Raw genomic sequence first — 113,106 nt, 5'->3', positions numbered from 1 at the left:
ATCGCGCCGATGCCGAGGCCCAGCGCCATCAGGACGATGTCGTTGGTGATGGCGAACGCGCCGATCACGCCGTCGAAGGAGAACGAGGCGTCGAGGACCTCGAGGTAGAGGAACATGAAGAACGCGGCCTGGCCGGCCATCAGGACCGCCGACTTGGGCTTGCCCTCCCGCTCGGCCTGTTCCTCCTCCTCGTGCTCGCGTTCCTCGTCCTCCTCGAGCTTGTCCTCGAAGTAGCCGGAGAGACCGCCGACGACCATGTAGGTGATCAGGCCCGCGATACCGGAGATCAGGACGGTCTGCGCCTTGTCGACATGCGCGCCGCCGTGCTGGTGGGCGTGGGTCGCGAAGGTGAACGCGGTGACCAGCAGGACGACCAGCGCGATGCAGACCGACAGCATGTCGACCTTGCCGAGCTTGGCCAGCGGCCGCTCCAGCCAGGCCAGCCACTTGATGTCCCGGTCCTCGAAGATGAAGTCCAGGAAGATCATCAACAGGAACATGCCACCGAACGCGGCGATCGCCGGGTGCGCGTCGGTGACCAGCTGCTGGTAGTGGTCCTTGTTGTTGAGGGCGAGGTCGACCGCCTCGATGGGCCCCATCTTGGCGCTGATCGCGACGATCACGACGGGGAAGACCAGCCGCATGCCGAACACGGCGATCAGGACACCGACCGTGAGGAAGATGCGCTGCCAGAAGGCGTTCATCTTCTTCAGGATTCCGGCGTTGACCACCGCGTTGTCGAACGACAGGGAGATCTCGAGGATGGAGAGGATCGCCACCACACCGAAGCCCTCCCACCCCCCGTAGAGGACCGCAGCGACCAAGCCGAGCGCGGTGACCGCGAACGACCAGCCGAAGGTTTTGAGAACCACTGGCTACCCAATCCGTACGTGTACGGGATTCCCCCGTGCCGCACTCGGCTTTACGAAACTTTGAAGCGAAGTGTAGTCGGGCGCCCTCGAAGCCCCACCCGGCCCCGGTTTTTGCTCATAACGCGTTATGAGACGTTGACCCCGAAGTCGAGGGCGATGCCCCTGAGGCCCGACGCGTACCCCTGCCCCACCGCCCTGAACTTCCACTCGCCCTGGTAGCGGTAGAGCTCGCCGAAGATCATCGCGGTTTCGGTGGAGGCGTCCTCGGAGAGGTCGTAGCGGGCCAGTTCCTGGCCGTCGGCCTGGTTGACCACGCGGATGAAGGCATTGCTGACCTGGCCGAAGGTCTGGCCGCGGTTGTCGGCGTCATGGATCGACACCGGGAAGACGATCTTGTCGCACCGGTCCGGCACCTTGGAGAGGTCGACCAGGATCGACTCGTCGTCGCCCTCGCCCTCACCGGTGAGGTTGTCGCCGGTGTGCTCGACCGAGCCGTCCGGGCTCTTGAGCTGGTTGTAGAAGACGAAGTATTCGTCACCCAGGACCCGTCCGCTGCTGCACATCAGGGCGCTGGCGTCGAGGTCGAAGTCGGCTCCGGTGGTGGAGCGCGCGTCCCAGCCGAGTCCGACCATCACCTGGGTGAGGTTGGGGGCGGCCTTGGACAGGGAGACGTTCCCTCCCTTGGCGAGCGTGACGCCCATGTGCTGTTCCCTCCCCGAGAGTGTGCTTGTGTGCTTGTCCTGCGCGTCCGGCGCCGCACGTAAACGGTGCGGCGCCGGACGAAGAGACCGGGGCGGGTCCGAGGGCCTGCCCATGGGACGGGTACTAGACGTTGACGCCGAAGTCCTGGGCGATCCCGCGCAGACCCGAGGCGTAGCCCTGGCCGATGGCGCGGAACTTCCACTCGGCGCCGTTGCGATAGAGCTCGCCGAAGACCATGGCGGTCTCGGTGGAGGCGTCCTCGGAGAGGTCGTAGCGGGCGATCTCCGCCTCGCCGGCCTGGTTCACGACGCGGATGAACGCGTTGCGCACCTGGCCGAAGGACTGCTGGCGGTTCTCGGCGTCGTAGATCGAGACCGGGAAGACGATCTTGTCGACGTCGGCCGGGACCGCGGCGAGGTTGACCTTGATCTGCTCGTCGTCGCCCTCGCCCTCACCGGTGATGTTGTCGCCGGTGTGCTCGACGGAGCCGTCCGCGCTCTTGAGGTTGTTGAAGAAGACGAAGTTGGCGTCGCTGGCGACCTTGCCGGCCGCGTTCAGCAGCAGCGCGCTGGCGTCAAGGTCGAAGTCGGTGCCGGTTGTGGTGCGGACGTCCCACCCCAGACCGACGATGACCGCGGTCAGGCCCGGGGCCTCCTTGGTCAGCGATACGTTGCCGCCCTTGCTGAGGCTGACTCCCACGAGTCCTCCATAGGTTTGCAGTTTCTGATGCCGTCGGATCAACGATTCGATCCTAGTGACGGGTTCCCGTACCACGCAGTCCCTGGAGGCGAACAATCACAGGGTGTCGAGCGCCTTCACGTACTCGTTGAGGTCGCGGGCGTCCGGCAGAGCGTTGACGACGGTCCAGCGGACCACGCCCTCCTTGTCGATGACGAAGGTGCCGCGCACCGCGCAGCCCTTGTCCTCGGCGAAGACGCCGTAGGCGCGGGAGACCTCGCCGTGCGGCCAGAAGTCACTCAGCAGCGGGTACTCCAGGCCCTCCTGCTCGGCGAAGACGCGCAGGGTGTGGATGGAGTCGTTGGAGACGGCGAGCAGCTGGGTGTCGCGGTCGGAGAACTGCGGCAGGTTGTCACGCAGCTCGCAGAGCTCACCGGTGCACACGCCGGTGAAGGCGAAGGGGTAGAAGAGCAGCACGACGTTCTTGCTGCCGCGGAAGTCGGACAGCTTCACGGCCCGGCCGTGGTTGTCCTTGAGCTCGAAGTCGGGGGCCTTTTCGCCGACCTGGATCGCCATCGCGTGGATGTCCCTTCGGGGGGCTGTTCGAGTGACGCAACCACCCTACGCAGCGATCACCACGGGGAAGCGGACGGGCCGGTCGCGCCGGCCCGTCCGGTCCCACAGGGCTACTTCTTGGACTTGGCCGCCTTGGGCGTCACCAGCCGGCTGCCGCTCCAGTCCTTGCCCACACTGACGCTCTTGGAGGCGGACAGGCCTGCCGTCGTCGCGGCTTCGGAGATGTCGCTCGGCTCCACGTAGCCGTCCCGGCCGGTCTTCGGCGTCAGCAGCAGGATCGAGCCACCCTCCTCGATGTACGTGGTGGCGTCCACCAGCACATCGGTCAGGTCTCCGTCCTCGTCACGGAACCAGAGCACCACGGCATCGGCGACGTCGTCGTAATCCTCGTCCACAAGGTCGCTGCCGATGACTTGCTCGATGGCCTCGCGGAGTTCCTGGTCTACGTCGTCGTCGTAGCCGATCTCCTGGACCACCTGCTCGGGCTGGAACCCCAGCCTCACGGCAGGGCTCGTCTCCGCGTGGTCCGCGGTCGCGCTCACGGGTTGCCTCCTGATCATGTCTTGATGATTGTCTCAGCCACGCGCGTGCGCGAAGCATTGGCCGTAGTCCACACGGGCGGGGCGGATCGCGCAAGTACCCGGCGTTTCAGACCGCCGAAACGGTGACGTTCCGGAACGTGTCGACGCAACTCCAGGCACATCATCGCGGTCACGTCGTGACACATGCCACACCTTTCTGCCCTCTTTGCGTGTTTGGGAACCATACCCGGGCCCGGAGCCCCGGGTTACCACGGAGTAGAGATGACGTTTGGCCCCCCGAGGTACACGATGGGGAGCGGTGCAGACATAGAGAAATACGGCCCTCTGACAGGTAAGGAACAGCGTGGCTTCCGGATCCGATCGCAACCCGATCATCATTGGCGGCCTTCCGAGTCAGGTTCCTGACTTCGATCCCGAGGAAACCCAGGAGTGGCTCGACTCCCTCGACGCCGCCGTGGACGAGCGCGGCCGGGAGCGGGCCCGTTATCTGATGCTGCGGCTCATCGAGCGGGCCCGCGAGAAGCGCGTGGCCGTGCCGGAGATGCGCAGCACGGACTACGTCAACACGATCCCCACCAGGGCGGAGCCGTTCTTCCCTGGCAACGAGGAGATCGAGCGGAAGATCCTGAACGCCACCCGGTGGAACGCGGCCGTGATGGTCTCGCGTGCCCAGCGTCCCGGGATCGGCGTGGGCGGCCACATCGCCACCTTCGCGTCCTCCGCGTCCCTCTATGACGTCGGCTTCAACCACTTCTTCCGCGGCAAGGACGAGGGCGACGGCGGCGACCAGGTCTTCTTCCAGGGCCACGCCTCCCCGGGCATCTACGCGCGCGCGTTCCTGCTGGACCGCCTCAGCGAGGCCAACCTGGACGGATTCCGCCAGGAGAAGTCGAAGGCACCGCACGGACTGTCCTCGTACCCGCACCCGCGGCTGATGCCGGACTTCTGGGAGTTCCCGACCGTGTCGATGGGCCTCGGCCCGATCGGCGCGATCTACCAGGCGCGGATGAACCGTTACATGCACGCGCGCGAGATCGCCGACACCTCCAAGTCGCATGTGTGGGCGTTCCTCGGCGACGGCGAGATGGACGAGCCGGAGTCGCTCGGCCAGCTGACCATCGCCGCGCGCGAGGGCCTGGACAACCTGACCTTCGTCGTCAACTGCAACCTGCAGCGCCTCGACGGCCCGGTGCGCGGCAACGGCAAGGTCATCCAGGAGCTGGAGTCGGTCTTCCGGGGCGCCGGCTGGAACGTGATCAAGCTGATCTGGGACCGCACCTGGGACCCGCTGCTCGCGCAGGACCGCGACGGCATCCTCGTCAACCGGATGAACACCACCCCGGACGGCCAGTTCCAGACCTACGCCACCGAGTCCGGCGCCTACATCCGCGATCACTTCTTCGGCGACGACCAGCGCCTGCGCGCGATGGTCGAGGGCATGACCGACGACCAGATCCTGCACCTGGGCCGCGGCGGTCACGACCACAGGAAGATCTACGCGGCGTTCAAGGCGGCCGTGGAGCACAAGGGCCAGCCGACGGTCATCCTCGCCAAGACCGTCAAGGGCTGGACGCTGGGGCCCAACTTCGAGGGCCGCAACGCCACGCACCAGATGAAGAAGCTCACGGTCGACGACCTCAAGGGCTTCCGCGACCGGCTGCACCTGCCGATCTCCGACAAGGAGCTGGAGTCGGGCGCGCCGCCCTACTACCACCCGGGCCGGGACTCGGAGGAGATCCAGTACATGCACGACCGCCGACTGGGTCTCGGCGGTTACGTCCCGACGCGTGTCGTGCGCTCCAAGCCGCTCGCGCTGCCGGAGGACAAGACGTACGCGAGTGTGAAGAAGGGCTCGGGTCAGCAGTCGATCGCCACGACCATGGCGTTCGTACGGCTACTCAAGGACCTCATGCGGGACAAGGAGCTCGGCAAGCGGTTCGTGCTGATCGCGCCGGACGAGTACCGCACCTTCGGCATGGACTCGTTCTTCCCGAGTGCGAAGATCTACAACCCGCTCGGGCAGCAGTACGAGTCGGTCGACCGTGAACTGCTGCTCGCGTACAAGGAGTCGCCGACCGGGCAGATGCTGCACGACGGCATCTCGGAGGCGGGCTGCACGGCGTCGCTGATCGCGGCGGGTTCGGCCTACGCGACACACGGCGAGCCGCTGATCCCTGTGTACGTCTTCTACTCGATGTTCGGTTTCCAGCGCACCGGTGACCAGTTCTGGCAGATGTCGGACCAGCTGGCGCGCGGCTTCGTGCTGGGCGCGACCGCGGGCCGTACGACTCTGACCGGTGAGGGTCTGCAGCACGCGGACGGGCACTCGCAGCTGCTCGCCTCGACCAACCCGGGCTGTGTGGCCTACGACCCGGCGTTCGGGTTCGAGATCGCGCACATCGTGCAGGACGGCCTGCGCCGGATGTACGGCCCGGACAGCGAGGACGTCTTCTACTACCTCACGGTCTACAACGAGCCCATCCGGCACCCGGCCGAGCCCGCGAACGTGGACGCCGAGGGCATCGTCAAGGGCATCTACCGGTTCTCCGAGGGCACGTCGGGGTCGACCCCGGCGCAGATCATGGCGTCCGGTGTGGCCGTGCCGTGGGCGGTCGAGGCGCAGAAGATCCTCGCCGAGGACTGGAACGTCAAGGCTGACGTCTGGTCGGCGACCTCCTGGAACGAACTGCGGCGTGAGGCCGTGGCCTGCGAGGAGCACAACCTGCTGCACCCGGAGGAGGAGCAGCGGGTGCCGTACGTGACGCGGAAGCTGGCCGGGGCGCAGGGGCCGTTCGTGGCGGTGTCCGACTGGATGCGGGCGGTTCCCGACCAGATCGCGCGGTGGGTGCCGGGCACGTACCAGTCGCTGGGAGCGGACGGGTTCGGCTTCGCGGACACCCGGGGTGCGGCGCGGCGGTTCTTCCACATCGACGCCCAGTCGATCGTGGTGGGTGTGCTGACGGAGCTGGCGCGGGAGGGCAAGGTGGACCGTTCGGTGCTGAAGCAGGCGATCGACCGGTACCAGCTGCTGGACGTCACGGCGGCGGACCCGGGGGCGGCGGGCGGCGACGCGTAGCCGCCGCGCTCGGCAGGAACGGACGAAGGGCGGTGGGGCTGCGGCTCTGCCGCCCTTTACCGTTTCCTTACGATGCGGTCATGAAAGAACAGTCAGCGCAGGTCCGTTGGGAACAGCACACCCAGCGGCCCCTTCTGGCGCTCGCGGTGCTGTTCGCCGTCGCCTATGCCGTGCCGATCGTGGACACCTCGGCGGGACGGTCGCTCACGGAAGTGTGCACGGTGGCCGAGTGGGTGGTGTGGGGGGTCTTCGCCGTCGACTACCTCGTGCGACTGTCGCTGGCGCGGGACCGGCGCGGATTCGTACGGCAGCACTGGATGGACCTGGGTGCCGTGGTGCTGCCGCTCATACAGCCGCTGCGGCTGCTGCGGCTGGTCTCCACGCTGCTGCTGGTGGGGCAGCGGGCGCGGATGGCCTCGCAGATCCGGGTGACGACGTATGTGGCCGGGGCGGTCGTGGGGCTGCTGATGTTCGGGTCGCTGGCGGTGCTGTCGGTGGAACGGGACGCGCCGGACGGGAACATCCGCACGTTGGGTGACGCGGTGTGGTGGTCCTTCACGACCATGACGACCGTGGGCTACGGCGACCACGCCCCGACCACCGGACTGGGCCGGATGGTCGCGGTCGGGCTGATGCTCTCCGGGATCGCCCTGCTGGGTGTGGTGACCGCGAACATCGCCGCGTGGTTCATCGAGCGGTTCGAGAAGGACGACGTGGAGGAACGCCGGCAGACGGAGGCGATCCAGGCCCTGACGGAGGAAGTACGGGCCCTGCGCGCGGAGGTCGCGGCTCTACGGAAGACATCCGTCGGCGGCTGACGGAGCCCCTGGTTCACGGACGCGGGCGGGCGCCGGGCCGGCACCATGCGCAGACCGGCACGCTCCGGAGGCGTCCCCGGCGGGTACGTTCCGCCACCACGGCCGCGGACCGCCGCCCCCGAGCGCACGACATCGCCCCGGCGCACCCGGCGCGCTGCCCCACCGCCACGACCCGAACGTCCGCACGCGGGCTTGCGGGATCGGCGTGAACACCTGGGCCACCGCGCCCACGGCCGCCGACCCCCGCCCGACCACGAAGCCGCGCGAGACCGCCCGAACAAACAACATCCCCCCGGCGCGCCCCCACGACGCGAACCTCCGCACGCGAGCTTGCCGGGTCAGGTGGACAACCGCACAGACCTGGGCCACCGCAACACACGGCCGCCGACCCCCGCCCGACCACGAAGCCGCGCGAGGCCGACCGAGCGTGGGGCGTCGTTCGCGTGGACGCCGGCGATGGTTCTCGGCGCCGCGCACCTCCGTCGGCAGCGCGAGAGCGGGCCCCCGGTCGTCCCACCGGGGGCCCTTCCCTCACGCGCCCCGGGTCAGAACAACCCGCTGCCCGGGGTGGCCGCTCCGACGAGCCAGATGATCGCCAGGAGCGTGTCGATGGCGCCCAGTACGAAGGCGACCAGAGCAGGCCAGGCACGGTTGCCGCCCGACCAGGTGCGGCCCATGGCGAGCCAGCCGCAGACGATCGCCACCGGGCCGAGGATGATCCCCAGCACGAAGAATCCCGCGATCGCGCAGATGACTCCGATGATTCCGAGCGTCGCGCGATCCGGCCCGCTCCGTGACCACGTCCGGCCACGTGATCGGGGGTACTTGCGCGTTCCGTGTCCGTAGCCCGCCATCATCAACTCCCTGACACCCTTGGTTGGTTGGGTTCGTCTCGGGTTCAACGATGCGAGTACCCCCGGCACAGCGGTTAATCCTCCGGCCTTGCGGCGCGCCGCCCCCCTCCGGCAGCGCGCCGCAGCGCCGTCCGTCCTCCCATGCCGTGCGGAGGACTTGACCCACTGTGACCTGCGGCGCGTACCGAGGGCGAGAAATCTTTAGCCTCTTCACCCTGATAGGGGAAGAACGCTGAAGTCCCGTCAGATGTGACCCACGCCCGCGCCCGCCTCCGCGTTCTCGCCGCGCTTGGTGAGCAGGGCGACGAAGACCGCCACGACCGCGACCCCGGCGGCGACCAGGGACGCCAGGCTCATGCCGGAGATGAAGGTGTCGTGGGCGACGTCGGTGATCTTCGCGACGATCGCCTCCGGGGTCCCCTTCGCGACGGGGGCCACGCCCACCTGGACCGCCTCGGACGCCTGGTCCAACTGGGCCGGTGTGAGCGCCGGAAGACCCGCGTCCTTCCAGTTCGCCGCGAGGTCACCGTCCACCTTGGAGGCCATCACGGCACCGAGGACGGCCGTACCGAGGCTGCCGCCGATCTGCATCGCGGCCTGCTGGAGACCGCCGGCCACACCGGAGAGCTCCATCGGCGCGTTGCCCACGATGACCTCGGTGGCGCCCACCATCACGGGCGCGAGGCCGAGACCCAGCAGGGCGAACCAGAGCGACATCACGGCGCTGCCGGTGTCCGTCTCCAGCGTCGACATCCCGAACATGGCGATCGCGACGGACGCCATGCCGCCGGCCAGGGGTATCCGCGGGCCGAGCTTGGTGATCATGGCGCCCGCGAGCGGGGAGCCCACGATCATCATCCCGGTGAGCGGGAGCAGGTGGAGACCGGCGTCGATCGGGCTCATACCGTGCACGTTCTGCAGATAGAAGGTCACGAAGAACAGGCCGCCCATGAACGCGATCGCCATGAGGACCATGAGGACCACACCCGCCGACAGCGCCACCGAGCGGAACAGCGCGAGCGGGATCAGCGGTTCCTTGACCTTCGTCTCCCAGACGGCGAACAGGACGAAGCCCACGAGGGACACGGCGATGAAGGACCAGGTCAGTCCGTCGCCCCAGCCCCAGGTCGGGGCCTTGATGAGCGCCCACACCAGGCAGAACATGGCGGCGGACAGCAGGGCTATGCCCAGGATGTCGAAGGAGCGCGGGGCGTTCTCGGCGCGGTGGTCGAGCAGGATCAGCACGCCGAGGACGAGGGCGAGGACACCCACCGGCACGTTGATGAAGAACACCGACTGCCAGTTGACGTGCTCGACGAGGACACCGCCGAGGATCGGGCCGCCGGCGGTGGAGGCGCCGATGACCATGCCCCAGATGCCGATGGCCATGTTGAGCTTCTCGGCCGGGAAGGTGGCCCGCAGCAGACCGAGCGCGGCCGGCATCAGCAGGGCACCGAACAGTCCCTGGCAGACGCGGAAGGTGACGACCGCGGCGATGCTGCTGGACAGCCCGATCGCGCCCGAGGCGGCGGCGAAGCCGACGACGCCGATCAGGAAGGTCTGGCGGTGGCCGAAGCGGTCACCGAGCTTGCCCGCGGTGATCAGGGCCACCGCGAGCGCGAGGAAGTAACCGTTGGTGATCCACTGGACGTCCGCGAAGCTCGCCTTGAGGTCGGCCTGGATGGCCGGGTTGGCGATGGCCACGATGGTGCCGTCGAGAGCCACCATCATGACCCCGACGGCCACGGTCAGCAGGGTGAGCCACGGGTGGCCGCGCAGTCCGGATGCGGGCGGCTGATCCGACGGGGACCGCGACGCGCCGTCCCCCGCCCCCGTCGTATCGATGGTCTGACTAGTCATACGATGGAGGCTAATGACAGCCACTGACAATTGACAAACCAATTCACAAGTCGGTAACTGACACCAATGGAAACACTGCGCGAACGCAAGAAGCAGCGCACCCGAGAGGCACTGCTGCGGGTCGCCATCGAGCTCTTCACCACCGAGGGCTACGAGCGGACGACCGTCGACGACATCGCCGACGCCGTCGGGGTCTCGCAGCGCACCTTCTTCCGGTACTTCGCCGGCAAGGAGGACGCGGCGCTGGCGCTCGACGCGATGACGGTGACGCGCTTCGTCGACGCCGTACGCGCGCGGCCGGCGCACGAACCCCCGCTGGAGGCGCTGCGCCTGGCCGTGCTGGAGAGCTGGGACACCCTGCACGAGGTCGTCGAGTCGGTCGTGCCGGTGGAGCGGTTCCTGGCCATGTACCGGGTGATCGAGTCGACACCCGTCCTGCTCGCCGCCCATCTGCGGCGCTCGGCGGAGGTCGAGGAGGTGCTCACGCGCGTGCTCGCCGAACGCGAGGGCCTCGACGCGGCCGGCGACCCGCGGCCCAGGCTGCTGGTGGCCGTCTTCAGCGGGGTGATGCGGGTGACGGAACGGCAGTGGATGACCGACGGGGAGTTCAGCCTGGAGGCCATGCGCGAGCTGACGGTCTCGCACCTGGAGCTGCTCGGCCCCGCGCTGACCGGCAAGTGGCTCCCTTACACCAAAACGTGATCCCGGTCACTGGATTAACCCGAGACCGTCCCGTTCTCCTAGTGTGTCCTTTCAGTGACTTCCTTCGACACCTCCCCGCAACTCAACGTCTGGCGCGCACTGCTCGCGCTGGCCGTGGTGTTCGTGATGCTGGCGACCACCGGCTGGACCGCGCTGCGCAACCAGAGGGAGGCCACTCCGCTCCAGGCCTCGCTCCAGTCCTGGGCGCACGGCCGCCTTCAGGGCCACTCGCTGCCCGACCCGGACACCGCCCCCGACCGGCTCACGCGATTCTTCGCCTCGCTCACCTCGCAGGAGCGGGTCCGCCTCGTCCAGCGCTACCCACTCGCGGTCGGCAACATGAACGGCGCCCCCGTCACCCTGCGCTACCAGGCCAACCGCCTCGCACTGCTCCAGGCCCGAGCCGTCGAGCGCAAACGCATGCACGACCCCCGGCTCACGCCGGCCGGTCAGCAGGAGGCGGGCCGCCGTATGCACCGCTTCGAGTCGCTGACGGCCCCGGAGCGCCACATCCTCGCCTTCGACCCCGACGGCTCCGGCCGGGTCGCCGAGGTCTTCGGCGATCTCGGCACGGCGGAGCGGATCTCCCTCGTCGTGCCCGGCGTCGACACCGACCTGCTCACCTTCCAGCGCACCAGCCGCAGTTACTCCGCGCCGGTCGGCATGGCCAAGGCCCTCTACCGGGCCGAACGCGAGGCGAGCCCCGCCACGCGTACGGCGGTGATCGCCTGGGCCGACTACACCGCACCCGCCGGACTCGGCATCGACTCGGCCACCGCGATGCGCGCCGAGACCGGCGCCGTCCGGCTGAACGCGCTGGTGCGCGCACTGCCGGGCGCCGCGCCGGTCTCCCTGTTCTGTCACAGCTACGGCTCCGTGGTGTGCGGGGTGGCCGCGCACACGCTGCCCGGCCGGGTGGCCGACATCGCGGTGGCCGGCAGCCCCGGGATGCGGGTCGCCAACGCCTCCCATCTGCGGACCACCGCCCATGTGTGGGCGATGCGGGACGCCGACGACTGGATCCAGGACGTGCCGTACATGGAGGTCGGCGGGCTCGGCCACGGCGCCGACCCGGTGTCCTCCGCGTTCGGCGCGCGTGTGCTGTCCGCGCGGGGTGCGGACGGTCACGCCGGTTACTTCGAACCCGGAACGGAGAGCCTGCTCAACTTCGCCGAGATCGGCATTGGCGCGTACCGCTCGGTGCAGTGCGCCCACGAGGACGAAGCCTGTCGCGCCGGTTTGTCCGGCACGGCCACGGCCGGACGCGCGTAGAGACTGCAGGAACTGCGGTCTGCGCGAGGAGGGACGAAGAAGCTCGTGCCGAATACGATGACCCGCATGGGTGACGTACTGGCCGGATTTCATGCCGCCTGGGAGTTCGAGTCCGACTCCGTGCTCATCCGCTACGAACGGGGGATTCGAACACCGAAGCTCTTCCAGGCGCTGGGTGAGCGGCGGATCCCCCTGGAGGCGATCTCCGGGGTGACGCTGACTCCCGGCAAGCGGGGCACGGTGGTGTTGCATGCCGAGCCGCGACCGGGGGCGGACCCGCTCATGGAGGCGGCGGCGGGGCAGTTGAAGGAAGGGTGCGATCCGTACCGGCTGGTGCTGCCGGGCGACAAGGGGACACTCGCCGAGTACTACGCGGACGAGTTGCGCACGCTCCTGAAGGAGGACGACGAGCCGGCGGAACGATTCCTGGTGCCGGCGCCCGAGGTGCCGTTGCAGTTCAAGGCGTACGACGGGAAGGCGTCCTTCGACGGCCGTACCGTGCACTTCCGGTGGTTCTGGACGGGAGCGTCCTCGGCCAAGTGGAAGGCCGGCGACCAGAGTTTCCCGGTGTCCGAACTGACCGGGGTGGAGTGGCGGTCGCCGGAGGTCTTCGAGGGCCATCTGCGGCTGCTGCGGGGGGAGCCGGGGCCGGTGCAGGCGGATCAGGATCCGGCGGCGGTGGTGTTCGGACTGGGGTACGGGCCGGTCCACGAGTCGCTGCCGTTCGCGGCGGCGGTCCTGTCGGCCGTACGCCAACGGAGGCCCGCGGCGGTGGTCCCGGCCGCGACCGCGCCGCGCCGGGACCCCGCGGACATCGCCGAACGGATTCGCCATCTCGGGGAGTTGCATCAGGCCGGACTGGTCACCGACGAGGAGTTCTCCGTGAAGAAGGCGGAGTTGTTGGCGGAGTTGTAGGTGTGATGTCGGCTTTCCGCCGGTGGGGACTTCTCGCGCCCACGCGGCGGTAGCCGCACATCAGCACAGCCCCGCGCCCCTGGGTGGGTTCACTCCCGGCCCGCTGAAGAGAACCGCATGTCCGCGTACCGGTCGCCCGCGACCTGTGCCGCGATCGGCTCCAGGAGCTCCAGTTCCTCCTTGGTGAGCTCGATGGTCGTCGCCGCCGCGTTCTCCGCCACCCTGCCGGGCTTGCGGGTGCCCGGGATCGGGATCACCGGGAGGTCGTGCACCGTCCTCTGCTGCTGGACCCAGGCCAGGGCGATCTGGCCCAGGGAGGCTCCGTGGGCCTCGGCGACCGCACGGATCGGCTCCAGCAGGGCCGCGTTCGCCGCCGCGTTCTCGCCCGTGAAGCGGGGCTGCTGGCGGCGGAAGTCGTCGGCGGTGAGGTCCTTGTCGGCGTTGGTGAAGGACCCGGTGAGGAAGCCGCGCCCGAGCGGCGAGTACGGCACGAGCGCCACGCCCAGGTCGCGGGCCGCCGGGACCACCTTGGCCTCGATGTCACGGCTGAACAGGGACCACTCCGACTGCACGGCGGCGATGGGGTGCACCGCCTGCGCCGCACGCAGCTCCGAGGCGGTGACCTCGCTCAGGCCCAGGTGCTTGACCTTGCCCTCGCGCACCAGCTCGGCCATGGTGCCGACGGACTCCACGATCGGCACGTGCACATCGCGCCGGTGCATGTAGTAGAGGTCGATCGCGTCGACGTCGAGGCGCTTCAGGCTCGCCTCGACGGCCTGGCGGATGTACGGCGGGTCGTTGCGGATGATCCGCCGGGTGGGGTCCTCCGGCGGGATCGACAGGGCGAATTTGGTGGCGATCACGACCTCGTCGCGGTGGGCCTTGAAGAACGGGGACAGGAACTTCTCGTTCTCCCCGTTGCCGTAGGCGTCCGCCGTGTCGTAGAGCGTGATGCCGAGTTCCAGGGCCCGCTCCAGGGTCGCCCGGGACTCCTTCGCGTCCGTGGGGCCGTACGCGAAACTCATGCCCATGCAGCCGAGTCCCTGGGTGCCGACCTCGGGACCGGTGTCGCCGAGCCGTGCGGTCGGGATCGTGCTGTCCGTCATCCTGCCTTCTCCGTTTCGTAGGTGCGACCGGCGTCGGCGTAGAAGCTGATCTTCCGGTCGAGCACGGCGAGCGTGTCCTGGAGCTCCGCGATCCGGGACAGAACGTCGCGGCGGGTCGTTTCCAGGAGCTCGAACCGTTCGGTGAACGTGTGGTCGCCCTCCCGCACCAGTTCCGCGTACCGCACCATGTCGGCGACCGGCATGCCGGTGAGCCGGAGCTTGCCGACGAGGTCGAGCCAGTCGAGGTCGCGGTTGCTGTAGCGACGCTGGCCGGTGTGCGAGCGGTCGATGTGCGGCATCAGGCCGATGCGCTCGTACCAGCGCAGGGTGTGCGCGGTCAGGCCGGTGAAGGCGACGACCTCGCTGATCGTGTAGCTGTCCTGTCCCGCCGGACGCCGGTGGGGGTGCGGCGGAGCCGCGCAGCTGTCGGTCCTGGTACCCGTGGTCTCCATCACCGTCATGACCCCAACGCTAGGGCCTTGGAGTGCACTCGAAGCAAGCGGAACCGGTAAGAAATCGGCAGGACGGCCCTCGGGTGCGATCGCTAACGTGCGGTCCATGAGTCTCGTACGCCGTGCCACGACCGAGGACGCCGAAGAAGTACTGCGACTGCGCCAGGTGATGATCGACGCGCTGCCGGACGGGGACGACTCCACAGCGTGGCACACGGAGGCGCTGCCGTCGCTGCGGGGGAAGCTGGCCGAGGCGGACGGGGATTTCGCGGCCTTCGTGGTCGACCACCCGGACCGGCCGGGGACACTCGCGGCACTGGTGGTCGGGACGGTCGACTACCGGATCGGCAAGGCGTCCAATCCGCACGGCCTGGCCGGGTACGTCTTCAGCGTCGCCACCGACCCGGACGCGCGCCGGCGCGGGTACGCACGCGCGTGCATGGACGAACTGCTGGCGTGGTTCCGCGAGCGGGGCGCCGGACAGGTCATGCTGACCGCGTCCGCGGAGGCCGAGTCGCTCTACGTCTCCCTCGGCTTCGTCCACAAGCCGGACCCCATGATGATGCTGAAGCTCTGAGCGGCTTAGGGTCGACGGCATGTCCTTGCAGAGCCTCGCGTTGATCGAAAACTGGCCGGTTCCCACCGCTGCGGCGGGGGTGGTGCGCGGTGACGGCACGGTCCTCGGTACCCACGGTCCCGTCGACCGGCGCTTCGCGCTCGCCTCGGTCACCAAGCCGCTCGCCGCGTACGCCGTTCTCGTCGCGTACGAGGAGGGGGCGATCGAGCTCGACGAGCCGGCCGGGCCGAGCGGATCGACGGTGCGTCACCTGCTCGCGCACACCTCGGGGCTGGCCTTCGACGAGCACCGGGTGACGGCCGCTCCCGGGGAGCGGCGCCTGTACTCGAACGCGGGGTTCGAGCAGCTCGGCGACCATGTCGCCAAGGCGACGGACATCCCGTTCGGGGAGTATCTGCGGCAGGCGGTGCTCGAGCCGCTGGGCATGGCGTCCACGTCCCTGGAGGGCTCCCCCGCAAAGGACGGCGTGTCGACGGTCGAGGATCTCCTCCGGTTCGCGGCGGAGGTGCAGGCGCCACGGCTGCTGGACCCGCGCACGGTCGCGGAGGCGATGACGGTCCAGTACCCGGGCACGAAGGGCGTGCTCCCCGGCTACGGCCACCAGAACCCCAACGACTGGGGCCTCGGTTTCGAGATCCGCGACGGCAAGTCCCCCCACTGGACGGGCTCTTCGTCCTCGCCGCGCGCCTTCGGGCACTTCGGCCAGTCCGGCACGTTCCTGTGGATCGACCCGGACGCGGGGGCGGCCTGTGCGGCGCTGACGGACCGCGCGTTCGGACCGTGGGCGGTCGAGGCGTGGCCGGCGTTCACCGACGCCGTTCTGGCCGAGCTCTAGGACATCTCCCACACCAGCAGCTCGGCCGGGGTCACCGCCACCACGTCCAGTTCCTTGGCGTCCGTGACCCGGGCCGCGTCGCCCGGCCCCAACTCCTCGCCGTCCAGCCGCACTTCGCCCCGCACGACATGGAGGTACAGGTACCGCCCGTCCGGCACCGCGGTCCGCTCCCCCGCGACCAGCCGCCGCACGTGGAGCATCGTGCTCGCCTCCGGGACGGCGTACGGCGTCGAGTCGGCGATCCCGCGGACGATCTCGTACGACGGCTCACCGCCCGGCTCCAGGGGCGCCAGCCAGGTCTGCACGAAGGTCAGCGGGGCCTCGGCGTCGTTGCGCTCGACGTGCCGGACGCCCGCGGCGGCGCTGAGCCGCTGGACGTCACCGGCGCGTACGACCGTCTCGTGCCCCGTCGAGTCCCGGTGCGTCAGCTCCCCCTCGACCACCCACGTCACGATCTCGGTGTGGCTGTGCGGATGCTCGTCGAACCCGGCGCCGGGCACGAGCCGTTCCTCGTTGCAGGCGATCAACGCGCCGAAGCGGAGGTTGTCGGGGTCGTAGTGCGGCCCGAACGAGAAGGCGTGCCACGACTCGATCCCGGCTCCCGGATCCCCGCCTGGGTAGCGCTCCGTCGCGCGCCGTACGTCCGTCACGGGACCACGGTAGTCCTCGGGCCGGCCGCAGTCGGTACCCGGCGGCGCGCGTTGACGTCCGGATAAGGCAGTCTTGTCCCGTGCCCGAACCCGAACACCGCAAGTCCGACCCCGACGCGCCCGGCGTCCACGCCCATGTCGCGACCCTGAAGCGGCTGGAGAAGTCGTCCGGGTCTCTCGCGCAGCAGGCCATCGCGCGCATGGACGAGACGCTGCCGTGGTACCGGGCCATGCCTCCGGAGAACCGTTCCTGGATCGGGCTGGTCGCTCAGGCCGGTATCGCGGCCTTCACCGAGTGGTTCCGGCATCCGGACGCCCCGCAGGCCATCTCCACCGACGTGTTCGGGACCGCTCCCCGTGAGCTGACCCGGGCCATCACGCTTCGGCAGACCGTGGAGATGGTCAGGACGACCATCGAGGTCATGGAGAGCGCGATCGACGAGGTCGCCGCGCCCGGTGACGAGTCCGTGCTGCGTGAGGCCCTGCTCGTGTACGCCCGCGAGATCGCCTTCGCCACCGCCCAGGTCTACGCCCAGGCCGCCGAGGCACGCGGTGCCTGGGACGCCCGGCTGGAGTCGCTCGTCGTGAACGCCGTGCTCAGCGGTGAGGCCGACGAGGGGGCCGTGAGCCGGGCCGCCGCGCTGGGCTGGAACGCTCCCGAGCATGTGTGCGTCCTCCTCGGCACCGCTCCCGACGGTGACTCCGAGCTGACCGTCGAGGCCATCCGGCGGGCCGCCCGGCACGCCAAGCTCCAGGTGCTGACCGGGGTGCTCGGCTCCCGGCTGGTCGTCATCGCGGGCGGCAGCGACAACCCCCTCGCGGTGGCCAAGTCGCTGATCGGGCCCTATGCGGCCGGACCCGTCGTGGCGGGGCCCGTCGTACCCGATCTGCTCGCCGCGACCCGGTCCGCGCAGGCCGCCGCCGCCGGGCTCAAGGCGTGTTCCGCCTGGCAGGACGCCCCGCGCCCGGTCCTGGCGGACGACCTGCTTCCGGAGCGCGCGATGGCCGGGGATCCCGCTGCGCGCCAGCAGTTGGTGGAGGAGATCTACAGACCACTGGAGGAGGCCGGTTCCGCGCTCCTGGAGACGCTTGCCGTCTACCTCGAACAGGCGTCCAGTCTGGAGGGGGCGGCGCGGATGCTCTTCGTGCACCCCAACACCGTGCGCTACCGGCTTCGACGTGTGACTGATGTCACCGGTTGGTCGCCCTCCGATGTACGGTCGGCGTTCACCTTGCGGATCGCGCTCATCCTGGGGCGTCTGGCCGACGGGGATCCCCAGCCCTAGGCTTTTGTCGGGGGTCCACAAAACCCCTCCATGTTCTTCGTCCCTGTCCCCACGGGCGGCTTGGGCCGCCCTCAAGAGAGAGTGTGAGAGTGCTCGTACTCGTCGCTCCCGGCCAGGGCGCCCAGACGCCCGGCTTCCTGACCCCCTGGCTCGAACTCCCCGGTGCCGCGGACCGCGTCGCCGCGTGGTCCGACGCCGTCGGCCTGGACCTCGCCCACTACGGCACACAGGCCGACGCGGACGCCATCCGTGACACCTCGGTGGCCCAGCCGCTGCTGGTCGCGGCCGGGATCCTGTCCGCCTCGGCACTCGGTGCCATCACCGACATCGCCCCCGGTGCGGTCGCCGGGCACAGTGTCGGTGAGATCACCGCCGCCGCCTTCGCGGGCGTCCTGGACGACACCGCGGCCCTCACCCTCGTACGCAAGCGGGGTCTGGCCATGGCCGACGCCGCCGCGATCACCGAGACCGGCATGTCGGCGCTGCTCGGCGGCGACCCCGAGGTCTCCGTCGCGCACCTGGAGAAGCTGGGTCTGACTCCGGCGAACGTCAACGGCGCGGGGCAGATCGTCGCCGCCGGCACGCTGGAGCAGCTCGCCGTGCTGAACGACGACAAGCCCGAGGGCGTCCGCAAGGTCGTCCCGCTCAAGGTCGCCGGCGCCTTCCACACGCACCACATGGCCCCCGCGGTCGACGCGCTCGCCAAGGCCGCCGCCGATCTGACGCCGGCCGACCCGACGGTCACCTACGTCTCCAACAGGGACGGCCAGGCCGTCGCCACCGGCACCGAGGTGCTGGAGCGACTGGTCGGGCAGGTCGCCAACCCGGTGCGCTGGGACCTGTGCATGGAGACGTTCAAGCAGCTCGGCGCCACCGCGTTCATCGAGGTCTCCCCCGGCGGCACGCTGGTCGGCCTCGCCAAGCGCGCGCTGCCCGGCGTCAGGACGCTGGCCCTGAAGACCCCCGACGACCTCGACGCTGCTCGCGAGCTCATCGCCGAGCACGGTGCCTGAGAAGGAGCACGAGAGCATGTCGAAGATCAAGCCCAGCAAGGGCGCCCCGTACGCGCGCATCCTCGGTGTCGGCGGCTACCGCCCGACCCGGGTCGTGCCGAACGAGGTGATCCTCGAGACGATCGACTCGTCCGACGAGTGGATCCGCTCGCGCTCCGGCATCGAGACCCGGCACTGGGCGAACGCCGAGGAGACCGTCGCCGCGATGTCGATCGAGGCGTCCGGCAAGGCGATCGCCGACGCCGGGATCTCCGCCGAGCAGATCGGCGGTGTGATCGTCTCGACCGTCTCGCACTTCAAGCAGACCCCGGCCGTGGCGACGGAGATCGCCGACAAGCTGGGCACGAACAAGGCCGCAGCCTTCGACATCTCGGCGGGCTGCGCGGGCTTCGGCTACGGCCTCACCCTCGCCAAGGGCATGATCGTCGAGGGCTCGGCAGAGTACGTACTTGTCATCGGTGTCGAGCGGCTGTCCGACCTGACCGACCTGGAGGACCGCGCCACGGCCTTCCTGTTCGGCGACGGTGCCGGCGCGGTCGTCGTGGGCCCCTCCCAGGACCCGGGCATCGGCCCCACCGTGTGGGGCTCCGAGGGCGACAAGTCCGAGACGATCAAGCAGACCGTGGCGTGGACCGAGTACGACTCCACGGGCAAGTTCCCTGCGATCACGCAGGAGGGCCAGGCGGTGTTCCGCTGGGCCGTGTTCGAGATGGCGAAGGTCGCCCAGCAGGCGCTGGACGCGGCCGGGATCAGCTCGGACGACCTGGACGTCTTCATTCCCCACCAGGCCAACGAGCGGATCATCGACTCGATGGTGAAGACGCTGAAGCTGCCGGAGCACGTCACGGTCGCGCGTGACGTGCGCACCACCGGCAACACCTCGGCCGCCTCGATCCCGCTCGCCATGGAGCGGCTCCTGGCGACCGGCGAGGCGAAGAGCGGCGACACCGCGCTCGTCATCGGATTCGGGGCGGGTCTCGTCTACGCCGCCACTGTCGTTACCCTCCCCTAGGCACTCCGTGCCGGATCAACCGGTCCGGGACGGGAAGCACTGCCAACCCTCTGGATAAGAAAACGAAGGAGCGCCCAATGGCCGCCACTCAGGAAGAGATCGTCGCCGGTCTTGCCGACATCGTGAACGAGATCGCCGGCATCCCGGTTGAGGACGTCCAGCTGGACAAGTCCTTCACCGACGACCTGGACGTCGACTCGCTGTCCATGGTCGAGGTCGTCGTCGCCGCTGAAGAGCGCTTCGACGTCAAGATCCCGGACGACGACGTCAAGAACCTCAAGACCGTCGGCGACGCGACCAGCTACATCCTCAAGCACCAGGCCTGAGTCTCCCGGGCTCCCTCCGGAGCCCTCCAGGCCGGACGTGCCGGCCCCGCCACCCGGCGGTGGCGCCGCTTAATCCTCGTAACGTTGGAGAAAGATTTCCCGTGAGCCCGACCAATCGCACCGTGGTCGTCACCGGTATCGGCGCAACCACACCGCTGGGTGGCGACGCAGCCTCTACCTGGGAGGGTCTGGTCGCCGGCAAGTCCGGCGTCAAGCCCCTGGAGCAGGAGTGGGCCGCTGAGCAGGCGGTCCGCATCGCCGCGCAGATCGCGGTGGAGCCGACCGAGGTGATTCCCCGGCCGCAGGCCCGCCGTCTCGACCGCTCGGCGCAGTTCGCGCTGATCGCGGCCAAGGAGGCGTGGGCCGACGCGGGCTTCGAGGCCAAGGCCGGCGAGGACGACAAGGTCGACCCCGACCGTCTCGGCGCCGTCATCGCCTCCGGCATCGGTGGGGTGACGACCCTTCTCGACCAGTACGACGTGCTCAAGGAGAAGGGCGTCCGCCGCGTCTCCCCGCACACCGTGCCGATGCTGATGCCCAACGGCCCGTCCGCCAACGTGGGTCTGCTGGTGGGCGCCCGCGCGGGCGTGCACACGCCGGTCTCCGCCTGTGCGTCGGGCGCCGAGGCCATCGGCTACGGCATCGAGATGATCCGTACCGGACGCGCCGACGTCGTCGTCGCCGGTGGCACGGAGGCGGCGATCCACCCGCTGCCCATCGCCGCGTTCGGCAACATGATGGCGATGTCCAAGAACAACGAGAACCCCGAGGGCGCCTCGCGTCCCTACGACGTCGCCCGGGACGGCTTCGTCCTCGGCGAGGGCGCCGGTGTCGTCGTCCTGGAGTCCGCCGAGCACGCCGCCGCGCGCGGTGCGCGGGTGTACGCCGAGGCGGTGGGTCAGGGCGTCTCCGCCGACGCCCACGACATCGTGCAGCCGGAGCCCGAGGGGCGCGGCATCTCGCGCGCGCTGCAGAACCTGCTGGACAGCACCGACCTGGACCCGGCCGAGATCGTGCACGTGAACGCGCACGCGACGTCGACTCCGGCCGGTGACATCGCCGAGCTCAAGGCGCTGCGGAAGGTGTTCGGCGACGACGCCGACCACATGGCCGTGTCCGCCACCAAGTCGATGACCGGTCACCTGCTGGGTGGCGCGGGCGGCGTGGAGACGGTCGCGACCGTGCTCGCCCTGTACCACCGGGTGGCTCCGCCGACCATCAACGTCGAGAACCTCGACCCGGAGGCGGAGGCCAACGCCGACGTCGTCCGCGGCGAGGCCCGCAAGCTGCCCGTGGAGGGCCGTATCGCCGCGCTGAACGACTCGTTCGGGTTCGGCGGGCACAACGTGGTGCTGGCGTTCCGTACGGTTTGAGAACCGTCTGTACGCAACTGAAGGGCCCCCACCGGTGTGGGGGCCCTTCACGTGTGCGGAGAGCTCAGACGACCTGGTGCAGCCAGCGGACCGGGGCGCCTTCGCCGGCGTACCTGAAGGGCTCCAGTTCGTCGTCCCAGGGCTTGCCGAGGAGCTTGGACAGTTCGGCCTCCAGGTCCGTCTCCCCGCGCTGCGAGCGGGTCAGGGCCGCGCGCAGGCGGTCCTCCGGGATCAGGATGTCGCCGTGGATGCCGGTGACGGCGTGGAAGATACCCAGTTCCGGGGTGCAGCTGTAGCGCTCGCCCTCGGCGGTGGGGCAGGGCTCGGCCGTGACCTCGAAGCGCAGCAGGTGCCAGCCTCTGAGGGCCGACGCGAGCTTGGAGGCCGTGCCCACCTCGCCCTGCCAGGAGAACTCCGAGCGCCAGGTGCCCGGTGCGGCCGGCTGCCGGATCCAGTCGAGGTTGACGCGCGTGCCGAGCACCCCGGCGACGGCCCACTCGACGTGCGGGCACAGCGCGCGCGGCGCGGAGTGCACGTACAGAACTCCACGTGTCGTCACCGGGACCTCCGGGCAGAGCGGGACAAGTCTTGCTGGCCGGCATGGCGGCGATGCCTGCCGGCCACGTTGATGGCGAGGCTACCGTGCGGCGGGGCAAGGAGTGTGACGTACCGTCGGTCCCGGTGCCCCGAAACGCCCGCCATTCACCCGGCAGGACGCTAGTACGGGTGTCGATCGTTCCCTCGCGGCCACCGGGAACTCTTGTGCGTTGTTATGAGAGGACCATCTTTTTCACGAGGGGAACTCCACGGATGCGCAAGCAGGGCCCCCGTTCACGGGCCGTCGTCGCCGTCCTGACGGCGGCTCTCCTGGGCGTCGCCGGGTGTGACGCGGTGGGGGGCGACTCGGCGGGCCCCACCCAGAAGGCGAAACCCTCGCCGAAGCCCACTCCGGCGTGGGACAGCAGCCCGGCCTCGATAGCCGCTGTCGGCGACTCCATCACGCGCGGCTTCGACGCCTGCGGAATCCTGAAGGACTGCCCCGACGTGTCCTGGGCCACCGGCGCCAGCACCCAGGTCGACTCTCTCGCCGTACGGCTGCTGGGGCGGGCGAGGGCGGCCGAGCGCAGCTGGAACTACGCGGTGTCCGGGGCGCGGATGGCCGATCTGTCGGGGCAGATGGCACAGGCGGCGGCGCGGCGGCCCGGCCTGGTGACGGTGATGGTGGGCGCCAACGACGCCTGCCGTGACTCCACGGCGGCGATGACCTCGGTGTCCGCGTTCCGGTCCGGCTTCGAGGACGCGCTGAGCGTGCTGCGCAAGCAGGCGCCCAAGGCGCAGGTATACGTGGCGAGCGTGCCCAACCTCAAGCGGCTGTGGTCCGAGGGCCGTACCAATCCGCTGGGCAAGCAGGTGTGGAAGCTGGGCGTGTGCCCGTCGATGCTGGCCGACGCGGACGCGCTGGACGCGGCGGCGACCGAGCGGCGGGACACCGTGCAGGAGCGGGTGGAGTCCTACAACTCCGTACTGAAGAAGGTGTGCGCCAAGGACGAGCACTGCCGGTACGACGGGGGCGCGGTGTACGACTACCGGTTCGGCACCGATCAGGTCAGCCACTGGGACTGGTTCCACCCGAGTGTGAACGGACAGGCGCGTCTGGCGGAGATCGCATACCGGAAGGTCAGGTCCGTGACCTAAAGTTCCGCACATGAACGAACTCTTCGCCACACTTTCCGACGGCACCCCGGTGCACCGCTGGACCCTGGAGCGCGCGGGCGTCCGCGTGCGGATCCTGTCGTACGGCGGGATCGTGCAGTCGGTCGAGGTTCCGGACCGGGACGGGCGGACGGCGGACGTGGTGCTGGGGTTCGCCGAGCTGGACGGATACCTGGAGCACTCCGGTCCGTATCTCGGCGCCTTCGTCGGGCGGTACGCGAACCGGATCGCGGGCGGCCGCTTCGAGCTCGACGGGCTGACCTACGCCCTCGCCCCCAACAACGCGCCCAACTCCCTGCACGGCGGCGAGCGCGGCTTCGACAAACGGGTCTGGGACATGGAGCCGGCCGGTGAGCACGGGGTGCGGCTGAGCCGGGTCAGCGCGCACGGCGAGGAGGGCTTCCCGGGGCGCCTCGAGGTCTCGGGGACGTACAGCCTGGACGAGTCGGGCGCGCTGCGGATCTCGTACGAGGCGGTCACCGACGCGCCGACCGTCGTCAACCTGACCAACCACAGCTACTTCAACCTGGCCGGCTCCGGGAACGCGGGCGGGCACGAGCTGCGGATCGACGCCTCACGGTTCACCCCGGTGGACGCCGATCTGATCCCGACCGGGATCGAGGAGGTCGCGGACACCCGCTTCGACTTCCGTCGCACGCGCAAGGTCGGGGCGGGCTACGACCACAACTTCGTGCTCGACAAGGGGATCACCGAAGAGGCCGTCGAGGTCGCCGAGTTGTACGAGCCCTCGTCCGGCCGGGTGCTGACGGTGGCGACCACCGAGCCGGGGCTCCAGCTGTACACCGCGGACCATCTGCCCGAGCCCTTCACACCCGGCGACGGCATCGCGCTGGAGACCCAGCACTTCCCCGACTCCCCGAACCGGCCGGAGTTCCCGAGCACGGTGCTGCGGCCGGGAGAGACCTACCGCTCGGAGACCGTCTACGGGTTCACGACCCGGTAGACACAGACGAGCCCCGGCCCAGGGGTCAGGTCCCGGGCCGGGGCTGCTTGTGTGAGGGCTGTGCCCCCTCGGATCAGACGTTAATCGTCGCGGTGACCCGGCGGTCGCCGATCGAGCGCCCCACCTGGATTTCGTACGAACCCTTCACATACGACCACGATGAGGTCTTCTCGTCCCAGATCTCGAAGGCCCGGCGCGGGATCTCCACGGTGACCTCGACGCTCTCGCCGGGACCGGCCGCGGCCCCCGCGAATCCGGCGAGCCGGCGGGCCGGGCGCTCGGCGTCGGGTCCGGCGGGCGCCAGATAGACCTGGACGACCTCACGGCCCGCGCGGGAACCGGAGTTGCGCAGCCGGACCCGGACGGTGGTGCCGCGGACCTCGACTGACTCGTAGGTCCAGTCGGTGTAGCCGAAACCGTGGCCGAACGGGTAGGCGGGGGTGCGGCCCTCCTTCTCCCAGGCCGCGTATCCGATGAACACACCCTCGTCGTAAGGGAGTTCGCCGGCCTCCGGGGCGACCCGGGTGACCGGGGCGTGGGCCAGGCTGCCCCAGGTGGTGGGGAGCCGGCCGCCGGGCTCGTGGGCGCCGGTCAGCACGTCGGCGAGGGCCGCGCCCCCTTCCTGGCCGGGGAACCAGCCGAGCAGGACGGCGGCGACGTCCTCGCGCCACGGCAGCTCCACCGGGGAGCCGGAGTTGACGACCACGACGGTGTTCGGGTTGGCGGCGGCGACCGCGCGGACCAGCTCGTCCTGGCGGCCCGGGAGGGTGAGGTCCTTGCGGTCGTAGCCTTCGGACTCGACGCGCTCGGTGGTGGCGACCACGACGACGGCCGTGTCGGCGTTCCGCGCCGCTTCGACGGCCTCGGCGATCAGTTCGTCGGGGTCGCGCCGTGGGTCCTGGTGGGCGAGGGCGAAGGTGACGACCTTCATCGGGATCTCTTCGGGGAGGACGACGACGTAGGTGAGGGAGACCTCGACCGGCTCGCCGGCGGTCAGTTCGACCTGGGCGCGGGGCTCGGGGGCGCCGAAGAAGGAGATGAAGGGGTCGTCCGTGTCGGCGCGCTGGACGTCGTCGTAGTACGTCGTGCCGTCGACGAGCAGTTTGAAGGCGCCGAGTCCCTTGATGCCGAAGGTGTGGGTGCCGCTCTCGCGCGGGGTGAAGGTGCCCTTCAGCTCGACGGTGTGCAGCCGGTCGTGGGTGACGCCGTCGGGGAGGTCCGAACCCATCCACTGGATCTGGCCGTTGGGCACGGAGGTCGTGCCGATGACCGCGCCGTCCGCGTCCCGGCAGACCGCTTCGAGGCTGAACCCCTTGTCGGCGGCGGCGAGTTCGGTGTTGGGGTCGGCGCCGACGGCGTAGCTGAGGGTGCCCTCGGGGAGGGCTGCGGTGAGGCCGTCGAGCGGGGAGACGATCCGGTCCGGGAAGACGGTGGCGGAGCCGCCGCCGAGGACCCGGGCGTCGCGGGCGGCGGCGCCGATGAGGGCGACCGTGCCGGACCTCAGCGGGAGCGCGCCTTCGTTGCGCACCAGCACGAAGGCGCGGCGGGCGATCTCGCGGGCCAGTTCGATGCCGTCGACGGTCGCCGGAAGCTCGGTGACCACGGGTTCGGCACCGTCCAGGATGCCGACGCGGGCGGCGAGCCGCAGCACATTGCGTACGGCGGTGTCGACCGCGCTCTCCTCGACCTCCCCGTCCCGCACGGCCTGGGCGAGGGCCTCGCCGTAGACGGTCGTCGGACCGGGCATGGCGACGTCGAGGCCGCCCTCGATGGCGGCCTTGGTGGAGCGGGCGGCCATCCAGTCGGAGACGTTGTAGCCGTCGAATCCCCATTCGCCGCGCAGGACTTCGTTGACCAGGTAATGGTGCTCGGTCATCGTCGTGCCGTTGACCGTGTTGTAGGCGGTCATGATGCCCCACGGGTGGGCGTTCTCGACGATGAGCTCGAAGGGAGCCAGGTACAGCTCGCGCAGGGCGCGTTCGGAGACCAGGTTGTTCACCGTGAAGCGGTCGGTCTCGGCGTCGTTGGCGACGAAGTGCTTGACGGTGGTGCCGACACCGCCCTCCTGAACGCCGGTGACGTACCCGGCGCCGATCCGTCCGGTCAGATACGGGTCCTCGCTGTAGGCCTCGAAGTGGCGGCCGCCGAGCGGGGAGCGGTGGAGGTTGACGGTGGGGGCGAGGAGGACGTGGACGCCCTTGCGCCGGGCCTCCTGGGCGAGCAGCACGCCTGCGCGGCGGGCGAGTTCCGGGTCCCAGGTGGCGGCCAGCGCGGTCGGCGAGGGCAGGGCGATCGACGGGTCGTCGGCGCTCCAGCGCACGCCCCTGACACCGATCGGGCCGTCCGACATGACGAGGGAGTCCAGGCCGATCTCGGGGAGCGCGGGCAGGGTCCACATGTCCTGGCCTGCCAGGAGCCGTGCCTTGGCATCGAGATCGAGTCCGGCCAGCGCCGCCTCGACGGCCGCCTCGCGGGCCTGGTCGGCGGGTGCCTCGGGTGCCGCCATGGCGGTGCCTCCTCGTTGAAGTCCGTGCGGGTCCTCTCATCGTGCATCGATTACCTGGTGAGTGGTAGGTTTCGTTATGTTGCTGTTATATTCGACTTCTCGGGATGCCGTACGGTGACGCCATGAACGCCAGGACCAGAAGCGAGGAGCGCCGGGCCGAGATCGTCCGGGCGGCCCTGGAGGTCATCGCCGAGCGCGGCTACCGGGGCGCGAGCCTGGCCGCGGTGGCCGAGCGGGTCGGGCTGACCCAGCAGGGGCTGCTGCACCACTTCCCGACGAAGGACGCGCTGCTGGTCGCGGTGCTGGAGGAGCGGGACAAGTGGGACGCGGTGCCCAACGGCAGCTGGCGGGTCGACCTGCTCGCCTCGCTCGTCGAGTACAACGCGATGCGGCCGGGGATCATCCAGACCTTCTCGGCGCTGCTCGGCGAGAGCGTGACGGAAGGGCATCCGGCACGGGAGTACTTCACCGACCGCTACACCCGCGTGCGCGCGTCGATGACGGTGGCCCTCCGCGCCGAGTACGGCGACCGGCTCCCCAACGGACTGAGCCCTGAACGCACCGCGCCGCTGCTGGTCGCGGTCATGGACGGCCTGCAGTACCAGTGGCTGCTGGACCCCGAGTCGGTGGACATGCCCGGGGCGTTCCGGGACTTTCTGCGGCTGCTGGGCGAGCCGGCGGGGTGAGGATCACTGACTCCAGGCGACGACAAGTGTCTTGCTCACCACGCAGACGACGGCGAGGGCGAACGCCCACAGGTGAGCTCCGGCGGCGAAAAGGGCGAGCGCGCCCGCCCCGAACCAGAGCACCTCGAAGCCCACGCGACCGGCGCCCCTCGCCTTGTACTTCGCGCGCGGTGAGCCGAACAGCGCCCACACGGCGACGAGTACGGCGGGTGCGGCGAGGCCGAGCAGCCAGGACGCGCCGACGTCCCGGGTGAAACCCCAGTACGCGGCACCCGCCAGGGCGCCGAGCTCGATCAGGAAGAGAACGCCCAGGTTGGCTGCCTTCATGGGCGGCAGTATCACCCGCCCGCCGGCACCGCCGCCACGATTTCGATCTCGATCCGCGCCTCCGGCCGGAAGAGCCGGGACACCTCGAAGGTCATGCTGGTGGGCGGGGTGCCGGTGAGGAACTCCCTTCGTACCGCGCCGTATTGCTCCAGTTCCGTGATGTCCGTGAGGTAGGTGCGGATGTTGATCACGTCCGCCAGGCTCGCCCCGTGTGCCTCCAGCAGCGCGGCGAGGGTCTCGAAGACGCCCCGGGACTGTTCCGCGAGCGTGGCACCCTCGGCGATCTGGCCGGAGACGAACAACAGGGCGCTGCCGTCGGCCTGTTCGACGCGGGCGACCTGGGAGTAGTAGGGGCTCAGCGGCTGGGGTGCGCCGGCGGGGTTGTCGAGGGTGATCTGCATGCCGTCGACGCTAGGTCCGCACTTGTGATGCGACAAGCGAATGTCCAGCATGGCTGCCATGCCGAACCCGCATCGCAGCGCTCTTCCTCCCGACCTCGCCACCGTCTGGCTGCGGGTCTTCCTGGAGGTCGCCCGGCACGAGTCGTTCACCGTGGCCGCGCGCACCCTGGGCTGGACGCAGTCGGCGGTGTCCCGGCAGATCTCCTCGCTTGAGGCGGCGCTGGGCGGGGCGCCGCTGTTCGACCGGCTGCCGCGGGGCGTACGGCTGACGGAGGCCGGGAGGGCGCTCGTGCCCTACGCGCAGACCGTCACCGAGGCGCTGCACGCGGCCGCGCGCGAACTGGCCGCGCTGCGTGAAGTGGCGGGCGGGCGACTGCGGTTCGGGGCGTTCCCGACGGCGGACGCGGCGCTGATCCCGCACGCCCTCGGCACCTTCCGCACCCGTCATCCCGGGGTGCGGGTCTCCCGCGAGGAGGGACTCACGCCGTCACTCCTGGATGGGCTCACCGAGGGGCGGCTGGATCTCGCGGTCGTCTCCACGACGGGCGGCGCACCGCTGTCGGCGTACGAACTGCGCCATCTGCTCGACGAGTCGCTGTACGTCGCCGTCCCGGCCGGCCATCCGCTGGTGGACGAGGGCGGCGGCCCGGTGCGACTGGGGCGGCTCGCGGACGCCGACTGGATCTCCGGGAGCCCGCGCCCCGAGGGGACGCTTCTCGACGCCGCTCTGCGGCAGGGCTTCCGGCCGCGGATCGCGCATGTCGTCGGCGAGTGGACCGCCAAGCAGGGGTACGTCGCCGCCGGGCTCGGCGTGACCCTGGTCCCGGCGCTCGCCGCGGAGTCCGTGCGGCCGGACGTCGTGCTGCTGCCGGTGCTCGACGAGGGGGCTCCGGCGCGGGCCGTGTACGCGGCGCTGCTGCGGGGGCGGTCGCCCTCGCCGGCCGTGGAGGCGTTCGTCGCGACGCTGCGGGAGGCGGCGGGGCGGATACCCCGTGCGTCGGGCCCCATGGCGTAGACCACTTCCGTCACGCGATACTTCCGTCGTCCGGCACCACTCGCGCCCCACAGCGACCGGAAGGCATGAACTCCCTTGACATCCCTACGTGTTCGGATCGGCATCCTCGGACTGGCCCTGCTGGCGGGGTCGGCAGCCCCCGCGAGCCCGGCGTCGGCCGCGACCGCGCCCTCGCCCACGGTGGAGGAGCAGCGGCTCGACCAGGCCGTGCCGCGGGAGATCCTCGAACGGTCCGGATTCGACGCCGTGCCCCTCCGCTTCACGCGGGCGCTCGGAACGGCGCGTTCCTACGCGGAGGCGCGGAAGGTCGTCCTACGGCAGGGGTCCGCGCTGTGGAAGCGGGCCGTCGACCGGGCGCAGGGGCGGGGGGCGGCCGGTGGGGATTTGAGCCGCGACGACGATCGGCCTCTGTACTGGGCCCGGTTGGGGATGGCCCGTGAAGTGCGGACCTGGGAGCCGTCTTTCGGACTCTCCGAGGGACAACGTGCCGCTCTGCTGAATGACTTGGAACGGACCTCGCGGGGGCAGACCGCTGTGCGGTATCCGGGCGGGGACCGGCTGAAGCGGGTCCTTGTGACCGGGTTCGATCCGTTCACGCTGGACCGGGACATACGGATCTCGAATCCGTCCGGGGCGAGTGCGCTCGCGCTCGACGGGACGGTGATCGAGACGGCGGAGGGTCCTGCGCGGGTGGAGACCGTGGTCTTTCCCGTGCGTTGGCAGGACTTCACGGACCAGGCCGTGGAGCGGGCGCTGCGGCCGTATCTGAAGAAGGTGGATCTCTTCACGACCGTGAGCCAGGGGCGGGTGGGACGGTTCGACGTCGAGCGGACCAACGGGGCCTGGCGGGGCGGCTTTCCGGACAACGACAACGTCGGGGTGACGGGGACGGTGCCGGTTTCCGATCCGGCTTCGCAACCGCAGTGGACGACGACGACCTTGCCGTACAAGGCGATCGTGGATGCGGACACCGGGCGTTTTCCCGTCTATGACAACACGAGCGTGACCGAGATCCCGGTGGGCGGGACGGTGCCTGTCGTACGGGCGGACGGGCCGACCGAGGGCTCCACGGCGCGGGCCGGGGGTGGCGGGAACTACCTCTCCAACGAGATCGCCTACCGGGTCACGCTGCTGCGGGACCGGCTCGGACTGCACGACGAGCTGCCGGGTGGGCATGTGCACACGCCTGTGCTGGAGTTCGGGGCCGGGAACACGGACCCCGCGACGGGGGCGGTGACCGATCCGGGGTTCGTGAGGAACCGGCTGGACATCATCGCGCAGGTGCGGGCGATTCTGGTGGTGGCGGTGGAGAAGGCCACTTGAGGTAGGTCGCCGTCTCGGTGAAGTCCAGGCGGCGATAGAAATCGGCGGCCCTGCGCGTCGGGACGGTGATCTCCACGTCCTGGGCGTGCCGGGCGCGCTCCTGTATGGCCCGGACGAGCCGGGAGCCCGTACCGCGGCCGCGCAGGGGCGTGTCCACGGCGAGTTCGAGGAGTTCGAGGACCGTGCCGCCCGCGAAGAGGGTCGGCATGCGGGCCGCATAGGCGTAACCGACGACCTGGGCCTCCTGGTCGGCCACCAGGAACTCGGCGCGGCCCTCGGCGGCGGCGCGCAGGACCTCGGGCAAGGTGACGGTCGTGAAGCGGGCGCGGTCGGGGCGGTACGTGGTCGCTAAGTCGGCGAGGAGGCGGAAGACGGCGTCCGCGTCCGAGGCGGTCGCCGGGCGGACCGTCGGCTCAGGTGCCGAGCCCACCGGACACCGACTCCCCGTCGGACTCGTCGGACCCCTCGGACTCGTCCTCCCCGTCCCCCGTCTCCTCCCCCAGCAGCTCCCGTGCCATCAGCGTCGCCCCCGCCACCGCGCCCGGCATCAAGAACACCGCGACGAAGGGAACCACGAAGGCCAGGGCGAGCGGGGTGCCGAAGCCCCAGATGAGGGTCTTGCGGGAGCGGAGCAGGGTGAGGCGGGCCCGGAGGTCCACGCCTCGGCGCTGGAGGGCCACCGCGGTGAGCTCCTCGGTGAGGAAGAAGCCCGTCACGAAGAAGCCGAGCACCGGGATCAGGGTCTGGCCGACCAAGGGGACGAAGCCCAGCGCGAAGAGCAGGACCGCCCACAGGGCGGCCCGGACGACGATACGGAGGCTGTCCCTCGCCGAGATCCACAGCTCGCGCCAGAGCGGTAGGCCGGACTCGGGGGCCGTGCCGTCCGGGGAGACGTCCCGGTCGACCTTCTCGGAGAGGTTCTCGTAGAAGGGCTGGCCTATCAGGAGGGTGACCGCCGTGAAGGTCAGGACCGCGAGGAGGAGGGCCAGCGCGAACAGGACCACCGCGAGGAAGCCCCGGAACAGGCCCTGCCACGGGCTCGACCAGTCGTCGGCGAACGGCGTGGACCAGGACACGAAGTCCTCGCCCCAGGTGGCCAGGGCGACCAGTGCCGCCACATACAGCACCAGGGTGATCAGGCCCGGGATCAGACCGAAGCCGTACTGCTTGCCGTGCCGGGCCACCCACCGCTGGCCCTTCAGGAGATAGTGGAAGCCCGCCCCGAGATCACGCATGTCCCGAACCCTATCGGGTGCCCGTCAGGCCGGGGATACGGCCACCACCACCCCCTGCTCCGCCGCCGGGGACACCGCCGCCGACACCCTGACCGCCACCGCCCGTGCCACGCCGCCCGCGCGGGAGGCCGCGGCCATCAGCGTGGGCTGGAGCCGCTCCAGGCCGGACACGAACATTTCCTCACCGGCGATCAGCACCGGCCGGGCCGCCTTCGCCGTGGCCGCCGCCGCGTCCGTGAGGTCGGCGAGGGGCGGCAGGGTGGCCCGTACGGCCCCCGCACCGGCGGCCGCCGCGCGTTCGGCCAGGGTCACCTGCAAGGGCATCAGCGGGGCCAGCGCCGCCGTCAAAGCGTCGGCGATCCGCCGGAGTTCGGGGGTCGAGTCGCGCAGGACCCCGGTCGCCGCGCGGATCACGGGAGTCAGCGCCAGGAGTGTCCCCGCGGCCAGGCCCGCCGCCGCGGGGAGCAACGGGGAGGTCGCCTCGACCAGTTCGCCCAGCGCAGTCGCGAACTCCTCCACCGCCGGCTCCACCGCGTCCAGGACGGGCAGCAGACTGTCGCCCAGCGCCGCCAGCAGCACCCGCGCCGGCTCGCTGACCGGGTGCACGGCCAGCGGGGCGCCGGTGGTGCCGAGCCGGGTGAGGGTGTCGACGATCCGGTAGAACGCCTCCTGGGCCTGCGGGGACGCGCTCGCCTCGGCCAGTTCCGCCGTCGTCCGGCGCAGGACGCGCAGCACCTCGGGGCCCGAACCGTCCCTGGAGTCGAAGGTGTTGATCGCGATCCTGGTGATGTTCTGGGCCGTGTCCAGGAGCTGGCCGGTGATGTCGGTGGTGTTCCGTGCCATGCGCAGTACTTCGTCCCTGCTGGGGAGCGAAGGGATCGTCGCCATGGGCCTCTCCTGTGGACTCGCTCGCCGCGCGCTTCCGCCGCCCTCAGCATGCCCCGTCCGGGCACCCGAGTTGCGCCATCCGTGGCATCCGCGCCACGAACTCCTGCTTGTTGCGGTTGAGTCGAACAGGTACATCTCGCCGTACCGATCTCAGGAAGCCCCTCAGGAGGTGCGCGTGCACACCACGAGAACCGTTCCTGCGAGACCAGTCCTGTTCCTGGATCACCCGAAGAGGGAGTTCGCCCAGCTCGGGCGGGCATTGTTCACCATGGCACACGCGAGCAGCGGCTGAGGTTGAGGAGAGCGGATGACGCAGGAGATCCACGGCACCGTCGCGGACGGCTTCGAGGCGGTGCGCGAGCAGTTCGCCGCCTTCGTGGCGGGCGAACGGCCCGACTACGAGGGACAGCTGAGCGCGTACGTGCACGGTCGGCGGGTCGTCGACCTGTGGGCGGGCGAGGGCGTCGGACCGGACTCCCTCTACGGCGTGTTCTCGTCGACCAAGGGTGCCGCCCATCTGGTGGCCGCCCTCCTGGTCCAGGAGGGCACGCTGGAGCTGGACCGCAAAGTGACCTACTACTGGCCGGAGTTCGGGACCGAGGGCAAGGGCCAGCTGACCCTGCGCGATCTGCTGGCGCACCGGGCCGGGGTGATCGGTCTGGACGCCGGGTTCAGCGCACAGGAGCTGACGGACGACCGGGCGGTGGCGGAACGGCTCGCGGACCAGAAGCCGTTCTGGCGCCCCGGCACGGCCTTCGGGTATCACGCTCTGGTGATCGGCGCGCTCAGCGGTGAGATCGTGCGCCGGGCGACCGGCCGGTCGCTCCAGGAGGTGTACGAGGAGCGGATCCGGGCGCCGTACGGGCTGGACTTCCATCTGGGGCTGCCCGAGGCGCTGGAACCCCGTTACCGCTCCGTGCAGCCGATGGCCCCGACCGCCGAGCAGCAGACCCTGATGGACGCGGCGCCGACAGGTCCGCACACCCTGGCCGCGATCGCCTTCAACCAGCAGGTGCCAAACCCGGGTGACCTGGTGGGCTACGCCAACTCCCGTGCCGTACGGGCGAAGGGACCGGCGTCGGCGGGCGGGGTGGCGGCCGCGCGCGGGCTGGCCGGGATGTACGCGGCGGCGATCAGCGAAGTGGGCGACCGGCCGCCCCTGTTGAAGCCGGACACCATCGCGGAGGTGGGCCAGATCCAATCCGTGGGCTACGACCTGGTGGCCCGCGCCCAGAAGTCGTACGGCCTGGGCTTCCAGGCCACGGCCGACATGTGGCACCCCTTCCTGGGCGCCGGTTCCTTCGGCCACAGCGGCGCCGGCGGCTCCCAGGCCTTCGCCGATCCCCGCAGTGGCCTGGCCTACGGCTACACCCGCCGCCGGATGGCGTTCCCGGGAGGGGCGGCGCCGGAGAACGAGCGGTTCGTGCGGGCCGTACACCAGGCGGCCCTGGCCGTATGAGCCGTAGGGCATGAGCGGAGGCGGCACCCCACGTCCAGGGGTGCCGCCTCCGCCCTGTACGACCAACGAGCTCCGTCAGGCGAGCGTCACGGAGATGTTCCCGCGGGTCGCCTTCGAGTACGGGCAGACCTGGTGGGCCTTCTCAAGGAGGGCCCGGGCCGTGGCCGGGTCGAGGTTCGGGAGGGTCGCCGAGATCTCGACGATCAGCCCGAAGCCGTCGGTGTTCCTGCCGATGCCGACCTTCGCGGTGACCGTCGAGCCGGAGATGTCGGCCTTCTCCTGGCGGGCGACGACGCCGAGGGCGCCCTGGAAGCAGGCGCTGTACCCGGCGGCGAAGAGCTGTTCGGGGTTGGTGCCGTTGCCGCTGCCGCCCATCTCCTTGGGCGGGTCGACGACCACGTCGAGCCTGCCGTCGTCGGTGGCGACACGGCCGTCGCGGCCGTTCTCGGCGGTGGCGACGGCCGTGTAGAGGACATCGGTCTGCTGGATGGACATGCGGTTGTCTTCCTCCTCGGTCCACCGCGACTCGCGCCCACGATCGACGGTGGAATTCGGAAAGAAGTTACCGCATGCCGGAAATCCAGCACAGGGCTACAGCTTGACGATCATCTTTCCGGTGTTGTCGCCGCGCAGGACCCCGAGGAACGCCTCCAGGTTGTTCTCGATGCCCTCGACGACCGTCTCGCGGTACTTGAGCTGCCCGGACGCCACCAACGGGCCGATCTCGGAGACGAACTCCGACTGGAGGTCGTAGTGGTCGCCGACCAGGAAGCCCTCGATACGGCCGCGGGTCTGGATCAGACGGGCGAGGTTGCGCGGACCGGGGGCTGCCTCGGTGTTGTTGTAGACGGAGATCATGCCGCAGACCGCGATCCGGCCGCCCTGGTTGAGGGAGCCGATGGCTGCCTCCAGGTGGTCGCCGCCGACGTTGTCGAAGTAGACGTCGACGCCGTCCGGGGCAGCCTCGCGCAGCTGGTCGCTGACCTTGCCGTTCTTGTAGTTGAAGGCCGCGTCGAAGCCGTACTCCTCGACGAGCAGCTTGACCTTCTCGTCCGAGCCGGCGGAGCCGATGACCCGGGAGGCGCCCTTGAGCTTGGCGATCTGGCCGACCTGGCTGCCGACGGCACCCGCGGCGCCGGAGACGAAGACCGAGTCGCCCTCCTTGAAGGAGGCGGTGCGCAGGAGGCCGGCGTAGGCGGTGAGGCCGGTCATGCCGAGGACGCCGAGGTACGTCGACAGGGGCGCGGCGCCCGCGTCCACCTTGACGGCGTTCTCTGCGCGTACGACCGCGTACTCGCGCCAGCCGAAGAAGTGCAGGACGTGGTCCCCCACGGCGAAGCCCTCGGCGTTGGACTCCACGACCTCGCCGACCGCGCCGCCCTGCATGACCTTGCCGAGCTCGAAGGGCGCGGTGTACGACTTCGCGGCGCTCATGCGGCCGCGCATGTACGGGTCGACGGAGAGGTACTTGTTCCGGACCAGCACCTGGCCTTCTCCGGGGGTCGGGACCTCGGCTTCGACCAGGGCGAAGTCCTCCGGCTTGGGCCAGCCGACCGGGCGGGAGAGGAGGTGCCATTCGCGGTTGATCATGATGCCTGAACCCTTCCATTTACTTCAGTACCTGAAACAACCATGCCTCTGAATATTTCAGGTTGTCAAGTAACGGGGTACCCTGGATCCCATGCCGACACCTCACAAGACCCGGCCCGACGCGCTGACCATGGAAGTCGTGGAGCTCATCGGGGACGTGGTGGCCCGCTTCTACTCGGACTACGAGGATGCCGCCGCGGAGCACCTCCTCACCGGGGCGCAGGCGCGGCTTTTGAGTCTGCTGTCCCTCGAGCCGCTGCCCATGCGCAAGCTGGCCCAGAAACTGAAGTGCGAGCCGTCGAACGTCACCGGGATAGTCGACCGGCTGGAGGCACGCGGACTGGTGGAGCGGCGGCCCGACCCCGCGGACCGGCGCGTCAAGGTGGCGGCGGCGACGGAGGCGGGGGTCCAGGTGGCCCGGGAACTGCGGGAGGGGCTGCGGTTCGCACGGGAGCCGCTGGCGGGGTTGTCGCAGGGGGAACGGGAGTCCCTTCGGGACCTGCTGCGACGGATGCGGGACGCGTAGGCGCGGCTTCCGGAGCCTTCGCTTCACATGAGCGAAGGCGTCACGTGCACCACCACAGGAAACGGTTGCACTCCGACGGGGACGGGCTCGGGGCCGCGGTGGTGGGGGTGGCGGTGGGGGCCGAGCCGCCGCTCGTGGACGTGGCCGTTGCTGTGGGGGTCGACGCACCGGACGTTTTGGTGGGCGCCGACTGATTGTCGGGGCTCTTGCTCGCGTCGGCGTCCTCGCTCTTGGACGCGGAGGCCGACGGGGACTCGGAGACCTTCGGGGAGGGTGACCCCGAGGGAACGGTTGCTCCGGAGCCGGCCGCCTTCGACGCCGACTCGCTCGCCTCCGGGGAGGCGCCGCCCTCGGCCGACTCCCCGCCCGCCGCGGCCGGCTTGGGGGAGGAACCGGGGGCGTCCATGCCCAGCTCCGCGAGGCTCAGACCGCCGGCCGCGAGCACGAACCCGGCGGCGATCAGCAGGGTCCGGCGGCGGCGCCTGCGGTGAGCCGCTGCTTTGCGATCGCGACGACTGGCTCCGCCGGTGGGGTCGTCCTCGTCGTCCTCGTCGTCCTCGTCGTACTCGTCGGGTTGGGCATCCTCGGGTTCCACGGAGGGGGCGGGACTGTCCACACTCTCCGCACTCCGGCCACGCGCGCGCCGCCGCGAGGCCCGGCCACCGACGGGGCCGCTGCTCACGTCGGCATCCGAGTCGGCACCTTCCCCGAGGCTGGGGTCGGAGCCGGTGTCGGCCTCGGCCGAGCCGTAGCCCGCCCCGCTCTCCCCCGGCCCACCACCTGCGGCCGCGCCACCGTCCCCGCCGTACGCCATGCCACCGTGACCCCCGGCGTCGTGCGCCACGCCACCCTGCGCATCGCCGCCATATCCCGCCCCGCCATCCGGGCCGTACGAGGGGGTGCCGTGCCCGTCCACGCCGTACGCCACGCCACCGTGGCCCCCGGCGTCGCCACCCGGGCCGTACGAGGTGGTGCCGCGCCCCTCCACGCCGTACGGCGTGGACTCGTTGCCGCCTGCGCCGTACGAGGAGGTCGCGCCCGTGCCGTATACCGCGGCCGCCCCCTGATCGCCGCCCGGACCGTACGCCCCAGCCAGTCCCTGGCCGCCGTACCCGCCCGTCCCGCCCGCGTCCCCGTGGCCGCCGAAGCCCCCGGCCGTCGCCTCATGGCCCGCGTGGGCGTCCCCCGCGAGGGAAGGGGCGCCGTACTGCTCCTCGGCTGCATACGTCGCGTACGCCGGGACCGCCGGGGGGTCCTGCGGTCCGCCCTGGGCCGGTACGCGGGCAGCGTATGCGCGGAGCTCTTCGATCGCGGTGCCGCACCCCGGGCAGGCGAGGGCGCCGTTGAGGTGCCGTCGGCACGGGTTGCAGTAGTCCATGACGCGGGAAGACTAAGTTCCTCTCACCTGGCTTTCATAGTCACGCCTGTGAAGGTTGTGTGTTGAACTACCCATTTCGGCGTGGCGAGTTGAGAGGCCCGTCAGGGACCGTTCGGGCATCCTTCCCGATCTCACCGAAAGCGACTTCGAAAGCCGTGTCGAAAGCGGTGTCGAAACCGTTATGCGTTCGACCCATTGACACTCCCCTCACCCCCTCCTTACTGTCACGTCAGCATTTCGAACGTGTGACGAAATTTCGAACAACGTCACTGAGCCGACGAAGCAACGAGGGGCAACCGCCGTGCGCATCACCGGAATCAGCACACACGTGGTCGGGACGCCGTGGCGCAACCTGACCTACGTCCAGGTGCACACCGACGAAGGCATCACCGGAGTCGGCGAGACCCGGATGCTGGGACACACCGACGCGCTGATCGGCTATTTGCGGGAGGCCGAGAACAACCACATTCTCGGCTCCGACCCGTTCGCTGTCGAGGACCTCGTCAAGAGGATGAAGTACGGCGACTACGGTCGGGCCGGCGAGATCGTCATGTCCGGTATCGCCGTGATCGAGATGGCCTGCTGGGACATCAAGGGCAAGGCCCTCGGGGTGCCGGTCTGGCAGCTGCTGGGCGGCAAGGTCACCGACAAGGTCAAGGCGTACGCCAACGGCTGGTACACCACGGAGCGGACTCCCGAGGCGTACCACAAGGCCGCGCAGACGGTCATGGAGCGCGGCTACAAGGCGCTCAAGATCGACCCGTTCGGCACCGGCCACTTCGAGCTGGACCACGAGCAGAGCCTGTACGCCGTCTCGCTGATCGAGGCCGTACGGGACGCCATCGGTCCCGACGCCGAACTGATGCTGGAGATGCACGGCCGGTTCTCGCCGTCGACGGCGATCCGGCTGGCCAAGGACCTGGCGCCCTTCAAGCCCGCGTGGCTGGAGGAGCCGGTGCCGCCGGAGAACCTGAAGGCGCTGGAGAAGGTCGCCGCCAAGGTCGACATCCCGGTGGCCACCGGTGAGCGGATCCACGACCGCATCGAGTTCCGCGAGCTCTTCGAGAGCCAGGCCGTGGACATCATCCAGCCTGACGTCGGCCACATCGGCGGTATCTGGGAGACCCGGAAGCTGGCCGCCACCGCCGAGACCCACTACATGCTGGTCGCCCCCCACAACGTGGGCGGCCCGGTGCTGACCGCCGCCTCGCTGCAGGTCGGCTTCACCTCCCCCAACTTCAAGATCCTCGAGCACTTCAACGACTTCGCCGACGCGGAGATCAAGAAGGTGGTCAAGGGCGCCCCGCAGGTCGTGGACGGCTACTTCCACCTCTCCGACGCGCCGGGTCTCGGTGTCGAGCTGGACGTCGACGCGGCCGCGGAGTTCCCGCAGCAGCAGGCCCGCTTCGATCTGTGGGCCGAGGGCTGGGAGCAGCGCAAGCCCAAGGGCACCAAGTGAGCGCGCAGGTCGTCATCGAGGGGCCCGGCGAGCACCGGCTCGACGAGCACACCCCTCGTGAGCCCGCCGCCGGCGAGGCGCTGGTACGCGTCCACGCCGTCGGCATCTGTGGCAGCGACCGCGAGGTGTACCAGGGCAACCGGCCCGAGGCGTACGTCCGTTACCCCCTCACTCCGGGCCACGAGTGGTCCGGGACGGTCGAGGCGGTAGGGGCGGGTGTTCCTTCAACTCTTGTCGGCCGCAAGGTCGTCGGCGAGGGCTTCCGCAACTGCCAGGTCTGCGACCGCTGTCACGCGGGCGAGACGACGCTGTGCACGGCCGGGTACGAGGAGACCGGGTTCACCCAGCCGGGTGCGATGGCCACCACGCTCACCCTGCCTGCACGCCTGCTCCATGTCCTGCCGGACGACGCCGACCTGACGGCCGCCGCCCTGCTGGAGCCGGCCGCCTGTATCGCGGCCGCCGCGATCAAGGCGAACGCCCTGCCCGGCGAGCGCGTGGCCGTGGTGGGGACCGGGACGCTCGGGATGTTCGCCGTTCAGTTCCTGAAGGCGGGCTCGCCCGCCGAGTTGCTCGTGGTAGGGACCCGGCCCGACCGGGCGGAGCTTTCGAAAGCTTTCGGTGCCACGGACTTCCGCACCAGGGACCAGGAGCTCCCCGACGACTACGACGTCGTCATCGAGACCGCCGGGTCCGCGACCGCCGCCGGCACCGCCGCCGGTCTGCTCAGGCGCGGCGGACGCCTGGTCCTGACGGGCATCCCGGCGCCGGGCGCCGAGGGTCTCGATCCGACCGACCTGGTCGTACGGCAGCTGGAGGTGCACACCGTCTTCGGAGCCCCGCCGGACGCCTGGGCGCACACCGTGCGGGTCTTCGGGGCCGGTCTGCTGGATCCGCTGCCGCTGGTCACCCACGAGCTCCCGCTCGACGGGTTCCCGGAGGCGATCGAGCTGGTCGGGTCCGGTGATCCGAAGGTCGGGAAGGTGCTGCTCCGCCCCTAGACGTACGCCGGTACGGGGTGACCTGACCACTCCGTACCGGCGTACCCCACGCCCCGCACGACTTGAGCCGCGAACCTCGTCCGACATATCGAACACAAAGGACAGCTTGTGACGACCGACGCTTCCGCCCCGGCGGCCCGCCGCCCCGGTGAACAGGCGCTCACCGCGCTCGGCCTGGGCGCGCCCGCCCTGGATCCCGCCGATGCCTCGCCGCACACCTTCCCCGGCGGTGGCCGCTGGCGCACCGAGATCCCCTCGTGCGAGGGGCCGGAAGCGCTGGCCGTCGTCCTGAAGGAAGCCTCGCGGCTCGATGTGCCGATCCACCGGATCAGCCAGGGCAGCGGTGTGTGGATGCTGACCGACGCCGAGATCACCGAGATGGTCGAGGCGACGGGCGAACGCGACATCGAGCTCTGTCTGTTCACCGGCCCGCGCGGCACCTGGGACATCGGCGGCTCGACGCGCTCCGACTCGCGCGGCGCGGGCCTCCGGGCCCGCGGCCACGACGCCGTGGCCGGCTGCGTCGAAGACGCCGTCCGGGCAACGGAGTTGGGCGTCCAGTGCCTCCTCGTCGCCGACGAGGGCGTGCTGTGGACGCTGCACCGGGCGCGTGCCGCCGGGATCATCCCGGCCGACACCACGCTGAAGCTGAGCGCGCTCGTCGGCCCTGTCAACCCGGCCGCCTACGCGGTGTACGAGAACCTGGGCGCCGACTCCATCAACGTGCCCAGCGATCTGACGCTCGATCACCTCACGGAGATCCGGCGGGTTTCCGCCGCCCCGATGGACATGTACATCGAGGCGCCGGACGATCTCGGCGGTTACGTGCGGATGTACGAGGTCGCCGAACTGATCCGGCGCGGCGCGCCGCTCTACCTGAAGTTCGGCCTGTCCAAGGCCCCGGGGATCTACCCGTACGGCCACCACATGCGCGACCTGACCCTGAACACGGCCCGGGAACGGGTACGGCGGGGGCGGCTCGCCCTGGACCTGCTCGCACGGCACGGAGCGGACGGCGACATGGCGCCGCTCGGTTCGCGGCTGCCGGGGGCGCTGAAGCGTTTCGAAACACCCTCATAACGTTTCGGACCGAGTCCCTTCACAAAAGCAGACGCAGCCGCACACAATCCCACACGCACCTTCCTCGGTCAGAGCCCGCACCTCCTTGCCAGAGCGTCCCGCACCGCCAGACCGAACCCCTCCCGACATCAAGGATGATGATCATGCGTACTCGTCGAGCCGCACTCACCGCCATAGCCGGCGCCGCCTCCCTCGCCCTGACCCTCTCGGCCTGTGGCCAGGACAGCAAAGGCGGCAGCGAGGAGTCGACCGGCAGCTCCAAGGGAGGCACGATCGGCATCGCGATGCCGACCAAGTCCTCCGAGCGCTGGATCGCCGACGGCAACAACGTCGTCAAGAACCTCCAGTCCAAGGGCTACAAGACCAAGCTGGTCTACGGCGAGGACGACCCCGACCAGCAGGTGTCGCAGATCGAGAACCTGATCACCCAGGGCGTCAAGGGCCTGATCGTCGCGGCGATCGACAACAAGTCGCTGAACAACGTGCTCCAGCAGGCCAAGGACGCCAAGATCCCGGTCATCGCCTACGACCGGCTGATCCTCGGCACGCCGAACGTCGACTACTACGCGTCGTTCGACAACACCAAGGTCGGTGAGCTGCAGGCCAGTTACATCGTCGACAAGCTGGGTCTCAAGAGCGGCAAGGGCCCCTTCAACATCGAGCTGTTCGCCGGCTCCAACGACGACAACAACACCAAGTACTTCTTCAACGGCGCGATGAGCGTGCTCCAGCCGTACATCGACAGCAAGAAGCTCGTCGTCAAGTCCAAGCAGACCAAGATCACCCAGGTCACCACGCTGCGCTGGGACGGCGCCACGGCGCAGAAGCGCATGGAGGACATCCTCACCTCCACGTACGGCAGCGGCAAGGTCGACGCGGTCCTGTCGCCGTACGACGGCATCTCCATCGGTATCCTCGCCGCGCTGAAGTCGGACGGCTACGGCTCCGCCAGCAAGCCGCTGCCGGTCATCACCGGCCAGGACGCCGAGCTCGCCTCGGTGAAGTCGATCATCTCGGGCCAGCAGACGCAGACCGTCTACAAGGACACCCGCAAGCTCGCCGAGGTCGCCTCGGCCATGGTGGACGACGTCCTCAAGGGCAAGAAGCCCGAGGTCAACGACACCAAGACGTACGACAACGGCAGCAAGGTCGTCCCGGCCTACCTGCTGCAGCCGGTGAGCGTCGACAAGAGCAACTACACCAAGGAACTGGTCGACACGGGCTACTACAAGGCGAGCGAGCTCAACTAGTCAGCCCCTCCCTGTCGGCCCATCCCCCTGATTGAAAGGCACGACCATGGCGGGACCCGTCCTGGAAATGCGCTCGATCGTCAAGACCTTTCCCGGCGTCAAAGCGCTGTCGGACGTCACTCTGACCGTCCGTCAGGGCGAGGTCCATGCCATCTGCGGTGAGAACGGCGCCGGGAAGTCCACCTTGATGAAGGTGCTCTCCGGCGTCCATCCGCACGGCACGTACGAGGGCGACATCCTCTTCGAGGGAGAGGTCGTCTCCTTCAAGGACATCCGGGCGAGCGAGCAGCACGGCATCGTGATCATCCATCAGGAACTGGCCCTGGTGCCGTTCCTGTCGATCGCGGAGAACATCTTCCTCGGCAACGAACACGCCTCGGGCGGGTTCATCAACTGGAACGAGACGCTGAAGCACGCCACCGAGCTGCTGCGCCGGGTGGGTCTGAGCGACCACCCGGAGACCCGGATCACCGACATCGGTGTGGGCAAGCAGCAGCTGGTGGAGATCGCCAAGGCACTCTCCAAGAAGGTGAAGCTGCTCATCCTCGACGAGCCGACCGCGGCTCTGAACGACGAGGACAGCGGCAAACTCCTGGATCTCATCCTGGAGTTGAAGAAGCAGGGCATCACCTCGATCATCATCTCCCACAAGCTCAACGAGATCCGCAAGGTCGCCGACTCGGTGACGATCCTCCGCGACGGGAAGTCCATCGAGACGCTCGACGTGAAGGACCCGGAGACCACCGAGGACCGGATCATCTCGGGCATGGTCGGCCGCGACCTCGACCACCGCTTCCCCGACCGCACCCTCTACAAGGGCGAGGCGGACGCGGCCCCGGCGCTGGAGATCCGCAACTGGACCGTCCACCACCCGATCGACCAGCAGCGCAAGGTGGTCGACGACGTGTCGATCCATGTGCGGCGCGGGGAGATCGTCGGTATCGCGGGCCTGATGGGCGCGGGGCGTACCGAGCTCGCGATGAGCGTGTTCGGGCGCACCTACGGCCGGCACGCGGGCGGCCAGGTCTTCAAGGACGGCCAGGAGATCCGTACGAAGACCGTCGCCGAGGCGGTCGAGCACGGCATCGCGTACGTCACCGAGGACCGCAAGCACTACGGCCTCAACCTCATCGACAACATCAACCGCAACATCTCGCTGACCGCCCTGAACAAGGTCGCGAAGCGCGGTGTGGTCGACGAGCACGAGGAGCGGAAGGTCGCCGAGCGCTTCCGCAAGTCGATGAACATCAAGGCGCCGACCGTCTTCGAGACGGTGGGCAGACTGTCCGGCGGCAACCAGCAGAAGGTCGTCCTCAGCAAGTGGATCTTCGCGGGTCCCGAGGTGCTGATCCTGGACGAGCCCACGCGCGGTATCGACGTGGGCGCCAAGTACGAGATCTACACGGTCATCGACCAGCTGGCCGCCGAGGGCAAGGCGGTCGTCTTCATCTCCTCCGAGCTGCCGGAGCTGCTCGGGATGTGCGACCGCATCTACACCATGGCCGCCGGACGGCTCACGGGTGAGGTTCCGCGGGCCGAGGCCACGCAGGAAGTGCTGATGCGCCAGATGACGAAGGACAAAGAGGTAACGCGATGAGCACCGATGTGACGAAGGTTCCGGCCGCGGCGCCGCCGGGCAAGGGCGGGGGGTCGTCCTCCGGCGAGGGCCTGCTCCAGCTGATGCTGAACGGGCTGCGCCGCAACATGCGCCAGTACGGCATGCTGATCGCGCTCGGTCTGATCGTCGCGCTGTTCGCGGTGTGGACCGACGGCGACCTGCTGCTGCCGCGCAACGTCTCCAACCTGGTGCTCCAGAACAGCTACATCCTGATCCTCGCGATCGGCATGATGCTGGTGATCATCGCGGGACACATCGACCTATCGGTCGGTTCGCTGACCGCGTTCGTGGGCGCCTTCGCGGCCGTGCTGACCGTGCAGCACGACGTGGCCTGGCCCGTCGCGCTGGTGCTGACCCTGGTGGTGGGCGCGGTCGCGGGCTCGGTCCAGGGCTATCTGATCGCGTATCTCGGCATACCGTCGTTCATCGTCACCCTGGCGGGCATGCTCCTCTTCCGCGGTCTGACGGAGATCCTGCTCGAGGGCCAGACCCTCGGCCCGTTCCCGAACGGTCTGCAGAAGCTCGGCAACGGCTTCCTGCCCGAGGTCGGCCCGGACACCAACTACCACAACCTCACCCTGCTGCTCGGCTTCGCGCTGCTGGCCTTCGTGGTCTACCAGGAGGTCCGCGACCGCAAGCGCGAGCAGGAGTTCGCGCTGGACGTGCTGCCCAGGAACGCCTTCCTGCTCAAGCTCGTCGCGATCGCCGCCGCGGTCCTCGCGGTCACGATGCTGCTCGCCAGCTACCAGGGCGCGCCGATCATCCTGCTCGTCCTCGGTGTGCTGGTGGTCGGCTACGGCTACGTCATGCGCAACGCGGTCTTCGGCCGGCACATCTACGCGATCGGCGGCAACCTGCCGGCCGCGAAGCTGTCCGGCGTCAAGGACAAGAAGGTCACCTTCCTTGTCTTCCTGAACATGGGCGTGCTCGCGGCCCTGGCGGGTCTGGTGGTCGCAGCCCGCCTGAACGCGGCCTCCCCGAAGGCGGGCCTGAACTTCGAACTCGAGGCGATCGCCTCGTCGTTCATCGGTGGCGCCTCCATGAGCGGCGGTGTGGGAACCGTCCTCGGCGCGATCATCGGTGGTCTCGTCCTCGGTGTGCTGAACAACGGCATGAACCTCCTCAGTGTCGGCACCGACTGGCAACAGGTCATCAAGGGCCTCGCCCTGCTGGCCGCGGTCGGGTTCGACGTGTGGAACAAGCGCAAGTCCGGTTCGTAAGTCATCTCGGGCCCCGTCGGAGAGATCCGGCGGGGCCCGCTTCCTTCACAGGAGCCGCTAGATGGAACTGAACAGACGAACGGTCATCGCCGGTGCCGCGGCCGCGGGAATCGCCGCGACGACGCTCGGGGGCACCGCTGAGGCGTCCAGCAGCAAGAAGCCGACCAAGAAGCTCTTCGGCACCCTCGCCGACGGGACCAAGGTCCACATCTGGTCGCTGGCCAACGGCGGCACGAGGATGAAGGTCCTCTCCTGGGGCGGCGTCGTGCAGTCCCTGGAGATCCCGGACCGGCACGGCCACTACGCCAACGTCTCGGCGGGCTTCGACAACATCGAGGACTACGTCGCCAAGACCCCGTACTTCGGCGCGCTGATCGGGCGCTACGGCAACCGCATCGCCAAGGGTCAGTTCACCCTCGACGGCAAGAGCTACCAGCTCTCCGTCAACGACGGCGTCAACAGCCTGCACGGCGGCACCCAGGGCTTCGACAAGCGGGTGTGGGACGTCGAGCCGTTCACCAAGGGCTCGGACGTCGGCCTGCACCTGCACTACACGTCCGTCGACGGCGAGATGGGCTACCCCGGCACCCTCAAGGTGAAGGTGACGTACACCCTCACCCGGCACGGCGAGTGGCGGATCGACTACGAGGCCACCACCGACAAGGCCACCGTCGTCAACCTCACCAGCCACGTGTACTGGAACCTCGGCGGCGAGGGCACCGGCACCATCGAGGACCACGAGCTGCGGATCGCCGCCTCCCGCTACACGCCCACCGACTCGGGTCTGATCCCCACCGGTGAGCTGGCGAAGGTCGCGGGCACCCCCTTCGACTTCCGCAAGGGCAAGCACATCGGCCGGGACATCCGCGCCGGTCACGAGCAGCAGGTCCTCGCCAAGGGCTACGACCACAACTGGGTGCTCGACAAGGGCATCACGGCCAAGCCCGAGCACGTGGCGACCCTGCGCGACCCGTCGTCGGGCCGCACCCTGAAGATCTCCACCGTCGAGCCGGGGCTGCAGTTCTACTCGGGCAACTTCCTCGACGGCACCCTCACCGGCACCGGCGGTCACACCTACCGCCAGGGCGACGCGCTGTGCCTGGAGACACAGCACTTCCCCGACTCGCCGAACCACCCGTCGTTCCCCTCGACGGTGCTGCGCCCGGGCCAGACATACCGGACGACGACGCTTCACTCGTTCGGCGCGTAGACGCTCCGCTGAGAAGGCCGTGGGGAGCTGCGGGCCGGCTGTGGCCGGCCCGCAGTTCCCCGCGCCGCTTTGGGGCGCGCTCACGGTCCCTGACATGGGAAGATGCGAGAAGTGGGCCCTCCGTTCCCGGACTCACACTTCTTTCACACCGGTTGAACAGCGCCACGCAGGCATCCGTATGTAAGGGCGGCCCGTGCTCCCCCGCGCGGGCCACCCAATGACGACGGACCCGGTCGTCCCCGCCGGGTCCGCCCCATACGGAGGTTCGATGGCCGACAACGTCACCTCGTTGTTCCGCAGCACGGCTGCGCACAGCCCGTCCATGGCGGCGCTGGCGCGTGAGGGCGGCGACGGGACGGGGCCGGTGGACTTCTGTATCCCCTGCAATCCCTACTTTCCCACTCCGGCGATGATGGACACCATGGCCTCGCGGCTGAAGGACATCATCACGTACTACCCCAGCAGCGCCGACACGATCACCGCCGAGCTGTGCAACCTGCTCCAACTCCCGCCGCAGGCCGTGGCGATGGGCAACGGCTCGACCGAACTGATCACCTGGATCGACCACCTGCTGGTCCGCGAGTCCCTCGCCATCCCCGTCCCCACCTTCGGCCGCTGGACCGACCAGCCGATGGAGACCGGCAAGCGGGTCGACATGTTCCCGCTCCAGGAGTCCAGCGGATTCGCCCTGGACCTCGCGCAGTACGCCGAGTTCATACGCACCCGGGGCACGCGGGTCGCGGTCATCTGCAACCCGAACAACCCCGACGGCGGCTTCCTCCACAAGCACGCGCTCGTGCAGTTCATGGACGCCATGGCTGACCTGGACCTCATCATCATCGACGAGTCGTTCCTGGAGTTCGCGGACGCCGAACAGGAACCGAGCGTCGTCCAGGAGGCGATGATCCGGCCGAACGTCATCGTCCTGCGCAGCCTCGGCAAGAACTTCGGCCTGCACGGCATCCGCTTCGGCTACATGGTCGCCAACCCCTCCCTCGCCGGCCGGGTCCGCTCGATGCTGCCGAAGTGGAACCTCAACGCCTTCGCCGAGTACGTGGTGTTCATGCTCAAGGAGCACGGCGCCGAGTACGCGCAGAGTCTCCATCAGGTCCGCCGGGACCGCCTCGACATGGCGAGCCAGCTCGCCGCGCTGCCCGGCCTGACCGTCTACCCCTCCCAGGGGAACTTCCTCTTCGTGCGCCTGCCCGTGGGCGCCGAAGGCACCGTGGTCCGGGACCGGATGCTCACCGAGCACCGGATCCTCGTCCGCGAGTGCGGCAACAAGATCGGCTCCTCAAGCCGCTTCCTGCGACTCGTGGTGCGCCCCCAGGTGGACGTGCGACGCCTGGTGTCCGGCCTGGAACAGGTGCTCTACGGGACCAGGAGGGGAGCCGCCGTGCCCGAGCTCGCTCAAGGGACCAGCTACAGCTCGGGTACGGCGGCAGTGGACCGCCTGGTCGGCCAGACCAACGGGGCGGGCATGCAGGACCTGGCCGCCATGGCCGTCGGCGGTGGGGGGATGGGCGGAGGCGTCGGCATGCCGATGCCGGTCGCCCAGCCGGTGGCGGTGGCCGCGGCGGCGCCGATGGGGGCGGTGGCCTCCATGGGGCCGGCCGCTTCCATGGGCTCGGGGATGCCGATGCCGGCCCAGATGCCGGCGCCGGCCCAGATGCCTGCCCCTGCCCCTGCCCCTGCGCCCGCCCCGATGCCGACGCCCCCGCCGGCTCCTGCCGCTCCGGCGCCCTTCGCACAGCCCAGCGGGCCGACTCCGGTGGGAGTTCCCGCCCGTGGTGGGCTCACGGCCGCGCAGGTGCGGGGCATGACCGCGCCGGCGCCCGGGGCTCCGCAGGAGCTGTCCCAGGCGCCCGCCACCGGGTGGCCCAACGCTCAGAGCTGGCCGAACGCTGCGGGGATGGGGCAGACCGGCTGAGCGGTGTCCGCGGGTTCGGCTTGATCAGTAGGCGACGGGCCATCCGCTGCCCCAGTTCAGCAGGTTGATGCCGAGCTTGGGCGTGCCGTTGTCGTTGCCGTCGTAGTAGTGGTAGACGATCAGGTCGCCGTCGGAGTCGTTCATGATCGACTGTCCGCCGGGGCCGATGACGCTGCCGTGGGACTCCAGAACCGGGGTGCCGCCGTTGTTCATCATCGAGACGCCGTTCTTGTCGACGTACGGTCCGGTGACGCTGGTGGCGCGGCCGACCTTGACCTTGTAGGTCGAACTGGTGCCGGCGCAGCAGGTGTCGTAGGACGCGAAGAGGTAGTAGTAGCCGTTCCGCTTGACGATGTACGGCGCCTCGACGGCCTTGGTCCCGGTCGGGCGGGAGGCGAGGGAGTACCGGGTCGTGTTGGTGGAGAGCTGCTTGCCGGTGGCCGGGTTGATCTGGATCATCTTCAGGCCGGTCCACCAACTGCCGAAGGACAGCCACCACTTGCCGTCGCCGTCGACGAACAGGTTCGGGTCGATGGCGTTGTAGTCACTGGCGGTGGTGGAGGTGTACACGGTGCCCTGGTCGCTCCAGGAGCCGGGCAGACCGGTGCTCGAAGTCGCCAGGCCTATCGCGGACTTGTTGGAGCCGAAGGTCGAGACGGCGTAGTACATCAGGTACTTGCCGCCCTGGTAGGAGATGTCGGGCGCCCATGCCTCGGTGGCGTACGACGACCACCAGCTCGGCTTGGTGGAGAAGGCGTCACTGCCGGCCGTGAACGCGATCCGGTCGGTGGAGGTGCGGTAGCCGAGTCCGCCGCCGGTGCCGTACAGCAGGTAACGGCCCGCCGACGTACGGAGCATCGTCGGGTCGTGGATGGTGGTGGCGCCGGTGACGGTCCCGGGGTTGGGGTAGGCGGATGCCGTCCCCGGGATCAGGGCCAGCAGGAAGGCGGCGGGAACGGCCAGAAGTGAGGTGCGGCGCACGCTGACGCTCCTTGGGAGGATGCGAGTGGGGGGATGTTCGACATACCGATCGCCGATCAGAGCTTCGGACGGGACCGTAGAATCGAACCCATTGCGCGTCAATGGTCCGCGCACGCCTCAGTGGTGGTAGGGCATGAGCGCCGTAGGACTCAGCCGACCTGTTCGAAGACCATCGACCACCAGCTGTCCGGCTGTGCGAACGCGTACGGGTCGCGGGCCTTGAGGTATTCGACGAGCTTGTCGGTGTACGGGGCGCGGTCCTGGGGTGCGGCCTGTTCCAGGTGCCTGGTGCGCAGCGCGAAGCGGTACAGGAACTCGACGAGGTCGGCGAGGGTGCGGTTCACGATCTCGGCGCGCGGCTCCGCGTCGAAGGACATGAGGATGACGTAGCCGCGGTCCATGTCGAGGCAGTACCGCATCGCCGGGTCGTCGGTGGGGCCGCCCAGGACGAGGATGTGGGTCTCCTCGCCGCCCGCGGCCACCGGCACCACGGTGAAGGGGTCGGGTCCCTCCTCGGCGGTGTCCAGGGTGAACAGCACGTCGACGAAGACGGGGACACCGACCTCGCACAGCACCTCGGCGTCGGCCTCGGACAGTCCGCGCTCCTCGGCGACGGCACGGTCCAGCGTGACCACGCGGTCCGCGCCGAACAGCTCCGTCATCTCGTCATGGGTGGCCATGCGTCCTCTGCTTTCCCTTCGTCTTGCCTCAGCCGGTGAGACCGGCCCGTCGCAACAGTTTCAGCCAGTCGTCGTACTCGACCAGTTCGTCGTCGATCAACGCCAACCGCTTGTACTCGTCGAACGTGGCCAGCCGCTCCAGGAAGTACGCCTCGACGCTGGGCGCGAGCTGGTCGAAGCGCTCCGCGTCGACCCACTCCCAGTGCTCGTCCGGGATACCGAGGACGGCGCCACCCGCGCGATCGAGGAAGACCGGCGTCTGGTTGGTCATCCCGATACAGAACAGCTTCTGCGGGGACAGGTCCAACGGGGAGTCGACCACCGGCTCGCAGTAGAACTGGTGCTCCTCCGCCTCGTCCAGGCCGAAGAGCTGCACGGACGGCCCGCAGCTTGCGCCGTCGAGCACCCGGCAGAAGTCCAGGAACTCCCGCGGCACCCCGTCGGCCTCCGCGGCAGCGGCCGTCTCGTCGTCGATCGTCCCGCCGAGCGTGAACGAGAGCACGTCCGGACTTTCCGCCAGCGCCGTCCGCAGGGCGTCCACCGTCGCGATCAGACGGGACGACGCCGGGCTCGCGCTAGTCATCTGGCCACCACTTTATGTCGATGTTGATGGGATTGCCGTCCGGAAGATCCTTGATCTGTTGACGTATCTGAGCGTTGCCGATGTCCTGGTTCGTGAACCGGTCGAGCATCCGCAGGTTACGCCACGCGTCCGGACCACCGGTCTGGAGTTCATTGGTGTGGTCGGGCTCCATCTTACGGGCGGCCTCCGCCGCCTCCCTGGCGAAGTCAGGGTCGTCCTTGTGGTTCCTGTGGATCAGTGCGGTCAGCGCGCCCTTGTAGTCCGCTGTGATCTTCGAGTCACGATAATCCGTGGTCCTGCCCTTGAACTTGAAGAGCTTCCCTTCCTCGCCCAGCCGTTGCAGAGCCCGGGCCTTCCGCTCGAAGGCCTGCTTGGGCATCCCGGGCTTCCACTCCAGGGTGACGGTGTGCGGGTCCTTCGTCGTGTCCGGCCGGTCCTTGCCGATCCCGCCGCCGTCCCGGACGGTGTCCTGGTCGCGGGAGCGTTTGACGATGCTCTGCAGCATCGTCTCGATGTTCTTGTCGTTGCGCGCGTGGTTGTCCCCCATCGCCCGCACGCCCTTGGACACGTCCTGGAGGTGCTTGTGGAGCTGGTCCTCGGCCTCCTCGATGGCCTTGAGGATCTTCTCGGCCCCGGTCTCGACGGCCGCCGCGAGGGCGCCCTTGCCGCGGGTCCGGTTCAGCCCGGCCCGGCTGCGGCGCAGGTGGGGGCGGGCGCCGGACTCGTGCTCGTCGGCCTGGGAGGTGATCCGGTCGGCGAGCCGTTCGTGGAGTTCCGGGTCGCTGCGTACGGTGTCGCTCACGCGGCGCCTCCCTTGCCGGTGAAGGTCCCTGTGGTGCCGTCGGCTCCCGTGACGGCGTCCAGCCCGTCGGAGAAGCCCTCGCTGCCCGCGTGCAGGGTCTTGCCGGGGCTGTAACCGTCCTGCAGTCCCACGGCGTTGGCGCCGAGCTGGAGGACGAGGTCGGTGGCCATGTTGCCGAGCGCGGAGTAGACCGGGCCCATGGCGACCGACATGAGTTCCTCGACGAGGAGTTGCTCGGCCTCCTTCAGCAGCCGCCGCACGATGAGGCGGGTGGCCTGGGTGGCACCGAGCGCGCCGACCTCGGAGAGCCCGAGGGTGAACGGTGCGGCGGCCTGGGCGGCGATGATCTCGGCGGCGAGGATGCCCAGTTGGACGATGGCGGCGACCTTGGCACCGGCCACGGCGACGGCGGCACCGTCCAGGGCCATCGCCCCGAGGTCGGCCGCTTCACCGAGCCGTTCCAGGTGTACGTCGCTGACCTTGCCCCAGTGCTGCTGGAAGGCGGCGGTCGCGATGCCCTCGTTCCCTTCCAGGAACTCCCGGACGACGCTCGCCGTGGCGTCCTTGCCCTCCCGCATCTGCGAGGCGAAGGACCGCAGACCGTCGGCCATGTCCCGGTAGTCGTCCTCGTCGACGTTGGGCCACTCGACGCCGATGAGGTCCAGCACCCAGGCCGCCTCGTCGGGCAGCACGACCCCCATGTCCGTTCCCCCTTTGTCTTGGCAGGACCATTTCAGGTCACGCGTACGACGGCCGAACTTTACTACGGGGGGCGGGATTTGCCGGGGGTGTGGGAGGGAGTGGGTGGGGTGAAGTTGTTGGGGCGGCGGGGCTTGCCGGTGGCGCGGGATGAGAGCGGTTCGTGTCTGGCGAGGTGGGGGTGGGTTCGTGTTCGGCGGCTGGAATTCGATGGTGGAGGGAGTGGGGAGGGGGTTCGGGGCGGGCGCGGTGGTCGCGGTGACCGAGGGATTGGGGCCGGGAAAGCGCTCGACGAGGACCGATGTGCCCCGGGGCAGGCACGGTACTCAGCGGTGGCCAACAGGCCCGAGCCCGGAGATACACAGGTCCAGCGCTCGACGGGGCCCTCAGCGGGGGCCGAACGGGCCTCCCGGGCGAGAGCCGCCCAGGCCGCCCGGCCCGCCCACGCCGGAGTGCTGCCAGGGCCCGGCGGACTGCTGCCCCGGAGCCGTACGGGACGCCGTGTCGGAGTGTGACGTGCCCTGGTCCTCGCGCTCGTCCTCGGTGCGACGCGCCTGCTGCCACTCCCCGAAACGCTCGCCGGCCTCGCGGGCCTCGGCGTCGGTACGCCGCTCCCCCGCGCGGCGGACCTTGTCGGCGCCGGAGAACAGGGCGGCGGTGTACTCCGGGTCGGTGAAGGCCTGTTCGGCGGTGAGGTCACCGCGCAGCACCCCGCGCGCCATCTCCCGCAGTTTCGGATCGGGCCCGGTGCTCAGGGTGCGCAGCGCGCGGAGCAGGCTACGAGCCCGGTCCTCGTCCTTGGCGACGTCCAGCAACTCCGCCTGGTCCACCTCACGTCCGTCCGGCACTCGAACCTCCCCCTTCCGTACGCCAGTCGCCCCAGTATCCAACAGCCCCGGGTGCCACGGGAGTCGGTTCGCCCGCTCACGAAACGAGCGCGTCCCGCATCGCCTTCGCGGTGACCGCCGGGTCGTAACCGTCGGGCACGCCCTCGACGAGGATGATGTCGCCCGCGATGTGCCGCGAACGCAGCGGCGCGATCTCCTGGTACGCGGCGGAGTCCCACCAGGCCCGCGCCTCGGCGATCCCGGGGAAGCCGATCACCACGACGTGTCCCGGCCAGCCGCCCTCCTTCACCTCGTGCCCCACGCCATGCACGAGGAAGCGCCCGCCGTACGGCGCGAAGGTGGCGGTGATGCGCTCGATGTACTCGGCGATCTCCGGATGCGGCGCGGCTTCCCGCAGGTGGGCTATGGCGTAGGCGGTCATGGTGTCCTCCCGGTCGGTAGGGCTCCGTACGCCGACGAGCCTGGCATGCGGGGAGAACCGGGGTCGATTACCCGGGAGGTAAGCCGGTCGGGGAAGCCGGAGTCGTTCAGTCGGGCGTCTCGGCCGGACCGGCCGGCTCGGAGTCGCTGTCCGGGGCGGACCGCTCGATGTCGTCGTTGGTCGCGGCCCAGCTGGCCAGCAGGTTCAGGGCGTCCTGCGAGGGGGACGCGGGTTCGGCGGTGTAGGTGAGGAGGAACTGGCTGGGGCCGTCGCCGAGCGGGAAGGTCTCGAAGGGCAGGTCGAGGTCGCCGACGACCGGGTGGTGGAGGAGTTTCACGCCGGTGGTGTGCATCCGGACGTTGTGGGCGGCCCAGCGGCGCCGGAACTCCTCGCTGCGGGTGGACAGTTCCCCGATCAGGTCCGTGAGCCGCCGGTCGTAGAGGTCGCGGCCGGCCTCGGCGCGCAGCATGGCGACGGCGTCATTGGCGACTTCGTCCCAGTGGCGGAAGAACTCGGTCGCGTGCGGGCTGAGGAAGACGAACCGGGCGTTGTTCGGCGGCCGTACCGGGTCGGCGTAGACGGGGGAGAACAGGGCCCGCCCGAGGTGGTTGGCGGCCAGGATGTCCCCGCGTCCGCTGAGGACGAACGCGGGTGTGCCGGCCATCGAGTCGAGGACGCGCTGCACCGCGGGCCGGACGCGCTGCTGGGCCGGGCGGCGGCGTGGTGGACGGGTCGTGCCGGCGCCGCGCAGGAGGTCGTTCAGGTGGACGCGTTCGGCCTCGTCGAGCTGAAGTGCCTGCGCGATGCCTTCGATGACGCTCTCGGAGACGCCGGTGGCGTTGCCGCGCTCCAGCCGCGTGTAGTACTCGCTGGAAATGCCCGCGAGGAGGGCGACCTCCTCCCGGCGCAGCCCGGTGACCCGTCGGCGCTCTCCGCCGTACAGGGGCAGTCCGGCCTGCTCGGGGGTGACCCTGGCCCGTCGTGTACCGAGGAATTCCCGGATCGCCGCGCGGAAATCATCACGGATGTCGCGGTTGCCGCCTTGTGGGTCGTTTCTGCCTGCCATGCGCCTCACTTTACGAGCGCTTCCGCCGGGGAGGGGGTCCCTGTCAGTGACCCCCTCATCAGGGACTCCCACCAGCGCGTGACGGCGGGTTTTGTTGCACGTACACCCCCGCACACAGCAGGTGCCGGATCACGGCGTCTGAAAGGAAATCCCTCATGAGCAAGGTCATTCTCGTCACCGGTGCCGGACGCGGCCTGGGCACCGACATCGCCCGCGAGGCCCTCGCCGTCGGCCACCGGGTCGTCGCCACCGGCCGCCGCCCCGAGGAGGTCGAGAAGGTCCTGGGCGGGCCGCAGGACAACCTGCTGGTCACCAAGCTCGACGTCACCAGCCTCGAGGACGCCGAGGCCGCCGCGCAGGCCGCCGTCGACCGCTTCGGGCGCATCGACGTACTGATCAACAACGCCGGGAATCTGTTCACCGGCTACTTCGAGGAGATCTCGCCTGCGCAGATGCGCCGGCAGTTCGACACGAACCTCTTCGGCCCGATGAACGTCACCCGCGCCGTCCTGCCGATCATGCGCAAGCAGCGCGCCGGCCACGTCATCACCATCACGTCGACCGCCGGCCTGGTCGGCATGGAATTCACCTCCGCCTACGCGGCCTCCAAGTTCGCGGAGGAGGGCTGGATGGAGTCCCTGCGCCACGACGTCGAGCCGTACGACATCCACACCACGGTCGTGGAGCCCGGCTACTTCCGCACCGAACTGCTCGTGGACGGCTCCACCATCTGGCCCGAGCTGTCCATCGAGGACTACGCACCCCGCACCGCCCCGCGGATCGAGGGCATGAAGAGCATGAACGGCCGGCAGCCCGGCGACCCCGCCAAGCTCGCCCGCGCCCTGCTCACCATCGCCGGCCAGGACAAGCCCCTGGAACGCTTCGTCGCCGGCGCGGACGCCATCGAGGCCGCCGAGGCCAAGGCGAAGGAGCTCCTCGCCCAGGCCGAGGCCTCACGCGAGCTGGGCGACAACCTCGCCCACGACGACACCACCGCCTGAGGGGGACACCGTGCCACTGAATGGCGAGTACGAGCCGAGCACGGCGCAGTTCGTACGTGACCAGGTGGAGCTGTACGAAAGCTCCGGCGGCACGCAAGGAACGACGCTGGGTGTCCTGGTCACACGTGAAGAAGACGAGGAACTGGAGGACGTGCCCGTCGTCATCCTGACCACCCTGGGCGCCAAGAGCGGCAAGATCCGCAAGTCCCCGCTCATCCGGGTGGAGCACGACGGCTCCTACGCCGTGGTCGCCTCCGCCGGAGGAGCCCCCAAGCACCCGGTCTGGTACCACAACGCGCTGGCCGACCCCCGGGTCGAGCTGCAGGACGGCCCGGTGCGCCGGGACATGCTGGCACGCGAGGTGACCGGGGACGAGAAGGCCGTGTGGTGGGCCCGAGCCGTCGAGGCGTTCCCGGCCTACGCGGAGTACCAGAAGAACACGGACCGTGAGATCCCGGTCCTCGTCCTGGAGCCGGCGCCCGAGGCGCACTGATACGCGCTGACACGCACGTCCGCCCCTCCCGGGCGGGCCACCTGACAACAACTTACTTACGGAGTACCTGATGAAGCACGTATCCCTGGGCGGGCTCGATGTCTCCCGCATCGGCCTGGGAGCCATGACCATGGCCGGCGTCTACACCACGGGCGGAGGGCTCGACGACGCCGAGTCGATCCGCACCATCCACCGGGCGCTGGACCTCGGGGTCACCCACATCGACACCGCGGAGATCTACGGCCCCTTCCACAGCGAGAACCTCGTCGGCAAGGCCATCAAGGGCCGGCGCGACGACGTCGTCATCGCGACGAAGTTCGGCCTCGTCTCCCACGCCGGCGACGGCCCCGGCGTCATCGACAGCAGCCCCGCCAACGTGAAGACCGCCGTCGAAGGCTCGCTCAAGCGGCTGGGCACCGACCACATCGACCTCTACTACCAGCACCGCGTGGACCCGAACACGCCCATCGAGGAAACGGTTGGCGCGCTGGCCGAGCTGGTCGCCGAGGGCAAGGTGCGCCACGTCGGCCTCTCCGAGGCCGGCCCCGAGACGATCCGCCGCGCCCACGCCGTACATCCGGTGGCCGCGCTGCAGACCGAGTACTCGCTGTGGACCCGTGATGTAGAGGCCGACATCCTTCCTTTGCTGCGCGAGCTCGGCATCGGATTCGTTCCCTACTCCCCGCTCGGCCACGGCCTGCTCACCGGACAGATCCGCACCGTCGACGACTTCACCGACGACGACTGGCGCAAGACCAACCCGCGCTTCACCGGCGAGAACTTCCAGCGCAACCTGGCCATCGTCGACGAGGTGCGGGCCATCGGCGCCGAGATCGGAGCCACTCCGGCCCAGACCGCACTGGCGTGGCTGCTGACCCGCGGCGACGACATCGCCCCCATCCCCGGCACCCGCCGCGTCACCCGCGTCGAGGAGAACACCGCCGCCGACGCCGTCGAACTCAGCGCCGCGCAGCTCGACCGCCTGAACAACCTCACACCCGCCGCCGGCGAGCGTCACGACGAGGCCAACATGGCCAGCATCGACCGCTGACCGCACCTCAATGCGGTTGGTCCCACAGCACATCCACCTCGGCCCGGACCGTCTTGCCGGGCAGCGGCTCCCGGTCCAACACCTCCCAACGGTCGGCGAGAGCCTCGACGAGGAGCAGACCGCGGCCGCCTTCGTCGAGGGGACCTGGTGGTCGTACGGCAGCAGGGAGCTCACCGCGGGTGTCGGTGACCTCGACGCGGACACTGCCGGTGACGAGGGAGAGCCGCAGCTCGAAGTCCCGCCCCGGCACCCGACCGTGGGTCACCGCGTTCGCGGCGAGTTCGGCGACGATCACGGCGACGGCGTCCGCGGCCGGGCTGTCGTACGGGATGCCCCAGTCGTGCAGTTGGTTCAGGGCGAGGTGGCGGGCGAGACGGGCGCCGCGTGGAGTCGCGCTGAGGCGCTGGGTGAACGTACGTACGGTGACCGTGGGTTGGGGTGGGGGAAGTGCTGTCATGGGCCCAATCTGGTGCCCCCGAGGGGGACTTCTCCAGGTGGGCGCCGCGTACGCTGCGGCAGCGTACGCGGTCACGGGCTGGACAGTACGCGTGACGGAACGTGACCATGGGCGCGGGAGGTGGCCGACTGTGGTCGATGGTGGCGGTGAGCCGGAGTCGTCGGACAGCATGCGGACGTTCGGGGCGGTTCTGCAAGCCCTGCGGGAGCATTCGGGGTTGAGCCGGGAGGAGTTCGGGGATCTGGTGGGCTTCTCCAAACACACGGTGGCGTCCGTGGAGTTGGGGCGCCGGATGCCGGATCTGGTGCTGGTGGAGCGGGGCGAGGAGGCGACGGGAAACACGGGGGCGTTGCGGAAGTCGTTTCCGAAGCTGGCTCGGCAGGCGGGGTTGGCGGCGTGGTTTCGCCAGTGGGCGGGGCTGGAGGCGACCGCGATCACGCTGTACACGTATGAATGCCGGTTGATTCCGGGGCTGTTGCAGACGGAGGCGTATGCGCGGACGCTGTTCACGAATCAGCTCCCGCCGCTGGACGACGAACAGATCGAGGCGCAGTGGGTCGCCCGAGCAGAGCGCCAACGGCTGCTACGGGAAAGGCCGAACACGGCGTTCGGCTTCATCCTGGAGGAGCACCTGTTCCGGCGGTGCACAGGCGGCGTGAATGTCACTCGCGAACTCGTCGATCACGTACTGGAAATCGCGGATCTGCGGAATGTGGAGATCCAGATCATGCCGACGGTGCAGACGACTCACGCCGGCCTGGATGGGCCCATGCAACTGCTGGAAACACCGGCGAACCGGTGGTTCGCCTACTGCGAGGGACAGCGAGCCGGTCTGCTCGTCTCCGAAGCGCAGGAGATCAGCGTCCTCCAACGACGGTATGCCAGGATGCGGTCACAGGCTCTCACTCTCACGGATTCCGTGAGCCTGCTGCAGCGGATGCGAGGAGACCTATGACCACCGACGAACTGTTCTGGTTCAAGTCGAGCTACAGCAGTGGCGGCGACGGCGACTGCGTTGAAGTAGCCCTCACCCCCGCCACCATCCACATCCGCGACTCCAAGAACCGCGAGGGCTCTCGGCTCACCCTCTCCCCCGCCCCCTGGGCCGACTTTCTCACCCATCTCACAGGGACAGCCATTTCATCGTAATTCCGCTGGCGGAACCGGCCGGGATGGAACTCAGAGACCTGTGACCTCCTCGGGTACTCCGACGTCCGCGAAGACGGCGTGGGCCTGTTGGCCCAGCAGTTCGGCGGTGGTCGTGTTGGTGCTCCGGTGGAGGCCGGCGAGTGCCACGAGGGTGCGGGCCTCGCCGAGGCGGTGACCGGTTTCCCGGTGGACGGTAAGGGCCTGCTCGGCGAGTGCGACAGCGGTCGCGCGGTCCTGCCCGGACTCGGCTGTCTTGGAGAGGGCGGTCAGGGCCTGGCCCTCCACCACGCGGAAGGAATGGGCGCGGGCCAGGCGCAGGGCCTGTTCGCCGTGGGTGCGGGCCTCGTCAGGGCGGCCCAGCAGCTGGTGGGTGAGGGCTAGGCTCACGAGGGTGTCGGCCTCGGCGCGGCTGAAACCCGCCTCGCGAGCCAGGGCGAGAGCCTGCCGATCGGCCCGCAGGGCATGGTCCGGACGCCCCAGTCTCCGGTGGGCGGCGGCGACCGTGTTGAGGATTCCGGGTTGGATCCAGTACCGCTTGGTGTCCCTGTCCATCGCCAGCGCTCGCTCGGCCAATGCCAACCCCTCGTCATGGCGGCCGAGTTCAAGGTAGATCTTCGCCACGGCGTCGAGCATCATCGCGCGGCCGTCTCGATAACCGGCCCTCTCATCGGAGGCCACCCGCGGTCCGAGGAGGGCGAGCCCGTCGGCGAGGCGGCCGAGTTCCCAATACACCCCGCCCAGCACCTGCACGGCCGGGCCGTTGTCCCACCGGCTGTGTTCCGCGTCGAGGCCGAAGGCACGCTCGAGGTGATCGGCGGCCTCGCGCAGCCGGCCCAGATCTCGGCTGGCCATACCGAGGCCGACCAGCCCGAACCCTACGAAGTGGGGGTTGCCGACCGCGCTGAAGAGGCGCAACCCGGTGGTCAGGTCGTCGTACGCGCTGTCGAGCCGCGCCATGCTCCATTTCGCGAAGGCCCTCAGGCCGAGGGCCGACGCCTCGCCGGCCGTCCAGCCGAGTTCCCGGCTGATGTCCAGGGCGCGGGTGGCGTGCTCCATCGCCTGCCGGACGTGCCCGCGATCCCATCGGGCCGCGGCGAGACTGGAATGCGTCGCGGACTGGCCGAACAGGTCCCCTTCGGCTTCGGCCGCCTCCAGTACCCTCTGTGCGGTGGTCTGCCAGGTCTTCCGGGACACGTGGATCCAGAACTGGCTGAACAGGGTGGACGTCAGGTACCAGGCGACGGGGCGGGGGCCGTGACGGCCGGCGTGGTCGATGACGGCGAGGAGATTCGCCCGTTCCGCGTCCAGCCATCGTCCGGGCTCGGCCGAGGGCGCGCCCGGGTACTCGCCGGCCCTGAGGCTGCTGGGCAGCTCCGGGAAGAGTCCGGTCCCCGCGGTGGCACGAGCGGCGTGCAGATACCAGAGCAGGAGCCGCTCCAGCGCGGCCTCACGCTCCGACGTCGTCTCCTCGACCAGTGCGCGCTCCCCGGCGTACTCGCGAACGAGGTCGTGGAACCGGTACCGGCCCGCCGTCACCGGCTCGACCAGATGCGCCGCGGCCAGCGTGCCGAGCAGGCGGCGGGCCCGGGACAACGGCGTGTCGAGGAAGGCCGCGGCGGCCTCCGCGGTGAAGTCCGCTCCCGGGAACAGGCCGAGCAGCCGGAACAACCGTCGCGCGTCCGGCGTCAGAGCGCCGTACGACACCGAGAAGGCCGTACGCAGCGGAGAGCCTGCGTCGCCGTCCGTCTCCAGCGCGTCCAGTCGGCTGCCCTCCGCCATCTCGGCGACAAGGTCGGCCGTGCGCAGCGCCGGGTCGCCGGCCAGCCTCGCGGCGGCGACGCGCAGGGCCAAGGGGAGGCTGCCGCACAGGCGGATCAGGTCGTCGACCGCGTGTCTGTCGTCGTCGACCCGGTGCGCGCCGAGGACCCGGCTGAGCAGGGCGCGGGCCTCGTCCGGCTGGAGGAGGCCCAGCGGCAGGGCGTGGGCGCCGTCGCGGGCGACCAGGTCGCCGAGGCGGTTGCGGCTGGTGACGACGACACAGCAGGTAGGGCTGGACGGCAGCAGCGGACGTACCTGCTCGGCGGAGGCCGCGTTGTCCAGGAGGACGAGTACGCGCCGGCCGGCCAGCAGGGTACGGAAGAGGCGGCCCTGGGCCTCGTGGTCCGGGGGAATCTCCGAGGCCGCCAGGCCCAGGCCGCTCAGCAGCAGTTCGAGGGCCTCGCGGGGTTCGAGGGGGCGGCGGTCGTGGTCGAAGCCGTGCAGGTTGACGTAGAGCTGGCCGTCCGGGAAGCGGTCGTGGACTTGATGTGCCCAGTGCACGGCCAGCGCGGTCTTGCCGATGCCGGCGGCGCCACCGATGGCCGAGATGACGACGGTGTTGGCCGGGCTGCTATCGGTGGGCAGCAGCGCCTGGAGGCGGGCCAGTTCACCGGTACGGCCCGCGAACCCCGCTGCGTCGTGCGGGAGTTCGGCGGGGACGATGTTCGCTCGCGGCGCAGCGGGCGGCGGGGGCAGCACTACGGCGTCATCCTGGCGCAGCACCGCCTCGTGCACCCGGCGCAGTTCCTCACCCGGGTCGGCGCCGAGCTCGTCGCGCAGGCGTATGCGCAGCTCCTCGTAGGCGGTGAGCGCCTCCGCCTGGCGTCCGCGGCCGTACAGGGCCCGGATGCGCAGGGCCGTCAGCGACTCGTCGTAGCGGTCGGCCTCCGAGGATGCGGACGGCCCGCCGAGCTCGTCGAGGGCCTCCGCGAACCGGCCCAGCAGAACCAGGCACTTGAGCCGCTCCAGCCGGAGGCTCCGTCGGCGTTCCTCCAGCCGCTCGCGCTCCGCCCGCGCGAAGGGTCCCGGCACGTTGGCCAGCGGTTCGCCCCTGAACAGCCCGACGGCAGCCGCCAGTCGGTCCGCTGCGGCGGCCGGATCCCGGGAGGCGAGAACCCTGAGCGCCGTACGGCCCCGCTCCTCCAGCTCCACTGTGTCGAGCCGGACATCCTCGACGACGAAGCGGTACCAGCCCTTGCCGCTGCGGATCACCGACTCCGCAGGCGAAGTTCCCTTCGGATCGAGCGTCCTGCGCAGGGAGTTGACGTGCGTGGGAAGCACCTTTGAACCGCCGGCAGGCGGCTCCGGGCCCCACACCGCGTCGAGCAGCCGCTCGTGACTCATCACGGCGCCTTGTCGCAGCAGCAGTGCGGCCAGCACGGCCTGTCGCTTGAGCGGTCCCAGCTCCAGTCGCACCGGGCCACGCCACGCCCGTAACGGCCCGAGCACCTCGAATCGGAGCAGGTCAGGGGGTCCCCCGTCCACAGCCGTGCCTCCCGTCCCGTGCATCACCGGCAAACTCACCAGCATTGCAGCACCCCCGGCCGTGCCGAGGGACGGCCATCGCACAACCCGCACAATCCGGGAGCGGAAGAGCAGGCGGCCCCACCGCCACGTCGAGACCAGCGGTGGGGCTCTCACACCCGTGTGTCAGCCGGCGGCGACCGCCGGCCCGAAGTCCGCCTCCAGCCGCTCCCTCCACCCGGCGTCCGCCAGCCCCGCTCCCACGAGCACGTCCCGCCAGTCCTCCTTGGCCAGCTGGACGGCGTCGAGGAGCCGGTCCACCCGGCCCTGTCCGCACAGCAGCGTCGCTGCGGCGATCCGTTCCTTGTCCTCCCGGTCGCCGCGGTCGGTCAGGTGGTTGACCAGTTCGGTGAGGAGATCTCCCACCACCTCGCCGTCCCGGCCGGGGAAGTCCTCCGCGATGCGCCGTTCGACCCGCACGGTAAGCCCCATTTACCCTCCTTGTCGGCATACGCCCCGGTACGGTACCGCGTCCACCCCTCCGAACACCGCAACCTGACTCGCAAGAAACTTGACGGTCCCTCATTTTGCCGAACTGACAGCCCATCAACAGGGACCACTCCTACGGTGCCGTGTTCATGACAGACACCCCCATGAACGAGACCCCCATGAGCGAGACCGCGACGAGAGACACCGTCGCCCGCCGCACCGTCCTTGTCGCCACGGGCGCCACCGCCGCCACCTTCGCCCTCGGCGCCGCCGCGCCCGGCACACCCACCGCGCGAACAGCCGACACCGCCCCCGTGGCCGCCGCGGCGGTCTGCACCCTCACCAAGGAGATGACCGAAGGCCCCTACTACCTCGACGGCCAGTACGTCCGCGCCGACATCACCGAGGGCAAGACCGGCTTCCCGCTGACGCTCGCCCTCACCGTCGTCGACGACGACACCTGCGCCACGATCAGCAACGCCCTCGTGGAGATCTGGCACTGCGACGCGCTCGGCGAGTACTCGGGCTACGTCGGCAACAACGGCCACAACGAGCCCGACAGCGGCACCTTCCTGCGCGGCGGCGTCCTCACCGACTCCGGTGGCGTCGCCCGCATCACCACGGTCTACCCGGGCTGGTACCGGGGCCGCTGCGTCCACATCCACGTGAAGGTGCACGTCGGCGTCACGCTCACCTCCGACGGCTCCTTCACCGGCGGCACCGAGMTCYACACCGGCCAGCTCTTCTTCGACGAGACGGTCACCGCCAAGGTCGGCGCGCTCTCGCCGTACTCGGCCAACACGGTCCCGCGCACCACCCTCGCCCAGGACTCGGTCTACGACGACGGCGGCGCCGAGTCCGGCCTGCTGACCCTCACCGCCCTGGGCGGCAGCCCCGCCGTCGGCTACTCAGGCACCCTGACACTCGGCGTCGAACGCTGATCACGCGTCGCCCGCCGCCCACAAGAGCGGCGGGCGACACCCGCTCACTTGCCCGGGCACTCCTTCCACGCCATGTGGTACACGGTGCTGATGTCGCCGTCGGTCGAGTCCATCGTCATGAAACTGACCTTGGACGGCGAGGAGGTGCCCGCGTTCACGCGGACCTCCGTGTTGATGTTGAAGTTGCGCTGAACCCCGCAGGGCGCCCACACCAGCTGGGCCCAGTCCGTGGTGTCGGTCGCCTGCCAGTTGTCGTTGTAGGCGCCGGGGAAGGTGTGCGTCTTGGCGGCCGTCTGCGAGGAGCCCTGGAAGTAGTACGAGGCCCGCTGGACGCCGCTCGCGCCGGCCTGGAGCGAGGCGAAGCCCCGGTAGTCGGCCTCCGCGATGGCGTACGTGAAGCCCTGTGGGACATGGACGATCAGGTTGAGCTGGCAGTTCTTGCGGAACGCCGTGGGGTCGGAGTTGCCGCCGACCTGGGCGAGGTAGTCGCTGTAGGTCACCGTGAACGCGGTGTTGTCCTCGGAGACGGCGACGGCCGCCGTGCCCGCGGGACAGCCGGAGCCGTTCACCGTGGCGACGTTGATGACGATCTTGTCCGGGGGCGGGTCGACGAACCCGCCGGACGGGTTGTGCGCGGGTACCGCCGCGGCGACGAGGGCGGCGACGGCGCCGCCCAGAAGCAGTCCACTTGCCATGGGGGGTCTCTCCTCTGCGCTGAAGTTGAAGCGTGGAGAACCTGTGTGGTTTCTGTGAAGCACCGCGGCGATCGAATCGTAGGGAGCGCTCTGTGACACCGCCAGAGCGAACTCCAGCCATTCCGGTGATGGCCGAACTCACCTGTGAACAGCGTCAGTTGGATGGCTGTCGTCTGGGACCGGCGACGGCGTACGCCGTGCTGCCGACGACCGTGAGGACCAGGGCCGTCCAGGTGCCCGCCGCCGTGCCGGGAGGCAGCAGCATCCACATCGCCACGTGCATCGGCGCACTCGTCGGGGGCGGGGCGAAGAACACCAACGAGAGCCAGGCGAACGGCAGCGTCCATGCGTACTGGCCGCCCGAGAGCGCCGCACCGAGGGCGACCAGGCCCATCAGGCCCGCGGTGTCCCGGACGACGAACGCGGTGGTGGCCATGGACACGCCCATGGTCTGCACCGTCAGCAGCGACGCGGCGACCAACACACCGGCGAGCAGCACGTGCGCCGCCCTGCGGGGAATCCAGCGGATCGCGGCCGTCCGGTCCAGCGCGGGGTCCTGCCCGCCGAGCCCGACCGAGACCGCCATCGCCCCCGTGGTGAGGACGAGCGCGGGCATGCGCGGATCACCGGGCCCCGCGTTCCCGTCCCGAGCGAGTGCCCACAGCGTCACCGCCCCGATCAGCACCTCGGCGAGCGCCGCGGGTACCTGGCGCGAACGCGCGTACAACGTCAGCCATCTCACCGGGACGCACCGCCGGACAGTACGTCGAACGGGTCGCCCTTGCAGGAGAGCGCGGCGGCGCGCATCGCGTTGATCCGCGAGAGCTGCTCGGCCCGTGGAAGTGCCATGAGCTCCTTCCACACCGTGCGGGTCTCGGCTTCGGCCGCGGCGGGCAACCGTGCCGACGGGCCGCCGAGCGGCTTGAGGTCCCCGAGGACCCAGCCCAGCGCGACGGTCCGCGCGTATTCGTCTCCGCCCATGCCGCTCCAGCCGACGGGGATGCACCCCGGCACCATGCCCTTGGCGATCAGGGCCCAGGTCAGCTCCTCGCCCTTCGCGGTGGCGATGAGGTCCTCGTCGAAGTCGAAGAGCACGGTCCTGCGGGACCACCGCGGCGTGGAGCCCTCCGGCAGTACGGCGGTGTTCTCCCGGACCGAGTCCGGCCCCTGATCACCAAGGGCACCGTGCAGCCGGCGCAGCGCCTCCTTGCCGGGGCCCGCGAGGTCCGCGAGCCGTCCCTGCTGCGTCGTCGTCACGCACACCGGGCCGTCGCACACCAGCTCCGCGGCGGCCTTGTCGACGACGTACATCCGGCGCGGGTCGGAAGGGAGGACGAGCAGGGCGATCACCGCACCCGCCAGGACGGGCGTCAGGGCGGTGAGCCGGGCGCGCGGGGTCGCGGCGACGAGCAGTGCGAAGCCGGTCGCGGCCATGCCGAGCAGCCAGATCGTCTGGCCGACGTGCACGGGGGCGGACAGCGTGACGAACGCCTCGCGCACGTCCTCCACCGTCGGTGACAGCAGCGAGACCCGGTTCGGCTCCGTGCTCGTCAATCCGTCCGCCGTGCGCGTCTCCGTCCGGCCCAGGGACATGTGCATGAGGGCGGTGAACACGAAGGCGCCCATGGCCAGCGCGGGCGGGGTGAGCGGCGACGGCAGGGCCCTCGCGGCCCCCATGCCCAGCACGGCCCCCGCGACGAGGAAGAGCACGCCCACCAGTGAGATGGGCAGCCATCCGAGGTGTGTGTACTCGGTGTGGGCGAGCACCTGGACCCCGCCGACGAGGACGAGGAACGCGAAAGCGGAGGCCAGCGTGATCGCCGTCGCGACCGCCAGGGTGGCCGCGCGGTGCCGGGCGGGCCGCGGGGTGCTCGTCAACAGCTCGGACATCTTCGAGCGGTGGTCGCGCAGTCCCTGCAGCGCCCCGAGCCCTATGGTGAGCGGCCACAGGTAGAACAGCAGGGAGCGGGTCTTCATGGCCAGCGGCGTCCACTGGGCCGTCCACGCCGTGGTGCCGCTCCGCCAGGTGTCGTCCAGTAGGTACAGGAACGCCAGCGCCGGTACCAGGACCACGACGCCGGCCCACGGGGCGACCGAACGCCTCAACTCGATACGCAGAACGCGGCCGTTCACCAAGTCCCCCTTCCCTGACCAGGGTTGAGCAGCATGGCCGAATAGCCGCGCTCCAGCGGGCTGTCGCCCTCGTGCTCCGGTCCGCCCGCCGAGGCCAGTTCGTCCGGAGGCCCCTTGAAGACCAGCCGCCCCTCTGCGAAGAGCACCACGTCGGTGCAGGCGGCGGCGACGTCCTCCACCAGATGGGTCGAGACGAGCACGCAGGTGTCCGTACCCAACTCCTGCAGCAGCTCGCGGAAGCGCAGCCGCTGCGCCGGGTCCAGGCCGACCGTCGGCTCGTCGAGGAGCAGGATCGTCGGGTCGTTGACGATGGCCTGGGCGATACCGACCCGGCGCACCATGCCGCCCGACAGGGCCTTCATCCTCTCGTCGGCGCGGTCCGCCAGACCCACGCGCTCCACGGCGCGCTGCACCGCCGCGGGGATGCTCGCGCTGGGCACCTCCTTCAGCCACGCCATGTACTCGACGAACTCGCGCACGGTGAAGCGCTTGTAGTAGCCGAACTCCTGCGGCAGATAGCCGATTCGGCGGCGCACCGCTCGGTGCTCGCCCATGCCGCCCACGGACTCGCCGAGCAGTTCCAGGCTGCCCTCGGTGGGGCGCAGCACGGTGGCCAGCGTCCGGATGAGAGTGGTCTTGCCCGCCCCGTTGGGCCCGAGGAGTCCGTGGACGCCGACGCCCAGCGAGAGGTCGAGGCCGTCGACGGCCATCCGTTTCCTGCCGACCCTGACCTTCAGCCCGGTGGCCTGGATCTCCCAGGCGTAGGCCGTCGGTGCGATGTCGGCCGCGCTCACGGCGGACGTCATGCGGTGTTCCTTTCCCGAGTTCTTCCCGATGGTCATCGATGGGCTCCCAGCAGGGTGTACGCGCCTCTGCGGGCGATCACGACACCGATGCCGAGCGCGAGGATCAGTCCCCACACGGGCAGACCGCCCGTCTGCAGGGCGAAGGTCGTACGGCTGGTGGCCAGGGTCGGCGCCACGACCACTCCGGCCCACACAGCGGCCAGCGCGAAGGCGGCGCGGGTCACACCGATGACACCGCCGAGCGCCAGGGTCGTCGAGGTGAAGGCCAGACAGGGCAGCAACCACTGCACCACCATCACTCCCGTCGCCCAGCCGCCCACCAGCAGCGCGGGGACCACCACACCGAGCACGGACACGGTGCGCCGCAGCACCAGATGGAGCCCGCTCCTGGGCACCGACGCCGTCAGCTCGTAGGCCGGGTCCAGGCCGCGCGACCAGGACGCCGCGACGCCGAGCACGGGCAGCACCGGGGCGAGCAGCAGCACCAGCGAGACCTCGCCGGAGCCGGTGTAGGCCAGGTCGAGCAGCAGGGTCAGCAGCGTCATGCCCACGGCCATGGCCAGCCACGGCACCATCGTGGGGGTCATCCATCTCGACAGCCGTGCCGACCAGCGCCGTCGGCGCGGCATCGTGGCGGTGACCGCGAGTCGGGGTTCGAGGCCGGACCACACGGTGTCGACGAGCCGCGCCACGTCGGGCGCCCCGGCACCGACCGCGGCGGACAGCCGGTCACGGCACACCCGGCACAACTCCAGATGCGCCTCAACGGCCCAGACCTCGTCGGCGGAGAGGTCCGCGCCGCCGCGTACGTATCCCTCGATGATTCGCTTCGACGCGTGTTCGACACTCATGCCAGCGCCCTCCGCATCTCGATACGGGCCCGGCGGGCACGGGTCTTGACCGTGCCCTCGGGCAGCCCGAGCAGGACCGCGGTCTCCCGGACGGACAGCCCGTCGAGCACCATCGCCTGCAGTACCTGTCTCAGCTCCGGTGCGAGGCTCCGCAGCGCGTCCCCGACGTCACCGCCGACGGTCTCCGCAAGCGCCAACTCCTCGGCGGCGGGCGCCACTTCGGGAGGGGCGGCGGTCGGCGGGGGCTCCGCGTGGTGGGCTCTGCGCCGGAACGCGTCGACCAGGCGGCGTGCCGCGATCGTCCACAGCCAGCCGGTGGCCGTCCCCCCGACAGCGGTCCCGGCGAACGCACCTGCCGCGCGCCACACCGCCAGGTAGGTCTCCTGCATGACCTCCGCGACGATCTGCTCGTCCACGCACCGGCGGCGCAGCCGCACCACCATCCACGGCGACGTACGCCGGTACAGCTCCTCGAACGCGGCACGGTCGCCTTTGGCCACCAGCCGGACGAGACGCTCCTCGTCCATCTCGTGCAGCGCTGCTCTGACTGATCTCACACCTGCTAGACGCCCGGCCCCGGCGACAGGTTTTCCCCTCGCCGTGATCCACGTCACACAGTCAGGGGTTCTCCCACGCGGCCGGTTCGGCGGCGAGCCGCTGCACCGGCTCCGGGAGCGCGTCGCCCGCGATGTCGGCGATGGAGACGCCCTCCAGGATCTTGCGGACGTTGGCCCGCAGGGCGATCCACAGCGGGAGCAGCGGCTGTGCGGAGCCGGTGTACTCCAGACCGGTGGGGCGCTCGCCGCGCACCGAGACGATCGGCCCGTCGACCGCGCGGATCACGTCCGCGACCGTGATGGCCGAGGCCTCCCGGGCGAGCCGGTAACCGCCGCCCCCGCCACGCCTGCTGTCGACGATCCCACCGCGCCTGAGGTCGCCGAGAATCCCCTCAAGGAACTTGTGCGGAATGTCCTGGACCGCGGCGATGGCCTCGGCCTTCACCGGCTCCGCGCCCTGCCTCACGGCAAGCTCCAGCACCGCCCGTACCGCGTAGTCCGCCCGTGCAGAGATCCTCATACGACAATTGTGCGGCGTTGGGGCGTAGACAATGGCCACGCCACAATAGGCACACCACTCACACCCACGAACGGACTGGCGCTAGCGCGGCACCACCAGGAGGCGCTCCCTTGGAGCTGAGCAGACGTACATTCAGCGCCCTCGCCGGCACCACGGCGCTCGGCTTCGCGCTGAGCGGCAGTGGTGGGGAGACCACCAGGGCGTACGCCTCCCACAGCGTGCCCACCGGGCCCGCACCGGGCGCGCCCGCGGCCGACCGGGTGCGGCACAAGGTCGGCTACGACAAGTACTCGCTGCTGGTCGACGGCCGGCGGCTGGTGCTGCGGTCGGGCGAGATGCACCCCTTCCGGCTGCCGAGTCCTTCCCTGTGGCGGGACGTCCTGCAGAAGATGCGCGCCCACGGCTTCAACGCGGTGAGTGCGTACGTGGCCTGGAACTACCACTCCCCCGCCCCCGGCCAGTACGACTTCACCGGCGTCCGCGATCTCGACCTGTTCCTGCGCACGGCCACCGAGACCGGGCTGTACGTGATCCTGCGCCCCGGCCCGTACATCAACGCCGAGGTCGACGGCGGCGGCTTCCCGGGCTGGCTCGCGGCGACCGCGGGCCGGGCCCGCACCTCCGACCCGGCCTATCTGTCGCACGTCGACCAGTGGCTGAGCGAGGTCAACGCCATCGCCGCCCGGCATCTGTTCACCAGGGGCACGGGCACGGTCCTGCTCTACCAGATCGAGAACGAGTACGACGCCTTCGTCGACGAGCCCCTCGGTCGCGACTACATGTCCCACCTGTACAAGAAGGTGCGCGCCGACGGGATCGACGTACCGCTGTTCCACAACGACAAGGGCAGGAACGGCTACTGGACCCCGGGCTCCTTCAACACCGGGGGCGAGGAGCGCGGTTGGCTGTACGGCTTCGACGGGTATCCCGATCCGGCGCAGGTGCCGCCGGACTGGGGGGACTTCGGGGAGGGCGGCCTCAAGGGCGGGGCGACGGCCAGCCCCAGTACCCCGGGGTTCATTCCGGAGTTCGGCGGCGGCTGGTTCGACCCGTGGGGCGGGGCCACCTTCGACGGCAAGGGGTACGCCGAGGCGCGGTACACCCGGGACGCGGCCTACGAGCGGCGCTTCCAGCTCACCAACCTCGCCAACGGCATCACCGTGCACAACGTCTACATGACCTTCGGCGGCACCTCGTGGGGCTGGCTTCCCGCGCCGCAGGTCTACACGTCGTACGACTACGGGGCGGCGATCGACGAGGCACGCCGGCAGACACCGAAACTCGCTCCGCTCCACCAGCTCGGCCATCTCCTGGGGACCGTCCCGGACTTCGCCAAGCTGGACCGGGCGGACGCGGTGCGGGCCGAGGACGAGCGGCTGAAGGTGTACCACCTGACCAACCCGGACACCGGCTCCCAGGTGTACGTCGTGCGCAACGACACCGACACGCCGATCACGACGACCATCCCGGCCGCCGGGATCGACGTGGCGTTCACCATCGCCGCCCATGACGCCCGACTGCTCACCGCCAACCTGCAGTTGGGCGGCCGCATCCTCAAGTACGCCACCGCGCAGCCCATGATGTCCCTCAAGGTCGGGCGGATGGACGTCGCCGTCTTCACGGCCCCGCACGGCGAGATGGCGCAGGTCCTGCTGGAGTGCCCGGAGGAGCCGCTGGTCACCCGGGGCGACGCGGAACCCGCGTGGAACTACGACCTGGGCGTCCTCAGGATCACCGCGCCGATGGGCGTCGGCGGCCTTGCCCGGGTGCGGGTCGAGGCCGGCGGCAGCGACACCCCGCTGCTGCTGGTCCTCGCCGACGACGCGGCCGCGCTCCGGCTGTTCCCGGTGGACACCCCGACCGGCCCGGTGCTGGTGTACGGGCCCTCGCTGGTGCGCGGGGCCACCCTGGACGGTGTGACCGCCCATCTCACCGGCGACACCGTCGAGGGAACGGGCATGGAGGTGTGGGCCCCGCGCGGCATCGGCCGGATCACCTGGAACGGACGTCCGCTGCCCACCTCCGTCACCCCCATGGGCAGCCTGCGGGCCGACATGCCGGCCACGCCCGGACAGCTCCCCGTGCCCGCCGTGGGCGCGGTTCGGCTGCCCGCGCTGGGCGGCTGGCGGCGCCGTACCGAGAACTTCGAGTCCGCCCCGGACTACGACGACTCCGGCTGGACGCCGGCCGACCGCAGCAGTTCCTACAGCGTCACGCCGGTCCCGAAGGGCGGGCCGGTCCTCTTCGCCGACGACTACGGCTTCCACTACGGCGACGTCTGGTACCGGGCACACCTGACGGACGCGGACGACCTGGAGTCGGTGTCCCTCGCCTACAGCACCGGCACGCAGGGGCTGCTGATGGCGTGGCTGGACGGTGAGCCGCTGGGCACGCACCGGATGCCGGTGCCGGACAAGAGCACGGCCCGCAAGGGGAGTTGGACGGCGACGGCCACCTTCGAGGTGCCACCGGCCGCCGGGGATTCGCCTCGCGTCCTGTCCGTCCTCGTACGGCGGATGGCGCACGACATGGACGGCGGATCCGCGGACTCGCACAAGGCGGCCCGGGGGCTGACCCAGGTCACCTTCAAGGGCGGTACGCCGAAGGCGAGTTGGCGCATCCGGGGCGAGACGGCACCCGACCCGGTGCGCGGTCCGCTCAACAACGGCGGACTCTACGGGGAACGCAAGGGCTGGCACCTGCCGGGCTTCGCCGAGGCCGGCTGGGAGGCCACGGAGCTGCCGCGCGCCGACCGGCGCCAGGGGGTCACCTGGTACCGGACGACGTTCCGGCTCGCGGTCGACGCCGGCATCGACGCCTCGATCGGCCTCACCCTCGACGACGATCCGAAGCGCGCCTACCGCGTCCAGATCTTCCTCAACGGCTGGAACATGGGCCAGTACGTCAACGACGTGGGCCCGCAGCACACCTTCGTCCTGCCGAACGGCATCCTGCGCACCCGCGGCACCAACACCCTGGCGCTGGCGGTGCTGTCCGACGGGACGACGGAGTCGGGGCCCGGGAACGTACGGCTGACGGCGATGGGCGCCTCGGCCGGAGGAGTGCCGGTGACACCGGTGGACTCCCCCGGCCGCTGAACCGTCAGGCCAGCCGGATCACGTTCCAGGACAGCGGCTCAAGTACGGCGGTGAGGGTGCCGTCCTTCAGCGCGGTGCCCTCGGCCGCGTGCGGGGCGACCCGCTCGGGGGCGTCGAGGGTGTTGCGGGCGTCCGGGTCGGCGTCCGCGAGGACGCTGTGCTCGACGACACTCGTCAAGTCGAGCCCGTTCAGGGCGACCTCGAGCGGCAGCGGGTCGTTCTGGCTGCGGTTGACGGCGAAGACGGTGACCGTGCCGTCCTCGGCGCGCACGGCCGTGGCGTGCAGGAGGTCGGTCTCGCCGAACTTCTTCGTCTCGTACGTCGGTGAGTCGACCCGTACGTCGAGGACCTCGCCGCGGCCGTACTGCGAGGCCTGGGCGAACGGGAAGAACGTCGTCTGGCGCCAGGCCGGGCCGCCCGGCTCGGTCATGATCGGGGCGATCACGTTGACCAGCTGGGCGAGACAGGCGACGGTGACGCGGTCGGCGTGCCGCAGCAGGGCGATGAGAAGCGAGCCGAAGACGACCGCGTCGAGGACGCTGTAGTTGTCCTCCAAGAGGCGGGGGGCCTCCGCCCAGTCCCGCGCGCCGGAGTTCTCGATCTCGTGCCACTCCGACATGTACCAGACGTTCCACTCGTCGAAGGAGAGGTTGATCTTCTTCTTCGACTTCAGCTTCGCGCCGATGTGGTCGGCGGTGGCGACCACGTTCTCGATGAAGGACTCCATGTCGACGGCGGAGGCCAGGAAGGAGTCGAGGTCGCCGTTCTCGGGCTGGTAGTAGGCGTGCAGGGAGATGTAGTCGACGAGGTCGTACGTCTCGGCGAGGACCGTTGCCTCCCACTCGGCGAACGTGGGCATGGACTGGCTGGAGGAGCCGCAGGCGACGAGTTCGACGCCCGGGTCGATCTGGCGCATCGCGCGGGCCGTCTCGGCGGCGATCCGGCCGTACTCCGTCGCCGTCTTGTGGCCGGTCTGCCAGGGGCCGTCCATCTCGTTGCCCAGGCACCAGAGGTTGATGGCGAAGGGGTCCTTGTCGCCGTGGGCGCCGCGGAGGTCGGAGAGGGCGGTGCCGGAAGGGTGGTTGGCGTACTCCTGGAGTTCCAGGGCCTCGGCGACACCGCGAGTGCCGAGGTTGAGGGCCATCATCGGCTCGGCCTGGGGGCCGACCTTCTTCAGGAAGGCGATGTACTCGGAGAGGCCGAAGCGGTTGGTCTCGGTGGAGCGCCAGGCGAGGTCGAGGCGGCGGGGGCGGTCCTCCACCGGGCCGACGCTGTCCTCCCACTTGTAGCCCGAGACGAAGTTGCCGCCGGGGTAGCGGATGGCGGTGACGCCGAGTTCGCGGACGAGGTCCAGGACGTCGGTGCGGATTCCGTCCTCGTCCGCGGAGGGGTGGCCGGGTTCGAAGATGCCGGTGTAGACGCAGCGCCCGAGGTGTTCCACGAAGGAGCCGAAGATACGGGGGTTGACTTCGCCGACCTTGAAGGCGGGGTCGAGGGTGAAGCGGGCGGTGGGCTTGCTCATGGGGACCTTTCAGGAACGGAGTTACTTGACAACGGGCCAGTCACGCACCCAGCCGAGCCTGTTCAGACCCAGCTTCGGTGTGCCGTTGTCCTCTGCGTCGTAGTAGTGGTACGCCAGCCAGTCCTGGCCGCGGGTGCGGAAGACCGACTCGCCTCCGGTGCCGATGTACCTCCCGTGCCCCGCCAGCAGCAGGTCGCCGCCGCCCTCGAGGAGCGGCTTGCCGGTGCTGTCGACGTACGGGCCCGTGATCGAAGTGGATCTCCCGACTCTGATCTTGTACGTGGAGTTCGCTCCCGCACAACAGGCGTCGTAGGACGCGAAGAGGTAGTAGAAGCGGCCGTGCTTCACGACGGACGGGCCCTCGACCGCGTACGGGGCGTCGGGGCGGGTGGCCAGGTGGTGGACGGTGGCACCGGGGAGGGCCTTCCCGGTGACCGGGCTCAGCTCGACCATGCGGATGCCCGTCCAGTACGAGCCGAACGACATCCACAGCCTGCCGTCCGCCCCGACGACCGCCGGGTCGATGGCGTTCCAGGAGTCGGTGGTCTCGGAGGCAAAGACCTTGCCGTGGTCGGTCCAGGTGCCGGGCAGGCCGGAGGGGGAGGTGGCCACGCCGATCGCGGAGTGGTTGGTGCCCCAGGACGAGACGGCGTAGTAGAGCCAGTAACGGCCCGCGCGGTAGGAGATGTCCGGGGCCCAGGGGTCACCGGTGTCGTTGTACTCGTACCACCAACTCGGCGGCTCCGCGAAGGCGTTGCCGGCGTCGGTCCAGTGCCTGAGGTCCTTGGACAGCCGGGCGCCGATCACACCGCCGGTCGAATAGGCCGCGTAGCCACCGGACTTGAGCTGGATGACCGTCGGGTCGTGGATGATCTGCTGGCCGCTGACCGGGAGCGGGTCGGGGTAGGTGACGTCCGCCTGTGCCGTGGTCGGGAGCAGGGCGATGAGGGCGGCGGTCAGAAGGGTCACGTATCTCAGGCGCTTCAAATCGGGCTCCTTACTGACCGGCCAGCCCCGTGTGGGCGACGCCCGCCACGATCTGGCGCTGGAAGAAGACGAACACGATGATCAGCGGCAGGCCCGCCATGAGGCCGCCGGCCATGAGCTGGGCCCACTGGATGCCGTAGGAGTTCATGACGGTCGCGATGCCGTTCGGCATGGTCATCAGGTCGGGGTTGTTGGTCACCATGTAGGGCCACAGGAAGTTGTTCCAGGAGGCGATGAAGGTGAAGATGCCGACCGCCGCCAGGGACGGCCTCGCGAGCGGGACGACGATCGTGAAGAAGACCCGCCAGCGGCCCGCGCCGTCGATGAAGGCCGCCTCCTCAAGCTCGCGCGGGACGCCCTGGAAGAACTTGTAGAGGATGTAGACCATCGCGGCCGGCGCGCACTGCGGCAGGATCATGCCCCAGTACGTGTCGACCATCCCCATCTGCTGGACCGTGGTGAACAGCGGGACGCCGAGCACCGCCGGGGAGATCATCAGGCCCGACATCACGATGCCCATGAGCACGCTCTTGCCGCGGAACTCGGTGCGGGCGAAGCCGTATCCGGCCAGCGCGCTGACCGTCAGCACGACGGAGGTGACGCAGACCGACACCACCAGCGAGTTGATGAACCAGTTGGTGATGTTTCCGGTCTCCCACAGCGCCTTCCACGCCTGGACCGTCCAGACCTTCGGCAGCCAGTGCGGCGGGATCTCGGCCGCCTCCGCCTCGGACTTGAGGGAGGTGAACAGGGCCGCGGCGATCGGCGCCACGAACACGGCGGAGACGGCGACGCCGAGCAGCGTGAGGATGATCTGGCTGGGCGTCCAGGGCTTGCGGGGACTCTTGCGGACCTGTACGGCGGTGGTCATCGGCCGCCCTCCTCACGGGTGCGCAGCAGCCACATCCGAGCCAGGGCGACGACTGCGATGATCACGAAGAAGATGATGGACATCGCGGAGGCGTAGCCCACGCGGTAGCTGGTGAAGCCCTGTTCGAGGGTGTACTGGACGAAGGAGCGGGTGCTGACCTCCGGACCCGGCCCGAAGTCCATCATCACGACGGCCTGGTCGAAGAGCTGGAGCGAGGCGAGGACCTGGAGCGCGATCACCAGGCCGGTGATGTTGCGCAGCATCGGCAGCGTGATGTGGACCATGCGATGCCAGGCGTTCGCGCCGTCCAGCTTCGCGGCCTCGTAGAGGTGGCCGGGGATGCCCTGGAGGGCGGCGAGATAGAGCAGGAAGCTGAAGCCGACGGTCCACCACAGGGTCTCGATGACGATGGCGAGCATCGCGTACGACTTGTCGGTCAGCCAGGGCGTGCCGAGCCCGAAGGTCTCGTTGATCAGGCCGATGCCCTGGGTGAACAGCCACTGGAACATGTTGGCGGCGACCGTCGAGGGCAGCAGGAACGGCACGAAGAAGCACAGCCGCCACAGCCACTTGCCGCGCTCGATGTGGTGGGCGAGCATCGCGAGCAGGAAGGCGAGGACCGTGATGCACGGGACGACCAGCAGCGTGAAGTACGCGCTGTGGCCGAGCGCGTCCCACATCGCCGAGTCGCCCAGGGCCTCGCGGTAGTTGTCGAGGCCGACGAAGCTCGCTGCGTCGCCGGAGATGTTGGCGTCCGTGAAGCTGAGGTAGACCCCGCGCAGCAGCGGCCAGATCACGAACAGCGCGAAGAGCGCGAGGAACGGGGCGACGAACCAGCCGCCGTGCTGGAAGCCCTGCTTGCGGCGGAGAGTGGCGCTCGCCACGGCGGTCTTCGCGCGCGCCGGTGCGACGACGGTCTGAGCGCTGGTCGTCATGCGACCGCACCTCCCTGCGCGGCGGTCCTGCCGTCCATCGGGTTCTTCGAGGCGAGGAGCTTGGTGAGATGGTTCTTCATCGTCTGCGCGACCTTGTCCGGCTTGGCGGAACCCATCGTCGAGGAGACGACGACCGGGCCGAGGTCCTGGGCGAGCACGCCGGTGGAACCCGCGAACCACACCTTCGGCTCGGTGGCCTGGTGGTCCATGGCGCTGACGTACTCGTTCTGCGGGGTGAGCTTCTGGTACGCGGCCGTGGAGAGCGTCGGCGTGTACGCGGGGATGTGCCCGCCGGCCGCCCACTGGAGGGCGTGCGTCACGACGTACGCGGCGAGTTCGTGCGCGGCCTCGTTGGTGGCGCCGCCGCGGCCCGCCTGATGCGGCAGGACGAAGGCGTGCGACTCGGCGTGGGTGGCCCGGCGGCCGAAGACGGGCGGCAGCGGGGTCGCGCCGTAGTCCAGCTTCGCGCCGGAGAAGACCGGCACGGACCAGTTGCCCTCCCAGGTGAAGGGGGCGCCGTTGATGAACTGTTCACCGGTGGGGGCGCCGGGGATGACGTACCCGTCGGTGACGTGCCTGCGGAGGAACTCCAGTACCCGGGTGGCCTTGTCGGGGTCGAAGAGGACCTCGGTGTTGGTTTCGTTGAACCACTTGCCGCCGAGCTGGGTGTAGAAGGCGACGAAGAACCACCACTGGAAGTTCTGGTCGTTGGTCCACAGACCGATCGTCTGAAGCCCCTTCTTCTGGGCGGCCTTGGCCTTCTTCAGGACGTCGAACCACTCGTCGGTGGAGGTGACCGGGATCATCCGGCCGTCGTCGCCGAGCAGGCCCGCCTTGCCCAGTACGTCCTTGCGGTAGAAGCAGAGCTGGACGTGGATGTCGAGCGGGAGGGCGTAGAGCTTGCCGTCGATGACGCCGCGCTTCCACAGCGCGGGGTTGTAGTCCTGCTCCCGTACGCCGTACTTGGCGAGCAGGCCGACGTCCCACGGGTCGAGGAGGCGGCCGGGCGAGAAGCCGGTGACCCGGCCCATGTGCATGACGCCGAGGTCGGGTGCGCGGTTGCCCGCGGCCGCCATGGCGAGCTTGGTGTAGAAGGGGTTGCCCCACTGGAGCGTGGAGTCCTTCACGTCGATGTCCGGGTTGGCCTTGCGGAAGGCGTCCAGCATCGTGATCATGTTGGCGCCGTCGCCGCCGCTGAAGAGGTTCCAGTAGCGCACCCGGGTGTCCGCGCCGGAGGCGAGCGCGTCGGCGCCGGTACCGAGGGCCGCGAAGCCGAGACTCGCGGCGACGCTCAGTCCGCCCGCCGCGGCGAGAAGTTGCCTGCGGCTCAGGTCAGGTCGTCCCATTCCCTGCCCCATCTGTTCGATATCTCGAATTGCGCTCGTAACTTCGAACGGGACCGTAGGCAGGAAGCGCTTTCCAGTCAATGGCCCGAGCAGCAAAATCGGATCGCGTGACGGGACAGGGCCGGGCGCGTAGTCTCGAACAGCCCGTCCTACGGCGGCGGGAGAGCTCAGGGGGTGGGATGGACATCGCGGGCGCGCGCAGGAGTGCGGCCCGGATCGCCTCGGCGCTACGACGCACCCGTGCGACCTCGGCCATGCGCGATCTGGTCTCCCACCTCACCGCCGCGGTTCGGGCCAGACCCCGTCCCCCGGCCGACGTGCCCGAGCTGTGCCGGGCCCTGTGCCAGGAGATGAGCGCGCGCCGCGGCGGGCGGCCCGTGGACCTGCGCTTCGAGCGGTTCCCCGACGAGATCGCGGTGACCGGACTGTGGGTGGAGTTCCAGGACTTCGACCTCGTCATCGTGGAGGAGCGGGCCGAGGAGATGCAGCAACTGGTCATACTGGGCCATGAGTTGTGGCACCTGCACGCGGGCCACTCGCACCATCACGCGGCCGCGGCGGACGCGCTGGCCGGCCGGCCAGGCTGGGACTCCGTCGCCCTGACCGTGGCGGCCCGCAACGGCTCCCGCGAGGCGGACGAGGCCGAGGCCGACGACTTCGGGCACCGGCTGGCAGCGGCGTTCTGGCCCTACGCGTCGGGGCGGGGCGGCGACCGTGCCGCCGCCGACCCGGTCCAGAGGTCCCTCGGCTACCGAGGCCGCGGAGGCGGGACCCGGTGACCGCTCCACAACTGGCCGACGGACCGGCCGCGTTCCTCACCGGCCTGTCCATCTCCTTCTGGCTGCCGGGCCTGGTCCTGGGCGCGGCCCTGGCGATCAAGCTGCCCAGCATCGTCAAGCTGTGGCGGGACCCTCTGCTGCGTGCCGTAGGCGGTGTGCTGCTGCTCGCCTGCGCGGTGTTCGTCTTCGCGGCCCCGAGCACCATCGCCTGGACCAACCGGGTCACCGGTGTACCCAACATCGCGGCACCCTGGGTGTACTCCCTGATCACCGCGCTGTCCGCGTCCTGGCTGCTGCTGGTGGTGCACTGGCGCAACGGCCACACCGACCGCCGGGAGCAGACGCGCCGTGCGACCCGGTGGGTGGTCTCCGTCTACACGGCCGTGGTGGTCGCGCTGTGGGTCCTGTTCGCGCTCGCCGACGTACCGGTGGAACAGATCCGGGACCTGGACACGTACTACGCCACCACCCCCTTCATGCGCGAGGAGATCCTCCTCTACCTGACCGTGCACACGGCAGCCTGCCTGATCACCGCCCGGCTCATCTGGACGTGGATACGCACCGACGGACTCGACGGGTGGCTGCGCTGGGGGCTGAGGTTCCTGAGCGTCGGATACGTCACCAACCTCCTCTTCAGCGCCGCCAAGTTCACCGCCATCACGGCCCGGTGGACCGGGCACGACCTGGACTGGCTCAACACCAACATCGCGCCGTCCGCCGCCTGCGTGGGCGCCACCATGGTCGCGACCGGCGTCATCGTCCCGCACGCCGGACAGTACCTCCAGGGGCGCTGGCTGATCCGCCGCCGGTGCCGGACCCTCAAGCCGCTGGCCCGGCTGCTGCGAACCGTCACCGGCCGCCGTGAGCCGCTCGCCCTGTGGGCCGCCCCCGAGATCCGCCTGATCCGCCGCGAGACCTACATCCGCGACGCGCTCCTCCAGCTCTCCCGCCGCCTCGACGAAGACCTGCGGCGGCAGGCCCACGACGCCGCCCTCGCTCTCGGCGCCGCGCCCGACCGGGCCCAGGCCCTCGCCGCCGCCGTGACGATCCTGGAGGCCGTCGAGACCGGTCGGCACGCCACGGACGGCGACGACACGACGGCTTTCGACACCACCTACCTGTTGCAGGAGATCCACGCCGTCTCCGAGGCCCTGCGCAGTCCCGACGAGATCACGGCGGTGCGCAGCCGCGCCACCGTCCCGGCAGAGAGCATGTCCACGCATGAGTACAGCGTCTTCCCGGGGGACACCCCCCGGGCCCCCGGCAGGAAAGCAGGCCGGCGAGGATGACCGGCGTGACCGCCGGGAGGCGAACCTGACCGAGCGTCCCCGCTCCGCCACGGTCGCCGTCGTCCTCGGGGGGTCACACAGCGGCATGCTCGCGGCCGCCGCCCTGGCCGGGCTCGCCGACCGGGTGATCCTCGTGGAGCGCGACGTCCTGCCCTCCGGGCCGGCCTCCCGCAAGGGGCTTCCGCAGGCCCGCCACGTCCACCAGCTGTGGTCCGGCGGGGCGATCGCGTTGGAGGAACTGCTGCCGGGTGTGACGCGGCGACTGCGGGCAGCGGGGGCACACCGGCTGCCGGTGACCACGGACATGGTGGCGCTGTCGCCGAGGGGCTGGTTCCGCCGCTGGCACGAGTCGCACTTCATGCTGCTGTGCAGCAGGGACCTGCTGGACGCCACGGTGCGGGCCCAGGTGCTGGCCGACGACCGGATCGAGCTGCTCGAAGGCGCCGAGGTGCTCGGGCTCGACGGCACGGGCACGGCCGTGACCGGCGTCCGGGTGCGGGTGGCCGGCGCCGAACGCACCCTGCGCGCCGACCTGGTGGTCGACGCGACGGGCCGCTCCTCACGGACCCCGCGCTGGCTCACCGAGCTCGGCCTGCCCACCCCCCGCAGCCGCACCGTGGACCCCGGTCTCACCTACGCCAGCCGCCGCTACCGCGCCCCCGAACTCGCCCGCGACGGCTACCCCGTCATCAGCGTCCAGCCCGACGCGCGCTCCGGGCGGCCGGGACACGGCGGTGTGCTGCTGCCGATCGAGGACGGGCAGTGGCTGGTCACGCTGTACGGCACGCGCGGCGGCGAACCCTCCGCCGACGCCGCCGACTTCGCCCGGTACGCCCGTGCGGAGCTGCGCCACCCGATCGTCGCCGACCTCGTCGAACGGGCCGAGCCGCTGACGGACGTGGCGCTGACCAGGACGACCGCCAATCACCGCCATTACTACGAGCGGATGCCGGTGTGGCCCGAGAACTTCGCCGTGCTGGGCGACGCCGTCGCCGCGTTCAACCCGGTCTACGGGCACGGCATGTCGGTGGCGGCCCAGGGCGCGGTGGCCCTGCGGGCGGTGATACGACGGCATGGCTGGGGCGCGCCCGGTCTGTCCCGTCGTATCCAGAAGGCGATCGCCCGGCCGGTCGCGGCCGCGTGGGATCTGGCGATAGGGCAGGACGTGTTCTACCCGGGCGCCACGGAGGAGGGGCCGACGGCGCGGGACCGCCTGGTGGCCGCGTACGTCGACCGGCTGATGTACACGGCCACCGGCAACGGCCGTATCGCCCGCCGCGTCACCGACGTGACGTCGCTGGAGCGGCGGGCCGAGGTGTTGCTCGCGCCGAGTGTCCTGTTGGCGGCGGCGGTCGGCCCGTTGAAGCCGACTCTGACCGAACCGCCCTTGACCGCCGAGGAGTTGAAGAAGGCGGACCTGCAGTAGTCAGCCCGCGAACGGCTGTTGCGCCACGCCCTTCCCGGCCCCCGGTACCACCAGCAGTGAGCCCGCCACGGGGTGCGGGGCGTCCAGTCCCACCCGTGCGGTCGTGATGTACAGGTCGGTCAGGTCCGGGCCGCCGAACGCGCACGCGGTGACCCGCGGGGTCGGCAGGGTGATCACGTGGTCGAGGGTGCCGTCGGGGGTGTAGCGGCGGACCGCTCCCCCGTCCCACAGGGCGACCCAGACGCAGCCGTCGGCGTCGACCGTGAGCCCGTCGGGGAAGCCGGCGCCGTCCTCGATCACGACGAAGGGCCGGCGGTCGGAGAGCCGCCCGCCCTCGTGGTCGAGGACGTCGACGCGGCGGGTGGGTGAGTCGATGTAGTACATGAGCCGGCCGTCCGGGCTCCACCCGGTGCCGTTGCTGACGGCCACGTCGTCGAGGACGGTGCGGTGCGTGCCGTCACCCGTGATCCGGGACAGGGTGCCGCCGCCCGGTGCCTCGTCGTAGCGCATGGTGCCGGCCCACAGAGAGCCGTCGGGGGCCACGGCGGCGTCGTTGGCCCGGCGGCCGGGGACGGGCTCGTGGTGGAGCCAGCGGAAGGAGTCGTCGGGGTCCAGCAGGGCCACGCCGTCCCGGAGGTTGAGGACGAGTCCACCGCCCGCGCGCGGCTTGACGGCACCGATGTGCTGGTCCAGGACGCGGACCGTGCGGTGGCCGGAGACGGGGTCGTAGGTGTGGAGCCGGGCGCCGAGGATGTCGATCCACAGCAGCCGCTCGCCGTCCCACGTGGGCCCCTCGCCGAGGGTGGCCTCGGCGCGTACGGCGACGTCGTACTTCGTGAAGCGGGTCATCCCACGCTCCGGTAGCCGAGGCGCTCGGACAGCTCGGCGGCGCCCTTGGCGGCGAGCTGCTCCAGCTCGCCGCGGCGGTCGTCGCTCCAGCGGATCATCGGCACGGAGATGGAGAGCGCGGCGACGACCTGCCCGGTGCGGTCGCGGACCGGGGCGGCCACGCAGGACACGTCCGGGTTGGACTCACGGTTCTCGACGGCGACCCCGCGCCGGCGGATCTCGTCGAGGGCCTCGCGCAGGGCGGCGGGGTCGGTGATGCTGTTGGGCGTCATACCGGTGAGCGGGGCGCCCTCCGGGATACGGGAGGCGAGCTGCGGCTCCGGGAGGGAGGCGAGGAGCATCTTGCCGACGGAGGTGCAGTGGGCGGGCAGGCGCCGGCCGGCGGCCGACACCATACGCACCGCGTGCGTCGAGTCGACCTTGGCGATGTAGATGACGTCGGTGCCCTCGAGGATCGCCACGTGTACGGTCTCGTCGCAGGTCTCGGCGACGGACCGGGCGACCTGCTGGCCCTCGGCGGCGAGGTCGAGCTGCTCGGCGTACCGGCTGCCGAGCTGATAGGGCCGCACGCCGAGCCGGTAGCGTCCCGGCTGGCCCGGGACCTGGACGATGTACGACCGGGCGGCGAGAGTGGTCACCAGCTCGTGCACGGTGGTGCGCGGCAGCTGGAGCCTGCGCACGATGTCGGGGGCGGAGAGCGTCCCGTCTCCGTCGAGGAAGAGCTCGAGAATATCGAGAGCCCGGGTCACGGCAGGTACGAGGCGTCCCACAACCGGTCCCTCCCTTTGCGTCTAAGGCGTCTGCGTTCGAAATTTCAACAGACGATCGGCATGACGAACACAGGCTAGCGACAGGCTGTTTCCTCGGGCAATGGTCATGCGGGTGACGAAGTCGCCATCGGGCGCGTTTCCGCAGGAAGGGCAGGGGTGCGAGCTGCCCGTTCCCGGGTGTTCGTGTGCGACACGTCACATTGCGTGGTGGCCTCACGGTTGGCCGGGACGGCCGCCGGTCACGCCAGCTCTCCCCGCAACCGCCGGGCCCGCAGCACCAGCTCCAGCTCGAACCGCCGGTCCGGGTCGTCGATCTCGTCGCCCCACAGTTCCCGGATCTGGCGGAGGCGGTAGCGGACGGTCTGCGGGTGGACGCCGAGGCGGGCCGCCACTTCCGGGGCTCCGCCCCTTGTCTCCAGCCAGGCGAGCAGGGTTTCCGCGAGGCGGCGGCCGTGGGTGGGGCCGCAGTGCCGGAGGGGGGCCAGGCAGCGCAGGGCCAGGTCGTCGATCAGTTCCTCCGGCTGGAGCAGGACCAGGGCCTCGGTGTGTTCGGTGCAGTACAGGACGTCCCCGGCGGGGAGCAGGTCGCGTTCCATCAGGCGTACGGCGGCCTCGGCCCAGCGCAGCGACTTCGCCGCGCCGGCGAGCGGGACCGGGGGTCCTATCGCGCCGGCCCAGCCGGTCAGGGCCCGGTGCAGGAGCTCGGGGCGGCCCGCCGCGCCCGGTTCCGGGACGACCATGCGGGGCTGTTCGTAGTCCATGTCCAGGAGGACGCCCTGGCCCACCGCGGGGGGCACCGCCTCACGGGCCGGACGGAGCAGGACGCCGACCGCCACCTTCTTCGGCAGGGGCCAGCCGATGCGGGCCGCGCGTTCCGTCAGCGCGTCCGCCGGATCGCCCCGGTGGCGTTCGGCCAGGAGTAACTCCATCAGGCGGCGCTGCAGGCGCAGGCGCTCGCCCGCCTGGCGGGCCGCCGCCTCCGCGTAGCCCCGGACCGACTGGTCGACCAGTCCGTCCAGGTACTCGTAGCCCGCGTCCACCAGCTCGTACATCGCCGGCGGCGGGATCTCCACGCGCTGGCCGATGTCGGCGAACCGGCGCCAGGCCAGACGTACGCCCATGCGGTAGATCGCCTGGAGGGAGTCGAGGCTGCGGCCGTTCAGGCCCTCACCGCGGCCGAACTCCTGGAAGACGCCAGGGGGGACCGTGGGACGGCCCTCCGCCGTTTCCAGGTGCTGGACGAAGACCTCGATCGCGCGGCGGATGCCGACCAGCGCCATCGGTTCGCCGGACTCGTCGAGCACCACCGGCAGATGCGGGTACTCGCGGCGGATCTCGCGCAGGATCTCCTCCGCGAGGGCCGGCGCCTCGGCCATGGCGATGGCCGCGAAACGGCGGACCTGGAGGCGGGGGACGTCGTGCCAGGCCGAGCGGGTGTGCACGGTTGCCGGGCGGGCGGCCACGGGTCAACTCCCCTGGTCCGTCTGCTCGTAGGTGATCAAGGGGGTGTTGGGCTGCTCGGGTGTCGCCTCCAAGAGCGCGACGATGCCGAGCGCGGCACCGACGGCGAGCAAAGCGGAGACCACGACGGTCAGTGCGGCGGCGAGCAGTCTGGACATCGCAGGGGCAGCCTCTCTCGAGCGGCTCGATCCGGCGTACGTCCCCACCCGGAACCCGTCCGGTACCCACCCTGCCTGAAGCCCCAGTGTCGACAGCACATTGACAATCCGTCAAGACATTGACACCCCGCGCCAAGACGCCTACGGTCTCCGGCCCATAGAGCGGCCCGAACTCCGTCAACTCACGCCACTGGAGTGTCCGGATGCGCCGTACAGCCTCTCCAATCTCCCTGATCCTGCTGGGACTCGGCACGTTTCTGCTGGTACTGGCGCCACTGCTCGCCTGGTACGTGACTCCACGGGCCGCCCTGAATCCGATCAACATCGACCAGACCGCCGTCTACCGCGGCACGGGCAGCGTCTTCGACACCGAGCAGGTGAAGACCGTCCGCGACCAGCGGATCACCGTCACCCAGCGGGTGCGCGGCGACGTCGAGGACAGTGAGCGCAGCGACGGAGCCGCGGTGTGGGACGTCACCACCACCGTCGACACCGACAAGTCGCTGCCGGCCGCCGACCCGCACGACGCCCTGGAGTTCGTCCCGCACCGCTGGGTCATGGACCGCAAGACCACCAAGCCGGTGCACTGCTGCGGCGAGAAGCCGTACATCGAGGGCGAGGCCTATCTGAAGTTCCCCTTCGACGTGCAGCGACGCTCCTACCAGTGGTGGGACAACTCCCTGGGCTCGACGGTGACTTTGCGTTACCAGGGTACGAAGAAGGTTCAGGGGTACACGGGTTACCGGTTCACCGGCACGGTCGCCCCGGCGAAGGTCGGGACACGGCTGGTGCCGGGCACGATCGTGGACCAGCCCGGCCGGCCGCAGGTGCTGGCCGAGGAGTGGTACTCCAACCACGGCATCGAGCTGGTCGTCGACCAGCGCACCGGCCGGGTGGTCTACGCACAGGTGGGCCCGAAGCGCACCCTGCGCGCTCCCGGCGCGAAGAAGGACGCCGTGGTCCTACTGGACAGCCCGAAGATCGCGTTCACCACCGCGACCCAGAAGGACGCGGTGCGGCTGGCCAAGCGGGACAGCGGCCAACTGCGCGCGGTGGGCGAGACGTTGCCGATCGGGGCGGCTGTGGCTGGATTCGTACTGGCTGCCGTGGGGGGCGTTTTGGTGGTACGGGGACGCAGACGCCCCGAGTCCACCGATATGAGGGATACGCCCGAGCCCGTCCTCACGATGTGACTGGACGTCAGCTCTAATAAGCCCGGAAATTGTCACGTGGGTGAGTAGCCACGGCGTACCGGTGGGCGAAAACTGTGCCACCCCACCTGAACACAGCCCGTCCACATCCTCCCCCTGAGAAGCGCTCAGTCCCCCCACAACCAGCCGGAAAGACACTGCTGAGTTCCGCACCCTGAGACGAGTTGGAGCACCCATGCCCCAGCACGTGCCCCATCCGCTGCACACGCCTCCCCAGGCGTCGCAGCGGCAACCCTCATCGCACAGCCCGCACCACTCCTCGGCGCTCCCCCCACCTCCGCGCCGAATCGTTTTTCTCGCCCATCGTGACCTGGACAATCCCGCGGCCGGCGGCTCGGAGCTGCTGGTCGACCGCCTCGCCGACGGACTGACCCGGCTCGGCCACCAGGTGACCCTCCTGTGCGGCGGCCCGGCCTCCTACCGGGACTACCGCGTCGTGTCGGCGGGCGGCGAGTTCGGCCACTACCTGCGCGCCCGTACGGCCTTCGCCCGCCAGGTCGGCGAGACCGACCTGCTGGTCGAGGTGTGCAACGGCATGCCGTACCTCGCGCCCCTGTGGCACCACGGACCCACCCTGTGTCTGGTCAACCATGTGCACACCGACCTGTGGAAGATGCGGTTCGGCGGGCCCCTGGCGCCGGCCGCCCGGATCGGCCGAAGACTCGAACACTGGGCCCTGGCCGGTGCGGCGGCCAGACACCGGAGCCTGCTGGTCGCCGTGTCCCCGTCGACGGCCCACGCCCTGCGGGCGATCGGAGTAGAGCGGGACCGTATCCGCGTCGTGCACAACGGCGTCGAGGAGCCGGAGCCCCTCGTCCGCCGCTCGCCCGAACCACTCTTCGTGGCCGTGGGCCGGCTGGTCGAGTACAAGCGGATCGATCTGCTGCTGAGGCTCTGGGAGCGGGTCCGGCCGGTGACCGGTGGTCGGCTGGTGATCGTCGGAGACGGCCCCGAGCGGTCCCAGCTGGAGCAACTCGCCGGTCCCGGCGTGGAGTTCACCGGGCATGTCTCCGAGGCCGAGAAGCACCGGCTGCTGTGCGAGGCGTGGCTGCTGCTCCATCCCTCGGCCGTGGAGGGCTGGGGGCTGGTCGTCACCGAGGCCGCGACCCGGGAGACACCGACCATCGCCTTCGACGTGCCCGGACTGCGGGACTCAGTCGTGGACGGGGAGACGGGGGTGCTCGCGCGGGGCGAGTCCTCGTTCGCCGCCGCGTGGTGCACGTTGGCTCTGTCGTCCCATCAGCGGGAGTTGATGGGCAAGGCTGCTCGCGATCGGGCTGCCCGATTCCGTTGGCATCGGACCGTCAGACAGTTTCGCGCGGTTGCCTCCGAGGCGGTGAGGGGCTGGGGACCGTGACACGGCCTCGGGCGAAGGACCCCTCCCTTCGGCGTTCCCTCACTCTCTTCCGGGCCTTCCTCCATGAGCAGGACGACCCCGAGTCCTGCTACGCGCTGCTCGCCCGCGACGCCGTGGACCAGGTCGAGGCCTACGACGGTCCCGTCGCCGGCCGTACCGTCGTGGACGTCGGCGGCGGCAGCGGGTACTTCACCGAGGAGTTCCGCAGACGCGGTGCCGACGCGTTCCTCTTCGAGCCCGATCCGACCGAACTGGGAGCGAAGCCACCCGACTCCACCGTGATCGCCGACGGCTATCTGCTCCCCCTGCGGGACGCGGCCGCCGACGTCACCTTCTCCTCCAACGTGCTGGAGCACGTGGCCGACCCGGAGACCTTCCTCAGTGAGCTCGTACGGGTCACCCGGCCCGGTGGGCTGATCTACGTGTCGTTCACCAACTGGCTGTCCCCGTGGGGCGGTCACGAGTGGGCGCCCTGGCACTACCTGGGCGCCGAACGGGCCCGTGCCCGCTATCGGCGCCGTACCGGAAAGGCCGCGAAACACACCCTCGGCGAGAACCTGTTCGCCGTGCACATCGGCCCGACCCTGCGGCAGGTGCGTGCCCGGGACGACGTCACGGTCGTCTCGGCGCGCTCCCGCTACTGGCCCTTCCTCGCGGAGACCGTCGTCCGGGCTCCCGGGATCCGCGAGGTGGCCACCTGGAACCTCCTCCTCATCCTCCGGCGGTGTCCACCATGACGACGTCCACGGTCCAGGCCCCTCCTCCGGCAGCCGTCCCCACCACCGCGAGCATGTCGGGCCCCCCGGAGGGCCCGCGGTCGCGGCGCTGGCTGCTGGGGTTCTGGGCCGTGGTCTTCGTGCTGTTCCTCGTGGCGCACCCGGGCCGGCAGACCTTCGACACCAAGCTGGGCGTCACCACGGACCCGGGGCGCTTCCTCGCCGACCTCGGGCAGTTGTGGCACGACCAGGGCTCCTTCGGCGGCATCCAGGACCAGTACGTCGGCTATCTGTGGCCGATGCTGCCGTTCTACTGGCTGGGCCACGCCCTCCAACTGCCGGTGTGGCTGGTGGAGCGGCTGTGGCTGTCGCTGATCGTGTCGGTCGCCTTCTGGGGCGCGCTCAGGCTGGCCGAGCGGCTGCGCATCGGCAACGGGCCGGGAAGGCTGCTCGCCGCCGTCGCGTACGCGCTGTGGCCGACCTTCACCATCGTCATCGGCTCGACCTCCGCCGCCGCGCTGCCCGGCGCCTTCCTGCCGTGGGTGCTGCTGCCGCTGACGAACGAGCGCTACAGCGCCCGGATCGCCGCCCTGCGCTCGGCGCTGATCATCCCGTTCATGGGCGGGGTGAACGCGGCCTCCACGCTGGCCTGTCTGCTGCCCGTCGGCCTGTATCTCCTCTCCCGGCCACCCGGGCCCCGGCAGCGAAAACTGATCGCCTGGTGGGTACCGGGCGTGATCCTGGCGACGGCCTGGTGGGTGATCCCCCTGCTGCTGCTCGGCCTCTACGGCGAGAACTTCCTGCCGTACGTCGAGAGCGCGCGGACCACGACCGAGACGATGTCGGCGACGGAGTCCCTGCGCGGGGCCGGGAACTGGGTCGCCTATCTGCACCTCGGGGAGGCGTGGCTGCCGGCCGGCTGGACCGTGGCCTCCTCGGTGGTCGTGATCCTCTGCTCGGCGCTCGCGGCCGGCCTCGGACTCGCGGGCCTGGCGCGGCGGGACATGCCGGAGCGCCGGTGGCTGGTGCTGACCGTGCTGACGGCCGTCCTGGTGCTGCTCGCGGGATACGGCGGCGCGTTCGGCGCACCCTTCCACGGGCTCGTGCAGGACTGGCTGAACGGCGGCCTCGCGCCCTTCCGCAACATCTACAAGTTCCAGCCGGGGCTGGCGCTCGCGCTGGTGCTGGGACTCGCCCATCTGGTGGGCGTGGCGACCGAACCGCGCGGCGCGCGTGAGATGAGAGGACGCCGGTACGCCCCGCTGATCGCGGCGGTCCTCGTCCTGCCCGGGCTGATGTGGCCGTATCTCAACGGCACGATCCTGAACCCGGGCTCCTTCCAGCAACTGCCCAAGTACTGGCAGTCCACGTCCGACTGGCTGGAGAAGTACTCCCCCGACTCGCGCGCCCTCGTCGTCCCCGCGACCGCGCACGGCATCTACACCTGGGGCTCCCCCATCGACCAGCCGCTCGACGTGCTCGCCGAGTCCCGGTGGGCGCAACGGGACTACATCCCCTTCGGCACCCCCGGCAACCGGCGTACGACGGACGCGGTCGAGCAGGCCCTGCTGACCGGCGGCGAGATCCCGGGCCTCGCCGACTACCTGAGCCGGGCCGGGGTCTACTACGTCGTCGTCCGCAACGACCTCGACCCCGACCAGATCGGCACCGTGTCGTCCTCGGTCGTCAAGCGGGCCCTCGAACAGTCCGGCTACGAGCGGGTGACGGGCCTCGGGCCGCTCATGACGGGCGGGAAGATCGCGAACGACACCCCGCTCCAGATCGAGGGGCTGTACCCGAGGCAGCGGGCGGTGGAGATCTACCGTCCGGCGAGCGAGGACGTGCCACGGCCCGGTCAGGCGGGGCTGCTGCCGGTCGCCGACACCGTGCAGGTGTCCGGCGGACCCGAGTCGCTGCTGCCGCTGGCAACCGAACTGCGGGGCCGCGCAACGGTGTTGACCGGGGACAACCACCCCGGTCTCGGCACCCCGCCGCTCCAGGTCGTCGGCGACGGGCTGCGGCGCGCGGACACCCGGTTCGGGCTCGTCAACGCGAACACCTCGTACACGTACACCGACGACGAACGGAACGCCTCCGGGGCCGCCCAGGACGCCGGCGAGAAACCGCACCAGATCCTGCCGACCACGGGACTCTCGCACCAGACGGTGGCCGAACTGCGCGGCGCCCGCACGGTGACGGCGTCGTCGTACGGCAACTGGCTGTTCCATCTCCCGCAGTTCGACCCGGTCAACGCCTTCGACGGCAACCCGGACACCGCCTGGGCGGAGGGCGTGGCGGGCTCGCCGGACGGGCAGTGGCTGCGGATCGGGTTCTCCGACCCCGCGTACGACATGCCCTCGTCGTTCAAGGTCACGCCGTTGCCGCAGGACAGCGTGCGGTCGGCGGCGACCAAGGTGCGGGTGGAGACGGAGAACGGCTCGCGCACCAGTTTCCTGCGGGCCGACGGGTCGACACAGAGCGTCAAGGCCCCTCCGGGTACGACGGGTTGGATGAAGCTGACGATCGTCGACTCGGTCGCGCGCCGGACCGGTCTCGCCGGGGCCGGGTTCTCCGAGATCGACCTGCCGGGCGTGCAGGTGACCCGGCTGCTGCGGCTGCCGGCCGACGCGGACTCCTCCGACGCGCCCGCCGAGATCGTCTCCCTGCACCGGGTCCCCGACCCGGCCGGGATCTCCCCGACCGGCACCGAGGCCGGCCTGCACCGCCGCTTCGACACGGCGGCCTCGGGAACGTACTCGGTGAAAGCGAGCGCGGTACCGGTGAGCGGGGAGGAACTCGACAAGCTGCTGTACGAGGTGGCCCCCGACCAGCGCAACCGCATCACCGCGACCGCCGACTCCACGGCCGCTCTCGGCACGGGTCTGTCCGCCCGCAACCTCACCGACGGCGACCTCACCACGGCCTGGATCGCGGGCGACCGGCCCACCGTCCACCTCAGCTGGAACGGCAAACAGCCCATCGGGGAAGTGGTGCTGGCGCCCGCCGGCGGACTCTCCGCCCGCCCCACCGAGGTGGACATCACCTCGCCCGACGGCGCGACGGTCGCCGGTGTCGACGAGAACGGCGCGGTGCGCTTCCCGTCGATCACGACCGACCGCCTCGACATCACGATCACCAAGACAGCCCCGCTGACCCTGCACAACCCGGTCGCGGACGAGGATCTCCAACTCCCGGTGGGCCTCACGGAGGCCTACATCCCGGCCCTCGACCAGTACCGGACCCCGCAGCCGAAGGCCACGCGGAAGTTCTCCCTGCCGTGCGGCAAGGGGCCGGTGCTGGCGGTCGACGGGAAGCTGTACCAGACCGGCGTGTCGGGCCGGATCCGGGACCTGACCGACCGGCGGGAGCTGACGGTGACGCTCTGTCAGTCCGGTCGCTCGGACGCCGAGTTGTCCCTCGCTTCCGGTGAGCATGTCGTCGAGGGCGGGGACGCCGGGCCGCTCGCCCTGACCGGCGTCACGCTGACCCGCGGCACCGTCGCCGAACCGACCGCGCTCGCACGGGAGTTGCGGATACGGGACTGGCTCGGCGACAAACGCGAGGTGACCGTGGGGTCGGGCGCCGCCTCGTACCTCACGACGTACGAGAACTACAACGACGGCTGGAAGGCCACCCTGAACGGGAAGTCGCTGTCCCCGCTGCGGCTCGACGGCTGGCAGCAGGGCTGGCGCGTCCCCGCGGGCGCGGGCGGCACGGTCAAGCTGTCGTACGAGCCCGCGACGACCTACGACGGCGCGCTGATCGGCAGCGGGGTCGCACTGGCGGCGCTGGTGGGCCTGATCCTGTGGCGCAGGCGCTCACCGAACCCCGACGAGCCGCAGCGGGTGCCCCCGGCGCCGGGCGTATGGCTCGGGGTGGTGGCGCTCACGGTGGTGGGCGTGGTCATCGCGGGCTGGTTCGCGCTGCTGGTCCCGGCGTTGGCGCTGCTCGCGTCCCGACGCCACGGACTCCTGGTGCCGATCGCCTTCGTGGCACTGGCGGGGGCGGGGATCGCCGCGGCGGTGGGAGCCGGTGAACCGGTGGGCGCAGCGGACGGGGCATTCGGCCACGTGGCCCAACTCCTCGCACTGATCGGGCTGTTCGCGGCTCTGGTGAGTGTGCGTGAGCGTGAGACACCCCCCGAGTCCGAGGCACCGACACAGCAACTGCCGCCGGTCGAGGTGAGCAAGGGGAGGACGGAACCGACATGACCCCACCGACACGCATCCCGTTCCCGGTGGTCGACGAGGTCTCCCGCCACTGCCTCCAGGAGGAGGAACCGGAGACGGTCCACATCGAGGTGCATCTGCCGGGCCGGCTGGATCCGGCTCGCCTCCGAAAGGCGTTCACGGAGGCGCTGCACCGACACCCCCGGATCCTGATGCGAGAGGCTCCAGGGGGCCGCTACCGCCGCCGCTACGAGTGGGAACTGACGGCGGAGCCGGATGTGGAGGTGGTGACCTTTCCGAGGCCGCGGCGAGATGCGTTGCGGAATGCGCGGACAAGGGCTTTGGAGGAGGCGCCTCCCCTCTCCCTGTCCCCACCGATCCGGCTGGAGGTGGTGGAGGGAGCGGGCCCAGCAGAAGGCAGCGAGGCCACAGACCTGGTTGGCCTGCAACCCCCTGAGGGGCGCGGGGAACTGCGCGACCAGCCCCCACTCAGCCGCACCCAGAAGACGACCGTCCTCTTCCTCACCATCAACCACACAGCCCTGGACGGCCCCGCCTGCCTCCGCATCCTCGCCACGGCGGCCGAAATCTACGGCGGCAAGGACAACTCCCCGGCCCCGGCACCCACCCGCGCACCGGAAACCCCACAGCACACCCCGGACACGGCCTCCAACTGGACCCGCCCCGCCCGCGTAGCGCAAGGCACCCCCGAGAACTCCCCCGGCAACGGCCTCCTCGTCACCGAACTCCCCCTCCCCCACCGCCCCAAGGGCTCCCCCTACACGGTCAACGACCAGCTCATGGTCACCACGGCCCTGACAATCGCCCACTGGAACAGGGAACACGGCGCCGGCCCCCGCCCCCTCCGCATCACGATGCCCGTCGACGACCGCCCGAGGGACACGACGATGCCGATAGGAAACGGCACCCGCCTGGTGGAAGTCCCCTTCTCGCCCGACGAGTTGAAACACACCGCCGACGACATGCCCGCGTTCCTGCGCCGCACGGCACAACGCACCCGCGCACTCAAATCCCTCACCCGCCCCCAACTGGGCCACGGCGCGAGCCTGCTCACCGCCCCGGTCACCCCGGTGACCTGGCGGGCGGCCCTCACCCGCGGTCTGCGCAGAGCCGCCGCCCCCTGGACCTCGACCACGCTGCTCAGCAACATCGGCCGCATCCCGTACCCCTTGGACTTCGGCGAGGAGGCGGGCCGCGCGCACGCCGTGTGGTTCTCGGCGCCCGCGAGGATGCCCCGCGGCCTCACGGTCACGACCGCCTCCACCGCGGGCCGGCTGCACCTCGCGCTGCGCTGGTCCCGCGCCCTGCTCAGCCACGGCGACGGCACCCACCTGCGGGACCTGTTCGAGCACTACCTGCACGCCACGGAGGTGGCCCCGTGAACACCACCGCACCCCCGCGCCGCGGCGGCCTCAGGGACTTCTACGAGGATCCCGCCGTCCCCGTCGCCTCCGGCACCCCCCGCTCACTGCGCCAGGCCCGCATGCTGGCCACGGCCCTCGGAGCCCCCGGAGAGACCGGGCGCACCGTCCTGGACATCGGCTGCGGCGACGGCACCGCGGCCGCCACGGCGGCACCGCTCCTCACCGGCCACACGATCGTCGGCGTCGACTGGTCCCAGGACGCCCTGAAACGCGCCCGCACCCGGCTGCCGTACGCCGTCCGGGGCGACCTCACCGGTCCCGGGCTGCCGTTCGGGTCCGCGTCCGTCGACGCCGTGCTGTTCAGCGAGGTCGTCGAGCATCTCGTCGACCCGGACGCCGCGCTCGACGAGATCCGCCGCATCCTGCGCCCGGGAGGTCACCTCATGCTGTCCACACCGAACCTGGCCGCCTGGTACAACCGCGGACTGCTGCTGGCCGGCGTCCAGCCGGTGTTCTCGGAGGTGAGCCTGCGGGCGATCCACGGCAGGCCGGGACGCGAGGTCGTAGGGCATCTGCGGCTGTACACGGCCCGTGCGCTGCGGGAGTTCGTCGCGGCGGCCGGCTTCGAGGTCGTACGGCTGGAGGGGGCGCCCTTCCACGGTGTGCCGCGTCCGCTGCGCGCACTGGACCGGCTGGCGTGTGCCAGACCGTCGCTCGCGTCGATCCTGCTGCTGCACGCGCGCAAGACGTAGGGGGCGGGACGATGTGGTGGGGAGTGGCGGCGGCCCTGTTGGCGAACACCCTGTACAGCGTCGGATTCGTGCTGGAGAAACGGGCGCTCACCTCCCTGCCCGAGGTGTCGATCCGGCAACCGGTCAAGCTGCTGGGGCTGGTGCTCCGCAGCCCCCTGTGGATCGGCGGCTCGCTCTCGCTGGCGGCCGGGTTCGGGGCGCAGCTCGCGGTCTACCGGACGCTGCCGATCGCGGCCGCGCAGGGCATCTTCGTCTCCGGTCTGGTGCTGCTCGTCCTGCTGTCGGCCCGGCTGCTCGGCGAGGAGACGACCGGCCGGGAGCGGTACGCGCTGGGCGCCATCCTCGCCGCGCTCCTCATGGTCGTACTGTCGCTGAAGGAGGGTTCGGACCGGGTCAGCCGGGACGCCCCGTACCAGCTGATCCTGCTGGTGTGCGTGCCGTCGCTGGCGGCGGGCGTGTGGCTGTACGGGTCCGCCGAGCGGCGCACGCGACACCGGCACCGCATGCCGACGACCGGTGTCGAGTACGGCGTGGCGGTGGGTCTGCTGTACGGGGTCAGCTCGCTCGCGATCAAGGGCGTGTCGAGCTATCTGCCGTCAAGTGGACTCGGCAGCGCGATAGTTGAGCTGTTGGGCTCCCCGTATCCGTATCTCCTGTTGTTCACCGGGGCGTTCGGCCTGGTGATGTCGCAGGCGGCGCTGCAACGCTGCCGGGCCTCGCTGATCGTGCCGGTGTGCACGACGGTGACCTGCCTGTACACGGCGGTGCTCGGCACGCTCTCGTTCGGCGAGTCCCTGCCCCACGACCCGCTGCGGCTCGCGCTGCGCCTCGCGGGCACGGTGCTCGCCGTCGCCGTACTGCTCAGCATGCCCAAGCACGATCCGGCGCCCAAACCCCCCATCGGTGCCAAGGAGTTGACGCCCCCATGAACCCCGACGACCCGCTGCTGCAGATCCTGGCCTGTCCGCTCGACAAGGGCCCGCTGCATCTCGTACCGCCGAACGAGGCCCTGTACAACCCGCGGCTGCGCCGCCGCTATCCGATCGTCGACGGCATCCCGCAGTTGCTGCCCGCCTCCGGCGAGCAGGTGACGGACGACGAGCACGAAGACCTTCTGAAACGGATGACTCCATGACCGGAACGGCCCGTACCTGGGCGGCGAGAGTGGCCCCCCATCTGCCCACCCGCCTCGTCGCGGCGGTCGCCCGGGCCGTGTACCCGCGCTTCGAGCCGGAGTTGGCGCGCCTTGCCGACCTGTGCCCGGCGGACTGCGGGACGGCGGTGGACGTGGGCGGCTGGTACGGGCCGTGGACACGGCGGCTGGCCGGGCGGGCGCGGCGGGTGGTGACCGTCGAGCCGGTGCCCCATCTGGCCCGGCTGCTGACCTCGGCCGCCCCGGCGAACGTACAGGTCGTGCAGGCCGCCGCCGCGGACCGGCCGGGCACCGCGCGATTGTGGCTGCCACCCGGCGACAAGGGCGACCGGGGGGTGTCCTCCCTGGTCCGGCGGGACATCCACGGCCGGGCGGTGGACGTCCGGTGCGTCACGCTGGACGAACTGGACCTCAAGGACGTCGGCTTCGTCAAGATCGACGTGGACGGGAGCGAGCTCGCGGTGCTGCGCGGGGCCACGGGAATCCTCGCGCGCGACCGGCCCGCGCTCTTCGTCGAACTGGAGTCCCGGATCCAGCCGATCGCCCCGGTGGTGACGTACTTGTCCCTCCTCGGCTACGACGGCTGGGTACTCCCCCGCGCCACCTGGGTCCCGCTGTCCGGCTTCCCCCTGGAGGCCCACCAGGAGACGGCGTCGTACGTCGTCAACCAGGGGCTTCTCCGTCGCGTCCTGCCCTTCCTCCACCGCCCGCGATACATCAACTCGGTGCTGTTCCTCCCCGACGGCCGGCGGCCCGGTGTCAGTGCGGTGGGGGACGATGGGGCACATGCCCTCCGGAAAGCAGGCGGCTAGCGCGCCCTTCACCCCGCTCGACTTCCAGCTGGTCCTGTTGCGCCGCATGGCCGACCACAACCCCGGCCTGGTGGAGGACGCCCGGCACACGCTGGGCGTCTCGATCGCGGACATGCGGGAGGCCAACAAACGCTGGCAGGCGATGGTCCGTTCTCCCCGGGCCCGCACCCCCGCGTCCCGCTACCGCTCGGTCCTCGGCGCCCCGGAGACGGTCCTCACCCGTAAGGTCGGCGACCTGGAGTGCGAGGCCTGGCTCTGGCCCGTCCCCCTCTGGCCCGACCTCCGCTTCGAGGCGCTCCTGGCGCCGAACGGCTCGACGGTGTGGAACGAGTGGCTGATCAGGGCACCGCAAGCCAAGGGCCCTGACCTGCGCACCCTCGAAGACCTCACCCCATGGTCCTGCACCGTGGACGAGGCGGCCCGGGCCTTTCCCCCGGCCCGCCCCCTGGAGGGCACGGCCCCGACGCGCTGGGGCCTGACGTTCACGGCCCCGGACGAGAAGGGCGTACCCCGGGAGGTGGTGGCCGAGTTCACGTGGGGCCTGCTGCAAAGGCTCACGACGCGCTGATCGCGCCCTTCCGCCCGGCGCTCCGACGCCGCGTCCCCACCAGCGTGGCCAGGTCCTCGGCCAGGGGGAGTTCGACCGTGTCCAGGGCGGGGTGCTCCAGCCAGAAGACGCGGGGGCGGTCCACTGAACCGCCGTGCCCGGGCGGCCAGTCGGACGCCGGGGTGAAGTCGTCGATCACGATCCTGCCGCCCGGAGTGAGGAGACGGGCCGGGTCGGCCGGGGTGTCCTCGGGGGTCTTGCCTGTGCCGCCGCCGTCGAGGACGAGGAGGTCGTAGGGGCCGTGGGCCTCGATGCGCCGCCAGTCGCCCTGGAGGATCCGCACATCGGGACGGTCGGCGAACACCTCGGCGGCGACACGGGCGCGCTCCGGATCGCGCTCGACGCTGAGGAGCCGTACGCCTTCCCGCGCCCCCGAGGCCAGCCAGGCCAGGCCCACCCCGCAGCCCGTGCCGGTCTCCCCGACGAGGGTCCGGGCTCCGCCCGCCAGGGCCTGCAGCAGACGGCCCTGTTCCGGGCGGCAGGAGTAGGGGAAGCCGTGGGTGCGGGCCGCGGCGAGGGCTCGTTCCACGAGCGGGGGGAGGTGGGGTTCCCTGTCGTACGCGTCGGTTCCGGACATCGACATGGCCGTCATGATGCAGGGGATCGGGCCACCGTCTCCACCACGTCCGCCACCACACAGCTGACGTTGTCCGGGCCGCCCGCGGAGTTCGCCGCGTCGACCAGGCAGTGGACGGCCGTGTCGGGGGCGGGGACGGTGGTGAGCAGGTCACGGATGGTGCTGTCGGGGACGACGGCCGAGAGGCCGTCGGAGCACAGCAGATAGCGGTCGCCGGGTTCGGCGTCGTGCAGTTTCAGGTCCGGGGTGCCCCTCGTGAGGGCCTTGACGAGCAGGGCCCGCTGCGGGTGGCTGACCGCCTCCTCCACCGTCAGCCGGCCCTCGTCGACCAGCGACTGGACCATCGTGTGGTCGTGGGTGATACGGAAGAGGGCGCCGCCGCGCAGGAGATAGGCGCGGGAGTCGCCGATGTGCACCAGGGCGAGGCGGGAGCCGGTCCACAGCAGGGCGGTCAGGGTCGTGCCGTTCTCGTCGGTGCCCGCGGCCACGTCCCGCACCGCCTCGGTCGCCCCGTGCACGGCGTCCGCCAGGAGGTTGAGGACGTTGCCGGCCGGGATGTCGGCGGTGTCCAGGAACCGCAGTGCCGCCACGGCCGCGCTGCTGGCGGGGGCGCCCGCCGGGCCGTATCCGTCGGCGACCGCGAGGAGGCGGGCGCCCGCGTGGGCGGTGTCCTGGTTGGCGGGGCGGACCAGACCCGGGTCCGAGTGGGCGGAGTAACGCAGTTCGAGCACGGTGGTGTCCTTCCTCGGTGTCGCCGTCAGCTCGTCGACGAGGAACGCGGCGAGATCCCGCCGTACGGCCGTCTCCGCCTCGACCTGCGCCCAGTACGCGCGGATCTCGTCGGCGGCGGCAGCGGGCGGGAGCGCGCACACCGTACGGATCCGGGCCAGCGGCATGCCCAGCCGCCGTAGCCACGCCACCAGCCGGGCCTGTTCCAGCTGGGCCGGCGTGTAGTAGCGGTAGCCCGTCGCCGCGTCGACGCGGGCCGGACGCAGCAGCTCCAGCTCGTCGTAGAGCCGCAACGCCTTCGGCGACAGACGGCAAGCCCGCGCGAAGGCCCCGATCGTCAGCCACTCCATACGGCCTCCCCCGTTCCTCGCCCTCGATGGTGGGGCTTCACCAAGGGGGAAGGTAAACGGTTTGCCGCGCGTTCCCCTCCCGCCGTTAGCCTGCGGGACGAGCCCCATGGGAAAGGAACCCGCCGTGCCCCGAATAGCCCTCGTCACCTACGACCCACACCCGGAACCCAGCAAGGACGCCGACCTGCCCGTGCTGGTCGCCGCGCTGCGCGAGGCCGGGGCCGAGGCGGAGGCCGTGTTCTGGGACGACGCCGACGTCGACTGGGCCGGGTACGACCTGGCCGTCATCCGCTCCACCTGGGACTACAGCTGGCGGGCGGCCGAGTTCGTGGCGTGGGCGGAACGGTGCGCCAAGGTGACGCGGCTCGCCAATCCGGCGGAGGTCGTGCGCTGGAACACCGACAAGCGGTACCTCGGGGAGCTCGCGGAGGCGGGGGTGCCGGTGGTGCCGACCCGGTATCTCGCGCCCGGCGACCCGGCCGACCTGCCCCGCGACCACGAGTACGTGATCAAGCCCACGTCCGGGGCGGGCGCGCGGTATGCCGCGCGGTACACGCCCGAACAGGACGCCGGTGCCGTACGGCAGCTGGAGCGCATGCACGCCGAGGGGCTGACCGCGATGGTGCAGCCGTACATGCGGGGCATCGACGCGGGCGGTGAGCGGGCGCTGCAGTTCTTCGGGGGCCGGCTGCTGCACGCCAGCCGCAAGCGGGCGGTCCTCGCTCCCGGTACGGCCTTCGACGCGGCCAAGACCGCCCACCCGGGCCTGGAGCCCTGGAGGCCGACCCCGGCCGAACTCGCGGTCGCCGAGCGCGCCCTGGCCGCCGTACCGGATGCGCCGGAGCTGCTGTACGCGCGCGTGGACCTCGTCGACGGGGAGGACGGGCAGCCACGGGTGATGGAACTGGAGCTGGTCGAGCCGAACCTCTTCCTCTTCCTGCACCCGACGTCGGTGCCGACGGTGGTCGAAGCGGTGCTGCGGGCCGCACGGTAGACCCGATCCCGGGTCACCCTCGACGCATGGCGGTCGCCGCTACTCGCCTTCCTCCGGCTCCCAGTCCAGCAGCCGTACCTTCGCCACCGTACGGACATGGCGGCGCATCGCCGAGGCCGCCTGGCCCGGGCGCTGGAGGGCGATCGCGTCGAGGATCGCCCGGTGCTGGGCGAGGGAACGCTCGGGGCGGTGCGGCTGGCGCAGCGACTCGGTGCGGCTCTCGGCGATCTGGTCGGCGATGGAGCGCATGAACTCAGCGAGCAGGCTGCTGTGCGCGGCGGCGGTGACGGCCGCGTGGAACAGCCGGTCGCCCTCGATGCCGTGACCGCCGTCCTCGATCTCCCCTGCCATCCTGGCGAGGGCCATGCGCATGGCGACGAGGTCCTCGTCCGTGCGGCGTTCAGCGGCCAGTTCGGCGAGCTTGGTCTCCAGGGCCTCGCGGGCGTCGAGGACGTCGGGCAGGCGCCGGCGCCGCTCGACCATCTTCTCGACGGGCTCGACGTCGAGGCTGTCCCGGACGAGGTACGTTCCGCCGCCGTGCCGTGCCTCGACCAGTCCCTGGACCTCCAGCACGACGATCGCCTGCTTCACGGAGGCCCGGCTGACGCCGAGGCGGGTGGCCAGGTCGCGCTCGGGCGGGAGCCGGTCGCCGGCCCGGAGCCCGCCCTCGGCGACGTACTGGCGCAGTCGGTCGAGCACCTGCTCGTAGAGCCGCGGCTTGGTCATGGGGCGCAGGGCGTCGTTCACGGGTCCCCCTCTCGTTCGTCGGGAGAGTAACACCCAAGGAACACCCCATAGGTGGCCAATTGGTCAAGTGGCTGAGCCAATTTCGCACGCCCCCTTGACGGGCCGCGCGGTCCGCACCACGCTAACCAGCCATCCCCCCATATGGCTGAGTGGCTCAGCCAATTGTCCACTGAGCCAGTCGGCCACGCCACCGCTCCGGGGCCCAACGACGGGAGCCCGTATGTCCCCAGAACTCATCTCGATCCTCGTCCTGGTCGTGGTGTTCGTCATCGCCACCACCCGTTCCGTGAACATGGGCGCCCTCGCCTTCGCCGCCGCGTTCGCCGTGGGCGAGCTGGTCGCCGACCTGGACGCGGACGGCATCTTCGCCGGTTTCCCCGGCGACCTGTTCGTCGTCCTCGTCGGCGTGACGTATCTGTTCGCGATCGCGCGGGCCAACGGCACCACGGACTGGCTGGTCCACGCGTCCATCCGGCTGGTGCGCGGGCGCGTGGCGCTGATCCCGTGGGTGATGTTCGCGATCACCGGCGCGCTGACGGCGATCGGCGCGGTCAGTCCGGCCGCGGTCGCGATCGTCGCGCCGATCGCGCTGAGTTTCGCCGCGCGGTACGGGATCAGCCCGTTGCTGATGGGCGCGATGGTCGTGCACGGCGCCCAGGGCGGCGGTTTCTCACCGATCAGCATCTACGGCACGATCGTCAACGGCATCGTCGAGCGCGAGCACCTCCCGGGCAACGAGGTGTTCCTCTTCCTGGCCTCGCTCATCGTCAACGTCGTCATCGCGGGCGTGATGTTCGTGCTGTTCGGCGGGCTGAAGCTGTGGGCGCAGGGTGCGGTCCCGTTGGACGAGGCCGCCGGGGCCGGGGGTGCTCCCGACAAGCGGGACGCGCCGGACGGCGGCGCCGCCCCAGCCCCCGCCCCCTCCTCAGGCAGCGGCCCCGCCACCGCCGTGGCCACCCGCACCGAGGCCCCCGACACCACCCGTCTCTCCCCCGCCCGGATCGCGACCCTCACCGCTCTGGTCGCCCTCGTGGTCGCCGTTCTCGCCTTCGACCTCGACGCCGGGCTCATGTCCATCACTCTCGCGGTGATCCTGAGCGCCGCCTGGCCGGAGGACAGCCGCAAGGCCGTCGGGCAGATCGCCTGGTCCACGGTGCTGCTGATCTGCGGTGTCCTCACCTACGTCGGCGTGCTGGAGGAGATCGGCACGATCAAGTGGGCCGGTGAGGGCGTCGGCGGCATCGGCGTCCCGCTGCTGGCCGCCGTACTGCTGTGCTACATCGGCGCGATCGTCTCCGCGTTCGCCTCGTCCGTGGGGATCATGGGCGCGCTGATCCCGCTGGCGGTGCCGTTCCTCGCGCAGGGCGAGATCGGGGCGGTCGGGATGGTGGCGGCGCTGGCGGTGTCGGCGACGGTCGTGGACGTGAGCCCGTTCTCGACGAACGGCGCGCTGGTGCTGGCCGCGGCACCGGACGTGGACCGCGAGCGTTTCTTCCGGCAGTTGATGATCTACGGGGGCATCGTGGTGGCGGTGGTACCCGCGGTGGTGTGGCTGGTGTTGGTGGTTCCGGGCTTCGGGTAGGACCGACAGGCGACAACAGTTTGGAGTTGTGAAGCGTGACCTCTCTCTTCCCGGCCCTCAGGGGCGACACGGCGGACCGTCCCGCCCTGCGGTTCGGCGACCGCTCACTCACCTACGCGCAACTCGCGGCCGCGACCGGCGCCCTGGCGGGCCGTCTCGCGCGGCACGACCGCGTGGCCGTCTGGGCGACCGCGGAACTGGAGACCGCGGTGGCCGTGGTGGCGGCCCTGGAGGCCGGTGTCGCCGCGGTGCCGCTCAACCCGAAGTCCGGGGAGAAGGAGCTCGGGCACATCCTGAACGACAGCACGCCGGGCCTGCTGCTCGCCCCACCGGGCATCGAACTGCCCGCGGCTGTCGGGCATTTGCAGCGCGTCGACATCGACGTGCACGCCACTGGCGGCACCGCCCCCGACAGTGCGGTGCGGGACGGCGACCCCGCCCTGGTCGTCTACACCTCCGGCACCACCGGCCCGCCGAAGGGCGCCGTGCTCCCCCGCCGGGCGATCGCCACCACCCTGGACGCCCTCGCCGACGCCTGGCAGTGGACGTCGGAGGACATCCTGGTGCACGGCCTGCCCCTCTTCCATGTGCACGGCCTGGTCCTCGGCATCCTCGGCCCGCTCCGCCGCGGCGGCTCGGTGCGTCACCTCGGCCGTTTCAGCACCGACGGCGTGGCCCGCGAGCTGAACGCCGGCGCGACGATGCTCTTCGGCGTCCCGACGATGTACCACCGAATCGCCGAAACCCTGGCGGGGGACCCCGAGTTGGTGAAGGCACTGGCCGGGGCCCGGCTGCTCGTCTCCGGTTCGGCGGCGCTCCCCGTGCACGACCACGAGCGCATCACGGCCACGACCGGCCGCCGGGTCATCGAGCGCTACGGCATGACGGAGACCCTCATGAACACCAGCGTGCGCGCGGACGGCGAGCCACGCGCCGGGACCGTGGGCGTACCGCTGCCGGGCGTGGAGCTGCGGCTCGTGGAGGAGGACGGGTCGGCGATCACGTCGTACGACGGCGAGACGGTCGGCGAGATCCAGGTGCGCGGGCCGAACCTGTTCACCGAGTACCTCAACCGGCCGGATGCGACGACGGCGGCGTTCACGGCGGACGGCTGGTTCCGCACGGGGGACATGGCGGTGCGGGACGCGGACGGATACGTCCGGATCGTCGGCCGGAAGGCCACCGACCTGATCAAGAGCGGGGGTTACAAGATCGGGGCGGGCGAGATCGAGAACGCGCTGCTGGAACACCCGGGGGTACGGGAGGCCGCCGTGACCGGGGAGCCGGACCCGGATCTGGGTGAGCGGATCGTGGCGTGGATCGTCCCGGAGGATCCCCAGTCCCCGCCCGCGCTGGGCGAGTTGGCGGACCACGTGGCCGCCCGCCTCGCGCCCCACAAGCGCCCGCGGGTCGTCCACCATCTCACCGCCCTCCCCCGCAACGACATGGGGAAGATCATGAAGCGGGCGCTGCATGACTGAGCGTCCGTCAGCGCGAGAGATCGTGGCCCTGGTGGCCGACGACTTCTCCGAAATCCCGTATCCCGAACGGCAGTCGAAGCCCGACGGACCGCTCGCCTGGCAGGGCTACGACGCCTCGCGCGCCCGCGCCGCCGAACGCACCGGTGAGCAGGAGTCGGTCATCTGCGGCACCGCGCGCGTCGAGGGCACCCGAGCCGTACTGATCGCCTTCGAGTTCGGCTTCCTCGGCGGCTCGCTGGGCGAACGCACCGGCGACCGTCTGGAGGCGGCGTACACGTACGCCCGCGCACACCGGCTTCCGGTCGTCCCGTTGGTGGCCACGGGCGGCAGCCGGATGCAGGAGGGCATGCTCGCCCTGACCCAACTCCAGCGCGTGGCACGCCAGTCGGCCCTCACCCGGGAGGCCGGTCTCCCCCAGATCGCGGTACTGCGTGACCCCACCACGGGCGGCGGCTGGGCTACCCTGGGCGCCGGCGCGGACGTGATCCTCGCCCTCCCGGGCGCCCAGGTCGGCTTCGCGGGCTCCCGGGTCCGCCCGCCGGACGCCGACCCGGCGGCGTACACGGCGGAGGCCCAGGTGGCGGCGGGCGCGGCGGACGCGGTCGTACGACCGGAGGACCTGCGGCGGACGCTGGGGAGGTGGCTGAGGTTGCTGTCGAGGCCGTCGGACAGCGCCGCCGCCATGACCGCGGACGATCACACCCCCGAAGCGGCGCCAGCCCCCCGCCACACGGCACCCGGCAGCACCGACTCCACGCCCCCGGACCCGACCGGCGAGGCCCACCCCACACCACGCACCGAACCCGCAGGACCCGCCGCAACCGGCAGCACCAACACCACTCCCCGGGACCCAACCGACACAGCCCACACCACGCATCGCACCGAACCCGCCCCCGTCCCGGCCCCGCTCGGGGCCACCGATCTCCCCGCCACCGGGTGGGACGCGGTCCGGCGTGCCCGTTCCGTGGGGAGGCCTCGCGCGGTCGCCTACCTGGACGCGTACTTCACCCACCGCGCGGCCATCTCCGGTGACCGTTGTGGCGGCACCGACCCGGGCATGCTGTGCGGCTTCGGCGAGCGCGGGGGCCGTACCATCGCCTACGCCGCCCAGACCGGTACGGCGACCCGTCCCGCCGGCTACCGCACCGCCACCCGTCTGATCCGCCTCGCGGACCGGTTCGGCATCCCGGTGCTCACCCTGGTGGACACGCCGGGCGCGGCCAACGACGCGGAGGCCGAACGCCAGGGCGCGGGCGCGGCCATCGCCGACCTGTTCACCACGGTCGCCTCCGCCCGCACCCCGATCACCACCCTGCTCATCGGCGAGGGCGGCTCCGGCGGCGCGCTGGCCCTGGCGGCCCCCGGCGCCACGTACGCCACCCCGGACAGCTACTTCTCCGTGATCGCACCCGAACTGGCGGCGGCGATCCTCAAGCGACCGCAGGAGGAGGTCGAGGCGACGGCGGACCAACTGCGCATCCGGCCACAGGACTTGGTGAAGCTCGGGGTGATCGCCCACCCCGATGGGCGAACGCTGCCATAACTTCACAAAACACTCACATCAGGCATAAATGACAAAACCGCCCATTTAGCCGCACCCCACCCGGCCCCTCAATGAGGGCCCCTCCTCCCTCACCGCCGCACAATGCCACTAAGCCCGCCACCCGGCGCGGCCCACGGTCTGTGCTCTCGGGAGGACCTGCGATGACCGCCAGTCTGGAGCAGCTGCGCCGCTGCCACTTCGCCGTCGACCTGGGTGCGGCGAGGACGCGGGTGTACGTGAAGGGGGCCGGGCTCGTCGTCGACCAGCCGTCGGCCGCCGCCGTGAACACCAAGACCGGCGCGCTGATCGCGGTCGGTGAGTTCGCCGAGAAGATGACGGGCCGCACCCCCGACTACATCCGTGTCGTACGGCCCGTCTCCGGCGGCACCGTCGTCGACATCGAGATGGCCCAGCGCATGCTGCGCCATCTGCTAGGCGACAAGATCCGCCGCAATCTGCGCCGCAAGCCCCGCCTGCGGGCCGCCGCCTGCACCCCGCACGACGCCGACCCGTTGGCCCGGCGCGCGGCGATCGAGACCCTCGTGGGACTCGGGGCGCGGCGCGTGGAACTCGTGGACACCCTCATCGCCGCCGCCGTCGGCTGCGGACTGCCCGTCGAGCGGGCCGAGGCCACCATGATCATGGTGTGCGGGGCCGCCGCCACCCAGGTGGCCGTGCTCTCGCTCGGGTCGATCGTGACCGCCGAGCGCGTCCCCGTCGGCGGCGAGGCCGTCGACCACGCGATCGTGCAGCACCTGCGTCACGAGCACGAGCTGATGCTGCCCAGTCAGTCCGTACGACCGCTGCAGCTCGCCCTCTCCGGCAACGGCCTCACCCCGCAGGGCCCCGCCTCCACCGAGATCCACGGCCGGGACGTCGCCACCGGCCTCGCACGTTCCGTGCGGGTCGACACCGCCGCCGTGCGGGACGCAATCGAGACCCCGCTGACCGCCGTCCTGGACGGAATCGGCAGGGTGCTGCGCAACTGCCCGCCCGACCTGGTGGCCGACCTCGCCGACCGCGGGATCATGATGGTCGGCGGTTCCGCCCTGCTCCCCGGGCTGGACCAGATGCTGCGGCAGGCGACCGGAATGCCGGTGCACATCGCCGAGCGGCCGGACGTCTGCGCCGTACAGGGACTGGGATACATGCTGGAGGGCCGGATCCAGCCGCTGTCGCTCGACCCGCTGTCCACCTGAGGCACGGCAGGCCCACGAGGCCGCCGTCGCCGTCCCTGTGAGGCCCCGTCAGGCCATCTCGGGCACCAGCGCCGTGCCCTCGGGGTGGAACCGCTCCAGCCGCCGCGGCGGCACGATGCTCGGCAGCAGCATCTCCCACATGAGGGTGGTCTCCTCGGTCAGGTCGGCCCGTCCGCTGAGGACCTGGGAGCTGAGCTGCAGCCCGGTCCAGGAGCCGACGATCAGCCGGGCCACCCGTCCGGGATCGAGGTCCGCCTTGACGTCGCCGCGCTGCTGCGCCTGGACCAGGCACTCCCGGAAGAGCTCGATCCACCGGGTGTACGGCTCACTGACGATGCCCGTCTTGGAGCTCTGGTCGATGACCAGACGGATGCCGGCCCGCACCCTGACGTCCGCCACCAGCAGCCGGGCCATGGTGTGCACGATGTCGATGACGGTCTGCACGCCGGGCTTGCCCGTGTCCGTGACCGACTCCAGGGCGGAGAACTGCTCGTCGACAAGGGCCTGGGCGAGCTCCTCCTTCGAGCCGAAGTGGAAGTAGAGCGCGCCCTTCGTCACCCCGGCCTCCTTGACGATGTCCCCGAGAGACGTCCCGTGGTAGCCCTCGGCGTCGAAGGCGCGGGCCGCCCCGTCGAGAATGGCCGACCGGGTGACCTCCGCGCGTTCCTGCCTGACCATGCGTCCAACCCCTGCCTGTGTCGCGACGAGCTCTCGGGATCAGTCTGCCTTCCCGACCCACAAAAAAACCAACCGACTGGTACTTTTATCGACGGACCAGGGAACCGCCCTGGAAAACGAGGGGAGTTGGCGTGGCGGACAGGATCCGGGTGGGAGTCGTCGGCGCGCACGCCGAGCGGGGATGGGGTCGCAACATCCATCTCCCGGCACTCAGCGCGCTAAACGACTTTCAGGTCACGGCGGTTGCCGGTACGACCGCCGCGTCGGCGCGGGCCGCCGCGGAGGTGTGGGGCGCACCGAAGTCGTACGACGACGCCCGGGCACTGATGGCCGACCCGGACGTCGACCTGGTCACGGTCGCCGTCCAACTCCCTTCCCGAGACGGGCTGGTGGAGGCGGCGATCGCCGCGGGCCGGCATGTGTACAGCGAGTGGCCGCTGGCCCCGGACGCGGCGACCGCCGAGCGCTTCGAGTCGGCGGCGCGGGCGGCGGGCGTACGGCACGCGGTGGGGCTGCAGAGCCGGCACCACCCCGAAGTACGGCTGCTGCGGGAGGTGTTGGCGCAGGGACTGATCGGGGAGGTGCTGTCGGCGTCCCTGCTGTACTCGCTCGCGACGCCCGAGGTGTGGTCCACACGGTACGCGGCGCTGTTCGACGAGACGAAGGGCGTCAACCATCTCGCCGTGGTGGGCGGTCACTCGCTGGACATGTTCCAGTACGCCGTCGGGGACTTCACCGAGGTCTCGGCGACCCTGGCGACCCGGATCGACCGGATCACGATGGAGGAGACCGGTGAGCCGATCGAGGTGACCTCCCCGGACCAGATCGTGCTGAGCGGTCTGCTGGAGTCGGGCGCGGCGGCCTCGGCGCACTTCATGACGGGCGGTCCCCGTGGCGACGGCTTCCGGATCGAGGTGCACGGGCGGAGCGGCCGACTGGTCCTGGTGTCGTCGGACGACTCACTGGTGGGCCCCCGCTTCACCCTCACCCACGCACCGGCCGACGGCTCCCCCGCCCGGCAGCTCACCGTCCCCGACGCACACCGCCCGCTGCTGGGCAGCCCGTCCCCGGTCAGCAACGTCGCCCAGGTCTACGCGGACCTGGCCCGGGCGATCCGCACGGGCGACGACTTCGGCCCGGACTTCACCACCGCCGTGCGGGTGCACCGGCTGCTGGACGCGGTCAGGTCCTCGGCCGGGAGCGGCCGTCGGGTGCGGCTGGGCTGAGGGGCTGGGCCGAGGGGACGTCGGCCCACGAGCCCGGTGTGAGCAGGTGCGCCCCTGTGTGCTCCCCGCCGACGGAGTTACGGTGTAGTTCCGACGGCTGTGGGAGGCTCTCTCGTGACGAGCGGAACCGCGACGACCCGGCAGGCCGGAACCGATTCCACCGCGAGCGCACCGGCTTTCACCTCCGTCACCCGGATCGGTGTGACGGGGCACCGCTCCATCCCGGGCTCCGTCCTGCCGGGTGTGCGGGCGGAGATGCGCAGGCACCTCAGTGGGGGCGCCGCCCTGGAGGCCTTCACCTGCCTCGCGGCCGGCGCCGACCAGCTGTTCGCGGACATCGCCCTGGACGGCGGCGTCCCGGTGACGGCGGTGATCCCGGGCATGGACTACGAGGCCCACCTCGACGACGAGGCGGCGCGCGCCGGGTACCGCAGGATCCTGCGGGCCTGTGCGAACCGCGTCCAGCTGCCGCCCGAGCCGACGCACGAGGAGGCGTACTTCGCGGCGGGCCGCTGGATCGTCGACCACTGCGACCGCCTGATCGCCGTCTGGGACGGCCGCCCGGCCCGGGGTCTGGGGGGCACCGGAGATGTAGTGACCTACGCACGCAGGACGGGGGTGCCGGTGACCGTGCTGTGGGAGCCGGACGTGCGCCGCGCGCCGTGACACCCGGCTCGTGACCGGCCGTCAGCCACCGAACCTGCCGAGCCAGTCCGAGTGCTGCGGCGACACCAGCCGCTCCGCCTCCGCCACCGCGAGGGCCCATCGGTCCTCGGTCACGGTCGTGCTCATCTCGACCCGCAGGGTCTCCAGATCCTGCTCGACGAGCGAGTGCGCGTAGGTCAGGGGCCGGTGCCGGCGTACCTCCTGCCAGGCGACGCCGGCCGCCGCGGCCGCGCTGAGCACCCCGGTCAGGTCCCAGGCACCGAGCATCCCGGCCGCCCTGAGCACGGCCGCGAGCAGGGCCAGCAGGGTCAGTACGGCGGTCACGGACGACCACTGCACGGAGGCGCGGTGGGCCTGGGCGGCGCGCCGCCGGTACCAGGCGTGCTGCTCGAGTAATCGCTCACGCAGATAGATGTCCCGGCGTACCGAGAAGGCCTTCGCGCGCACCTGACGCATCGCCGGGGTGATCTGCCCCTCACCGCGGGCGTGGACCCCGTTCCTTGAGTCCTCCCAGCCCACCTTGCGCATCTCCCTGAGCCGTTCCTCGACCCGCTCCGCGAACAGCGCGTCCGCGTTGGCCACCTGGGAGTGGAAGATCCCGCCGTGCACCATGTACTGCCACGCCAGGGACTTCAGCAGCTCGGCGACGGCACGGTGGGCCTGCCAGCGTGCGCGGGCACGACGGCGTGTGGTGCGCAGTCCGATGCCGATGGTCAGGGCGTACAGCAGCGCGGCCAGGAGCGCGGGGACGTGGCTGCCGAGCCGTTCGGCCAGCATGGCCGAGGTGGTGGCCGCCAGCAGGACGATCAACTGGGCGCGGACGGCGCGGAAGGACTCACTCTGATGGGTGATCGCGAGTTGATCGTTAACGCGGAAGAGCGGAGGGAGGTCGTCGTCGTTCCATGTGACGCCCGGCCCCGGAATACCGACCCTCATGGCCCACCCCCGACAACAGGCTCCCCCGGACATCCGAGTATGAGGGCGCACGCGCCCCCTAGCCATGCTCCGGAGCCCGTCGGCTGAGGTATCGTCCGCCTAAAACCGGGTTGTCTCTGTCTCATGGTGCGCATTCCGACACCGGGCCTCTGGTCCCCTTGGGCCGGGGACATGCCGGCCCCCATGGAAGGAGACATCAGACAGATGAAGGCTCAGACGGTCACGGAACGTGCGACGGCCGCCGGTTCCGCCCCCCACGGTCAGCACATCCCGCTGGGTGCGATCGACTCCACTGCCACGACGAAGGCCGCCGACCGGGTCACGGGTGGCCCGGGAAGGCGTCCCGCGCCCTTCAACTCTGCGCTGTAGGGCGGACAGTCCGGCCGCGACCGCGCAGGCCGTCGTGGACGGCGTGCGCGGTCGATCCGCCGGGGGGGTCGATACCGCAACACACGTGTGCGGTAGCCCAATTGGCCGATACAGGGCGTGCGGGGGTGACGGCGCGCGGTAGCGTGTGCTATGTGACCGTTTCTCCGGGGGACCACCCACTCCAGCAACTCGTCCTGAAGATCCACAGTCGCTGTGATCTGGCGTGCGACCACTGCTATGTGTACGAGCACGCGGACAAGAGCTGGAAGACCCGCCCGGTGGTGATCGACCAGGAGACGGTCCGTCAGACCGCGGCACGGTTCGCCACGTACGCGCGCGAGCGCGACCTCGCCTCCGTCACCGTCATCCTGCACGGCGGTGAGCCCCTGCTGGCCGGTCCGGCCCGACTGCGGTCCATCTGCGCCGAGTTCACCTCCGCGCTGGCGGGCGTCACCGAGCTCGAGCTGAAGATCCACACCAATGGCATGCAGCTGAGCCGCCGCCATCTGGACGTCTTCCGGGAATACGGCGTCCTCGTGAGCGTCTCGCTCGACGGCGACCAGGCCGCGAACGACCGGCACCGGCTCGACCGCAGGTACCGGAGCAGCTACCACCGCGTCCTGCGCGCGATCGACCTGCTGCGCACCGAGGAGTACCGGCATCTCTTCGGCGGACTGCTGTGCACGGTGGACGTGGCGAACGATCCGGTCGTCGTGCACGACACCCTGTCGGCCCTCTCACCGCCCCGGATCGACTACCTGCTGCCGCACTCCACCTGGGACACCCCGCCGCCGCGCGGCTCCTCCGGCTCGCCGACCCCGTACGCCGACTGGCTGCTCGCCGTGTTCGACCGCTGGACGGAACAGGGCCGCAAGGTGCGTGTGCGGACCTTCGACTCGGTGCTCAGCACCCTGCGGGGCGGGCCCAGCCTGACCGAGGCCATGGGCCTGGCCCCCTCCGATCTGGCGGTCGTGGAGACGGACGGCTCCTTCGAGCAGGTGGACTCGCTCAAGACGGCCTACGACGGCGCACCCGCCACGGGATACCACGTCGACGAGCACACCTTCGAGCAGGTGGCCCGGCATCCTGGCGTACAGGCCCGGCAACGCGGCCTGCTCGGGCTGTCGAAGAAATGCCGCGAGTGCCCGGTGGTCCAGTCCTGCGGTGGCGGTCTCTACGCCCACCGCTACAGCAGCGAACGCGAGTTCGATAACCCATCGGTGTTCTGCCACGATCTTCGCGCCCTGGTCGACGGGATCGCCGAGCGGATCACCGACCGCTCCCTCTCACCCGCCGTCCTCGACCCCGAGGCCCTGCGGTTCGCCCGGCAGGACCTGGACCGGACCCTCCTCGCCTACGCCAACGAGCGGCTGGCCGGAGACCCCGACTGGGACGCGACCTGGCTGGCGCTGCTCCGGCTGGACGCGGACCGGACCACCGCGGAGCACCTCAACCGGGTCCTGTCCCACCCCTACCTGCGTGCCGCCCTGCGTCACGCCGAGGCGGCCCACGTCACCGCCGCCCGCTTCGCTCGCGTCGCCGTGGCGGCAGCCGTCCACGCGCACGCCCCGCTGCGACTGACCTGGGACCAGCCGGACCGCGAGCTGCACCTGCCGACCCTTGGCACCCTGACCCTGCCCGCGCCGGGGCGAGTGGAGGCCGTGGTGAGCGCACGGGGTCTCGACGTCCGCACCGCCGACGGAACCCTCTTCACGGTCGGCGACCAACCCACCCAAGCCTGGCGGCCGTTGACAGTACTGAAGGTGGCGGCCACCGAGCCGCTGCTCATCGACGACGCCGACCCCCGCCGTGCGGTCTACCCGGCCCCCGTCACCGCTCCGCTGGCCCCGGACGAGCTCGCCGCGTTCCGTGAGCGGTTGCGGACGGCCTACGAGCTCCGCGCGGAGCAGGTATCCGCGGCCGACGACGAGCGCAACGCACTGCGCGTCGACGCCGTCACCCCGCTCGTGGCCGGAGCCGGGGTGCGGCTCGCCGAAGATGGTCTGGGTGGGCTCGGTGTGGCCGTCGACTTCGAACCCGCCGCGTTCGTCAGGGAGTTGCCGCGCCTCGGACGCCGGGCCCGGCTGGCCGCCCTGTGTGCGACGACCGATCTGCACGTGCCGGGCAACCAGGCCGGCCGACTGCTCACCGAGGCCGTCGACGCCCTGGGTGACGTGGCCTACTGGGGCCCTGAGACCCCCGAGGGCCTCCAGTCCCTGGCCCGAGCCGGACGCGCCCTGGCCGCCCTGACCGACCTGCCCGACCGGGACCTCACCGAGAGCGGCGAGGTACTGGCCGCGGAGCTACGCGAGGAGTGGACCACGATCGCGGGGCGACCGTGACGAACGCTGCTCCCCCGGCGGCCACACCGAACACCGGACACCACGACACCCGCCCCGCGGCCCACACCCGCGTCGACCAACTAGCGCTCATGCTGGCCGAGTTACCCATCCGCCCCGGAACCCCCCTCATGGTGCACGCCTCTCTGAGCGGTACCGGTCTGTCCCCCACCCAGGTCCGCAACGCGCTGCTCGACGCACTCGGGCCGCGCGGCACGCTCGTCGTGCCCGCCTTCACCCCCGAGAACTCGGACGGCTCCCGCGCTCACCGGGCCCTCGTCGCGCACCTGAGCGCGGAGGAGGCCGAGGCGTTCCGTGCGTCGATGCCCCCGTTCGAGCCGGACGCCACCCCCTGCCCGTCGATGGGCGCGCTGGCCGAGTGTGTGCGGACCACTCCGGGAGCCGTGCGCAGTGACCATCCGCAGACCTCGCTGGCCGCGATCGGCCCCCGGGCGGGTGAGCTGCTCGCCGGGCACGACCCGCTCTGTCACCTCGGCGAGCGTTCGCCCCTCGCCCGGCTGTACGCCGCGAACGCGCAAGTCCTGTTGCTGCGCGTGGGGTTCGAGGCATGCAGCGCCTTCCATCTCGCCGAGTACCGCATGACCCCGAGACCGCCCCAACGGCTGTACCGCTGTGTGGTGGGCGAAAAGGGGAACTGGTTCACGTACGAGGATCTGGCCCTGTACGACGGTGATTTCGCGGAGGCGGGCGCACGGCTCCCGGATGAACTCCTCGTACGGCGGGAATGGGCCGGAAAACCGGTCACGCTCTTCGACATGAGGGCCGCCGTCGACGACGTACGCGATCAATTGTCCAGATATCGCTCCCGGAATGACCTGAATTAAGTGAACCGTCCAGGCACTTGGTCAGGCACATTGTTCTTCCGGTTCCAGGTGGCTCCGGCCACGGGGGCATCGACGCGCAGGGGGGCGTGTTGGACACACCTGACGGAGAGTGGGGGCAGGTCCCGGCCGAGGGGCAGCCCTATTTCTTCCTCAGCTACGCCCACACCCCTCCGTGGGGGTCGGGCGGCGGCGACCCCGATCACTGGGTGCACCAGCTCTACCGGGACCTGTGCAACCACATCATGGCGCTCACCGATCTGCCCGCCGGCGCCGAAGTCGGCTTCATAGACCGGGAGATGGGCTCCGGCGTGGGGTGGCCGAGGAAGCTCAGCGAGAACCTGGCCCGCTGCCGGGTCTTCGTACCTCTGCTGTCACCGCGCTACTTCACCAGCGAGATGTGCGGCCGGGAAC

The 113,106-nt window shown here is 70.5% G+C and carries 110 protein-coding genes (2 of these 110 running past the window's edge); 58 read left to right on the top strand and 52 right to left on the bottom strand.

Features of this window, described 5'->3' with window-relative positions; translation table 11 throughout:
- The 5 genes from BFN33_RS08385 to BFN33_RS08365 all read right to left on the bottom strand — a co-directional run.
- On the bottom strand, positions 1-872 hold the 5' portion of the coding sequence (locus BFN33_RS08385) for a DUF475 domain-containing protein (RefSeq protein WP_069759268.1). 277 nt of this gene lie to the left of the window's left edge; only the first 872 of its 1,149 coding nucleotides appear in the window; it begins with the start codon at positions 870-872; the stop codon falls past the left edge of the window.
- 125 nt (positions 873-997) lie between these two features.
- Entirely contained in the window at positions 998-1,573 is a 576-nt protein-coding gene (locus BFN33_RS08380; RefSeq protein ID WP_057615269.1) for a TerD family protein, read from the bottom strand.
- 124 nt (positions 1,574-1,697) lie between these two features.
- On the bottom strand, positions 1,698-2,273 hold the full coding sequence (locus BFN33_RS08375) for a calcium homeostasis/redox stress adaptation protein (protein ID WP_007381726.1): 576 nt from the start codon (positions 2,271-2,273) through the stop codon (positions 1,698-1,700).
- Between the two features lie 96 nt (positions 2,274-2,369).
- Complete coding sequence (locus BFN33_RS08370) at positions 2,370-2,828, bottom strand: peroxiredoxin (protein WP_057615270.1); 459 nt, start codon at positions 2,826-2,828, stop codon at positions 2,370-2,372.
- Between the two features lie 110 nt (positions 2,829-2,938).
- Positions 2,939-3,370 carry a DUF3052 domain-containing protein gene (locus BFN33_RS08365; protein ID WP_020116104.1) on the bottom strand — a complete coding sequence of 144 codons (432 nt, stop codon included), beginning with the start codon at positions 3,368-3,370 and terminating at the stop codon, positions 2,939-2,941.
- A gap of 343 nt (positions 3,371-3,713) precedes the next feature.
- Between BFN33_RS08365 and aceE the strand changes: the two genes are divergently transcribed.
- Entirely contained in the window at positions 3,714-6,446 is a 2,733-nt protein-coding gene (gene aceE / locus BFN33_RS08360) for a pyruvate dehydrogenase (acetyl-transferring), homodimeric type (RefSeq protein ID WP_069759267.1), read from the top strand.
- Positions 6,447-6,526: 80 nt separating this feature from the next.
- Positions 6,527-7,264, top strand: coding sequence for a potassium channel family protein (locus tag BFN33_RS08355; RefSeq protein WP_069759266.1), 738 nt, complete (start codon positions 6,527-6,529; stop codon positions 7,262-7,264).
- A gap of 545 nt (positions 7,265-7,809) precedes the next feature.
- Here BFN33_RS08355 and BFN33_RS08350 read toward each other — a convergent pair.
- Both BFN33_RS08350 and BFN33_RS08345 read right to left on the bottom strand, forming a co-directional pair.
- Entirely contained in the window at positions 7,810-8,121 is a 312-nt protein-coding gene (locus BFN33_RS08350) for a small hydrophobic protein (protein ID WP_069759265.1), read from the bottom strand.
- A gap of 240 nt (positions 8,122-8,361) precedes the next feature.
- Positions 8,362-9,978, bottom strand: coding sequence for an MFS transporter (locus BFN33_RS08345; RefSeq protein ID WP_069759264.1), 1,617 nt, complete (start codon positions 9,976-9,978; stop codon positions 8,362-8,364).
- 66 nt (positions 9,979-10,044) lie between these two features.
- On the opposite strand from BFN33_RS08345, the gene BFN33_RS08340 reads away from it, so the two are divergent.
- The 3 genes from BFN33_RS08340 to BFN33_RS08330 are packed head-to-tail and all read left to right on the top strand — an operon-like array spanning position 10,045 to position 12,867.
- Entirely contained in the window at positions 10,045-10,680 is a 636-nt protein-coding gene (locus tag BFN33_RS08340) for a TetR family transcriptional regulator (protein WP_069759263.1), read from the top strand.
- 54 nt (positions 10,681-10,734) lie between these two features.
- On the top strand, positions 10,735-11,952 hold the full coding sequence (locus BFN33_RS08335) for an alpha/beta hydrolase (RefSeq protein ID WP_069759262.1): 1,218 nt from the start codon (positions 10,735-10,737) through the stop codon (positions 11,950-11,952).
- Between the two features lie 57 nt (positions 11,953-12,009).
- Positions 12,010-12,867, top strand: coding sequence for a DUF4429 domain-containing protein (locus BFN33_RS08330; protein ID WP_069759261.1), 858 nt, complete (start codon positions 12,010-12,012; stop codon positions 12,865-12,867).
- Positions 12,868-12,956: 89 nt separating this feature from the next.
- Here the strand turns inward: BFN33_RS08330 and BFN33_RS08325 are convergent, their stop codons facing one another.
- Complete coding sequence (locus BFN33_RS08325; RefSeq protein ID WP_069759260.1) at positions 12,957-13,973, bottom strand: aldo/keto reductase; 1,017 nt, start codon at positions 13,971-13,973, stop codon at positions 12,957-12,959.
- Positions 13,970-14,434: a MerR family transcriptional regulator gene (locus BFN33_RS08320; protein ID WP_069759259.1), complete on the bottom strand. Its 465-nt coding sequence runs from the start codon at positions 14,432-14,434 to the stop codon at positions 13,970-13,972. The genes BFN33_RS08325 and BFN33_RS08320 overlap by 4 nt, the downstream gene beginning before the upstream one ends.
- Positions 14,435-14,531: 97 nt before the next feature.
- Between BFN33_RS08320 and BFN33_RS08315 the strand changes: the two genes are divergently transcribed.
- Together BFN33_RS08315 and BFN33_RS08310 are read left to right on the top strand one after the other, a co-directional pair.
- Positions 14,532-15,002, top strand: a complete 471-nt coding sequence (locus BFN33_RS08315) for a GNAT family N-acetyltransferase (protein WP_069759258.1) — start codon at positions 14,532-14,534, stop codon at positions 15,000-15,002.
- A 19-nt stretch (positions 15,003-15,021) separates the two neighbouring features.
- Entirely contained in the window at positions 15,022-15,837 is an 816-nt protein-coding gene (locus BFN33_RS08310; protein WP_069759257.1) for a serine hydrolase, read from the top strand.
- On the opposite strand, the gene BFN33_RS08305 is transcribed toward BFN33_RS08310, so the two are convergent.
- The gene (locus BFN33_RS08305) at positions 15,834-16,487 is read right to left on the bottom strand and encodes a pirin family protein (RefSeq protein ID WP_069759256.1); all 654 of its coding nucleotides are present in this window, start codon (positions 16,485-16,487) and stop codon (positions 15,834-15,836) included. The genes BFN33_RS08310 and BFN33_RS08305 overlap by 4 nt on opposite strands.
- Positions 16,488-16,567: 80 nt before the next feature.
- On the opposite strand from BFN33_RS08305, the gene BFN33_RS08300 reads away from it, so the two are divergent.
- The 5 genes from BFN33_RS08300 to fabF all read left to right on the top strand — a co-directional run bounded on the left by BFN33_RS08300 (position 16,568) and on the right by fabF (position 21,497).
- Positions 16,568-17,773: a CdaR family transcriptional regulator gene (locus tag BFN33_RS08300; protein ID WP_057615301.1), complete on the top strand. Its 1,206-nt coding sequence runs from the start codon at positions 16,568-16,570 to the stop codon at positions 17,771-17,773.
- A gap of 89 nt (positions 17,774-17,862) precedes the next feature.
- Positions 17,863-18,786 (top strand): ACP S-malonyltransferase, encoded by a 924-nt coding sequence (locus tag BFN33_RS08295; RefSeq protein WP_069759255.1) that lies wholly within the window; start codon positions 17,863-17,865, stop codon positions 18,784-18,786.
- A gap of 16 nt (positions 18,787-18,802) precedes the next feature.
- On the top strand, positions 18,803-19,798 hold the full coding sequence (locus tag BFN33_RS08290; RefSeq protein ID WP_069759254.1) for a ketoacyl-ACP synthase III: 996 nt from the start codon (positions 18,803-18,805) through the stop codon (positions 19,796-19,798).
- 77 nt (positions 19,799-19,875) lie between these two features.
- Positions 19,876-20,124 (top strand): acyl carrier protein, encoded by a 249-nt coding sequence (locus tag BFN33_RS08285; RefSeq protein WP_062042561.1) that lies wholly within the window; start codon positions 19,876-19,878, stop codon positions 20,122-20,124.
- Between the two features lie 101 nt (positions 20,125-20,225).
- Positions 20,226-21,497 (top strand): beta-ketoacyl-ACP synthase II, encoded by a 1,272-nt coding sequence (gene fabF, locus BFN33_RS08280; protein ID WP_069759253.1) that lies wholly within the window; start codon positions 20,226-20,228, stop codon positions 21,495-21,497.
- Between the two features lie 64 nt (positions 21,498-21,561).
- Here the strand turns inward: fabF and BFN33_RS08275 are convergent, their stop codons facing one another.
- A complete protein-coding gene (locus BFN33_RS08275; protein WP_069759252.1) occupies positions 21,562-22,056 on the bottom strand; it encodes a DUF3145 domain-containing protein in 495 nt (164 codons plus the stop codon).
- 251 nt (positions 22,057-22,307) lie between these two features.
- Here BFN33_RS08275 and BFN33_RS08270 point away from each other — a divergent pair, with 251 nt between their 5' ends.
- Positions 22,308-23,192 carry an SGNH/GDSL hydrolase family protein gene (locus BFN33_RS08270; protein WP_069759251.1) on the top strand — a complete coding sequence of 295 codons (885 nt, stop codon included), beginning with the start codon at positions 22,308-22,310 and terminating at the stop codon, positions 23,190-23,192.
- Positions 23,193-23,202: 10 nt separating this feature from the next.
- Positions 23,203-24,174: an aldose epimerase family protein gene (locus tag BFN33_RS08265; RefSeq protein ID WP_069759250.1), complete on the top strand. Its 972-nt coding sequence runs from the start codon at positions 23,203-23,205 to the stop codon at positions 24,172-24,174.
- Between the two features lie 73 nt (positions 24,175-24,247).
- Here BFN33_RS08265 and BFN33_RS08260 read toward each other — a convergent pair whose 3' ends face one another.
- Entirely contained in the window at positions 24,248-26,680 is a 2,433-nt protein-coding gene (locus BFN33_RS08260; RefSeq protein ID WP_069759249.1) for a glycoside hydrolase family 3 protein, read from the bottom strand.
- Between the two features lie 104 nt (positions 26,681-26,784).
- Here BFN33_RS08260 and BFN33_RS08255 point away from each other — a divergent pair, with 104 nt between their 5' ends.
- Positions 26,785-27,366: a TetR/AcrR family transcriptional regulator gene (locus tag BFN33_RS08255; RefSeq protein WP_069759248.1), complete on the top strand. Its 582-nt coding sequence runs from the start codon at positions 26,785-26,787 to the stop codon at positions 27,364-27,366.
- Positions 27,367-27,369: 3 nt separating this feature from the next.
- Here the strand turns inward: BFN33_RS08255 and BFN33_RS08250 are convergent, their stop codons facing one another.
- The gene (locus BFN33_RS08250) at positions 27,370-27,693 is read right to left on the bottom strand and encodes a YrdB family protein (RefSeq protein ID WP_069759247.1); all 324 of its coding nucleotides are present in this window, start codon (positions 27,691-27,693) and stop codon (positions 27,370-27,372) included.
- An 11-nt stretch (positions 27,694-27,704) separates the two neighbouring features.
- Complete coding sequence (locus BFN33_RS08245) at positions 27,705-28,094, bottom strand: RidA family protein (RefSeq protein ID WP_069759246.1); 390 nt, start codon at positions 28,092-28,094, stop codon at positions 27,705-27,707.
- A gap of 58 nt (positions 28,095-28,152) precedes the next feature.
- Here BFN33_RS08245 and BFN33_RS08240 point away from each other — a divergent pair, with 58 nt between their 5' ends.
- Both BFN33_RS08240 and BFN33_RS08235 read left to right on the top strand, forming a co-directional pair.
- Positions 28,153-29,109, top strand: coding sequence for a LysR family transcriptional regulator (locus tag BFN33_RS08240; RefSeq protein ID WP_069759245.1), 957 nt, complete (start codon positions 28,153-28,155; stop codon positions 29,107-29,109).
- Between the two features lie 75 nt (positions 29,110-29,184).
- On the top strand, positions 29,185-30,432 hold the full coding sequence (locus BFN33_RS08235) for a pyroglutamyl peptidase (protein WP_069759244.1): 1,248 nt from the start codon (positions 29,185-29,187) through the stop codon (positions 30,430-30,432).
- Here the strand turns inward: BFN33_RS08235 and BFN33_RS08230 are convergent.
- Genes BFN33_RS08230 through BFN33_RS08220 form a run of 3 tightly spaced genes read right to left on the bottom strand, consistent with a single transcriptional unit; the run spans position 30,380 to position 32,555 of the window.
- On the bottom strand, positions 30,380-30,862 hold the full coding sequence (locus tag BFN33_RS08230; protein ID WP_069759243.1) for a GNAT family N-acetyltransferase: 483 nt from the start codon (positions 30,860-30,862) through the stop codon (positions 30,380-30,382). The genes BFN33_RS08235 and BFN33_RS08230 overlap by 53 nt on opposite strands.
- Complete coding sequence (locus tag BFN33_RS08225; RefSeq protein ID WP_069759242.1) at positions 30,846-31,667, bottom strand: EI24 domain-containing protein; 822 nt, start codon at positions 31,665-31,667, stop codon at positions 30,846-30,848. Before BFN33_RS08225 ends, BFN33_RS08230 begins: the two co-directional genes overlap by 17 nt.
- Positions 31,668-31,691: 24 nt before the next feature.
- On the bottom strand, positions 31,692-32,555 hold the full coding sequence (locus BFN33_RS08220; protein ID WP_069759241.1) for a hypothetical protein: 864 nt from the start codon (positions 32,553-32,555) through the stop codon (positions 31,692-31,694).
- A 307-nt stretch (positions 32,556-32,862) separates the two neighbouring features.
- Here BFN33_RS08220 and BFN33_RS08215 point away from each other — a divergent pair, with 307 nt between their 5' ends.
- The gene (locus BFN33_RS08215) at positions 32,863-34,014 is read left to right on the top strand and encodes a serine hydrolase domain-containing protein (protein ID WP_069759240.1); all 1,152 of its coding nucleotides are present in this window, start codon (positions 32,863-32,865) and stop codon (positions 34,012-34,014) included.
- A 75-nt stretch (positions 34,015-34,089) separates the two neighbouring features.
- On the opposite strand, the gene BFN33_RS08210 is transcribed toward BFN33_RS08215, so the two are convergent.
- Positions 34,090-34,509 (bottom strand): organic hydroperoxide resistance protein, encoded by a 420-nt coding sequence (locus BFN33_RS08210; protein ID WP_069759239.1) that lies wholly within the window; start codon positions 34,507-34,509, stop codon positions 34,090-34,092.
- Positions 34,510-34,605: 96 nt separating this feature from the next.
- The gene (locus tag BFN33_RS08205) at positions 34,606-35,604 is read right to left on the bottom strand and encodes an NADP-dependent oxidoreductase (RefSeq protein ID WP_069759238.1); all 999 of its coding nucleotides are present in this window, start codon (positions 35,602-35,604) and stop codon (positions 34,606-34,608) included.
- A 91-nt stretch (positions 35,605-35,695) separates the two neighbouring features.
- Here BFN33_RS08205 and BFN33_RS08200 point away from each other — a divergent pair, with 91 nt between their 5' ends.
- Positions 35,696-36,130 carry a MarR family winged helix-turn-helix transcriptional regulator gene (locus tag BFN33_RS08200; RefSeq protein WP_069759237.1) on the top strand — a complete coding sequence of 145 codons (435 nt, stop codon included), beginning with the start codon at positions 35,696-35,698 and terminating at the stop codon, positions 36,128-36,130.
- A gap of 40 nt (positions 36,131-36,170) precedes the next feature.
- Here the strand turns inward: BFN33_RS08200 and BFN33_RS51265 are convergent, their stop codons facing one another.
- Entirely contained in the window at positions 36,171-37,508 is a 1,338-nt protein-coding gene (locus BFN33_RS51265; RefSeq protein WP_069759236.1) for a hypothetical protein, read from the bottom strand.
- A 301-nt stretch (positions 37,509-37,809) separates the two neighbouring features.
- Between BFN33_RS51265 and BFN33_RS08190 the strand changes: the two genes are divergently transcribed.
- From BFN33_RS08190 to BFN33_RS08155, 8 genes are all read left to right on the top strand, one after another.
- Positions 37,810-38,967, top strand: a complete 1,158-nt coding sequence (locus tag BFN33_RS08190; protein ID WP_069759235.1) for a mandelate racemase/muconate lactonizing enzyme family protein — start codon at positions 37,810-37,812, stop codon at positions 38,965-38,967.
- The gene (locus BFN33_RS08185; RefSeq protein WP_069759234.1) at positions 38,964-39,968 is read left to right on the top strand and encodes a zinc-binding dehydrogenase; all 1,005 of its coding nucleotides are present in this window, start codon (positions 38,964-38,966) and stop codon (positions 39,966-39,968) included. The genes BFN33_RS08190 and BFN33_RS08185 overlap by 4 nt, the downstream gene beginning before the upstream one ends.
- A 108-nt stretch (positions 39,969-40,076) precedes the next feature.
- Positions 40,077-41,048 carry a hypothetical protein gene (locus BFN33_RS08180; protein ID WP_069759233.1) on the top strand — a complete coding sequence of 324 codons (972 nt, stop codon included), beginning with the start codon at positions 40,077-40,079 and terminating at the stop codon, positions 41,046-41,048.
- 143 nt (positions 41,049-41,191) lie between these two features.
- A complete protein-coding gene (gene chvE, locus BFN33_RS08175) occupies positions 41,192-42,298 on the top strand; it encodes a multiple monosaccharide ABC transporter substrate-binding protein (RefSeq protein WP_069759650.1) in 1,107 nt (368 codons plus the stop codon).
- A gap of 46 nt (positions 42,299-42,344) precedes the next feature.
- Positions 42,345-43,895: a multiple monosaccharide ABC transporter ATP-binding protein gene (mmsA, locus tag BFN33_RS08170; RefSeq protein ID WP_069759232.1), complete on the top strand. Its 1,551-nt coding sequence runs from the start codon at positions 42,345-42,347 to the stop codon at positions 43,893-43,895.
- Positions 43,892-45,136 carry a multiple monosaccharide ABC transporter permease gene (mmsB, locus tag BFN33_RS08165; protein WP_069759231.1) on the top strand — a complete coding sequence of 415 codons (1,245 nt, stop codon included), beginning with the start codon at positions 43,892-43,894 and terminating at the stop codon, positions 45,134-45,136. Before mmsA ends, mmsB begins: the two co-directional genes overlap by 4 nt.
- Positions 45,137-45,197: 61 nt before the next feature.
- Positions 45,198-46,346 (top strand): aldose epimerase family protein, encoded by a 1,149-nt coding sequence (locus BFN33_RS08160; RefSeq protein ID WP_069759230.1) that lies wholly within the window; start codon positions 45,198-45,200, stop codon positions 46,344-46,346.
- 268 nt (positions 46,347-46,614) lie between these two features.
- Positions 46,615-48,276, top strand: a complete 1,662-nt coding sequence (locus BFN33_RS08155) for a histidinol-phosphate transaminase (RefSeq protein ID WP_069759229.1) — start codon at positions 46,615-46,617, stop codon at positions 48,274-48,276.
- Between the two features lie 24 nt (positions 48,277-48,300).
- On the opposite strand, the gene BFN33_RS08150 is transcribed toward BFN33_RS08155, so the two are convergent.
- From BFN33_RS08150 to BFN33_RS08115, 8 genes are all read right to left on the bottom strand, one after another.
- Positions 48,301-49,257, bottom strand: coding sequence for an arabinan endo-1,5-alpha-L-arabinosidase (locus BFN33_RS08150; protein WP_069759228.1), 957 nt, complete (start codon positions 49,255-49,257; stop codon positions 48,301-48,303).
- A 149-nt stretch (positions 49,258-49,406) separates the two neighbouring features.
- Positions 49,407-49,937 carry an SUKH-4 family immunity protein gene (locus tag BFN33_RS08145; protein ID WP_069759227.1) on the bottom strand — a complete coding sequence of 177 codons (531 nt, stop codon included), beginning with the start codon at positions 49,935-49,937 and terminating at the stop codon, positions 49,407-49,409.
- Between the two features lie 28 nt (positions 49,938-49,965).
- Positions 49,966-50,520 (bottom strand): hypothetical protein, encoded by a 555-nt coding sequence (locus BFN33_RS08140; protein WP_256122688.1) that lies wholly within the window; start codon positions 50,518-50,520, stop codon positions 49,966-49,968.
- Entirely contained in the window at positions 50,513-51,322 is an 810-nt protein-coding gene (locus BFN33_RS08135; protein WP_069759225.1) for a hypothetical protein, read from the bottom strand. The genes BFN33_RS08140 and BFN33_RS08135 overlap by 8 nt, the downstream gene beginning before the upstream one ends.
- Positions 51,319-52,023 (bottom strand): hypothetical protein, encoded by a 705-nt coding sequence (locus BFN33_RS08130; protein WP_069759224.1) that lies wholly within the window; start codon positions 52,021-52,023, stop codon positions 51,319-51,321. The genes BFN33_RS08135 and BFN33_RS08130 overlap by 4 nt, the downstream gene beginning before the upstream one ends.
- A gap of 384 nt (positions 52,024-52,407) precedes the next feature.
- A complete protein-coding gene (locus BFN33_RS08125) occupies positions 52,408-52,869 on the bottom strand; it encodes a hypothetical protein (RefSeq protein WP_088245285.1) in 462 nt (153 codons plus the stop codon).
- Between the two features lie 76 nt (positions 52,870-52,945).
- Positions 52,946-53,290: a DUF1330 domain-containing protein gene (locus BFN33_RS08120; RefSeq protein ID WP_069759223.1), complete on the bottom strand. Its 345-nt coding sequence runs from the start codon at positions 53,288-53,290 to the stop codon at positions 52,946-52,948.
- Between the two features lie 106 nt (positions 53,291-53,396).
- The gene (locus BFN33_RS08115; protein WP_069759222.1) at positions 53,397-54,356 is read right to left on the bottom strand and encodes a helix-turn-helix domain-containing protein; all 960 of its coding nucleotides are present in this window, start codon (positions 54,354-54,356) and stop codon (positions 53,397-53,399) included.
- 155 nt (positions 54,357-54,511) lie between these two features.
- Here BFN33_RS08115 and BFN33_RS08110 point away from each other — a divergent pair, with 155 nt between their 5' ends.
- The 3 genes from BFN33_RS08110 (at position 54,512) to BFN33_RS08100 (ending at position 56,901) form a co-directional block, all read left to right on the top strand.
- Positions 54,512-55,357, top strand: coding sequence for an SDR family oxidoreductase (locus tag BFN33_RS08110; protein WP_069759221.1), 846 nt, complete (start codon positions 54,512-54,514; stop codon positions 55,355-55,357).
- A 10-nt stretch (positions 55,358-55,367) separates the two neighbouring features.
- A complete protein-coding gene (locus BFN33_RS08105) occupies positions 55,368-55,850 on the top strand; it encodes a nitroreductase family deazaflavin-dependent oxidoreductase (protein ID WP_069759220.1) in 483 nt (160 codons plus the stop codon).
- 70 nt (positions 55,851-55,920) lie between these two features.
- Positions 55,921-56,901 carry an aldo/keto reductase gene (locus tag BFN33_RS08100; protein ID WP_069759219.1) on the top strand — a complete coding sequence of 327 codons (981 nt, stop codon included), beginning with the start codon at positions 55,921-55,923 and terminating at the stop codon, positions 56,899-56,901.
- Positions 56,902-56,908: 7 nt separating this feature from the next.
- On the opposite strand, the gene BFN33_RS08095 is transcribed toward BFN33_RS08100, so the two are convergent.
- The gene (locus BFN33_RS08095; RefSeq protein ID WP_069759218.1) at positions 56,909-57,358 is read right to left on the bottom strand and encodes an ATP-binding protein; all 450 of its coding nucleotides are present in this window, start codon (positions 57,356-57,358) and stop codon (positions 56,909-56,911) included.
- A gap of 169 nt (positions 57,359-57,527) precedes the next feature.
- On the opposite strand from BFN33_RS08095, the gene BFN33_RS08090 reads away from it, so the two are divergent.
- Together BFN33_RS08090 and BFN33_RS08085 are read left to right on the top strand one after the other, a co-directional pair.
- Entirely contained in the window at positions 57,528-58,313 is a 786-nt protein-coding gene (locus BFN33_RS08090; RefSeq protein ID WP_370743268.1) for a helix-turn-helix domain-containing protein, read from the top strand.
- On the top strand, positions 58,310-58,507 hold the full coding sequence (locus BFN33_RS08085; protein ID WP_069759216.1) for a DUF397 domain-containing protein: 198 nt from the start codon (positions 58,310-58,312) through the stop codon (positions 58,505-58,507). The genes BFN33_RS08090 and BFN33_RS08085 overlap by 4 nt, the downstream gene beginning before the upstream one ends.
- A 30-nt stretch (positions 58,508-58,537) precedes the next feature.
- Here BFN33_RS08085 and BFN33_RS08080 read toward each other — a convergent pair whose 3' ends face one another.
- Both BFN33_RS08080 and BFN33_RS08075 read right to left on the bottom strand, forming a co-directional pair.
- The gene (locus tag BFN33_RS08080) at positions 58,538-61,741 is read right to left on the bottom strand and encodes a BTAD domain-containing putative transcriptional regulator (RefSeq protein WP_256122687.1); all 3,204 of its coding nucleotides are present in this window, start codon (positions 61,739-61,741) and stop codon (positions 58,538-58,540) included.
- Between the two features lie 234 nt (positions 61,742-61,975).
- Complete coding sequence (locus tag BFN33_RS08075; RefSeq protein WP_069759215.1) at positions 61,976-62,281, bottom strand: hypothetical protein; 306 nt, start codon at positions 62,279-62,281, stop codon at positions 61,976-61,978.
- A 146-nt stretch (positions 62,282-62,427) separates the two neighbouring features.
- Here BFN33_RS08075 and BFN33_RS08070 point away from each other — a divergent pair, with 146 nt between their 5' ends.
- Positions 62,428-63,219 carry an intradiol ring-cleavage dioxygenase gene (locus BFN33_RS08070; protein WP_370743261.1) on the top strand — a complete coding sequence of 264 codons (792 nt, stop codon included), beginning with the start codon at positions 62,428-62,430 and terminating at the stop codon, positions 63,217-63,219.
- A gap of 44 nt (positions 63,220-63,263) precedes the next feature.
- On the opposite strand, the gene BFN33_RS08065 is transcribed toward BFN33_RS08070, so the two are convergent.
- The 7 genes from BFN33_RS08065 to BFN33_RS08035 all read right to left on the bottom strand — a co-directional run bounded on the left by BFN33_RS08065 (position 63,264) and on the right by BFN33_RS08035 (position 68,781).
- On the bottom strand, positions 63,264-63,914 hold the full coding sequence (locus BFN33_RS08065; RefSeq protein WP_069759214.1) for a DUF4360 domain-containing protein: 651 nt from the start codon (positions 63,912-63,914) through the stop codon (positions 63,264-63,266).
- Positions 63,915-64,068: 154 nt separating this feature from the next.
- Positions 64,069-64,656: a hypothetical protein gene (locus BFN33_RS08060; RefSeq protein ID WP_069759213.1), complete on the bottom strand. Its 588-nt coding sequence runs from the start codon at positions 64,654-64,656 to the stop codon at positions 64,069-64,071.
- Entirely contained in the window at positions 64,653-66,047 is a 1,395-nt protein-coding gene (locus BFN33_RS08055; protein WP_069759212.1) for a hypothetical protein, read from the bottom strand. The genes BFN33_RS08060 and BFN33_RS08055 overlap by 4 nt, the downstream gene beginning before the upstream one ends.
- Positions 66,044-66,853, bottom strand: a complete 810-nt coding sequence (locus BFN33_RS08050) for an ABC transporter ATP-binding protein (protein ID WP_256122686.1) — start codon at positions 66,851-66,853, stop codon at positions 66,044-66,046. The genes BFN33_RS08055 and BFN33_RS08050 overlap by 4 nt, the downstream gene beginning before the upstream one ends.
- Before the next feature lie 32 nt (positions 66,854-66,885).
- Complete coding sequence (locus tag BFN33_RS08045; RefSeq protein WP_069759210.1) at positions 66,886-67,704, bottom strand: zf-HC2 domain-containing protein; 819 nt, start codon at positions 67,702-67,704, stop codon at positions 66,886-66,888.
- Positions 67,701-68,231 (bottom strand): RNA polymerase sigma factor, encoded by a 531-nt coding sequence (locus tag BFN33_RS08040; protein WP_088245284.1) that lies wholly within the window; start codon positions 68,229-68,231, stop codon positions 67,701-67,703. The genes BFN33_RS08045 and BFN33_RS08040 overlap by 4 nt, the downstream gene beginning before the upstream one ends.
- A gap of 91 nt (positions 68,232-68,322) precedes the next feature.
- A complete protein-coding gene (locus tag BFN33_RS08035; protein ID WP_069759208.1) occupies positions 68,323-68,781 on the bottom strand; it encodes an Rrf2 family transcriptional regulator in 459 nt (152 codons plus the stop codon).
- A gap of 110 nt (positions 68,782-68,891) precedes the next feature.
- On the opposite strand from BFN33_RS08035, the gene BFN33_RS08030 reads away from it, so the two are divergent.
- Positions 68,892-71,879 carry a beta-galactosidase gene (locus BFN33_RS08030; RefSeq protein ID WP_069759207.1) on the top strand — a complete coding sequence of 996 codons (2,988 nt, stop codon included), beginning with the start codon at positions 68,892-68,894 and terminating at the stop codon, positions 71,877-71,879.
- Positions 71,880-71,883: 4 nt separating this feature from the next.
- Here BFN33_RS08030 and BFN33_RS08025 read toward each other — a convergent pair whose 3' ends face one another.
- The 5 genes from BFN33_RS08025 to BFN33_RS08005 are packed head-to-tail and all read right to left on the bottom strand — an operon-like array spanning position 71,884 to position 77,540.
- The gene (locus tag BFN33_RS08025; protein ID WP_069759206.1) at positions 71,884-73,401 is read right to left on the bottom strand and encodes an alpha-N-arabinofuranosidase; all 1,518 of its coding nucleotides are present in this window, start codon (positions 73,399-73,401) and stop codon (positions 71,884-71,886) included.
- Positions 73,402-73,422: 21 nt separating this feature from the next.
- Entirely contained in the window at positions 73,423-74,388 is a 966-nt protein-coding gene (locus BFN33_RS08020; RefSeq protein WP_069759205.1) for an arabinan endo-1,5-alpha-L-arabinosidase, read from the bottom strand.
- 10 nt (positions 74,389-74,398) lie between these two features.
- Positions 74,399-75,259 carry a carbohydrate ABC transporter permease gene (locus tag BFN33_RS08015; RefSeq protein ID WP_069759204.1) on the bottom strand — a complete coding sequence of 287 codons (861 nt, stop codon included), beginning with the start codon at positions 75,257-75,259 and terminating at the stop codon, positions 74,399-74,401.
- Positions 75,256-76,194: a carbohydrate ABC transporter permease gene (locus BFN33_RS08010; protein WP_069759203.1), complete on the bottom strand. Its 939-nt coding sequence runs from the start codon at positions 76,192-76,194 to the stop codon at positions 75,256-75,258. The genes BFN33_RS08015 and BFN33_RS08010 overlap by 4 nt, the downstream gene beginning before the upstream one ends.
- Positions 76,191-77,540 (bottom strand): extracellular solute-binding protein, encoded by a 1,350-nt coding sequence (locus tag BFN33_RS08005; protein WP_069759202.1) that lies wholly within the window; start codon positions 77,538-77,540, stop codon positions 76,191-76,193. The genes BFN33_RS08010 and BFN33_RS08005 overlap by 4 nt, the downstream gene beginning before the upstream one ends.
- A gap of 179 nt (positions 77,541-77,719) precedes the next feature.
- Here BFN33_RS08005 and BFN33_RS08000 point away from each other — a divergent pair, with 179 nt between their 5' ends.
- Genes BFN33_RS08000 through BFN33_RS07990 form a run of 3 tightly spaced genes read left to right on the top strand, consistent with a single transcriptional unit; the run spans position 77,720 to position 81,034 of the window.
- A complete protein-coding gene (locus tag BFN33_RS08000; RefSeq protein ID WP_079140719.1) occupies positions 77,720-78,319 on the top strand; it encodes a toxin-antitoxin system, toxin component family protein in 600 nt (199 codons plus the stop codon).
- A complete protein-coding gene (locus BFN33_RS07995) occupies positions 78,316-79,608 on the top strand; it encodes an MAB_1171c family putative transporter (RefSeq protein WP_256122685.1) in 1,293 nt (430 codons plus the stop codon). Before BFN33_RS08000 ends, BFN33_RS07995 begins: the two co-directional genes overlap by 4 nt.
- A gap of 25 nt (positions 79,609-79,633) precedes the next feature.
- Entirely contained in the window at positions 79,634-81,034 is a 1,401-nt protein-coding gene (locus tag BFN33_RS07990) for an NAD(P)/FAD-dependent oxidoreductase (RefSeq protein WP_256122705.1), read from the top strand.
- Here BFN33_RS07990 and BFN33_RS07985 read toward each other — a convergent pair whose 3' ends face one another.
- From BFN33_RS07985 to BFN33_RS53070, 4 genes are all read right to left on the bottom strand, one after another.
- A complete protein-coding gene (locus BFN33_RS07985) occupies positions 81,035-81,883 on the bottom strand; it encodes an SMP-30/gluconolactonase/LRE family protein (RefSeq protein ID WP_069759200.1) in 849 nt (282 codons plus the stop codon).
- Positions 81,880-82,653, bottom strand: coding sequence for an IclR family transcriptional regulator (locus BFN33_RS07980; protein WP_069759199.1), 774 nt, complete (start codon positions 82,651-82,653; stop codon positions 81,880-81,882). The genes BFN33_RS07985 and BFN33_RS07980 overlap by 4 nt, the downstream gene beginning before the upstream one ends.
- Before the next feature lie 239 nt (positions 82,654-82,892).
- A complete protein-coding gene (locus BFN33_RS07975) occupies positions 82,893-84,116 on the bottom strand; it encodes a CdaR family transcriptional regulator (RefSeq protein WP_069759198.1) in 1,224 nt (407 codons plus the stop codon).
- Positions 84,117-84,119: 3 nt separating this feature from the next.
- Entirely contained in the window at positions 84,120-84,272 is a 153-nt protein-coding gene (locus BFN33_RS53070) for a hypothetical protein (protein ID WP_176742338.1), read from the bottom strand.
- 203 nt (positions 84,273-84,475) lie between these two features.
- On the opposite strand from BFN33_RS53070, the gene BFN33_RS07970 reads away from it, so the two are divergent.
- The 10 genes from BFN33_RS07970 to BFN33_RS07925 all read left to right on the top strand — a co-directional run bounded on the left by BFN33_RS07970 (position 84,476) and on the right by BFN33_RS07925 (position 96,395).
- On the top strand, positions 84,476-85,465 hold the full coding sequence (locus BFN33_RS07970) for a DUF3068 domain-containing protein (RefSeq protein ID WP_069759197.1): 990 nt from the start codon (positions 84,476-84,478) through the stop codon (positions 85,463-85,465).
- Positions 85,466-85,658: 193 nt separating this feature from the next.
- Complete coding sequence (locus tag BFN33_RS07965; RefSeq protein WP_069759196.1) at positions 85,659-86,840, top strand: glycosyltransferase family 4 protein; 1,182 nt, start codon at positions 85,659-85,661, stop codon at positions 86,838-86,840.
- Positions 86,837-87,577 carry a bifunctional 2-polyprenyl-6-hydroxyphenol methylase/3-demethylubiquinol 3-O-methyltransferase UbiG gene (locus tag BFN33_RS07960; protein WP_069759195.1) on the top strand — a complete coding sequence of 247 codons (741 nt, stop codon included), beginning with the start codon at positions 86,837-86,839 and terminating at the stop codon, positions 87,575-87,577. Before BFN33_RS07965 ends, BFN33_RS07960 begins: the two co-directional genes overlap by 4 nt.
- Positions 87,574-91,767 carry an alpha-(1->3)-arabinofuranosyltransferase family protein gene (locus tag BFN33_RS07955; protein ID WP_069759194.1) on the top strand — a complete coding sequence of 1,398 codons (4,194 nt, stop codon included), beginning with the start codon at positions 87,574-87,576 and terminating at the stop codon, positions 91,765-91,767. The genes BFN33_RS07960 and BFN33_RS07955 overlap by 4 nt, the downstream gene beginning before the upstream one ends.
- Positions 91,764-93,128: a condensation protein gene (locus BFN33_RS07950; protein WP_069759193.1), complete on the top strand. Its 1,365-nt coding sequence runs from the start codon at positions 91,764-91,766 to the stop codon at positions 93,126-93,128. The genes BFN33_RS07955 and BFN33_RS07950 overlap by 4 nt, the downstream gene beginning before the upstream one ends.
- Entirely contained in the window at positions 93,125-93,862 is a 738-nt protein-coding gene (locus BFN33_RS07945; protein WP_069759192.1) for a class I SAM-dependent methyltransferase, read from the top strand. The genes BFN33_RS07950 and BFN33_RS07945 overlap by 4 nt, the downstream gene beginning before the upstream one ends.
- Positions 93,863-93,885: 23 nt before the next feature.
- Positions 93,886-94,791, top strand: coding sequence for a hypothetical protein (locus BFN33_RS07940; RefSeq protein WP_069759191.1), 906 nt, complete (start codon positions 93,886-93,888; stop codon positions 94,789-94,791).
- Positions 94,788-94,997, top strand: a complete 210-nt coding sequence (locus BFN33_RS07935) for a Trm112 family protein (protein WP_069759190.1) — start codon at positions 94,788-94,790, stop codon at positions 94,995-94,997. Before BFN33_RS07940 ends, BFN33_RS07935 begins: the two co-directional genes overlap by 4 nt.
- A complete protein-coding gene (locus BFN33_RS07930; RefSeq protein ID WP_069759189.1) occupies positions 94,994-95,827 on the top strand; it encodes an FkbM family methyltransferase in 834 nt (277 codons plus the stop codon). The genes BFN33_RS07935 and BFN33_RS07930 overlap by 4 nt, the downstream gene beginning before the upstream one ends.
- Positions 95,802-96,395, top strand: a complete 594-nt coding sequence (locus BFN33_RS07925; protein WP_370743260.1) for a hypothetical protein — start codon at positions 95,802-95,804, stop codon at positions 96,393-96,395. Before BFN33_RS07930 ends, BFN33_RS07925 begins: the two co-directional genes overlap by 26 nt.
- Here the strand turns inward: BFN33_RS07925 and BFN33_RS07920 are convergent.
- A complete protein-coding gene (locus BFN33_RS07920; protein WP_069759187.1) occupies positions 96,382-97,017 on the bottom strand; it encodes an O-methyltransferase in 636 nt (211 codons plus the stop codon). The genes BFN33_RS07925 and BFN33_RS07920 overlap by 14 nt on opposite strands.
- A 5-nt stretch (positions 97,018-97,022) precedes the next feature.
- On the bottom strand, positions 97,023-98,090 hold the full coding sequence (locus BFN33_RS07915; RefSeq protein ID WP_069759186.1) for a MerR family transcriptional regulator: 1,068 nt from the start codon (positions 98,088-98,090) through the stop codon (positions 97,023-97,025).
- Between the two features lie 124 nt (positions 98,091-98,214).
- Between BFN33_RS07915 and BFN33_RS07910 the strand changes: the two genes are divergently transcribed.
- Positions 98,215-99,084, top strand: coding sequence for a RimK family alpha-L-glutamate ligase (locus BFN33_RS07910; protein WP_069759645.1), 870 nt, complete (start codon positions 98,215-98,217; stop codon positions 99,082-99,084).
- Between the two features lie 39 nt (positions 99,085-99,123).
- Here the strand turns inward: BFN33_RS07910 and BFN33_RS07905 are convergent, their stop codons facing one another.
- The gene (locus tag BFN33_RS07905; protein ID WP_069759185.1) at positions 99,124-99,831 is read right to left on the bottom strand and encodes a FadR/GntR family transcriptional regulator; all 708 of its coding nucleotides are present in this window, start codon (positions 99,829-99,831) and stop codon (positions 99,124-99,126) included.
- Between the two features lie 220 nt (positions 99,832-100,051).
- Here BFN33_RS07905 and BFN33_RS07900 point away from each other — a divergent pair, with 220 nt between their 5' ends.
- The 4 genes from BFN33_RS07900 to BFN33_RS07885 all read left to right on the top strand — a co-directional run bounded on the left by BFN33_RS07900 (position 100,052) and on the right by BFN33_RS07885 (position 105,636).
- Positions 100,052-101,413, top strand: a complete 1,362-nt coding sequence (locus tag BFN33_RS07900) for an SLC13 family permease (RefSeq protein ID WP_069759184.1) — start codon at positions 100,052-100,054, stop codon at positions 101,411-101,413.
- Positions 101,414-101,448: 35 nt separating this feature from the next.
- Entirely contained in the window at positions 101,449-102,894 is a 1,446-nt protein-coding gene (locus BFN33_RS07895) for an acyl-CoA synthetase (protein ID WP_069759183.1), read from the top strand.
- Entirely contained in the window at positions 102,887-104,437 is a 1,551-nt protein-coding gene (locus BFN33_RS07890; protein WP_069759182.1) for a carboxyl transferase domain-containing protein, read from the top strand. Before BFN33_RS07895 ends, BFN33_RS07890 begins: the two co-directional genes overlap by 8 nt.
- A gap of 161 nt (positions 104,438-104,598) precedes the next feature.
- Positions 104,599-105,636: a rod shape-determining protein gene (locus BFN33_RS07885; RefSeq protein ID WP_069759181.1), complete on the top strand. Its 1,038-nt coding sequence runs from the start codon at positions 104,599-104,601 to the stop codon at positions 105,634-105,636.
- Positions 105,637-105,684: 48 nt separating this feature from the next.
- Here the strand turns inward: BFN33_RS07885 and BFN33_RS07880 are convergent, their stop codons facing one another.
- Positions 105,685-106,314, bottom strand: a complete 630-nt coding sequence (locus tag BFN33_RS07880; RefSeq protein ID WP_069759180.1) for a ScbR family autoregulator-binding transcription factor — start codon at positions 106,312-106,314, stop codon at positions 105,685-105,687.
- A 131-nt stretch (positions 106,315-106,445) separates the two neighbouring features.
- On the opposite strand from BFN33_RS07880, the gene BFN33_RS07875 reads away from it, so the two are divergent.
- Both BFN33_RS07875 and BFN33_RS07870 read left to right on the top strand, forming a co-directional pair.
- Complete coding sequence (locus BFN33_RS07875; protein WP_069759179.1) at positions 106,446-107,540, top strand: Gfo/Idh/MocA family protein; 1,095 nt, start codon at positions 106,446-106,448, stop codon at positions 107,538-107,540.
- Positions 107,541-107,735: 195 nt separating this feature from the next.
- The gene (locus tag BFN33_RS07870) at positions 107,736-108,206 is read left to right on the top strand and encodes a hypothetical protein (protein ID WP_069759644.1); all 471 of its coding nucleotides are present in this window, start codon (positions 107,736-107,738) and stop codon (positions 108,204-108,206) included.
- Positions 108,207-108,227: 21 nt separating this feature from the next.
- On the opposite strand, the gene BFN33_RS07865 is transcribed toward BFN33_RS07870, so the two are convergent.
- The gene (locus BFN33_RS07865; RefSeq protein ID WP_069759178.1) at positions 108,228-109,142 is read right to left on the bottom strand and encodes a DUF4231 domain-containing protein; all 915 of its coding nucleotides are present in this window, start codon (positions 109,140-109,142) and stop codon (positions 108,228-108,230) included.
- A 204-nt stretch (positions 109,143-109,346) separates the two neighbouring features.
- Here BFN33_RS07865 and BFN33_RS53065 point away from each other — a divergent pair, with 204 nt between their 5' ends.
- The 4 genes from BFN33_RS53065 to BFN33_RS07850 form a co-directional block, all read left to right on the top strand.
- Positions 109,347-109,511, top strand: coding sequence for a hypothetical protein (locus BFN33_RS53065; RefSeq protein ID WP_176742337.1), 165 nt, complete (start codon positions 109,347-109,349; stop codon positions 109,509-109,511).
- Positions 109,512-109,663: 152 nt separating this feature from the next.
- The gene (gene fxsB / locus BFN33_RS07860) at positions 109,664-111,853 is read left to right on the top strand and encodes a radical SAM/SPASM protein FxsB, inactivated metallohydrolase extension form (RefSeq protein ID WP_069759177.1); all 2,190 of its coding nucleotides are present in this window, start codon (positions 109,664-109,666) and stop codon (positions 111,851-111,853) included.
- 128 nt (positions 111,854-111,981) lie between these two features.
- Positions 111,982-112,695, top strand: a complete 714-nt coding sequence (locus BFN33_RS07855) for an AAC(3) family N-acetyltransferase (RefSeq protein WP_079140748.1) — start codon at positions 111,982-111,984, stop codon at positions 112,693-112,695.
- An 89-nt stretch (positions 112,696-112,784) separates the two neighbouring features.
- Positions 112,785-113,106, top strand: partial view of a TIR-like protein FxsC gene (locus BFN33_RS07850; protein WP_176742336.1) — the 5' end (the start) only. It continues 1,007 nt past the right edge of the window; 322 of the gene's 1,329 nt are visible here — the first part of the coding sequence; the start codon lies at positions 112,785-112,787; its stop codon lies off the right edge, out of view.

The sequence above is a fragment of the Streptomyces sp. LUP47B genome (assembly GCF_001746295.1).
GTDB lineage: Bacteria > Actinomycetota > Actinomycetes > Streptomycetales > Streptomycetaceae > Streptomyces.
The sequence above is the reverse complement of the archived record's forward strand: the minus strand, read 5'-3'. Positions and strand labels throughout refer to the sequence as shown.

What these genes read in the sequence shown, in the direction of transcription:
- BFN33_RS08380 (WP_057615269.1), bottom strand. Translation starts at nt 1,573, where the DNA reads ATGGGCGTCACGCTCGCCAAGGGAGGGAACGTCTCCCTGTCCAAGGCC.
- BFN33_RS08370 (WP_057615270.1), bottom strand. Translation starts at nt 2,828, where the DNA reads ATGGCGATCCAGGTCGGCGAAAAGGCCCCCGACTTCGAGCTCAAGGAC.
- BFN33_RS08355 (WP_069759266.1), top strand. Translation starts at nt 6,527, where the DNA reads ATGAAAGAACAGTCAGCGCAGGTCCGTTGGGAACAGCACACCCAGCGG.
- BFN33_RS08350 (WP_069759265.1), bottom strand. Translation starts at nt 8,121, where the DNA reads ATGATGGCGGGCTACGGACACGGAACGCGCAAGTACCCCCGATCACGT.
- BFN33_RS08345 (WP_069759264.1), bottom strand. Translation starts at nt 9,978, where the DNA reads ATGACTAGTCAGACCATCGATACGACGGGGGCGGGGGACGGCGCGTCG.
- BFN33_RS08340 (WP_069759263.1), top strand. Translation starts at nt 10,045, where the DNA reads ATGGAAACACTGCGCGAACGCAAGAAGCAGCGCACCCGAGAGGCACTG.
- BFN33_RS08330 (WP_069759261.1), top strand. Translation starts at nt 12,010, where the DNA reads ATGACCCGCATGGGTGACGTACTGGCCGGATTTCATGCCGCCTGGGAG.
- BFN33_RS08325 (WP_069759260.1), bottom strand. Translation starts at nt 13,973, where the DNA reads ATGACGGACAGCACGATCCCGACCGCACGGCTCGGCGACACCGGTCCC.
- BFN33_RS08320 (WP_069759259.1), bottom strand. Translation starts at nt 14,434, where the DNA reads ATGACGGTGATGGAGACCACGGGTACCAGGACCGACAGCTGCGCGGCT.
- BFN33_RS08315 (WP_069759258.1), top strand. Translation starts at nt 14,532, where the DNA reads ATGAGTCTCGTACGCCGTGCCACGACCGAGGACGCCGAAGAAGTACTG.
- BFN33_RS08310 (WP_069759257.1), top strand. Translation starts at nt 15,022, where the DNA reads ATGTCCTTGCAGAGCCTCGCGTTGATCGAAAACTGGCCGGTTCCCACC.
- BFN33_RS08290 (WP_069759254.1), top strand. Translation starts at nt 18,803, where the DNA reads ATGTCGAAGATCAAGCCCAGCAAGGGCGCCCCGTACGCGCGCATCCTC.
- BFN33_RS08285 (WP_062042561.1), top strand. Translation starts at nt 19,876, where the DNA reads ATGGCCGCCACTCAGGAAGAGATCGTCGCCGGTCTTGCCGACATCGTG.
- BFN33_RS08270 (WP_069759251.1), top strand. Translation starts at nt 22,308, where the DNA reads ATGCGCAAGCAGGGCCCCCGTTCACGGGCCGTCGTCGCCGTCCTGACG.
- BFN33_RS08265 (WP_069759250.1), top strand. Translation starts at nt 23,203, where the DNA reads ATGAACGAACTCTTCGCCACACTTTCCGACGGCACCCCGGTGCACCGC.
- BFN33_RS08260 (WP_069759249.1), bottom strand. Translation starts at nt 26,680, where the DNA reads ATGGCGGCACCCGAGGCACCCGCCGACCAGGCCCGCGAGGCGGCCGTC.
- BFN33_RS08255 (WP_069759248.1), top strand. Translation starts at nt 26,785, where the DNA reads ATGCCGTACGGTGACGCCATGAACGCCAGGACCAGAAGCGAGGAGCGC.
- BFN33_RS08250 (WP_069759247.1), bottom strand. Translation starts at nt 27,693, where the DNA reads ATGAAGGCAGCCAACCTGGGCGTTCTCTTCCTGATCGAGCTCGGCGCC.
- BFN33_RS08245 (WP_069759246.1), bottom strand. Translation starts at nt 28,094, where the DNA reads ATGCAGATCACCCTCGACAACCCCGCCGGCGCACCCCAGCCGCTGAGC.
- BFN33_RS08240 (WP_069759245.1), top strand. Translation starts at nt 28,153, where the DNA reads ATGCCGAACCCGCATCGCAGCGCTCTTCCTCCCGACCTCGCCACCGTC.
- BFN33_RS08225 (WP_069759242.1), bottom strand. Translation starts at nt 31,667, where the DNA reads ATGCGTGATCTCGGGGCGGGCTTCCACTATCTCCTGAAGGGCCAGCGG.
- BFN33_RS08220 (WP_069759241.1), bottom strand. Translation starts at nt 32,555, where the DNA reads ATGGCGACGATCCCTTCGCTCCCCAGCAGGGACGAAGTACTGCGCATG.
- BFN33_RS08215 (WP_069759240.1), top strand. Translation starts at nt 32,863, where the DNA reads ATGACGCAGGAGATCCACGGCACCGTCGCGGACGGCTTCGAGGCGGTG.
- BFN33_RS08210 (WP_069759239.1), bottom strand. Translation starts at nt 34,509, where the DNA reads ATGTCCATCCAGCAGACCGATGTCCTCTACACGGCCGTCGCCACCGCC.
- BFN33_RS08205 (WP_069759238.1), bottom strand. Translation starts at nt 35,604, where the DNA reads ATGATCAACCGCGAATGGCACCTCCTCTCCCGCCCGGTCGGCTGGCCC.
- BFN33_RS08200 (WP_069759237.1), top strand. Translation starts at nt 35,696, where the DNA reads ATGCCGACACCTCACAAGACCCGGCCCGACGCGCTGACCATGGAAGTC.
- BFN33_RS51265 (WP_069759236.1), bottom strand. Translation starts at nt 37,508, where the DNA reads ATGGACTACTGCAACCCGTGCCGACGGCACCTCAACGGCGCCCTCGCC.
- chvE (WP_069759650.1), top strand. Translation starts at nt 41,192, where the DNA reads ATGCGTACTCGTCGAGCCGCACTCACCGCCATAGCCGGCGCCGCCTCC.
- mmsA (WP_069759232.1), top strand. Translation starts at nt 42,345, where the DNA reads ATGGCGGGACCCGTCCTGGAAATGCGCTCGATCGTCAAGACCTTTCCC.
- mmsB (WP_069759231.1), top strand. Translation starts at nt 43,892, where the DNA reads ATGAGCACCGATGTGACGAAGGTTCCGGCCGCGGCGCCGCCGGGCAAG.
- BFN33_RS08160 (WP_069759230.1), top strand. Translation starts at nt 45,198, where the DNA reads ATGGAACTGAACAGACGAACGGTCATCGCCGGTGCCGCGGCCGCGGGA.
- BFN33_RS08155 (WP_069759229.1), top strand. Translation starts at nt 46,615, where the DNA reads ATGGCCGACAACGTCACCTCGTTGTTCCGCAGCACGGCTGCGCACAGC.
- BFN33_RS08145 (WP_069759227.1), bottom strand. Translation starts at nt 49,937, where the DNA reads ATGGCCACCCATGACGAGATGACGGAGCTGTTCGGCGCGGACCGCGTG.
- BFN33_RS08140 (WP_256122688.1), bottom strand. Translation starts at nt 50,520, where the DNA reads ATGACTAGCGCGAGCCCGGCGTCGTCCCGTCTGATCGCGACGGTGGAC.
- BFN33_RS08130 (WP_069759224.1), bottom strand. Translation starts at nt 52,023, where the DNA reads ATGGGGGTCGTGCTGCCCGACGAGGCGGCCTGGGTGCTGGACCTCATC.
- BFN33_RS08120 (WP_069759223.1), bottom strand. Translation starts at nt 53,290, where the DNA reads ATGACCGCCTACGCCATAGCCCACCTGCGGGAAGCCGCGCCGCATCCG.
- BFN33_RS08115 (WP_069759222.1), bottom strand. Translation starts at nt 54,356, where the DNA reads ATGGCAGGCAGAAACGACCCACAAGGCGGCAACCGCGACATCCGTGAT.
- BFN33_RS08110 (WP_069759221.1), top strand. Translation starts at nt 54,512, where the DNA reads ATGAGCAAGGTCATTCTCGTCACCGGTGCCGGACGCGGCCTGGGCACC.
- BFN33_RS08100 (WP_069759219.1), top strand. Translation starts at nt 55,921, where the DNA reads ATGAAGCACGTATCCCTGGGCGGGCTCGATGTCTCCCGCATCGGCCTG.
- BFN33_RS08095 (WP_069759218.1), bottom strand. Translation starts at nt 57,358, where the DNA reads ATGACAGCACTTCCCCCACCCCAACCCACGGTCACCGTACGTACGTTC.
- BFN33_RS08090 (WP_370743268.1), top strand. Translation starts at nt 57,528, where the DNA reads ATGCGGACGTTCGGGGCGGTTCTGCAAGCCCTGCGGGAGCATTCGGGG.
- BFN33_RS08085 (WP_069759216.1), top strand. Translation starts at nt 58,310, where the DNA reads ATGACCACCGACGAACTGTTCTGGTTCAAGTCGAGCTACAGCAGTGGC.
- BFN33_RS08075 (WP_069759215.1), bottom strand. Translation starts at nt 62,281, where the DNA reads ATGGGGCTTACCGTGCGGGTCGAACGGCGCATCGCGGAGGACTTCCCC.
- BFN33_RS08065 (WP_069759214.1), bottom strand. Translation starts at nt 63,914, where the DNA reads ATGGCAAGTGGACTGCTTCTGGGCGGCGCCGTCGCCGCCCTCGTCGCC.
- BFN33_RS08050 (WP_256122686.1), bottom strand. Translation starts at nt 66,853, where the DNA reads ATGACGTCCGCCGTGAGCGCGGCCGACATCGCACCGACGGCCTACGCC.
- BFN33_RS08045 (WP_069759210.1), bottom strand. Translation starts at nt 67,704, where the DNA reads ATGAGTGTCGAACACGCGTCGAAGCGAATCATCGAGGGATACGTACGC.
- BFN33_RS08040 (WP_088245284.1), bottom strand. Translation starts at nt 68,231, where the DNA reads ATGGACGAGGAGCGTCTCGTCCGGCTGGTGGCCAAAGGCGACCGTGCC.
- BFN33_RS08035 (WP_069759208.1), bottom strand. Translation starts at nt 68,781, where the DNA reads ATGAGGATCTCTGCACGGGCGGACTACGCGGTACGGGCGGTGCTGGAG.
- BFN33_RS08025 (WP_069759206.1), bottom strand. Translation starts at nt 73,401, where the DNA reads ATGAGCAAGCCCACCGCCCGCTTCACCCTCGACCCCGCCTTCAAGGTC.
- BFN33_RS08015 (WP_069759204.1), bottom strand. Translation starts at nt 75,259, where the DNA reads ATGACCACCGCCGTACAGGTCCGCAAGAGTCCCCGCAAGCCCTGGACG.
- BFN33_RS08010 (WP_069759203.1), bottom strand. Translation starts at nt 76,194, where the DNA reads ATGACGACCAGCGCTCAGACCGTCGTCGCACCGGCGCGCGCGAAGACC.
- BFN33_RS08005 (WP_069759202.1), bottom strand. Translation starts at nt 77,540, where the DNA reads ATGGGACGACCTGACCTGAGCCGCAGGCAACTTCTCGCCGCGGCGGGC.
- BFN33_RS08000 (WP_079140719.1), top strand. Translation starts at nt 77,720, where the DNA reads ATGGACATCGCGGGCGCGCGCAGGAGTGCGGCCCGGATCGCCTCGGCG.
- BFN33_RS07985 (WP_069759200.1), bottom strand. Translation starts at nt 81,883, where the DNA reads ATGACCCGCTTCACGAAGTACGACGTCGCCGTACGCGCCGAGGCCACC.
- BFN33_RS53070 (WP_176742338.1), bottom strand. Translation starts at nt 84,272, where the DNA reads ATGTCCAGACTGCTCGCCGCCGCACTGACCGTCGTGGTCTCCGCTTTG.
- BFN33_RS07970 (WP_069759197.1), top strand. Translation starts at nt 84,476, where the DNA reads ATGCGCCGTACAGCCTCTCCAATCTCCCTGATCCTGCTGGGACTCGGC.
- BFN33_RS07965 (WP_069759196.1), top strand. Translation starts at nt 85,659, where the DNA reads ATGCCCCAGCACGTGCCCCATCCGCTGCACACGCCTCCCCAGGCGTCG.
- BFN33_RS07955 (WP_069759194.1), top strand. Translation starts at nt 87,574, where the DNA reads ATGACGACGTCCACGGTCCAGGCCCCTCCTCCGGCAGCCGTCCCCACC.
- BFN33_RS07950 (WP_069759193.1), top strand. Translation starts at nt 91,764, where the DNA reads ATGACCCCACCGACACGCATCCCGTTCCCGGTGGTCGACGAGGTCTCC.
- BFN33_RS07935 (WP_069759190.1), top strand. Translation starts at nt 94,788, where the DNA reads ATGAACCCCGACGACCCGCTGCTGCAGATCCTGGCCTGTCCGCTCGAC.
- BFN33_RS07930 (WP_069759189.1), top strand. Translation starts at nt 94,994, where the DNA reads ATGACCGGAACGGCCCGTACCTGGGCGGCGAGAGTGGCCCCCCATCTG.
- BFN33_RS07925 (WP_370743260.1), top strand. Translation starts at nt 95,802, where the DNA reads ATGCCCTCCGGAAAGCAGGCGGCTAGCGCGCCCTTCACCCCGCTCGAC.
- BFN33_RS07920 (WP_069759187.1), bottom strand. Translation starts at nt 97,017, where the DNA reads ATGTCGATGTCCGGAACCGACGCGTACGACAGGGAACCCCACCTCCCC.
- BFN33_RS07915 (WP_069759186.1), bottom strand. Translation starts at nt 98,090, where the DNA reads ATGGAGTGGCTGACGATCGGGGCCTTCGCGCGGGCTTGCCGTCTGTCG.
- BFN33_RS07900 (WP_069759184.1), top strand. Translation starts at nt 100,052, where the DNA reads ATGTCCCCAGAACTCATCTCGATCCTCGTCCTGGTCGTGGTGTTCGTC.
- BFN33_RS07890 (WP_069759182.1), top strand. Translation starts at nt 102,887, where the DNA reads ATGACTGAGCGTCCGTCAGCGCGAGAGATCGTGGCCCTGGTGGCCGAC.
- BFN33_RS07885 (WP_069759181.1), top strand. Translation starts at nt 104,599, where the DNA reads ATGACCGCCAGTCTGGAGCAGCTGCGCCGCTGCCACTTCGCCGTCGAC.
- BFN33_RS07880 (WP_069759180.1), bottom strand. Translation starts at nt 106,314, where the DNA reads ATGGTCAGGCAGGAACGCGCGGAGGTCACCCGGTCGGCCATTCTCGAC.
- BFN33_RS07865 (WP_069759178.1), bottom strand. Translation starts at nt 109,142, where the DNA reads ATGAGGGTCGGTATTCCGGGGCCGGGCGTCACATGGAACGACGACGAC.
- BFN33_RS53065 (WP_176742337.1), top strand. Translation starts at nt 109,347, where the DNA reads ATGAAGGCTCAGACGGTCACGGAACGTGCGACGGCCGCCGGTTCCGCC.
- BFN33_RS07855 (WP_079140748.1), top strand. Translation starts at nt 111,982, where the DNA reads ATGGTGCACGCCTCTCTGAGCGGTACCGGTCTGTCCCCCACCCAGGTC.